The following is a 114,783-nucleotide window of genomic DNA, read 5'->3' on the forward strand; positions in this document are numbered from 1 at the left end:
TATGTCGCCGGAACCAAGTTCGAGGAAGAAATCAGCCTGCTGATGCAGGCCAATCTCGAGCAGATCGGCTTCGTCGTGACGCAGCAGGCCGATCCGTGGAATCGCATCACCGAGCTCGCGAGCAGGGTCGAGACGACCCCGGCGGTCAACCAGATCTTCTTCTCGCCGACCTACCCCTCGCCGGACTCCATGTTCTTCACGCAGTATCATTCCAAGGCCGCCGGCACCTGGGCGTCCATGGAATGGGTACAGGATCCGGAAGTGGACAAGCTGATCGACGACGCGCGCGCCACGACCGACAAGGCGGAGCAGTCAACGCTTTACAAGACGCTTCAGCACAAGCTCGTCGATCTGCAGGCCGACGTGTTCCTGCAGACCCAGACGGTGCAGCACGCCATGGACAAGTGCCTCGACGGGTTCAAGGCGGTGCCGATGCAGTCCTTCGACTACGACTTCACCAAGTATAGCTGGACCTGCCAGTAGGCGAGCCGGGCAACCGACGGGCGCTGACGCCCGCCTCGTGAGTTCGCGGAAGTGCCCCCTGCTTTCGCGGCGCTGGGCCGGTGCGAAGACCAAACATCGCGCCGGCCCCATTTCCCGATGCCCTGGAGACCGCTCCTTGGAATTCCTTCGTTTTCTCCTGCGACGCGTCCTGTGGTCGCTGCTGGTTCTGATCGGGCTGTCGATGGTGATCTTCATCATCGCCCGCGCCGTTCCGGGCGATCCGGCACGCATGGCGCTGGGGCCGACGGCGACGCAGGAGCAGGTCGCCGACCTTCAGAAGAAACTCGGTCTCGACCGACCGATCGTCGAACAGTATGGCCTGTTCGTCGTCGGCCTGGCTCATGGCGACCTCGGCCGCTCGCTGCTCACCGAGAGACCCGTCAACGACGACATTCGCGATACGTTCGCCGCGACGCTCGAACTGGTGCTGGCAACCGTCTTCATCGCCATGGTGCTCGGCGTGCCGCTTGGCGTCGTTGCCGCCTACTGGAAGGATCGCTGGCCCGACAATGTGGTCCGGATCGTCGCCATCTTCTCGGCGGTGACTCCGAGCTTCTTCCTGGCTCTCCTTCTGCAAATCCTTGCCGGCTACGTGCTGCACATCCTGCCGACGACCGGCCGGCTGCCGCCCAATTTCGACTTTGCGCCATCCCACACCGGCCTGGTGCTGATCGATGCGCTGATCGCCGGTCGCCCGGATGCCTTCCTGGAAGGGTTGCGCTACCTCTTGCTGCCGGCCGTGGCGCTGGCGGCCGCCACCATGGGCCAGATGGCGCGCATCACCCGTTCCTCGATGATTGACGTGTCGAGCCAGGACTACATCGAGGCGAGCCGCGCCTTCGGCGTACCCGAATGGATCCGCGTCTGCAAATACATGCTGCGTCCGAGCTTCGTGCCGCCGCTCACCATTCTCGGCCTCGAATTCGCGTCGCTGATCGGCAACGCCTTCGTGGTGGAGCTGGTGTTCGCATGGCCCGGCATGGCCGCCTATGGCATCCGTACCATTCTCCAGAAGGACCTCAACGCCGTTATGGGCGTGGTGATGGTGTCCGGCGTGTTCTTCGTTCTGGTCAACCTCGTCATCGACTTGCTGGTCGGCCTCGTCGATCCGCGCGTGCGCATTCGGGGGAGCCGGCAATGAGCGACGACATGGTCCTGCGCGAAGATGCGCCGCGCCTCTCCAGCGCCTATCAGAGCTGGTATCGGTTCTCGCGCAATCCCACCGCGATGATCGGCCTCGTCATCGTGACCGTCTGCGTCCTGGCCGCCCTTCTGGCACCCTGGATCACGCCCTACCCCGACCATATCGGCGCCGTGGTCAACTTCCGCGCCCGCCATCTGCCGCCGTCGACGGAGTACTGGTTCGGCACCGACAATGTCGGCCGCGACATCTTCACCCGCGTGATCTTCGGCTTCCGCGTGTCGCTGCTGCTGGCGGTCGTCGTGCTCGGCACGGCCATCCCCATCGGGACGATCCTCGGCCTCACCGCCGGCTACTTCGGCGGCTGGGTCGAGACCGTCATCATGCGGTTCACCGACATCGCCCTCGCCATCCCTCCTCTGGTCATGGCGCTGGCGGTGGCGGCCGTCCTGTCGCCCGACCTCGTCAACTCCATGCTGGCCATCGCCGCCCTGTGGTGGACCTGGCACACTCGCCTCATATACTCGATCACCCGCCAGCTCAGGGCGCGCGAATTCGTCGAGGCGGCGGAAACCCTCGGCGCCAGCAAGTTCCACATCCTCTTCCGCGAGATCCTGCCCAACTGCGTTTCCGCCATCGCGGTGAAGACCTCGCTCGACTGCGGCTTCGTCATTCTGGTCGGCGCGTCCCTGTCCTTCCTCGGCCTCGGCATCCAGCCGCCGACCCCGGACCTCGGAACCATGGTCGCCTCCGGTTCGGCCTTCCTGCCCGACTACTGGTGGGAATCGGTGCTGCCCGGCTGCGCCATCCTGTTCATCGCCCTCGGGTTCAACCTGCTCGGTGACGGCTTGCGCGACCTCTACGACGTGGAGAACGTACGATGAGCGAAGCCCTGCTCTCCGTCCGCGACCTGTCGGTCGAGTTCACGACATACGGCCGCACACAGCCGGTTCTGCGCGGGGTCAATCTCGACGTCCCCGCCAGAAGCCACGTGGCGCTGGTCGGCGAAAGCGGGTCCGGCAAGACGGTGACCATGAAGTCGATCATGGGCCTCCTGCACATGCCGCCGGCCAGCATCAGCTCCGGCGCCATTCTCTATGACGGCCGCGATCTCCTGACCATGTCACGACGCGAGCGCCTGAAGCTCACGAGCACCGACATGTCCATGGTGTTCCAGGACCCCATGAGCTCGCTCAATCCCGTCTTCACCATCGCCGACCAGATGTCGACGATCCTGAAATACGCCGACAGGCGGCTGGGCCGCTCGCGGTCGGGGCGCGAGCGCATGCAGCGCGTCCTGGAGGTGCTGGCCCAGGTGCGGATGCGGGAGCCGGAGCGCGTGGCTCGCTCCTACCCCATCATGCTGTCGGGCGGCATGCGGCAGCGCGTCCTGATCGCCATGGCGCTGCTGTCGGAGCCGCGCCTGCTGATCGCCGACGAGCCGGGCACGGCGCTCGACGTCACCACACAGGCGCAGATCTTGAAGCTGCTCAAGGATCTCGTCGAAGAACGGGGACTGGCGCTGTTGATGATCACCCACAATCTCGGAGTGGTGCGCGAGACCTCCGACTATGTCTACGTCATGCACAAGGGCGTGGTGGTCGAGGAGGCGCCGACCGCCGATCTGTTCGCCTCCCCGAAGGTCGACTACACGCGATCGCTGATCGACGCGGTGCCACGCCTCACCGGCGCCCGGCCGGCCATGCCGGTGGAGGCCGCGCCATGAACGCCAGGCAAAGCCCCCTTCTCGAGATCGTCGACCTCGCCAAGACCTTCCCCGTCTACAACGCCTTCGGCAGCCGGGTCGGAGAGGTGACCGCCGTCGACCACGTGTCGTTCTCCATCCGGCGCGGCGGGGTTTATGGCCTTGCCGGCGAGAGCGGATCGGGAAAGTCGACGATCGCCCGGCTGATCATGGGCCTTCTGACCCCGACCGGCGGCGACGTCCTGCTCGCGGGAAGCAACATTACCGGCACGCTCGGCACCCGCGCCCATTCGCGGCAGGTGCAGATGGTGTTCCAGAACCCTGGGTCGTCGCTCAACCCGCGCCGAACCATCGGCCAGTCCGTCGCCGTGCCGCTTGAAGCGCACGGCCATCCGAGAGCCGACAGGCGACGCCGCATCTCCGAACTTCTGGAGATGGTGCAACTGCCGGCCAGCTTTGCCGAGCGCTATCCGCACGAGCTGTCCGGCGGCCAGAAGCAGCGCGTCGCCATCGCGCGGGCGCTCGCCGTCGCACCGCAGCTGGTCGTCCTCGACGAGCCGACTTCGGCGCTCGACGTTTCGGTCCAGGCCAAGGTGATCGACCTGCTCACCAGCCTCGGTCGGCAGCTCGACCTCACCTATCTGTTCATCTCCCACGACCTCAGCCTGATGCGCAACTTTGCCGACGAGGTCGGCGTGCTCTATCGCGGCCGTATCGTCGAGAGCGGTCCGACGGCCAAGGTGTTCGAGCATCCGGAGCACGACTACACCCGCCTTCTCATTGCCTCCGTGCCCGTGATCTCGGCGGAGGAAGAAGCGCTGAGACCCAAAATCCCACTGATCGACGGAGAAATTCCGACGGCGGAAAAACTGCTCGCCCTCCGGGAGAGCCAACGAACAATCGAAGTTCCCAAGAGGACCTGACAGATGATCAGAATTGGCATCGACGTCGGCGGCACCAATACGGACGCCGTCGTGATGGATGGCGCGCGCGTTCTTGCCGGCGTCAAGTCGGCGACGACGTCGGACGTCATGTCCGGCGTGGTCAACGCACTGGCCGATGTGTTGAAGGCGTCCGGCAAGGCCGCCGCCGACATCGACGTGGTGATGATCGGCACCACCCATTTCACCAATGCCGTGGTGCAACGGCGCGACCTCGCCAAGACCGCCGCCGTCCGTCTCGGCCTGCCGGCGACGGCTTCGCTGCCGCCGATGGTCGATTGGCCCGAGGATCTCCGCGAGGCCATCGGCAACCTCAGCTATCTCGCCCATGGCGGCAACGAGTTCGACGGTCGCAAGATATCCCCCCTAGACGAGGCCGAATTGCTCGGCATCGCCGAGGACATCAAGGCCAAGGGCGTCAACACGATCGCCATCACCTCGGTGTTCTCGCCGGTCAGCGACGAGTGCGAGAAGCAGGCGGCGGCGGTCTTCGAGAAGGCGATTCCGGGCGCTCACATCACGCTTTCCTCGGAGATCGGCCGCATCGGTCTCCTCGAACGCGAGAACGCCGCGATCATGAATGCCTGCCTGCGAGACCTGTCGCGGGACGTCATTGAGGCCTTCCGCAACGCCATCGCCTCGGCCGGCATCAAGGGCAAGTTCTTCCTGACCCAGAACGACGGAACGCTGATGGAGGCCGCCTTCGCCGAGAAGTTCCCGGTGCTGACCTTCGCCTCCGGTCCGACCAATTCGATGCGAGGGGCGGCCTTCCTGTCGGGCGTCAAGGACGCCATCGTCGTCGACATCGGCGGCACCACTTCCGACGTCGGCTCGCTGCAGAAGGGCTTCCCCCGCCAGGCGACGGTGGCCGTCGAGGTGGGAGGCGTTCGCACCAACTTCCGCATGCCCGACGTTTTCTCGATCGGGCTCGGCGGCGGCTCGCACGTGGTCGAGACCGACAAGGGGGTCAAGGTCGGCCCGACTTCGGTCGGCTATCGCATCATCACCGAGGCCCTGATCTTCGGCGGCAAGACGCTCACCACCTCGGACGTGGTGGTTGCTGCCGGCAAATACGATCTCGGCGACCGCTCGAAGGTGACCCATCTCTCCCCAGCGCTGATCGCCGCCACCGAGGCGCGCATCGCTGACATGCTCGAAGACTGCGTCGAGCGCTCTCGCCTGTCGCCGGACCCGCTGCCGGTGATCGTCGTCGGCGGCGGCTCCATCCTCGTCGACAGGCCCATTGCCGGCCTCGAACTCATCAAGCCCGACCACTTCGCCGTGGCCAACGCCGTCGGCGCCGCCATCGCCCAGGTGTCGGGCGAGGTCGACCGCGTCTATGCGCTGGCCGAGATCGGCCGCGACGCCGCCCTTGCCGACGCCAAGGCGCAGGCGATCGAGGCTGCCGTCAGCGCCGGCGCATCCCGCGACAGCATCGAGATCGTCGACGTCGAGGACGTTCCGCTCGCCTACCTGCCCGGCAACGCGACGCGCGTTCGCGTCAAGGCCGTGGGAGAGCTTCATGTCGTCTAGTGGCTATCTCCTGAAGGAGAGCGACCTGCACCCGCTGTCGCTCGGCGCAGCGCTGCTCGGCACGGGCGGCGGCGGCAATCCCTACATCGGCATGCTGCGGGCACGGGAGCTCATCCGGTCCGGCCACGAGATCCGGGTCATCGATCTCGACACGCTGCCCGATGACGCCTTCGTCGGAGAGGTCGGCGGCATCGGCGCGCCCGTGGTCGGCATCGAGAAATTCGAGGAAGGACGCGAGTGCTACAACGCCATGCGGGCCGTCGAGGAGGCCACCGGGGTCAGGATGTCGGCCCTGATCTCGGCTGAGATCGGCGGCTCGAACAGCCTGGAGCCGATCATCGCCGCCGCCTATGCCGGCCTGCCGGTCATCGACGGCGACGGCATGGGGCGCGCCTTCCCGGAAGTGCAGATGACGACCTTCTTCATCTACGGGGCAGCGACGGCGCCGGGGGCCATTGCCGACGAGAAGGGCAATGTCATCGTCTTCCGCAAGGTGATCGACATGTTCTGGCTGGAGCGCTTCGCCCGCGATGCTGCCGTCGCCATGGGCGCCACCGCCGGGCTCGCCTCGGCGCCGATGACCATGGAGTTCGTCCGTCGCACGGCCGTTCCCGGTACCGTCAGCGAGGCGCTTCGGATCGGGCACACCGTGCTCGACGCCCGGAAGGATCGGCGCAACGTCATCGAAGCCGTGCTCAAGGTGACCGGCGGCGGCCTCTACTTCACCGGCAAGATCACCGACGTCAGGCGCGAGCTGACCGGCGGGTTCGCCCGAGGCCACGCCATTCTCACGGGAATCGACGACTTTGCCGGTTCGGAAGCCCGGATCGCCATCCAGAATGAGAATCTCGTTCTCTGGGTCGATGGCGAGCCGAAGGTGATGGTGCCCGACCTGATCGTCAATCTCGACCTCGACACCGGCGAGCCGATCACCACCGAGGTGCTGCGCTACGGTCAGCGCGTCGCCGTGCTCGGCCTGCCGGTCCATCCGCTCATGAAAACGGAAAAGGCGCTCGAGGTCGTGGGCCCGAAGGCTTTCGGCTATCCCGAGCTGACCTTCGTTCCCATCGTCGCCTCGCAAGCGTCCATCCAAGGATGAAGCCATGAAGATCAAGCGCATCGTTCACGTCGAGGACATGGAAGACATCGCCACCGGTGGCGCCATTCTCGGCACGGGAGGCGGCGGTGATCCCTACGTCGGCAAGCTGATGGCCCAGGAGGCGATCCGCCGGCACGCACCGGTCAAGATTATCGACGTCGACGAACTCGCCGACGACGCCCTGGTGGTGCCGGTGTGCATGATGGGCGCGCCGACGGTGATGACCGAGAAGATCCCGGCCGGCCGCGAGCTGATCATCGCCTTCCGCAAGCTCGAAGAACTGCTCGGTCGCAAGATCGACGCGGTGCTCTGCGGCGAGGCCGGCGGCGTCAACTCCACGACCCCCTTCGTTGTGGCGGCCGAAACCGGGTTGCCGCTGGTGGACGGCGACGGCATGGGGCGCGCCTTTCCGGAACTGCAGATGGAGACCTTCGGCATGTATGGCGTCAAGGCGACGCCGATGGTGCTCTGCGACGACAAGGGTAACTCGCTGGTGCTGGATACCGTCTCCAACGCATGGACCGAGCGCCTCGCCCGCGCTGCCACGGTGGAAATGGGCGGCTCGGCCCTGCTCGCCTTCTATTCCATGGACGGCGCCACCGCCAAGAAATGCGTGGTGCGCGGCACGCTCAGCCTGACCGCCAAGCTCGGCGAGACGCTGCGCGGCGCACGGGCCGGCCATCGCGATCCCGTTGCGGCGATTGTCGACGAGCTGGATGCCCAGGTCATCTTCCATGGTCGCATCAAGGATATCGAGCGGCGCACCGTTGGCGGCTTCGCCCGTGGCAAGGCCCGCTTCGAGGGCGTCGAGGAGTGGAAGGGACATGACTTCCGTCTCGACTTCCAGAACGAGTTCCTGGTGGCAGAGCGCGACGGCGAGATCATCGTCACGACACCCGACCTGATCACGGCTCTGGAAGCCGAGAGCGGCAACCCCGTCACCGCCGACGCGCTTCGCTACGGCCTGCGCCTCAAGGTCCTCGCCCTGCCCTGCAACCCGCTCTGGCGCACGCCGCAAGGCATCGACCTCGTCGGGCCGCGCTACTTCGGCTACGAGGTGGACTATCGGCCGCTGGCCTGAAGAGGCCTGCCGTATCTTGCCCTCAAACGCCGGGGGCCGTCGCAGTCTGCGACGGCCCCTGTCGATCCGATCGTTTCCGGGACGCCCCGGAAGTGATTTTCTTTTTGTATCAGGCCGTCTTGGGCTTCAGCAGGCGCAGAAGCAGGGCGGTGACGATGGTGCCGACGATCATCGCCACGACGTAGCCACCGAGATTGGTGACAGCGTTGGGGATCGGCAGCACAAAGATGCCGCCGTGGGGCACGCGAAGCTGCGAGCCGACCGCCATCGAGATCATTCCGGCCACGGCCGAGCCGGCCATCAGCGACGGAATGACGCGGAACGGGTCCTTGGCGGCGAAGGGGATGGCGCCTTCGGTGATGAAGGAGATGCCAAGCACCGCCGCAGCGTTGCCCGCCTCATGTTCGTCGGACGAGAAGCGGTCGCGGAACAGCTTGGTGGCGAGCGCCAGACCGAGCGGCGGCGTCATGCCGGCGACCATGGCGGCGGCCATCGGCTCGTAGAGCTGGCTGGCGATCAGGCCGGTGGCGAAGGTGTAGGCCGCCTTGTTCACCGGACCGCCCATGTCGAAGGCCATCATCATGCCGATGATCGCGCCGAGCACGATGGCGTTGGCGCCCTGCATGCCCTTCAGGAAGTCGGTCAGCCAGTTCAATGCGGCCGCGACCGGCTCGCCAAGAACATAAACCATCAACAGGCCGACGATGGTCGTACCAAGCAATGGCAGGATCAGCACCGGCTTCAGGCCATCGAGGTTGCGGCCAAGCTTGATGTAGCGGTTGAGGTAAAGCACCACGTAACCGGCCAGGAAACCGGCGACGATGCCGCCAAGGAAGCCGGCGCCGATGGTGCCGGCAATCATGCCACCGACGGCGCCTGGCGTGATGCCGGGTCGGTCGGCGATCGAATAGGCGATGAAGCCGGCAAGGATCGGAACCATCAAAGAGAAGGCCTGCTTGCCGATGTTGAACAGCGCCTGACCGAGCGTACCGGCGTGCGCGTCATCGTAAACGTAGATGCCACCGAGGGCGAAGGCGAGCGCAATCAGCAGGCCGCCGGCCACGACGAAGGGCAGCATGTAGGACACGCCGGTCATCAGGTGCTTGTAGGGGCCGGAGCGCTGGGCGGCGCGAGCAGCCTTTTCGGCAGCCACTTCGGCCGCGAGATCGCGCTTGCCGCCGGCGGCCGCGCCGCCCTGAACGGTCGCTTCGGCGAGCGCCTTCTCGACCAGCGCCTTGCCGTTGCTGATGGCGCCCTTGGTGCCGGTGGAGTAGACGCGCTTGCCGACGAACCGCGACAGGTCGACGTTGGTGTCGGCGGCGATGATCACCAGATCGGCGGCGGCGATCTCTTCAGCCGTCAGTGTGTTCTGGGCACCGACCGAGCCCTGAGTCTCGATCTTGGCGTCATAGCCGAGCGCCTTGGCACCCTGCTCGACGCCCTCGGCGGCCATGAAGGTATGGGCGATGCCGGTCGGGCAGGAGGTGATGCCGACGATCAGCTTCCTTGCCGACGGCGCGCTGGAAACGGCACCGGCCGGATCGGCCAGGGCGGCGTCGAGCGTCAGCTTGCGGACCGTCTTGCCGGCAAAGCGGGTTTCATCGGCAACGTCGCCCAGCAGAAGCACCGCGTCGGCGGCGGCGATCGTCGCCGCATCGACCGGTGAGGTCTGGGTCTCGACACTGAGGGACACGCCGGCTGCTTCCGCCGCCTTCTTCAGGGCTTCGGCGGCGATCAGGGGCTTGCTCCCCGTCTCCTTGACGCCGATCACGACTACCAACTTTGCCATTCTCATCCTCCGATGAAGTTCTTTCCCGCTGCCATCCCCCGGCGGGAATTCAGGGATAATCTTGAAATCCGAGTACTAGAGACGAGTGATCTCCGCCTGGTCGGCGAGCGCCTCGACGAGGGCAAGCTCGGGCAGGTGGGGACCGATGCGCCGGAGCTTGGCGGCGGCGAAGGCGACAGCCTGCCGGGCAATGATCTCCAGCGGCTTGGCCTCGGCCAGCGCTGTGGCAATGCCGGCCACCATGGCGTCACCGGCCCCGACGGTGCTGAGCGCTTCGACCCTCGGCAGACGGGCGGACAGCTTTTCGCCGGCGGTGACGAACAGCGCACCATCCTCGCCGCAGGAGACGACCACCAGACGCACGCCGCCCTGGACGATCTCCTCGGCGGCGGCGATCAGCGCTTTGAAGTCGGGGAGCGGACGACCGACCAGTTCTTCGAGTTCGTGCCGGTTTGGCTTCACCGCGTAGGGCAGCTCCTTGCCGGTGCCGGACAACAGCGCCTTGAGCGGGGCGCCGGACGTGTCGGCCACCACGTCGGCGCCGACGCCGTTGAGGGTTGCCACCAGCGGGCGCAAGGCGTCGGGTGCAACGCCGGCCGGCAGCGAGCCGCCGATCACCACCACGGCGCCGCCCTTCGCGGCTTCGCGGGCGGCAGCGGTGACACGAGCGAGGCAGTCGGCGTCGACCGTGAGACCCGGTGTGTTGAGATCGGTGGTCTCGCCGGCGGCAGTGTCGGCGATCTTGATGTTGGTGCGCGTATCGCCAGCGACGCGGATGAACTTGTCCGAGATGCCCTTCACCGCGAACAGCTCGACGAAGGCGCCGTCGTTACCGCGCCCCAGCACGCCAGTTACGGTTACCTGTCCGCGCCAGTCGGCGGCGCATCCGGCGACGTTGACGCCCTTGCCGCCGGCGTTGGTCTGCGATCGCTCGGCGCGGTTGACCCCGCCTTTCACGAGGCCGGCGACCTCAATGGTCAGGTCGACCGCAGGGTTGAGGGTGATGGTGACGATCGGCTTCATGCCGCATCTCCCTCGGCAGCGGCGGGCTCGAGCGCCCGAACTTCGCTGGCGGTCCGCGCGGCGATCGCCTTGTCGGCCAGCGCCTTCAGCTCGGCCATCGAAGTGGAGCGCAGGCGCACCTTGACGGCGGGGATATCGCGAACGGTCATCGACAGCTCGTTGACGCCGAGGCCGGCCAGGAGCGAGGCACCGAACGGATCGCCGGCGATGCCACCGCAGACGCCGACCCAGCGGCCGTGCTTGGCGGCGCCTTCCACGGTCTTCCTGATCAGGCGCAGCACGGCCGGATGCAGGCTGTCGGCCTCGGCGGCCAGTTCCGGGTGCTGCCGATCGATCGCCAGCGTGTACTGGGTTAGGTCGTTGGTGCCGATGGAGAAGAAGTCGACATATTCGGCATAAATGTCGGCCATCACCGCCGTCGACGGCACCTCGACCATGATGCCGAGCGGCACGGCCGGCGCGCCGACCTCGGCCCTCACCTCATCGGCAACCTTGCGCACAGCCATGATCTCGTCGAGCGAGGTGATCATCGGCAGCATGATCTTGAGATTGGCGCCGGTCTTGGCGACGCGGTAGAGGGCGCGGAGCTGCGGCCGCATCAGGTCGGGACGGCGCAGGGTGAGGCGGGTGCCGCGCACGCCGAGGAAGGGGTTTTCCTCGCGCGGTAGCTTCAGATGCGGGGCCTGCTTGTCGCCGCCGATGTCCAGCGTGCGGACGATCAGCGGCCGCCCGCCAAGGTTCTCGACCATGGCGCTGTAGGTGGCGAACTGCTCGTCCTCGCTCGGCGTGTGGCCGCCATCGAGGAACAGGAACTCGGTGCGCATCAACCCGACGCCCTCGGCGCCCTGATCGATGGCGCCGGCAACGTCGGCGGGCTTGTTGATGTTGGCCCCGATCTCGATCGTCACGCCGTCGGTGGTGGAGGCCGAGAGCGCGCGCCCCTCGGCCTCCGATGCAGCGCGCCTGGCATCGGCCTCGATGAAGGCGCGCGCGGACGTAAGGTCTGCTTCGGTGGGGTCGAGATAGAGCCGACCGGCAGCACCGTCGAGAATGGCCGTGGCGCCCGCCGGGGTGTCGAGAAGGCCGGCACCCAGCGCCACCACGGCCGGCAGGCCGAGCGTGCGGGCAAGAATGGCGGTGTGCGAGGTCGGGCCGCCCTGCGCGGTCGCAAGGCCGGCGATGCGCGCGGTGTCGAGACCGATGGTATCCGACGGGGTGAGATCGGTTGCGATCAGGATCGACGGGTCCGACGGAAGCACGATCGCCGAGCCGCCCGCCACCTCCGGCGCCAGCTTGGACAGAACACGGCGGCCCACGTCGCGCACGTCGGAGGCGCGGGCGGCAAGCAAGGCGTTGGCGTTGTTCTCGAGGGAAGCCGCCACCTCTTCGACGGCGGCGTGCCAGGACCAGGCAGGACCATGGCCGCCAACGACCAGCATGGAGGCTTTCGCGAGGATTTCCGGATCGCTCAGAAGCTCGGCATGGGCTTCGAAGATGGCGGCTTCCGCCTGCCCCACCTTGACGGCCGCTTCGGCAGCGACGGCCTTCAGCTCGTCGAGCGTCGCGGCGATGGCCCGATCGAGCATCGTCGACGCCTCAACGAGATTCATCGGCGTATCTGCCACCTCCACGGCAGCGCTCTTCAGCACGTGCACGGGGGCGACGACCACACCCGGCGCTGCGGCGACGCCAGAAAACGTTTTCAGATTGGTGACCGGCGTCCACCCTTTGCGGCCGACTGGAGCCGGCGCCTTGGCGGCGTCGGCCTTTTCCTCGGCCGACAGCCCCTCGATCACCCGCATGAAGGTGGAAAGGGCAACGGCGGCATCATCGCCTTCGGCGGAAACCGTGACGGTTTCACCGGCGCGAAGCCCCAGTTGCAGCAGCGAAACCAGCCGTGTTGGGTCGGCGGCGTCGGCACCGCGGCGAACCTGCAGGCGCGTTCCGGCTGCCTTGGCGGCGTCGACCCAGCGGCTGGCCGGGCGGGCATGCAGACCATTGGGATAGTCGACGATCCATTCCACCTTGAGGGGGAGATCCGCCGGCACTGCGGCATCCGCGGCGAACGTGGCGGCGGCCGCCTCATCCAGCGCGCCAATGATGGCGAGCGGATCCTCGGTATCGAAGAGCGCCTCCAGCGCCGCCTCGTCCTGGAAAAGACGCGTCAGCTGGCGCAGTACGGCAATATGGTCGTCCGACTGGGCGGCGATCGCCACCACGAGCTTGACGGTCTGACCTTCGTTCCAGGTGAGACCGCCGGGAATCTGCAGGATGGCAAGGCCATTGTGCTTGATCAGGCCGCGATCGGCATTCATCCCGTGAGGAATGGCGACGCCGTGTCCCAGATAGGTTTCCGCCACGGTCTCGCGACGCATCATGCTGTCGGCGTAGGCAGGATCGATATAGCCGCCGTCAGCCAAAAGGGCGCAGGCCTGACGAATGGCGGCTTCCTTGCTGACCGGCGCTGCGTTGATCCTGGTCAGCTGTGGCGCGAGAAGCGGCTTGGTGCTGATCGACATGAAACTTCCCTCTCCTCCGCGTCTCAGAAAACTGAAAACCTTTTCAGCTTGATTGACGCAGATAACATGAGCCAGCTTTCCTGGGAAACCTGGAAAAACCCGTATTGAAGGCTGTCTTTAGACGTGATTGTTTTCGCCGTAAACGGAGAACGATTTTAGAAATGAGCGTCGGCATCAAGGATGTTGCCATTGCGGCAGGCGTTTCGCCGGCAACGGTTTCGCGTGTTCTCGCCAACCATACCGTCAAGCCGGAGCTGCGCGAACGGGTGGAAACCGCCATTCGGCTGACCGGTTATCGGCCGAATCTGTCGGCGCGCCGGCTCCGCTCGCAGCATTCCAACACCATCGGCCTGATCGTTCCCGACATCCGGAACCCCTTTTTCACGACGCTGAGTCGCGCTGTCGAGGATGCCGCCTATCTCGCCAACATGCGGGTGGTGCTGTGCAACACCGACGAGAACCCGTCGCGCGAGACCATGTATCTGCGCCTGATGCAGGAGGAGCGGGTGACCGGCGTCATCTACGCACCGACGCGCGAAACGGCGGCACAGCTCGACCGGTTGAACTTCGATTTTCCGGTGGTGCTGGTCGACCGGCACGGCCCGCCGGGCCGGCACGATTCGGTGGTACTCGACAATCGTCAGGCGGCCGCCACGCTGGTTTCGCACCTCTACGCGCGGGGCTTCCGGGTCATCGAGGGTCTGTTCGGCAACACCTCGTCCACCGCGCGCGACCGCCTGAGCGGCTACACCGAAGCGATGAACGACTGTGGTCTGACGCCGCGCGCCAACTTCGTGGCCCCCAACCCCGAGGCGGCTGTAGTGGCTGCCCGCGAGATCCTGTCGCGCAAGGACAAGCCGGAAGCGCTGATCGCCTCCAACGGTCTGATCCTCCTGGGCATAGCCCAGGCGATGCAGGAGCTGGAACTGCGGGCGCCGCAAGACATCGCACTGGCCGGCTTCGACAACGAGATCTGGACCGGTCTCATCGGCTCCGGCATCACCGTTATCCAGCAGCCGGTGGCCGACATCGGCCATTCGGCCATGCGCCTTCTTTTCGAGCGCATCGAGACGCCGGAGATGGCGCCACGGGTGGTGATGCTCTCGGGCAAGCTCATCGAGCGCAACTCGACGAAGCGCTCCGCCTGACGGACGGGCCCGCGAGGAGAACTCCGGCGCCCGGGGACTTGTCAGCGGCATCGGAGCTGCGGTCTGCACCGACGGTCGACCCGGTCGCGAGAGTGCTGGCAGCGCCACGTTGGAGATCGGTGCAGACCGTGCCCGGGCGCACCGTCCCTTGACGCCGTAGGCCGAAGCAACCACTGGCTTCCTGGACCAGACGCTCACTTCGTCGGCCCGTAACGTCACTCGACGAGGGGCGATGAGGTTTGTTCGACGGCGTTTGCCCCCATCGGAAAGCGGACCTCTACCCTGAGGCCGGGGGCGTCCGCCCGATTGGAAAAGGCGAGCTGCGCACCAAGGCGGCGGGCGGCGAGTTCGGCGATGGTCAGGCCGAGACCGCTGCCGGCACCGCTCCTGAAACGTCCTCGAAAGAAGCGCCGCGTCACCTCGGCCAGTTCATCTTCCGGGATGCCGGGGCCATCATCCTCGACGACGATGCCCGCGCCATGTGGCAGCGCTGACCAGGCGATATTGCCTGGCGGGCTCATGTGTTCGACGGCGTTTTCATGCAGGTTGCGAATGACGAGGTAAAGGCTGTCCCGATCCATCCGGACGGCCAAACCATCAAGCGAACCGTCGACCTGAACCGCAATCTCCCGCCGAAGGGACAGACTGGCCGCGACTTCCCGGACCAACGAGCCCAGGTTCAGCTCGCTTCCGTCATGTTCGACCTCCGGCAGTGCCTCCAGTCGCGCCAGCGCCAGGAGCTGCCTGACGAGACGGCTGGCTCGGTCGACCGAGGCGATGATCTGCCGAAGCGCTCCATCGCGGACCTGCTCGTCTTTCGCTGCCAGGGCAACCTGGGCCTGCGTCTTCAGGCCGGCGAGCGGCGTCCTGAGCTCATGAGCGGCGAAGGCGGTCATCTCCTTTTCGTGGCGGCGCGCCGTCTCCACCTTGGCGAACAGGCCATTCAGCGCATCGACCAGCGGCCGCACCTCATCGGGAGCGTCCTTGCCGGCCACCGGACTGACGTCGTCGCCGTTACGGGCAGCGATCTCGCCGGCGATCCGGCGAAGCGGCGCCAGTCCCCGGCCAAGGCTCGCCCAGATCATCAGGCCCAGCAACGGCACCGCCAAGAGTGCCGGCCCGACGAGGCCCACGATCAGGTCGCGCGCCAACCGGGCCCGCAAACCAATGCGGTCGCCCACAGCGACCCGCACGCCGTGCACGGGATCCACGACAGTGTAGACGCGCCAGGCCTCACCGTTGATCAGACGATCGGAAAAGCCCTCCATCTCCTCGGCCAGACTGCCCTCGGGCGCGCCACCCGACCTAGCGAGCAGCCGGCCGCTCAACGACCAGACCTGGCAAGACAGCTGCCGGCTATAGGTGAAGTCTGCAGCCATGGCAGCAGCCGCGTGGCCGGTTTCCAGGTTGGAGCTTGCCACCATGGAATGAACCATGCGCGCCGCCTCCTGCAGGCGGGTATCCAGCACGTGTTCGAGTTCGGCCCGGTTGGCGAAATAGATCCATCCGACGGCGCATATCCAGATGGCGGCGGTGGCGGAAATCAACAGCAGGAACAGGCGACGGCGCAGCGAAGTCACGGTTCGGTCCTCAGCCTGTAGCCGAGGCCGCGAACGGTCTCGATCGCGGCGCGACCGACCTTGGCGCGCAGGTTGTGGATATGGACCTCGACGGCATTGCTCTCCACTTCCTCCTGCCAGCCGTAGAGCCGGTCTTCCAGCTCGGTGCGCGAGCGAATGGCGCCGGGCCACTCCATCAGCGCCGAGAGCACCGCGAACTCCCGCCGCGACAGCGACACGGCCTTGCCGCCCACCGTTACCATGGACGTGGCAGGGTCGAGCACGATACCGGCCACCGCGAGCACCGGACTTGCCCGCCCCTCGCGACGTCGGGCGATGGCGCGCAACCGGGCCGCCAGCTCTTCGAGGTCGAAGGGCTTGCCGAGATAGTCGTCGGCGCCGGCATCGAGACCGGCGATCCGATCGGGCGTCTCATCGAGGGCAGTGAGCAGCAGCACCGGCGTCGCGTCGCCCTGTCGCCGCAGACCGGAGAGGATATCGAGGCCGGAGCCATCGGGCAGCATGCGGTCAAGCACCACCGCGTCGAACCGCGTGGCCGACATCGCGGCGCGCGCATCGGCCGCCGTGAACACCACGTCGACCGTCGATCCCGTCAGTCCGAGCCCGACCTTCAGTCCGTCAGCCAGCACCGGATCGTCCTCGACAACCAAGATGCGCATCGCGCTTTCCCCAGACTCCAACACACGTTCGCTTGAAGGGCCTTGCCTGCCTTAAGGCTGGCTTAAGGTCGGGCGACACTATGCGCCTTGTCCAGCGGAATCAGCGAGGCGACCGGCGGCATGTTCTCTTCGATCAAGGCGAGATGGGCTCTCATCCTTCTGGCGCCCCTTCTCTTTTCGCCGTTGCCTGCCCAGGCCGAGATGCCGCCGCCGGCCGACAAGGTGTTCGTGCTCGACGCCAGCCGCGACGGCGGCGGCGCGTTGCGCCTTTCCTGGACGGTGGCGCCCGGTGCCTATCTCTACCGCGACAGCCTGAAGGCAACGCTCGCCGGCTCCGACCTTCCGCTGGCGCCGCCGCCGGGCGAAACCAAGGACGATCCCAACTTCGGCCCGGTCGAAGTCTACCATGACGCCGTTGCCCTGGCGGTTCCCGGCCTGCCGCAAAACGGCATCCTCGATGTCACCTATCAGGGCTGCGCCGAGTCCGGCATCTGCTACCCGCCGGTCCGGAGCATGGTCGATCTCGCTTCGCTCGCCATTACGCAGCGGCCGCGCGCCTCTCTGCTAACGGATGCTGCCGATCCGCCTGCCACCGGGCAAAGCGCGCCGCCAGTCTCGGCAGATCAAAGCGCCGACTCAGCACTTTCCGGCGGCCTTCTCACCATCGTTCCCGCCTTCATCGGGTTCGGCCTGCTACTCGCCTTCACCCCCTGCGTTCTCCCGATGATCCCCATCCTCTCGGGACTGCTGGTCGGTGCCGGGCGCTCCTCGGCTGCGCGCGGCTTCATGCTGTCGACAGCCTATGTGCTGGCTATGGCCTCGGCCTATGGCCTTGTCGGCCTCGCGGCGGGCTGGAGTGGCGCCAACCTTCAGGCCTTGTTGCAGACGCCGCCGGTGCTTGGTCTTTCTGCCGCTATCTTCGTCGCGTTGGCGCTCGCCATGTTCGGCTTGTTCGAGCTGGCGCTGCCGTCGTCCATTGTGACGCGGATTGCCAGCCGGCCGGTTCGCGGCGGTTCGCTTGGTGGAGCGGCGCTTCTCGGCTTCGGTTCGGCGCTGGTGATCGGCCCCTGCGTCACTCCACCACTCGCCGCTGCCATGCTCTACGCCATCGACACGGGAGATGCGGCGCGCGGTGGCGCAGCGTTGTTCGCCCTCGGGCTCGGCATGGGGCTGCCGCTGGTGCTGGCCGGTACCTTCGGCGCACGCTTTCTGCCCAAGTCCGGTCCCTGGCTCGATGGCTTTCGCCGTGTCTTCGGCCTCCTCTTTCTCGGTGTCGCCGTCATGCTGGCCGCTCGTCTTCTGTCGGACCCAGCCGGGTTGGCTCTGTGGGGCGTCTGGGCTCTCATCGTCGCCGCCTTCCTAGGCGCGTTCGATCGGATGGGACGAACGAGCCCTTGGAGCGTCCGACTTTCCAAGGCGCTGGGTCTCTCGACCGCTCTTTATGGCGCAGTCCTGATCGTCGGCGCAGCCGGTGGCAGCGGAGACCCTTACAGACCGCTCGCCTTCCTCTCCGGGCGCGAGGTCACAGAGGTGGCCACCCTGTCCCGAACATTGCCGGCCGACTTCGACCGCGTCTTCGCCGCCGAGGCATCCGCGGGCAAACCGGTGCTCGTGCTGTTCACGGCCGACTGGTGCACCGTCTGCAAGTCCAACGAGAAGATCCTCACCGAACCGGGCATTAGCGCTCGCCTCGCCCGCACGGCGCGGATCATCATCGACATCACCGCCCAGACCGCCGAGGCCGAGGAACTGATGGAGCGCTTCCGCGTAGTCGGACCACCAGCTTTGTTTCTGCTCGACACCAACGGGCGGGAAATCACCGGCTCACGCCTGATTGGCGCCTTCAGCGCAGCCGATCTGGCTGCCCGCCTCGGCGCCCTCGGCGCCTGACGCTTCCACGAAAGGATCTCCATGCAACGACGCACCTTCCTCGCCGGCGCGACCGCCACGCTGGCCCTCGGCCTTGGCTCGGCCCAGGCACTCGCGGCCGACGTGAGCCTTGACGACATCCTCCACGATCCCAATGCGCCGGAAGGCGGCAATCAGAAGGGTGACCTCACCATCGTTGCCTTCACCGACTACAACTGCCCATTCTGCAAGAAGGCTGCGCCGGACCTCGACCGAGCCGTTCGCGAGGATGGCCACATCCGCCTCGTCTACAAGGACTGGCCGATCCTGACGCAAGCCTCCGTCTATGGCGCCCGCATGGCGCTGGCCGCCCAATATCAAGGCGCCTACGAGCGGGCTCACCACGCACTGATGGCGATCAACGGCCGTGCCGTATCGCAGGAGGACATGGAACGGGCGATTGAGGCAGCCGACATAGACATGCCGCGCCTCAAGGCCGACCTCGAAGCCAGGAAGAAGGACATCACCGCACTGCTCGCCCGCAACATGGATCAGGCCGACGCGCTTGGTCTCCAGGGCACGCCGACCTACCTCATCGGGCCCCTTCTCGCCTCGACACTCGACTACGACGGTTTCCGCGAAGCCATAGCCCAGGCCCGAAGCCGCCAGACCGGAGACGCCCAATGAGACTTGCAGCGATTCTTGCCTTCGTGCCCCTGCTGCTCGCCGCCTGCGTCGGCTCTCCCTACGGACCGGCCATGCCGCCCCTGCCGGCGGTCACCGCCGCAAGCCCGGGTGCCGGGGTCACCGTTCCCCCGCCGCAATACCGTCGCCAACTGGTCGCCGATCCGACGGGCGCTGCCCCCGGCACCATCGTCGTCGATCCGGCCAGCCGTTACCTCTATCTGGTGCAAGAGGATGGCATGGCGCTTCGCTACGGCGTCGGTGTCGGCAAGGCCGGCATGGAATGGTCCGGCAGAGCCAAGGTCGCGTACAAGCGGGAATGGCCGCGCTGGACACCAACCCGCGACATGATCGCCCGCGATCCCCAACGCTACGCCCAATGGGCGGACGGCATGGAGGGCGGCGAAGGCAACCCGCTTGGCGCCCGCGCCCTCTACCTGTTCGAGGGGGGGAAGGACACTCTCTACCGCATCCACGGCACCAACGAACCGGCCTCGATCGGCAGGGCCATGTCGTCGGGCTGCATCCGAATGATGAACGACGACATCATCGATCTCTACAACCGGGTCCCCGCCGGCACGTCTGTCATCGTCCTGCCGGTCCCGCAGGCTGGGGTATAGGGCCGCCTTCTCACGACGCGAAGAGCGCCCCACCCGCTCGGTAGATAACGTAAGCGGCGACGACGAAGACGACGGCGGCGAAAACGCGGTTGAGGGCGTTCTTGTTGGTCGACAAGCGGCTCGCAAGGCTGAGGCCGACAAGGCCTCCCCCCAGACCTCCGGCCAGGAACTCGGCGGCGACGCCCCAGTCGATGAGACCGGAAACCGCGTAGTTGGCAGCCGTCGTCAATCCGAAGACGCCGACCGCCATCAGCGAGGTGCCGACGGCATTGATGGTGGCCATGCCGGTGGCCAGGATCAGGGCCGGCACGATGAGGAAGCCGCCGCCGATGCCGAAGAAACCGGAGGCGGCGCCCGTCAGCACGGCCATGGCGGCGGCTCGATAGCAGCTTCGGCGGGTGATCGCCGGTCTTTCGTCCGCCATGAGCTTGCGCGGTCGCAGCATGGAGGCGCCAACGGCGACCATGGCAAGGCCGAACAGGAACAGAAGCGCGTCGCCATCGATCAGCTTGCCGAGTGTCGACCCCAGGAAGGCGCCGACCATGCCGAAGATCGAGAAGACGATGGCGCAGCGCCAGAGTACGTGACCCTTTCGGGCGTGTCCGACGAGATTGGCGAAGGCGTTGAGCGAAACGGCCAACGCCCCGGTGCCGAGTGCGACATGTGGCGAGGCGACTCCGACGAAATAGAGCAACAGCGGCGTCGCCAACACCGAACCTCCGCCGCCGATCAGGCCAAGCACGAAACCGGACAGGGCGCCAGACAGCACGGCGGAAAAAGCTTCAAACAGCACGTCGGTCACTCCACGGTCGTTTCAACCAGCCCGCCCCGAAACACCTTTGCCGAGCCGGCGTTTCCGTCGGCTCGGCCATCGCTTCGGGAGCCCCGTCAGGCCAGCGTCTTCTTCGAGAAATACCAGTCGGTGGTTTCAAGGCCGGCGGCGAGGCGGGCCTTGACGTCATCGACGGTGACCGGCGCGCCGACCAGGACCTTGTCGCCCGGCTGCCAGCCCTCGGGGGTGGCGACGCCGTTCTTGAGGCTGGTCTGAAGCCCCTTGACGAGGCGCATGATCTCGGCAACCGATCGGCCGTTGGTCATGGGGTAATAGACCATGGCGCGAAGGATGCCTTCGGGATCGATGATGAAGGTGGCCCGCACGGCCGACGTGTCGCCTGCGCCCGGATGGATCATGCCGTAGGCCATGGCGACGTCCATCTTCAGGTCTTCGATGATCGGGAACGGAATGGCGACGCCGAACTTCTCCTCGATGTTCCTGACCCAAGCGATATGCGAGAAGATGCTGTCGATGGACAGGCCGAGCAGCTCGGTGTTGATCGACTTGAACTCGTCGGCCGCCTTGGCGAAGGCCATGAACTCGGTGGTGCAAACCGGCGTGAAGTCGGCCGGATGGGAGAACAGCACCAGCCACTTGCCCTTGTAGTCGGCGAGCGAGCGCGGGCCGAAGGTGGTCATGGCCGAGAAGGCGGGTGCCGGCTCGTTGATGCGCGGTAGACTGACGACGGGGGCGGCGGCCACCGGAGCGGCGGGAGCAGCCACGGGGGCGGCGGCGGCAACGGCCGGCGCGGCGACGGTCTTGGGGGCGGAATCGGTGCAGCTCATGATATTTCCTTTCAGTTTGGGTTGGTTGGTGGGCTTGGATTTCAAAGGCCGTCGAGCGGCACCTTGAGGAAGCGTTTGCCGGCGGAGTCCGGTTCGGGCAGACGGCCAGCCTTCATGTTGACCTGCAGCGAGGGCAGGATGAGGCGGGGCATTGAGAGCGTTGCGTCCCTGGCGGTGCGCCTATCGACGAACTCCTGCTCGCCGATGCCATCGCAGACGTGGATGTTGCGGGCGCGCTCTTCGGCCACCGTCGTTTCCCAGGCCATGCCGCGCGTCGCCGTGCCGTAGTCGTGGCACATGAAGAGGCGCGTCTCGGCCGGCAGTTCGAGGATGCGGCGGGCGGAGCGATAAAGGGCGTGGGCGTCGCCGCCGGGAAAGTCAGCCCGGGCGGTGCCGGCATCCGGCATGAACAGCGTGTCGCCAACGAAGGCGGCGTCGCCGATCACATGCGTCATGCAGGCCGGCGTATGACCGGGGGTCGACAAGGCGACAGCCTCGATGTTGCCGATCCGATAGCGGTCACCATCCTGGAACAGCCGGTCGAACTGACTGCCGTCGCGAGCAAACTCGGTGCCTTCGTTGAACACCTTGCCGAAGGTGTCCTGCACGACGATGATCCGGTCGCCTATGCCGATCTTGCCGCCGACGCGGGCCTGAATGTAGGGGGCAGCCGACAGATGGTCGGCGTGAACGTGCGTCTCGATCAACCACTCCACCGTGAGGCCGCGCTCCTCGACGAAGGCAATGACGGCATCGGCTGACCGATAGGACAGGCGGCCGGCGGCGTAGTCGATGTCGAGGACGCTGTCGACGATCGCCGCCGCGCCGGTTTCCGGATCGGCGACGACATAGCTGATGGTGTTGGTTTCGGAATCGGGAAAGGCCTTGACGTCCGGCTTTCCGACCAGCTCTCGGGTGTTGTCCATCGCTCTCGACCCCATATGTCGCGCGTTGTCTGTTGCTCATTACATAAGAAACTTCTAAAACACTTGGAAACGAATAATTCTTGTCACTATGATCGAGGATGGCGATTACATGCGAGCCTATCCCAACCTTCGGCATCTCGCCTATCTCGTCGCCCTGGCCGAACACCGTCACTTCGGCAAAGCGGCGGAAGCATCGTCGGTCACCCAATCGACGCTCAGCGCAGGCATCCGCGAACTCGAAACAGTTCTGGGCGTCCAGGTGGCCGAACGCACCAAACGTTCGGTCATCCTGACGCCGATCGGCCACGTCCTGGCGGATAAAGCTGCGGCTCTGCTGCGATCGGCCGACGACATGCTGGACATCGCCGCCGAGGCGACCGCCCCCTTCTCGGGCACCATTTCGCTCGGAACGATCCCGACGATAGGCCCCTACCTGTTGCCACGGATCATTCCCGCATTGCGCGAGCGCTTTCCCGAACTCCGGTTTGCGTTGCGGGAGGACAAGACCGGAGAGCTGCTCGACCGGCTTGCCCACGGTCGCCTGGACCTTGTGCTGATCGCCTTTCCCTATGAGACGGATGGGCTCGGTACCATGATGCTGTTCGAGGACGCCTACCGCTTCGCCTGTGCCGCGGACCACCCTTTCGCACATGTCGAAAGCATCGCGCTGGAGCGCCTCGGCGGCGAGCGGCTTATGCTGCTCGAGAAGGATCACTGCCTGCACAGTCACGCATTGCCGCTGTTGCAGGGTGCCCCCGATATCGCAGAAGCGACCTTTTCCGCCACCAGTCTGCCGACGCTGGTCGCCATGGTGGCGGAAGGCATGGGGGCCACGCTTTTGCCGGATCTGGCGATCAACGCCGGCATCGCCAGTGGAAGCGATATCGCTATCCGGCCGATGTCTGGCGAGGCCAACCTACGCAGCATAGGCCTTGCTTGGCGGCGACAATCGGGCCGGACGGAGACCTTCAGGGAAATCGGCGACTTCCTCAGGGGGTGGGCTCGGACGGAAATCCGACCATGGGTGGCCTGATCACCCGGCAGGTCGGCCGTCAGTGCTCGGCCACGCAGATCTCGCCGCGCACCATGGCCACGATGGTGCGGATGGCAAGGGCGGCGATCAGCAGGGCCAGCAAGCCGTAAAGGCCGAATCCGATCCAGCGATAGAAATCGACGCCGGCTTTTTCCGCCATGGCGAATTGCGCGATGGTGAGGGCGGCCAGCGGGAAGGAGTAGGCCCACCAGGATAGCGTGAAGGGCAGACGGGCGAACTTGCCGAGCTGCGGCACCATCATCAGAAAGAAGAAGATCGCCGAGAAGAACAGGATGCGCCCGAACGGATCGACGCCGCCGCTCAGCGTCGTCCAGGAGATGAACCCCACGGCCGGCGGTGCAATCAGGATGAACAGCGTCGGCATCAGCCGCGCCGGCAACGGGCTGTGGAAGATCAGGCGGTTGACGACCACGGTCAGCAGCACCAGCCAGAACAGCAGCCCAACCGAGAAGAACAGCCAGGAGACGTCGGCCGGCGCATGCCGGACGCCGGCGATCGGCACCAGGATGTTGCCGACGACCGGTATGAACCAAGCGGGATTGAGGTGAACCACCTCGTAGCGCGAGTGGTCGATCCAGGCCGTTATCACCATGATAGTAAAGGCAAAATGCAGAAGCGACCCGACAAGCCACAACCAGAAGGACAAGCCTGGAGCCACGCCGAGGGCGGCGATCGACAGAAGAATGAGCCCGATGGAACTCGCCGGGAAGAAAGCAATGCGGACGGGGTGCCTCCATTCGCCGGCCACGGCGGCAGGCTTCAGAACCATCTTGACGAGATAGACGCACATGATCGCCGCGTAGACCGAAACCGCCGTCCAGAACAGGATGGTTCCGGCGGTTCCGCCGAATCCGACGGCTCCTTCGAGCTTGTGCGTGGCGATGGCAAGGCCGGAGAGCCCCATGACGACGGAAAAGAAGGAAACGGGAAAGTGGGCAAGCCGGTCGGTCTGCTCGGTTTCAAGAGGAACTGCTGTCATCGCGCGTCACCCAATTTGATCATGCTTTTCCGAATAAGGCATTGTCCGTAGCCTGAGAAGCAAATTAAAGTGGCCATGGTAATCGGAATAATCGATCAAGCGCCATGCAGTCCTATCCCAACATCCGCCATCTCACCTTCCTGATCGCGCTTGCCGAACAGAGACATTTCCGAAAAGCCTCGGAAGCTTGCAACGCTTCGCAATCGACGCTCAGCGCCGGAATCGCCGAGCTGGAGTCACTTTTGGGAGTGCGGCTCGCGGAAAGGACCCGGCGATCTGTCATGTTAACGCCGGACGGACTGCGGATCGTCGAGCAGGCGCGCCGAATACTGAACGAAACCGAGCAGTTGCTGGGGCTTGGCAAGATGGCCAGCAACCCCTTGGCGGGCAGGATCGAATTGGGCTGCATTCCCTCGGTTGGTCCCTTTCTGCTGCCACGGTTCTTGCCGTTTGCCCGCCAACACCTGCCCGACCTGGTGTTCGGCCTCCGGGAGGACAAGACGCCGGCGCTGATCGAGCGCCTTGCCGATGGACGGCTCGACCTGGTTTTGATGGCCTTCCCCTATGACATCGGTCCGTTCGAGACCGAAATGCTGTTCGACGATCCGTTCCGCTTCGTTTGTCCGCTCGATCATCCGCTCGCGGCCCTCACCGAAGTCGAGGCCGCCCGGTTGCCAGTCGAAGAGATGATGTTCATGGAGCGGGAGAACTGCCTGCACCGTCACGCCCTGCCGGTGTTTGCGGCGTGGCCCAACATCTCCGACACGGCGTACTCGGCAACCAGCCTGCACATGCTGGCGGCCATGGTGGCCGAGGGGCTCGGCTCGACCTTGCTTCCCGAGCTTGCGGTATTCGGTGGTCTGCTCGCCGACCACCGGGTCGCGGCCATTCCGCTGGCGGATGGCGCCAACAGCCGAACCATTGGGCTCGTCTGGCGGCGGCAATCGCCTCGCGCGGCCGGATATCGGATGATCGCACAGTTGATCCGGCGCTGGATCGTCGATCGTCGGCAGCAAGATAGCCAGAGCCCGTTGCCATCGACGCCGGCTCGCACCGATGCTGCACATCCAATTGCCGGATAGGCGTCCTCGGGGCGAGAAGGTAGCGTACCCAAATGATGGAGGCTGGCGGCTCATCGTGGCAGGCAAGGCGCGACCGAGTCCCGATGCCGGAGTCCTGGCCACGACAACCAAGGGTCGATGATGCTGGAAATACCGAACAGACACGAAGCGACGCCAACGTTCGGCCATGGCAGTCGTTGCGAGGCTTGTCCGGTGCGCCAGCGCTCGCTGTTCGGCATCTTGCCAGCCGACCGTCTCGATGGGCTCCTTCGCCAGGTCGAAGAAGCCGAATACGCGGTCGGTGACGTCATCTATTCGACCGGCGAGCGGCGCTCGTCCGTCTTCACGCTGCGGTCCGGCTATATCAAGCTGTTGCGTTTCCTGCCCGATGGTCAGCAGCGGATCGTCCGCCTCCTGAAGCCGTCTTGCACCTTCGGCCTCGAAGCGCTGATGGGAGATTCCTACGGGCATAGCGCCGTCGTTCTGGAGCGGGCGGCGGTGTGCAGGATCTCGACGGCGGCCATCGACGGCCTGCGTCGAAACACCCCCGCCTTGCACGATCAACTCATGCGCCGCTGGCAGATAGCCCTCGAAGAGGCCGATGCGTGGCTGACCGAACTCTCCACCGGCAAGGCGCCGCAACGCTTCTCCCGTCTCCTATGCCGCATGGTCGACGCCAACGGCCTGGCCCCCCTGTTCTCGCGCGAAGATCTGGGCGCCATGCTCGCGGTAACGCCGGAGCACGCCAGCAGAATGGTGGTCGATTTCCGCCGGAATGGCGCGATCGTAGACGTATCGCCGGGGCGCTGCCGCTGCAACGTCACGATACTCGCCCGCCTGGCAGCCGGTGGCGAGTGATCGATCACCGCATCTCCGTCGATTTCGTCTCCTCGATGTAGGCTTCCTCGACCTCGGTCAACTCGATGCTGTCATAGCCGGTGACCATCGTCCTGACGTAATGGAGCGGCGTCTTGCCGGTTGTCGTCATGTAGACATGCACGACGACGAAGGCCCCCATGGCGAAGGCCGCGGCGGTATGCAGCAACGCAACGGCCCAGATCCCGGTCCCCGACCAAGCGTAATGGCTCCAGGAGTTGTAGAGAAGATAGGCGATACCGGTCGACCACAGGGCGGGGCCGATCAGGGTCATGAAGGTCATGTAGGCCAGCGACTGCAGGGCATTCTGCTTGCGTTGCAGGGATTTCTTGTAGGGGTGCGGCTCGCCGAAGAGAATGCCCCAGGCGTAGAAGCGGATGACCCTGAACACTCCCTTCTTGAAGAGATACTGGCGCCATTGTCCGGTGGTGAAGTTCCAGAAGGTCGTGAATACCCAGAGCGCAATCAGCAACAGGGCCGCGTTCGTGTGGATCTTGACCGCCAGACCGAACGGAACAAGGTCGTGAGTGCCATGAATGGCAAGACCGGTGAAGAACAGGGTGAAGACTAGGACTGCCTGCGACCAGTGCCAGAAGCGCTCGTAACGCGTGTAGATCATCACCTCGCGTTTGTGGCTCATGACCGGTGTCCTCTGCTGAGGATGATCCTCAGGGCGCCGTGGACGACCACGCCGAAGAGCGCGCCGAACAGGGCGAGATAGCCGACAATGTCGAGCAGTCGCGAGCCGTCGCGGCCGGGCATGTAGAAGCCACCGAGCCCGGCGAGACGCCCCTCGGGATCGCGGGTGTGGCAGTCCGAACAGGGGACGGCCTTTTCCTTGGGGGCGACCATGTGGGTGATCGGCCAGTACATGCGCGTCTCGATGAAGCCGATCTTGCCGCTCCATGGCAACCCAGCGTAGTTCATGCCGAAGGCGATCGCCTTGGGATAGTCGAAGTTGGTCCAGAAGGCGCTGTCGTCCTTGCCGAAGACATGATTGACGACCAGCGTGTTGAGTTCCGGATCGTAGGGCTGCTTGCCCTTCATCTCCTTGAACGGCCAGATGCGCGACTTGCCGTCCGTCGGACTGCCGCCGATGCGATTGAGCGTCAGGATGTCGTCCTTGATCTTGTCATCGAGCTTGTCGGTGACGGCCGTCTGCTCGATCTCGCCGTTGTACCAAAGATAGGTCGGCCGGACGTTCTCGCCATAGGCAAAGTCGCCCTTCTCGGCCGAGTAGACGAGGTGGCCATGCTCGTCCTTGATGTAGACGGGCTTGCCGTCGGCATCCTTGCGGCCAGCCGTCGACCAGTCCCACAACGTCTTGGTGGCGACGCCGCCGCGCGCGAATTCGGAAATATGGCAGCTCTGGCAAGCGACGCGGTCGGTATGGTCGTTGATCTTGGCCTCGGCGTGCGGAGCCGTGCCATGACAGGATTCGCAGGTCGCGCGATTGTGGTCGTCGTGCGGCAGGTCGAGACCATGGGGGTCGACCGCCGTGGTCATGTAGCGCGAGCCGGAGGGGATGTGGGCGTTGAAGGTGTGGCAGGTCGAACAGGCCATGTTGGCGCCATCGGCAGCCATGTGCACGTCGAGATCGCGCGGCGGGTCGGTCAGCGAACTGTCGAGGTCGCCATGCTTGACGCCATCGCCGCCGCCGCCATTGAAATGGCATGCGCCGCAATTCTCCCGCTGCGACGGGCCGACGCTCATGGCCGCCTTGGCGAGATCCGGCGGCTCGACCGTGACGCCGCCGATGACACGCGGCGAGTAAAGCGGATGGCCGGCATCCGTCGCGGTCTTTTTGTAGGTACCGGACCCGTCATGGCAGGCCAGACAATCGACCGTCGCGCCATTCTCTTCCGGGGTCTTGCGCAGGTCGGTCCAGCCGTAGCCGGCGTGACAGGAAGTGCAGCGCGGCTCGTTGGAGATCGGCGAGCCGCAGAAGCTGTTCATGATCCGGGGCTTGCCGAGTCGCTGGCCGGTAAACGAGTTCGTCCCGTCCCAGGTCCAGTGGATCGATTTCTTCACCTCGCCGGCCGCTTCGGTGTGGCAGGTCGAGCAAGCCTTGGTGACGTCCTCGGCCGTGGCGAACGGCCCCTTAAGGACGTCGAACCGCGAGTGATCGGCGGTGCCTGCCACGGCGGCGGCGATTGCCGAACTGGCAACGAGGAACGCGACAACCCGCAGAACCGTTCTTGGGGACATGACATTCCCGCCGCATCTCACCGCCGCAAACACGGCGACAACTCCATGCGCGACAGCATGGCGAGCCGCATCCGATCCGTCATTGACAATTGTTGTCCGGCGATCGGAATGAGCGGCGTCAGGCGGCCGCTACCTCGCTCAGGAACCGCTCGATTTCCTCCTTGAGGCTGGAGCTGCTGCGCAGCGCCTCGGTCGTGGCGGCCAGCACCGATGTTGCCGCGCCGTTGGTTGCGTTGACCGATTGTTCCAGGCGGCCGATGCTGTCGACCATGGAGTCGGTCTTGGTGGCGACCGTCTGGATGTTGGAGCTGATTTCCGCGGTGGCGGCGCTCTGCTCGGTCACCGCCGAGGCGATGGCCTCGGTATACTGGTTGGCCTCGCCCATGGTCGTTGCGATCGCCGAAATGGCGTCGACAGCCTCGCCGGTCGACATCTGGATCGCCTGAACGTGAGCCGCAATCTCCTCGGTGGCCTTGGAGGTCTGGTCGGCGAGCAGTTTCACTTCGGCCGCGACCACGGCGAAGCCCTTGCCGGCCTCACCGGCCCGAGCCGCCTCGATGGTGGCGTTGAGGGCGAGAAGGTTGGTCTGGGCGGCGATGGTCTGGATGAGGGTGATGACCTGGCCGATCTTGTTGGCCGCCTCGGCCAGCGAGGCGATCTGACTGTTGCTGCGCTCGGTATCATGCGTCGCCCGAGTGACGATCTCGGTGGCTCGCAGGGCCTGGGCACCGATCTCGTCGATGGAGGACGACAGTTCCTCCGAGCTACTGGCCACCGATGCGACGCCGCCGGAGGTCTGGCGCGAAGCTTCAATCGCCGATTCCGCCTGCTCCAGGCTGGCGCCTGCGATCTGTTCCATGGAGTGCGCGGCTTCGAGAAGAGTGGCGTGCTCACGGTCCATTCCCGCCAGAAGACTGCCGGCAATGCCGTGGAAGGCTCCTATCAGCTGGTCGACGCGCTGCTGGCGCAACAGCTTTTCCTCGCTCTCCGCCTGTTGCTGCGACTTCAGCTTCTCCTGTTCGATGCGGTTGTCCCGGAACACCACCAACGCCCGGAGAATGCCGCCGATTTCATCGGACCGATCGGCGTTGCGGACTTCGAAATCGGTCTCGCCGCCGGCAAGACGGGCGATGTGCTGGGTGGCACAGCGCAGGGGGCGCAGCAGGCCCTGATTGACGTAAACGAGGGCACCGCCGGCGATCGCCAACAGCAGCAGGCCGATTGCCAGGCCGACATTGCGCGCCTTGTCGGCGATTGCCTGATACATGCTGCGGTCGACGGCGATGATGGCCGTCGCGATAGGCTTGCCGGAATAGTCGGGCACCGTGGTCTGGGACAGGAAATAGCGACCATCCGTAGAGTCGATACCGCCCGACTTCGTCTCGGCCAGAACGGCTTCCGGATCCATTCCATCCGGAAGTTGGTTTCCGATCACACCTTTCTTGCCGTCCTTGCCCTCTTTCAGGAGAATGATGGCGAGGGGGTAGCCGGTCTTGCGCGAGAAGTCGCTGACGAACAGTTCTTCGAAGCCAAGGCCGAACTCCACCGATCCCACATGCTTGCCGTCACTGAACACCGGAACGACGCCACGAATGCCGATACCGCCGACACCGCCTTCCAGACCAACAGCCGGCTCGAGGGTGGTGTTCGTCTCGACGACCGTCTTGCGGAAGGAGGAGAGATCGTCATCGAACTTGGCAGGCTGATGGACGCGAAAGAAGGCGGTGGCCGGCGCCAGATGAAACTGGAACTGCTGGATGCCGTATTGCTTCTTGAGCTCGGCGAACTCCGGAACGAACTGAGCGGCCAGTCCATCGCGATTCCGGGTCGCCAACATGGCCTGAACGTTGGTTTGCCCGGCAACGACCTTGGCAAGAAGCAACGCCTGCCGGCTGTGAGCCTCGATCTCGGCCTGGAGCTGGAACTGTGCGTTCTTCACCTCACGGTCGAGCGCGACCGCTGTCAGATCCCCGGACATCCAGCGTGCACCAAGCACGATGGAAAGGGCGCCCAGAAGCGCCAAAGACAGGATTGTCGTCAGAAGGCGCGCGCGAATACTGGTCATGGTGGCCCCCATTTGTCGCCGGACGCTCTGTTCGCGCATAACGCGAAGAGTGAAAAATAACTTACAGGAAGTTTATTATATGCATTACGCAGTCATGATCCGCATCAAGCAGGCATCAGACCCGCATCAAGCAAGCACTGTTTTTCCGGAAACGAGCGATCCGCACGAGCCTTCGAACACTGACGAACTAATATGCTTTCGCTTGTTAAATTTCACTTAAGTCTATGTCCCGGTTTATTTGTTGTATTACCGGGTAATGTTATTTCACTGCTTCGCATACCATTTGACGGGCATTTCAGCTCAAAGTGCTTTGTGAGGGGCATAGCAACGAGTTGGCTGACGTTGCGAAAGTCCCTACTCGACGTCGCATTGTCAGGACAGGCGAGTGGCTGCCGTCTGGCCAGCATCAATGCGCAACGTTCAATACCCAGTCTCGGCCATCGCAATCTGCCCCGCCACTTGTCGCCAAACCGAGCGGATGTCTGCGGCCGATGCCGTGTCGTCCTCCACAGCTGTACGGGCGTGCATCTGAGCCTGCGTGACTCCCCGATCGTAGCGGACGCGACCGGCGAAATGCCCGCCCACGGTCCGGACGCGCCGTTCGACGGCGACGCTCTTTTCCGCATCTATGTCCCACTTGTTGACGCAGACCGAGGTCGGCACCTCGAAATGCTTGGTGAGCGCGAGGATGCGATCAAGGTCGTGCAAGCCGGACATCGTCGGCTCGATGACGATCAGGGCATGCGAACAACCGGTAAGCGCTGCCATGGTCGGACAGGCGAGCCCGGGGGGGCCGTCGATCAGCACAAGCTGGCAGTTCTCTTCTTCCGCCAGTCGACGCGCCTGCTGGCGAACCCAGGAGACGAGCTTGCCGGAATTGTCCGAGCCGGGGGTGAGACGGGCATGCGCCATGGCGCCACACCGTGTCCGCGAGACCATGACCGATCCGGCCACCCGGTCGTTGAAGCCGATCGCGCCGGTCGGGCATATGAAAGCGCAAACACCGCACCCCTCGCAGCCGAGCGGATCGACCGTGGCGGTGCCGTGGGGGCCACCCATGCTCATGGAGTCGAAACGGCAGGCGGCGGCACACCGTCCGCAGCCACAACAGGCTGTGGTCTCGACATGCGCCTCCCTGCCGGCCCGGAAGGTCTCGCGACGCTCGGCTTTGGGAGCGAGGACCAAGTGAAGATTGGCGGCGTCGACATCACAGTCCGCCAGCACGACGGGTTGCGCGAGAGAGGCAAAGCAGGCGGTCAGGCTGGTTTTGCCGGTCCCACCCTTGCCCGAAAGAACGACCAGCTCCTTCATGCCGTCACCCTCTCCAGGCAGGCTTCCAGGATCGAACGAAACAGCGGGCGGTAGCCCGGAAGAGCGTCGACGATCAGCCGACCGGCGGCATACGCCTCAGCTATTCTTCGGTCTTCGGGGATCTCGCCCAGAACCTCGATCGCTTCGTGGTGACAGTAGTCGTGGATCAGGCTCTCGGATCTCACGGCGCGATTGATGACGACACCGAACTCCACGTTCATCTGGCGAAGGACCTCCACTGTCAGGCGAAGGTCGGACAGGCCGAACGGTGTCGGCTCGGTGACCAGCAGCACATAGTCGGCGCCGCGAAGGGTGGCGACCAGTGGGCAGGAGGTTCCCGGCGGCGCATCGTAGATGACGAAGTCTCCTGTGGCAGCCGCTTTGGCTGCCTTGATCACCGGCACCGGCGACGACACGCCGATCTCCAGGCACCCCTCCACCAGGATGCAAAGGTCGGCGTCGATCCGCCTGACCTCGCCGAGGGGGCGGGTCACCTCGCTGATGGCGCGAGAACGGCACACGAGGCGACAGCCCCCGCAGCCATGGCAAAGATCGGGGAAAAACAACGGCGGCCCGCCGAAGGAAATCAGGGCGTTGAAGCTGCAGAACTCGACGCAGGCCCGACAACCGGAGCAGCGGTTCTCGTCGATGACGGGAACCCTTATTGAAACCGTCTCGGTGGCGGCGACATCGCCCTTCAGGAAGATGTGGGCGTTGGGCTCCTCCACGTCGCAGTCGACCAACGTGGCGGAACGGCCGGCGATGACCGCCAGATTGACCGCCAGCGTGGTCTTCCCGGTACCACCCTTGCCCGAAGCAATGGCGATCTTCATGCCGATGTCGCTTCGCGGAGGTTTCCCTGCCGCAGATCTTCGAGCGCATCGGCGAAGGTCGTGCTGTCGGTGGAATAGACCTTGACCCCTGCCCGATGAAGGGCGTGCAGGGCCTTGACGCCGCATTCTCCCGTCACCAGTGCAACGGCGCCGAGTGCGACGATGCTCTCCGCCGCCTTGAGGCCGGCGCCCATGGCGGCGTCGACGGCGGTGTTCGCAACAAGCTGCCTTTCGTCCGTCTCGCTGTTGTAGACCAGGAACGTCTCGGCGCGCCCGAACCGACGGTCCGTGAGACCGTCTCGGCCGTCGCCTTGCATGGTGAACACGATCTTCATGGTGACGCTCCCGCCTATGGCTTCCGTCCGAACAGCGCGCAAAAACTGTCGCCATTCGGATTAATTATGAGAATACACCCATAATAGGAGTTGACCTGCAGGCGCACAATCGGGTTATGCACATACATTCATAATAGAGGGCGTCGAAATGTTTGAAGTTACGAGCACCCCCTCGCCGGGCGAGGCACAACCGGACACCCCTCCCGTCGTCGAACCTTACGCAAGAACGAGACAAGCTCATGCCGCCTGCACGGTTTGCGGCATCGGCGGACCAGGCTCTCCCACTTTTGGGCTTCGCTTCACGCCCGACCAAGAGGGTGGCGTTCAGGCGACATTCAGGACTGCAGGCCGTTACCAAGGTTACGAGGGAATCTTGCACGGCGGCGTGATTTCAACGCTTCTCGATGCAGCGATGGTTCACTGCCTGTTCGCTCGGGGTGTGACGGCCGTGACCGCCGAGATGACGGTGCGCTTCCTGCGCGAGGTACCGGTGGATTGTGACGTGAGCGTCCGTGCGAAGCTTATCGATGAGCGCCATGGCATCTTCCAACTAGCCGCCAGTCTCTCACAGGCGGGAAAGCGGCTTGCGGTGGCAAAGGGCAAGTTTTGCCGCACCGCTCGGTAAGCTACCGGAGAACCGGCGCCGGCTGGATGGCGCCTCCCTGCCTCACTTGCCGAGAAGCCGATGGTCCGGCCAGGGTCGACCAAATGAGAACAGGGCTTTCCCGATCTTGTTCGCGACGTTTTGGGAGAATACCCATAACCAGAGGCGCCATGCTCAACATGGAAGCGTGGCGTCGTGCGTATCGCTGGACAGATCCGTCGAGTGCCACGAGACAGCTCCCGTAGAAGTGCGGATCGAGACGTTATCCGTATATAATGCTTATATAAGAACCTACGAATTTAAGAAGCAAGGAGTCGGGCATGAAGATCATCATCATCGGCGGCGTGGCTGGCGGCGCAACGGCGGCGGCTCGCCTTCGCCGCTGCGACGAGCAGGCCGAGATCATCCTCGTCGAGCGCGGGCCATACATCAGCTTTGCCAACTGCGGCCTCCCCTACCACATCTCCGGTGCGATCGCCGAACGCGGCAAGCTGTTGGTCACCACCGAGCAGATGTTCGAGGCGCGCTACAACGTCGACGTTCGCTCTCGTACCGAGGCGTTGTCGATCGACCGCACCAACAAGACCGTGACGCTGCGCAACCTCGACAGCGGGGAAGACACGATCGAAAGCTACGACCGGCTACTGCTGTCGCCGGGCGCCGAAGTGCTGAAGCCACCGATCCCCGGCATCGGCTCTCCGCGCATCTTCACGCTGCGCAACGTACCCGACCTCGACCGCATCATGACGGCGATGGCAGACAGCAAGCCACGCCGAGCCGTTGTGATCGGCGGCGGCTTCATCGGCCTTGAAGTGGCCGAAAACTTTCATGATAGAGGGCTCTTCACAACGGTGGTCGAGGGGGCTTCACACATCTTGCCGCCGTTCGACGACGAGATGGCGGCCATCGCTCACGCGCACATGCGCGAGAAGTCGGTCGAACTCTATCTTGGCGACAAGGTGTCGCACTTCGAGGATCGAGCCGACCACACCATCGTCTTCCTCGCCTCCGGCAAACGCATCCAGGCCGACATCATCATCCTGTCCATCGGCGTTCGGCCGGAAGTGAAGCTCGCCCGCGACGCTGGCCTCGCGCTCGGCAACATTGGCGGCATCAAGGTGGATGAGCACTTGCAGACCTCCGACCCGTCGATCTTCGCCGTCGGTGACGCCGTCGAAGTCGTCAACAGGGTTTCCGGCAAACTGGCACTCGTGCCGCTCGCCGGTCCGGCCAACCGGCAGGCCCGTATCGTGGCCGACAACATGCTGGCAACCGACCCCGCCGCCTACAAAACCTATCGCGGCGCCATGGGGACAGCCATTCTCAAGGTGTTCGACCTGGCCGCCGCCTGCACGGGCCTCAACGAAGCCACTGCCAAGGCGCTGGGCATTCCTCATCGCGCCAGCATCACCCATTCCGGTTCGCATGCCTCCTACTACCCTGGCAGCCAGCAAATCAGCCTGAAGCTGATCTATGGACTGGACGGGCGCGTTCTCGGGGCGCAGGCCATCGGCATCGATGGAGCGGACAAGCGGATCGACGTGATCGCCACGGCCATCAAGGCCGGCATGACCGTCGAGGATCTTGCCGACCTCGAACTTGCCTACGCCCCGCCCTTCGGCTCCGCGAAGGATCCGGTGAACGTGGCCGGTTATGTGGCCAGCAACGTCCTCGACGGCAGCCATGACATCATCAGCTGGACCGAACTGAGGGATATCCTTCACGATGCGCCCGACACGATCGATCTGATCGATGTCCGGACGCCGGAGGAATACGCGATCGCCAGCCTGCCCGGCGCTCGCAACATCGAACTCAACCGGCTTAGGCAGCGGCTCGATGAGATAGACCGCAACAAGCCTCTGGTCATTTTCTGCCAGGTCGGCCTTCGCGGCTACGTCGCCTACAGGATCCTGAAGCAGTCCGGGTTCAAGGACGTGCGCAATCTGACCGGCGGCTTCAAGACCTACGCCTGGGCGACGGAGAAGCAGGCCAACCCCGACCTCTTCGACTACGAGAACATCCGGCTGCTCGATGCCAGCGAGATCGAGAGCCGGCGCAACGGTTGAGATGTGACCGATACCCAGAACAGTTTGGCGGCGGCCCACGCCGACGCCAAACGCCCAAAAACACCGTTACGTCAGCGCCAGGGGGTGGAACTAGACCTTGACGCCGAGGAAGCGGACGATGGCGCCCATGCCGACATGGCCACGCCCCTCGTCGAGTTCGACCTCACCTTCAAACGCATGGACGGCACGGATGTCCGGCCCGAAGTCCTCGGTGAGAAGCGCGAGGTCGAACAGCATGTTCGGGTCCTTCGGTCCGCCGCTCGACCGGCCGAGCTGATCGCGGTGGAAGGCCTCGAGAATGACCAGACCGCCGGGCTTGAGGGCACTTGCCAGATTGCGGTGGGCGGCGCGGCGAACGGCGGGCGGCATGTGGACGTAGATCAACACCACCGCGTCGGCAATTGCCCGCTCGGGCGCATATGTCGAGAGATCGACGACGGCCGTTTCGATGGGAACGCCGCGTTCTTCGGCCAGCGCCCTCGCCTTGGCAAGGCCGACCGAAGAGGCGTCCAGCGCCAGGACGCGATGTCCCTGGCCAGCCAGCCACACACCATTTCGCCCCTCGCCATCACCGGCGGCGATGACACGCGAAGCTTTCGGAAGGCGCCCCGCCATCTCGACGAGAAAACTATTGGGCTCCGTGCCATAACGGTAGCCCGGCTTTGAGAATTCATCGTCCCATGATGGCATTCAGGCTGTCCTTGCGTATCGTCGACAATCAACCTCGGCATGCCGTCCTCCACGACGGCTGTCCGTCTTCAGACCAAGGGCATGCTCGATCACGGGATACTCCGATACGGCAAGAAAGGCCACGTCTCCACCTCGCCCTCCGGGACCGAATCCAAGCCTGACACGTCGCGACAAGCGAAGCATCATCCCTGGGACGCCCATGGGACGCACAGTCCTTGAGGAAAAGGAAGGATCCGTGGCCGATCGTCATCTCCGCAAGTGATAACCGCTCAGTCCCACTCACGTTCAGTAGAGTACTTTACCGACCTTGGTCATGTTGAAGCGGTGCGTAATGACTCCTCCCGCGACAAGGTCGAGATCCTTCTCGGACAACTCTTCTCTATTTGAAAGCTTTGCCAACCCAGCCGCGAGTTCTTCCTCGGAGAAATTGAACCCCTCACGAGCGCCCAGGGCAACGACCGCGGCCGGTCCCTCCTGCATCGCCGCCGTGGCCTCTGCCTCCAGCGCTTCGCTCGCCCGAACCTTGTCGTAAAACTGCTCCAACGCTTCAATGCTCATGATGTATCGCTCCGTTTGAAAACTCTCCCCCTCCTCATCCACGGAGGGGGCCAACTTGAGCCCGGACTTCACGGCGAGCGCAGGCTCACCGAAAACGCCCTCTCAGTGGCAGGACGCAACTCCGCAGGCAGAGCCGTTTCGCTTCTGCTGGAGTGGCTCTGGCGTACGAGGCGAAGGTCGTGACAGACGCGTCGGCTCCCCGCTGCCAGAAAACATGTCTCAGAACCGCCGCTTCCCGGTGGATCAACCGGAAGACGCCGGTCTTGTCTTGATGTGATTTTTCTCGGCAGAATGCTCGGAGCTGGTGCGCCCGCCACCGGCGACGAGATCGAGATCCGCGTCCGAAAGCTCGCCGTCCGTCAGGCTCGATCGATGAGACAAGGCGGCCGACAGCTCTTCTTCAGTGAACTCAAACCCCCTCAACATCCCCAAGACGACGAGAGCCTCCGGCCCATCTTCAAGGGCGTTTGCCGCAAGTTCCTCAAGTTCCGCGTCAGCGCGAACTCTTTCGTAGAACCTCATAAGAGAATCTATACTCATGTAATTCTCCGCCCTCTTGTTTAGATTTGAATGTGCCGCCGACATGGACAACAATGTTTGAGTTGAAGAGACTGTCAGTTCGCAATTAATCAACCTGCAGGTTCCGAGACGTCTTTCGCGCGCAAGCCGACCTCAGAACGACGGCAAACAACGGCTTGCACCGAAGATCGTTTCGACACGTTCGGCGATCGGTGCAAAGCGGCGCAGAGTCAGGGCCACCATGCGCGGGCGACTGTCGTAGCTGGTGTAGTAGACCGCGACGGAGTCCCGACCAAGCAGCGCCATCTGCTTCGAGTAGCAATGGTAGTAGGCCGCGACCATGACCCCTCCCTCTCGATAGGCGGGATCGAGATAGGCTTCCAGATAGCGGACCGTCGGCACGTCGGCGTCCCCTTCGACAAGGGGACGGTGGGATTCAGTTGCGAGCAACCAACCGACGAGCTGGCCATCGCGGCGAACAGCGATGCTGTAGTCGAACGCCAGTTTCTCTGGCTGGCGGATCGGCCCCAACATGTCCGCGGCTTCCGGATCCGAGAGATATCGCTCGACTGCCTCGATGTCGGCGGCACTCAGCTCCAGAGGAGCGAAAGCGTACGACCGAGGCAGGGCGAGGCGGCCGGCTATGCTAGGCCAGGTACCAACCTCGTCGACCATCTTTCCAACGCGGCCAACCACGACAACGCCACTGGCGCGAGGACTTGTCCATCCGCCACTTGCCAACAAGCCTTCCAAAGCCATCCGACCCGACATGGATGCGTTGTAGCTCGCCCGGCATTCGGCAGCCCCGCGCTCGTGTGCTTCCGTCTGCCAGGCCTCAAGGAGACGTCTTCCAAGCCTCCGCCTGCGTAACGCCGGGGCAACGGCGATCGAGAGCAGCTCGGCCTGTGTGCTTCCAGACGGAAGCGTGCCGACTGCAAGCCCGACCGGACGCGCACCGACAATGACACCAACCGCGATGACATCGTCCCGTAGCGGCGCAAGCAAGCGGCCGATCTGTCCGAAAGTAAACGAGGAGAAAAGCCCCGCATGGCCCCTGAGCACCGGGAAAGAAGCTCTCGGTTGCATCGCCGCATGGTCGGTTGGCGCCTGTGGCCCGGCGCGCAATCGTGTCTGTGTCTCCGCGAGCATGCCGTAGCTTCTCCGTCCTGTCTCGCAGGCTATGTGGCTTTACTCAGTCAGGAAATAAAGCGGGGCACGTGCTCTTGGGACAATATCGGCGGAGTTTGGGATAGGATGCCGGCAGAGGAGCAGAAACTCGCCGCTCAGGCTTTGGCGTGCAGTTTGTCGAGCCAGGCCTGCATCCAGTTGCTCTCATGAGAACCGATATCGGTCTTCAGACGAATGCCGTCCCGGGCGTTCCGGATCGCTTCGCTCGGGCGAAGGCCATAGTATTGCTGGAACGCGCGGGAGAACGCGTTTTCGCTGGCAAATCCGGTCGCATAGGCGAGTTTTGCGACCGACCCTCGCGACGTCCCGATCGAAGCGAGCTTCAGCATGGCGAGTTTCAAACGCCTCTCGCGGATGTAGTCGGCGATGCCGCCAAGCGGTTCGAACAGGCGGTAGAGAGCCGAGCGCGACAAGGCGAACTGCCGCATGATCATTTCCGTCGAAAGAGACGGGTTGGTCAGATTGCGCTCGATAAAGACCTGGATCGTTTGAAGGCTAGCATCCATGAGCGTACCGCGTTCGGCGGCCACCGCGGCCGAGAGACCGCTCGACACGAGCACGGACGCGACATCGGCCGCCAGCTTTCCATCCGGGCCGGCAAGCTGCGGCGCAAGCTTGGCCATCGTCATCATATGTTCGCCCAATAGGGTGCCAAGCGTGGAGGAGCCATCCAACCGCGCGCCGTGAAGCTCGTCTATGACCCGCGGCATCAGCCGGATCATCGCGCGCGGCAGGATCAGGCTGATGATATCCATGTCCGTGGTCTGGCTGCGCATCGGCCGGCTCAGATCGAAACAGACGATGTCCCCAGCAACGCCCCTCGCGAGCCCTCCATCGGCGTTATAGGCGCACTGACCGTTGACATAGTACTGTATCAGCAGGTGATCGACGCCGGTCGCCGCCACCAGTTCGCTCGAACGATGAAAGCGCTGGGCGACCGCCGACGACTTGCCGATCAGGAAATGTCCGAGATTGTAACTTGCAAGGTCGGCCCTGAAGCCGTCGAGCCCGTCCGTTGCCGGTACCGCGTCGAACAGGCTGGATACGCCAATCCGCCACCGCTCGTAGTTTTCTTCAGGACTCAAGTCCGACGAACGGATCAGCTGGTATTCAATCTGGCTATCGGTCACCTGGATCGCTCTCTACAGGTATTCGTTTTCTTCACGCGGCCAATCGGAACTGAGCCAAAGCGTCAAGGAATGCGAGTAACGGGCGGTTCAAGATAAAATACGTTTTCAGATCAAGCCGCCGACCATCATTGCCACCCAAACGACCTTGCATGCGATGTGCAGCGCCTGATCTGCATGAATGGAAATAATCCCGCTGTTCTTGAGCGAGTCAATCAAAAAATGAGCCGCAGTCTCCAGAATTCCGACAAGGAGCGAGCCTGTCGCAAGCCCCGCCAGCCCACCGTGCACGATCGAATGCGCGCCAAGCAGATAGTACCAGGGCACGCCCGGTACCGGCGTCTTCCAGTTCTTGCCGCGCGCCATGAAATCGGTCTGCAGCGGATAATCTCCGAGCGCATGTCCGAAGATCAGGAGCGCCAGGGAAACGAGAAAGCCATCCGTCATCATGTCGGGTGCTCCTCGTTGCGAGAAAGGCGGGTCAACATGTGTTCGAAACGGGCGCCCGCCAGCGATATCGTGTCGAGAATGCCATCATCCAGCTCGTCTTCCATCACCGCTCCGGCCTTGAGCCCACTGCGAGAGTTCATGCGCTGGGTGGTGTTGCGCAAGCGGTCGGCGAGGAAGATTGCCAATGCCTTGTAGAAACGTCCGCAGAAGGCCGGGTTTTCATTGAGCCGGGCCTGCAGGTCCGATTTGTCCACCGCCAGGATAAAGGCTCCGTCGGCAGCCTGGACCGTGGCGGACGGAGGCGCCGAGTCGACCAGGGACATTTCTCCCACGACTTCGCCGCGACCGAGGCGGGCGACCTCTCCGATACCGGAAACGGTCACAGCCACCTCGCCCGACAGGACGAAGAAGAGATCGCTGACCAGCTCACCCTCGCGAATGAGGACCTGCCCCGGCGCCGCCGCGAACCGCCGCCCCGTGCGGGCCATCCACTCGATATCCTCGTCGTCGAGCTGCCCAAGGATGTAAAGCACTTTGCGCATCAGGCCTCGTTCTCCAGGAGTTGGCGACGGGCGAGCGCGTGGAAAAGCCCCCCTGCCTCGATCAGTTGGTCGTAGGTGCCGCTTTCGACGAGGCGGCCTTTGTCCATGACGAATATCCGGTCGACCTCGCGGATGGTGGAAAGCCGATGAGCGATGACGATCCGGGTCACCTGCAGACGGGCCAGCGTATCCGTCACAACCTGCTGGGTTCGGTTGTCGAGGGCGCTGGTCGCCTCGTCGAGAAGCAGGATCTTGGGTTCGTTCACCAGTGAGCGGGCGAGCAGTATTCGTTGCCGCTGGCCGCCTGAAAGCGCTCCTCCGCCGTCGCTCAGAATCGTGTGCATGCCCATGGGCATGGCTTCGACATCCGGCGCGAGAGCGACCAGCCTGGCCGCTGCCCATGCCGCCTCCAGACCGAGCCCGGAGGCTCCCGCGATGTTCTCGTAGATCGAGCCCGGCGTGATGCGTCCGTTCTGCAGGACAACGCCGATTTCCTTGCGAAGCAGCGTTGGATCGAGCCGGTCTGACGGCTTGCCGTCAAACAGCAGCCCGCCCTCTTCAGGCGTTTCGAAGCCGAGAAGGAGACGCATGATCGTCGACTTGCCGCTCCCGGACTCGCCGACGATGCCAATGTATTCCCCCGGCCTTATATGAAAGCTGACGTCCCGCAGGATCAACGGGCCGTCGGGCGAGTAGCGAAAGTGCACCCTGTTGAAGGCGATCTCGCCGGAAAGCCTGCCCGGAGCCTCCCGCTCCCGTGAGATCTCCGGCTCCGCCTCGACGATCGGCATCGTCCGGGCGATCAGCGGGTTGATGGTGAGCAGCTCGGACACCGCATTGATCGTCCCCGTCAGCGCGGCGGATACCTGCCCGAACGCCGTGATGAAAGCCACGAACATGCCGGTGGACAGGCTCGCAACGTCAACGGCCGCATCGCTGCCCAGCACCATTGCCTCAAGGGCCGCACTCGCCGTCTCCGACTTCATGACGAGAAGAACGCAGCCGAAGAGGAACAGCAGCGACAGGGGACCGAGAACGGCAATGCCAACCATCTGCCAACCTTGCCAGCGCCGCGACTCCTCCAGTTCGCGGCGCTCGTTCACGGTGCGCCACGTCCACTCCGCGAACGCCCGCATTTCGGCCGCTGCCGCCCGGAGCTTGGGCAAGCCAACCAGGATCTGAAGCAGGAAGCTTCCGCCCCGGCGCTCGAACCGAGCCCGCTCGTGCTTCAGCTGCCTGCGCGCGATCCACCCTGAAACGGCCACCGTAAGCAGGATGGGGACGAGCGAGAAAAGGGTCAGCCGCCAGTTGATGAAGGCCATGGTGACGAGCCCCGACACCGTGCCGATCAGCCCGAAAACGCCGGCGAGCGTCGACCCGGTCAGAAGCTGGCGCACCTCCTGCAGGCCCAGGGTACGCTGCCCGAGCTCGCCGACCGCGTATCGCTGAAAGAAGCTTGCGGGAAGGCGGAAGAGACGCAAGACGATCGCCGCCTGCATCCTGGCGTCCAGCGTGGCTTCAATCCGTTCGACGGCCATTGCGCGCGTCAGCTCGAAGATCGACTGCCCGAGCGCTGCGGCGACGAGCAGCAGCGCAACCTGCCAAAGACCCGAGCGATCGTTGAGCGGCACGACCGTGTCGAACAGGATACCCGTCGCGACCGGCAGCAAGGCCATGGTGGACGCGGCCAGGATCGAGGTGACGACGACCAGTCGTGCTTCCGCACCCATCCCGCGCGTTGCAAAGCGGGCGAGATCGCCGAAGCCGAGTTGCCTGTCCTCAAGCAGCGGATAGAGCTGGAGGGCCTTCTGCCGTAGCGTCGCGGCGACAGCCGGGCCCACCTTGCGAGGTCCATCCAGACCGATTGTCAGATATCCGCCCCGCCGTGCCGGCACCAGCGCCAGGGGGGCGCCCTCGACGGTCTCCCCGAGCATGGGCAGGCCGTCCCGCTTCCACCAGTCGTCCTTCAGGACGACCTCACGGTAATCGAGCAACAGATCGCGCAGGATCGGCTCGAATGACCTTGCGTCCGCCAGTTTTCGGCGCGTCTCGTCGGAAGGAGTCCCAAGCGGCCGCCCGAGGGACTTCATCGCCGCCTCGATCGCTGCATGCCAGGGATTGCGGATCGGCACCTGGCTGCCGCCGACCTTGGCAAGGGTACCGAGCGCCTCCGAAAAGCGGTTGGCGGATGAGATCGCCTGGATGTCCTGCCGCCTGCCCGCTTCCGCTCGTTCCGACTCGAACCTGGCGAAAACGGTCTCCACCGTCATGCGGGACAGATTGGCGAGGCCTTCGGCCACCTCGTGCGCGGTCGGCTCGACGATCGGACGCAAGCGCCCGCCATTCCGTGCCGCCAGTTGGCCGGGCGCGGCGAGCGGAAAGGGCAAAGCAGGTTCCAGGATACGACCGTTCCAGCTGAAGGCCGGTTCGTCGGCGACGACCAGGGCGAACTCGCCGGCCGCCGCTGAACAGGTTTCTCCCGGCTGAAGGTCGAGAGCCTCCCTGTCCACCAGGTGGCTCGGCCAATCGGGCGAGCGGCCGAGGGCGCCATTCATGCAGCGCACCCACTCGCCGACCGCGGAAGCCTTCGCCACTGCTTCCTCCATGGCGATCCGCTCGAAGCAGGAGCCAAGGCCGCCGATGGCGACCAGACATCCTTCCGAGGCGGACGCCGTCGAGAAAAGCAGGCCGCCCTTCTCCAGCCGGAAGAGGTGACGGCGCCCATCTCCGATGCGATCGAGCACGAACACGTCCGCGTAGCCGCGGAGCAACCTGAAGGCGGCAAAGCCTTCTTCCAGTGCCAGCGGCTTGTTTCCACCGCCTTCGATGACTTGCGCCAAGGGCCGGCTGCCTTTCATCGGATCCGCGTTCTGATACATCAGGCGCCCCCTCGCACCAGCCGGGCATACTCTCCGTCGAGCCGCATCAGCGTGTCATGATCGCCCCGCTCGACGATGCGCCCCCGGCTCATGACGACGATCTCGTCGCAGTCGCGCACGGTGCTGAGCCGGTGAGCGATGATGAGGCAGCCACAGCCGCGCCGGCGCAGGTTGTCGTCGATCTGCTTTTCCGTAACCGGGTCGAGCGCGGCCGTCGCCTCATCAAGTACGATGAGGGAGGGGTTGACACTGAGGACGCGCGCCAGTTCCAATCTTTGGCGCTGGCCACCTGAAAAGTTCAGGCCGCCTTCGGCAACCCGCGCGTCGAGCTGCCCGGGCCTCATCAGCACGTCATCGAGGATCGCCGCATCAGAGAGCGCGGAGATCAGCGCATCCTGCGGGATGGTGCTATCCCAGAGCGTAAGGTTGTCTCGGACCGTCCCCTCGAACAGGAATATCTCCTGATCGACGTAGCCGATTACCTGGGATCTTCGCGACTGCGCGAGCGTCTCTGCGTCGATGCCCCCGATGCGAATCTCGCCGCTCCATGGCTTCTGAAGGCCCGCGATCATCCGGCCAATGGTCGTCTTGCCGCTCCCCGATCCGCCAACGAGGGCGACGCGGGCGCCGGGCTTCAAGTTCAGGGAGAAGTCCTGGATGAGAGGCGGATCGAGAGGAGAGTAGCCGAAACTGACGCAATCGAGCTCGACCCGGCTCGAGGCCGGCACGAGGGACACGTCGCCTTCGACGATCCTCTTGGCCCGGTTCACGTCGGCGATCTTCACCAGATCGGCGCGGATGGTCTGGATCTGACCGGCGAGACCGATGAGCTCAAGCATCGGCGCGTTGAAGTTTCTGGCAAGCCCCTGGAAGGCGACGAGGGCGCCGAGCGACATGTGGCCCTTCATGACGCCGATGGCTCCGACCACGAGAACGAGAACATTGGCGAGCGCCTGGATCAGGGCGGGAATGGCGTTGATCAGGGTCTGCGCCTGGGCCAGGCGCGCCCTGGTGCCAAGCACCTTGCTGTGCAGCCCGGTCCACCGACGATAGGCCTGGGCCTCCATGTTGGACGCCTTCAGGGTCTCGATCGCCCGGATGGGTCCGAGCGTGGCGGCGAGCAGCGATCCCATTTCCACGCCGAGCTTGGTGCTCTGGGTGCGCTGGACTTTGCCTCCCTGGTGGATGACGATGCCATAGAGCAGCTGAATGGCGAACATCCAGCCGGCAAGAACCGGGTTCATCATCCACATGATGGCTGCGTAGGCGAGAAGGCTGGTCAGATTGAAGACCGCAGACGACAACCGCCCCGACAGGAGATCGGCAACCCTTTCGTTGGCGCTGAGCCGACCGGAGAGTTCGCCGGGGTGACGCTGCGCGTAAAACTCGGCAGGCAGCAGAAGCATGTGCCAGAGAAGCTTGCTCGACGGCACGACCACCTGCTTCATCTCCAGCCGTCTGAGGCCGGCTTGCTGCAACGCGGTGGCAAGCCCGCGCAACAGCACGACGAAGAGCAAGGCGACGGCAAATGGCAGAAACCAGTCCTCCTGCTGCGCGACGAGGATCGTATCGATGAATGCGCGCGTGAAGACCGGAACCGCGACGCCCGGAACCACCAGGGCGAGTGAGGCAAGGAGAACGAAGAGGAGGCCCTTTTTCGAGCCCTTGAGGCGATCGAGCATGAGTGGCAAGGCCAACGGCTGCTCCCCGGCGGGGCGGAAGTCCTCCGAGGGCTCGAAGGCGAGCACCACGCCCGTGAAGGCCTGCGCAAGCTCGGCGATCGAGACCGTTCGGCGACCCGATGCGGGATCGTTGATGAAGGCCGTTTTCCCTCGAATACCCTCGAGAACGACGAAATGGTTGAAGTTCCAGTGCAATATGGCCGGCCAGGGAACATCGGCCAGATTGTCGACCTCCTTTCGGAAGCCCTTCGCGTTCATGCCATAGCTGCGGGCAGCCTTCAGGAGGTTGCTCGCCTTGGTACCGTCTCGCGAGACTCCCGCGGCAATGCGCATCTCCTCAAGCGTCACCCATCGGCCATGATGGGCCAGGATGATCGAAAGGCACGTCGCCCCGCATTCGACGGCCTCGATCTGCAGGATCTGCGGGGTTGCCCGTGTCCTCTTGCGGCCGGAAACGCCACCGAACAGGTTGAGAGCCTGTGCCCCGATCATAGGCCGGTAGCCTTCTTCAGGAAGGGGAGCAGGAAAGAGGCTGGCTTGCGGCTGTCGACGGTAACCTTGGCGGTTCCGGTGGTCCCCGGGCTCAGGCTGGCCAGCGCTCCCGTGCCTCCGGACCAACGGTAGCCGCTGGCGGTCGCCGCATCCCGCTCGAGTTCGACATGGACGGCGAAGGGCGCTCCCTCCTTCGAGAACCGGGCGACGAGAGCGTCGTTTTGTAGGATTGCCCGCATGCCCTCGTGGGTGACCGGAAAGTCCGACACCGACGTCACGCGTCCAACAAGTGTGCCCCACTCTTCCTTCTGCATGCCGCCAAGCTCGATGTGAACAGGCATGCCGACCTTGACCCGCTTGCCCTGCGCGGGAGGCACGTAGAGCATGAACTGCAGCGAACCGTCACCGCTCGCCACCGAGGCGATCCGCGTTCCGGCCGGCGTGTAGGCGCCGAAAGGGGCCTTCCATTCGACCAGAACTCCGTCCGTGGGGCTTGTGACCTTGCCGAAGGTGGAAAGCTGAAGATCAAGTTGGCGAACCTCGGCTTCCGCTGCCAGAACCTTCTGCTCCTGTTCGAACAGCCGGCGCTCATCCTCCGATCGACCTGCCAGTTGCTCCGCCGCAAGGGTCAGCAAGCCGGTGCGCGCCGTGGCGATGTCGAGGCTGGCGTTCGACAACTGCTCCCGGGCCTGCTGAACGGCGCTCGCGGTGGTGACGCCCCCTGCGGCGAGCTTCTCCTGGTTTTCGACAAACCCGCGATAGGCGTCCCGGCGCTGCTCCGCCGCCTTGATCTGAGCCTCCAGGGCCGCCTTTCTGGCTGCGGCATTGTCGCCGCGTGCCGCGCCGAGAACCTTTTGCTCACGCCGCAAGGCGTCCATGGCCGCGCGCGCCGCGCTCGCCTGCGCCTCGGCCATCTCCAGACGGGTCGATATGTCAGGCTGGCTGATCTCGGCAAGTATATCGCCTTGCCGAACCCGGTCGCCGAGTTCGGCATGCCGGTGCGTCAGCGAGCCTGAGGCGGCCGCGATCGCATCGACGATCTGGCCTCCACCGTAAAACAGAATGCCCTGGCCGGAGATGCGGGTAGGAATACTCGCCGTGAAGCCCCACACGACGAAGGTCGCAAGCAGCACCACGACCCCGGCGAGCGCCACCCAGCCACCGGGGCTGGTGATGACGATGGCCTCGTCCAGCTGTTCAGGAGACGACAGCCGGTCCAGTGCTTCCTGTCGGTAGAGGTTCTTGTTCTGAGCAGACATGATCCAGCGTTTCCGGACTACTTGGAGCGTGCGACGTAGACGCCGTCCCACGCGCCGGGCGGGTCGGCGAGGAGGGTGGAAAGGCGTTCGGCGTAGATCTCGTAGAGGGTGTCCATCCTCGGAGGGGCTACGCCGCGCAGGGCGGCGAGCTTCTCTCGCGCGGCGGCGAAGCTTCCCTCACGGTAGAGGGAAAGGAACTCGTCGTGCTGCTGATGGAGCGAGGTAAACTCTGGCCGGACCGCCATGGTCTCGTCGCCCAGGAGTGCGTGGAGGCGGACCGGCGCCGACCTGCCCTTGACACGGACGAGATCCAGTTCGAGGAAGGCGAAGTCCGGAACCGCCTGACGCGTGAACTCGCTGACGGCGATGTCCACGCCGTAGAACTTCGTCAGACTCTCGATACGCGAGGCCAGATTGACGCTGTCACCCAGCGCCGAATAGCTGAAGCGCTGGGCCGAGCCAAGATTGCCGACACAGGCCTCTCCGGTGTTGAGACCGATACCGATGCGGATCGGATCGGGCCGCGTGCGATTGAGGGCTTCGACGACGTCGAGCATGGCGAGCGCAGCACGGCAGGCCTTCTCCTCGTGAGCGTCGATGTCGAGCGGTGCGTTCCAGAACGCCATGATCGCATCGCCGATGTACTTGTCGATCGTCGCCTCGCCTTTCAGCAACACGTCGGTCAGAGGCGTCAGGATGTTGTTGATCAGCCCCGTCAGCGCCTGCGGGTCCATGCCCTCCGACAATGTCGTAAAGCCCCGGATATCGGAGAAGAGCACCGTCACGCGGCGAGTCTCGCCGCCGAGCCGCAAGGCGCGCGGTTCATTGGCCAGGCGTTCCACGAGGGCCGGGGCGAGATAGCGTCCGAAGGCGTTCTTGACGAACCGCTTCTCGCGGTTCTCCAGCGCCAGACGCAAAGGGGTGAGGACGAGAAAGACGACCAGCAGCGTCAATGTCGGTCCCACGGGATCCAGCAGGTACTGCCCCCGGGCGAAGGCGAGCCAGGATACGACCACGAACGCGGCCGACAGGACCAGAAAGGCGGCGGTGCTGAGCAAGGCGCCGCTTCGACTTGCAACTCCGATCAGGATCAGTCCGGACAGGAAGGTGGCAAGCAAGGTCCCGCCGTCTGCCCAGTCCGGCTCCATCAGGAAAGACCCGGCGACGATCTGATCGATGATTTCAGCGTGAACGTTCACGCCCGGCATGGCCGAGGCGATGGGTGTGGCGACGATGTCGCGCAGCCCCACCGCGCTGGTGCCGATCAGGGCGATCCGCCCCTCGATCGCCGCCGCCGCTTCGGCGCTTGTCCGGCCCGCGACGAGGTCCGCCGCTCGGATTACCGGCATGTTCGGCATGCCGGAATAGTAAATGCGCATGCGTCCGTCGGCATCGGTTGGAACGGTCAACTCCCCCACGCGCAAATCCACCATGGCCGGAATGCCGCCACCGCCCTGACCGCTCGCATCGCTGGTGCGGATCACGAAGCCCGAGGCCCCTTGTGCGATCCTCAGCGTCTCCACGCTGAGGGCGGGAAAAATCTCGTCGCCCGCCACCGCCGCCATCGGCATGCTGCGGATCACGTTGTCTCGGCTGGTCGCGAACGAGAAAAAACCCACGCCGGCGGCGGATGCCTGCAAGAGGTCGATGTTGCGCACGGCGCCGTTGAAACGCGTCAAATAACGACGCGGATCGGTCCCTCCGTAGGCAAAGCCGGCCTTTGGCTTCGGTGGCGACTCTCGCCCCTCGTCGGTCAGCGCGAGTCCGACCGCCGCGTTGGCACCTGCAAGAGCCCTTGCAAGAGAGGCGTCACTGTCGAGTTCCTCCGTGCCGGACGGAAGACTGACGGTCGCACCGCGCTCGCGCAGAGCGTCGACTGCCCTGCTGAGAGACAGGCGATCGGGTTCCGAGAACACGATGTCGAAGCCGATGGAAGCCGCGCCGAGCGCATGCAGCCGATCGACGATCGTCGCGATGACCCGTCGCGACCACGGCCATTGGCCGAGTTCGGCGATGGAGGCTTCGTCAATGTCGATGATGACAACCGGTGGCTCCGTCGCCTGCCTCGGCAGAAGTCGCTGGTAGCCATCGAACAGTTGATTGGTCAGAACCTGCGTGGCGGCCGGCCACGTGCGCATGGCGACGAGGCAGATCGCAAGCGCCAGCAAGCCTGCCATGAGGGGCAGCCAGTTCAACGACAGTCGCGCCGCCCTTTGCCCGCTGACCTGTCTCATTCGACTGCGCCGGCTACATGAAACATCAGTTTCTGTCTCCAGCGAAGATGCCGGATGCCGACCACCCACCGTTCGAAGTCGTGAAGGCCCCCATCAGTCCTTCGGCGGCCAATCCGTTGCCGTTCACGAACGAACCGGTTACCGAGGTTGTGCCGTCCGTCCCCGTAAAGGTGGAGGAACCGGCAAAGGAAACGGCACTGCCGAAGCTGCGCCCGTCGAAATCGCTGATCGACACGTTGCCGGTACGCGATCCGAAGTCCACGGACGCCGCCATGTCACCAGTCGCGATATACTGGCTGCCGCCATTGAGGACAGTTCCAACGGCGTGCCCCGCATAGGTGGCCGTGCCCGACGCGGGCATGTCGATATTGGCCGTGACATCGCCGATCACCCAGTTGCCCATGTGCGACGAGGTAATCGAGCTGTCCGCGCTCTCGGCTTCTCCCCACCACCCCCAGCTCAGATAGGAGCAGGAGCAAAGCTCGGAGGATGCGCCGCCGTCGAAGATCTTGGCCGGTACGAGCTTCGAGTTGACGACGTAGGAGCGATAGCTGGAACCCGAGGACGCAAAGGCTTCGTCATCGAGGTAGACGGCGCCACCGTAGCTGTCGGTAAAGCCGATTTCGTCGTTGTAGGCATTTCCATCGTCGTCGAACTGCTTGAACGTCGCGCCGAAGGTGCCGTTGGCTCCATTGAAGGTCATGCTGGCGGTGCCCGCTTTCAGCACGGTCGACAAGTTCACCGACATGGCGACGGAACTGTATCCGGTCAGCGTCTTGCCATCGTAGTTCCGGGTCGCGGTCTGGTCGGTCGAGACGAGATTGGCCACATGCGCCGTCGAGAAGTTCGTATCGCCGCCGGGCAAAGACGTCCCGTAGTTTGGGGTGTCGGTGAACGTTGCGTTGGCATCGCTGAGATCGTTGGTCAGAACGAGATTCTGTCCATTCGATCCGAAGATCGACGTTCCGCCTCCGGACCCGGCGGCGCTCGCCACGGTGCCATAGTAGGAAGTGCTCCCATCGGAGGAATCGAGCCGCTGACTGCCGCCTCGCTTGCCGACGAACCCGTAGGAAACGCCGTCGCTGAGGCGCTCGATGTTGCCCGTCGTCACGCCGATCGCGCTTTTTTGTCCCGACCCAATCCCGTCGATCACGAGCCAGGCCTGAAGCCCCTTGGCCACAATGTCCGTGTTGCTGTTGGCTGGAGTTCCCGCAATCAGCAAATCGCTAGAACTGGCACCACTCATGTCGACGCCCGACAAACCGGGCCCGTAGGCGAAGGGGATCGCCGCTCCCGCCCCCGTCGACACCGCGTTCAGGGCATCGGCGGTCAGGGAATAATGGCGTGTGCCCGAGGCGGAAAAGACGCCAGGAACGCTCGCAGTGGAGGTTCCAGCGATCACGTAGAGCGGATTGGCGCCACTTGTGAGCATGTAGGCCCTGAAGCCCTCCAGCCCGACATAACCGAGGCCCGAATAGGTCGAGCCGCCATAGGCGATGCCGCTCAGGGCATGGCTGGTGAACGCGCTGTCGGCATAGACCGGCAATGTCAGCGTGGAACTGTCGTTCAGTGTCGCGGTACCGTCCGAGCCTTCCGTTCCTGTCAGGGAGCCTTGACGATCGGTCGCAGCCGAACCACCGAGAATGCCATTGCCGCCACCGTCGGCGGGGTCGCGGGACGTCAGCACGCGGATGGCAGCGGTGCGCGTCCCACCCGACGTTTCCGAAGCCTTTTCGGCGGCGCGCTCGACGGAATCCGTCTGCGCGGGTTCTGCGACCTTTTCGGGTGTCCTCTCCGGGCGGGGGAGCGGCACGGGGATGTTCGAGACGAGCGGACTGCCCGAGTTGTGCCGATCGACGCCGCTGTTGCGAACGATCTGATCGCTCGGTGGGGTAGCGGCACCGCCGGTGGCGCCGGGACGCCCGGCGAGCTGGTCCTGCATGGACCGCAGGAAGGACGGTGGCGTGCGGATGACCTCGGCCTTTCCGCCCTCGACGGTGATCGAGTAGCCCGGCTTGAACAGCCGGTTGCTGACGCCGTTCGCCGACAGCGTCACCTCATGGCCGAAAATCAGCGAAACATGAGGAGGCGCCGATGCCTCGCCATCGTTCTCGCCGTTTCGGACCTTTCCACTCCCTTTGCCCCGTTCCCCGGACTGCTGGCCCATCTTGCCGAGGTCGATATCGACGACGGCGCCGCGAATGCCGGCCGTGCCGATCGGAGTGTTGATGGTCGCACCGCCGGGTGTCTTGGAGGTCCGCCCGCCGATGAAGCGCATGAAGCCCTTGGAAAGGCTCGCCGAAACCTTGGCCGTCCCGGCCTCCGGATCGTAAACGAAACTGTCGATGGTCAGACGGGAGTTCGGCCCCACGGTAAACGTGGTTCCGTCGGCGAGGAGAATCTGCACCAGCCCTTTGCCGCTGGTGTTGATCACCTGATTGTGGATCACCTCGTCGCCAAGCGTGATGGTTTTCGCCATGCCGCCCGGACGCAGCGCCTGGGCATCCGGATTGACGGCTGAGGTGACGCCGACGCGCGTCGCGGCGTGCACGTTCTCCACTGGCAGGACAGTGCAGAGCGCAATCCCGGCGGCAAGGAGGCACTTCTTTGACGGCAACATGTCAAAAAACCTTTTTCAAACCAATGCTTAGGAACAAGTTGTCAGACTTGGAGGTATCGTAGTTGGACCAGGCGTGCTGGTAGCCCGCCTGCACCTGAGCCGCGAGATCCGTCTCGATCGGAATGGTCTGGGTGAGGTTGATGGCCCACTTCGTCGTGTCCTGGCTTTTGGTGCTGATCATGGGATCGGCTTCGTCATAAAAGCGACGGGACAGCTGACTGGATAAGGCAAGATTCCACGCGCCCGGCAGGGCATCGATCGGTGAGGCGTAATCCACCGAGTAACCGACGACACCACCAACCTGCCAATAGGTGTTGTATGCCGTATCGGCGTGGAAACGATCGGCTATGCCGGCGATCCCGACGCTGACCGAGGGAGCGAGGCGATAGGTCGCAGCCATCTGAAGCTGGAGACGATCGCCGCTTTTCTCGGCCATGGTCGGGTGGTCGGCGGAATTGAAGAACGTCTCATGGCGATACTCCCCCCGCAGGCCGTAATAGAGGTCGGTGGTCGGCCTGGCGCCAAGCAAGGCGCCGGCGCCAAAGGAGGAAAGAAAGGGCTCGCCGGACAGCACGGCACCGCCCCCTATGCCGTAGAGGTCCAAAGAGTACCCCTCGAGCCCGAACCGGTTGAGATCGAAGGAAGGCCCGGCGGTGATTTCGAGAAGGCCGAGATTGAGGTCAGATCTGTCCCTGTAGAACTCGGTGTGAGCCTGGCCGTTGAGCTTGAACTCCACGCCCTGGGGCGGCAGATCGAACGTCGAGCGGACTTCTCCGCTGGCGAAGACATTCGCGTCCGGCGACCGCCTCGCATCATCGGAAAGCTCGTAGCTGAGCCCCCTCAGGGTCACCAGCGATGACGTCGGGCCACCGTTCGCATTGGTCTGATACCGCGCACCAACGGTGTATGACCCAGTGACACCGACCCCATCGCTCTTCTGGTCGATGGCTGCCAGATAGGTGTCCACCTTCCGGCGCACTTCTTCCGGAATATCGGGCACGGCCACGGCGGCATCGAAGTAGCCGCGGGCGGTCTCATAGGCGCCCAACCGGAAATAAAGAACGCCGAGCTCCAACTGCAGGCGCGGCAGACCCGGAGCGAAAATCAGCATGCGCTCGAGCGTTGCGATCGCCCCTTCGAGATCCCCGACCTGCGAGGAGAGAGCGGCGTATTCAAACGCCGCATCCAGATTGCCCGGATTGTCGAGCATCACCTGGAACAGCGCCGTGCGCCGCTCTTCGATCCGGACAACCTCCTCCGCGGAAGCGCGCGGAGGACGGTTGCGATCAGTGGGCGCGGCACTTGCGGCATGAGCCACCGGTGTCGCCACAAAGATCGCGAGAAAGGCAAAAAGCGGGAGGCGCCGGTCTCGAAAAGTCATAGTAGGGAACATGGGATCACTGAAACTACCTATATCGTCCCCGTCCCTCTAGCATGAAGCTTGGCGACCTCACGCTAAATCAACGACTTACGAGATGCCCTTCCGTCCCAGAATTATTGCATTTCGTCCCACGCCACGCTTTGGGCTGCCATTGGGAACCTCGCTCGGCTAATTGCGGCGGTGCCAACAGGGGCATCGCATGGTCGCCCAATGGGATTCTCAGTCCGCTCATCACCGCGCCGAAGAGCAGAAACGCCGGACATTCGTCAGGGCGAACACGCCGAATGCGGCCTCGCCGCACTGGGAATTCTTCTCGGCTACCACGGGGTTCACACATCCCTTGCGGAACTGCGCCGACGCGCCGGCTCGACGCTTCTGGGATCGACCTTGCGGCAGCTTTGCCAGATTGCGGAAAGCGAGGGATTTGCTGCCAGCGCACGCCGGACCGAGCCTTCCGACCTTGAGAAACTGGGCCTCCCGCTGATCGCCCACATGCGTTTCATCCACTTCGCCGTCGTCGAGAAAATCTCGGAGGACGCGGTTCACCTGAACGATCCATCCTCCGGTCCGATAGTTCTCACCCGAGAAGAGTTCTCACGCGATTTCACGGGTATCGTTCTCCGGTTGATACCCCGCAACACAAGGCCGCGCGGACGCCCCTTTTCGCTCCTCCAGGCCCTCATTGCCGCATTCAGGCCGCAGATTCCCCTGTTCCTGTCGGCCTGCATCCTCGCGGTCATCAGCGGCATCCTCGCTTCATTCAGCCTTTGGGCACTCTCGGGAAAGGGCGAAGCCCCGGCTTCCGTCGGCCTGCTGCTCCTGGCGGTCGTCGTCCAGGGAGGCGCCCTTCTTCTTGCCGCCCTTCTGGCCCACGACGCGGCAAACGCTGCGCGGCGGAGGATCATGGCCGGCCTTGCCGGAGCACCCGACCGCTACTATCTCGAAGCGCGGCCGGACAGGACACTTGGTTTCCTCACCGCCCTCAGAGGGTTGCAACAAAACAGCGCCCCGTTCTCCACAGTCGCTTTTTTTTGGACGGCATCAACCCTCGGGCTCGCCGCAGTGGTGGCCCCCATCCTGGTCCTCCCCGTGGCGACGCTGTCTCTCATTCAAGGGGGCATTGTTCTTCGCTCGGCGGGCCATCGCAGCAGCCACGCCGCCCGCTTCGGCAGAGACGCCATGCCGGTTCGCGCCATGGATGAGAGCTATCTGGCGGAGTCGGCGCGGTACAGGATCGGAAGAGGTGCCGAGTCTCATTTTTCATGGCTCGCCGGAATCCACGCGACGGATGCGTCATACGCGCTGAAAGCAGCCGAACAGCACGATGCCGCCGATACGTGGGTCGCGATGCTCGATCTCTGCAAGATCGTCTTGCCGATAAGCCTCTCGGCTCGTGGTTTTGGCGACAGCGGAGCTCTGCCGTTTGCCCTGCTTGTCGCCGCCGCGAGCAGCATGATGCTCCATTTCATCGCCAGGAATCTGAGCATCCGCCCCGTCAAGGACGCCTTGCTGCGTCTGTCCGATCCTCCGCCCGAGCCACCAAAGAGAAAGGCTGCGCCGCCGAGTGCGCCGTCGGACGCACGGCTTATCATGGAAAGCGTCGAGTGGGCGCCCACCGGAATGACCCGCCCCGTGATCTCGGGACTATCGCTTCGTCTCCGCGCGGGCGAGACGACCGTTGCGCATGGGGCGCCGGGTTCGGGAGCGACGAGTTTCGCCCGGTTGGCGGCGGGCATGATCGAGCCGACCTCCGGACGTGTTCGCCTTCGGGGCTCGGCGGTGCTCATCGATCATCAGCGGTTCCTGGTGCCGGGAGCGCTGCGACACAACCTGTCGCTGGGAGACCCGGACATTGATGAGCAAACCATGAGATCGGCGCTCGAAACAGTTAGATTGAACGCCGTGTTCGGGCATCGAGGCGGGCTCGATTTCATTCTCAAGGGCGACAGCCCACGGATCAGCGGCGGGCAGATTCGGCGTCTCATGATCGCCCGAGCGCTTTGCCGCACTCCCGACGTCCTGATCCTGGACGGCGCGCTGGACAATGTTGAAACGGAACTTGCCGGTTCCATCCTCGCCGATCTCGGCAAACAGGGCCTGGCGGTCGTGGTCACCACCAAGAATCTCGATCTTCTTCGCTTTGCCGACCAATCCATTGAGCTGGGGGCCGGGGGTGAGTGACGGGGCTGTTCCGAACGAGCGGGTGCGCCGCCGCAGGGTGCGTTTCACTGCATCGTCCAGGCGGAGCCAGGATGCAGGTCCGCTGCTGATCCGCACGGTGGATGGAGCAAGGCTGTTCCATCGCGGCGGATTGGGAAAAGCCTTGCTGGATCGTGCCGACCGGATCGATATGGTCTACCCCACGGCGGCCGGTGGGCCGCTTTTGCTTCGTCCATGGATAGCCCGATGGCGACCCGCCGCCCTGCACATGGCCTATCTGGCAGACGTTGTGCTCTGCGGGGTTCCCGCCTGCCTCGCGCTCCTTCCTTTCCTGCTGCTTCAGGCGCCGAGTGACACCATCCGGATCGGCTTGGTCGTCGGGACGACTATGCTTTTCTTGGCCTCCCGACGAAGCGAGAACCGTCTGAAGCGCGACGAGAGCCTGCGCGTTCATGCCCGGTTCTGGGACCATCTGCTGCGATCGCCTCCTCCACCGGCGGATCCTGACGATCTTTCAAGCGATGCCCGAAGCCAGGCCTTCCAGTTGAAACAAGCACTTGAGGGCGCACTCACCGCTGCTGGCGCGGTCCGGCGGATGGTTGTCCGCGCTGCCTCGCTGGCACTGGCGCTGCTCGGGTTGATCTTCGTTGAGCACTCGTTTCCTGCCCTCGCGTTGTCGGCTCTCCCGGCCGGCGGGCTCGCGCTGGGCATGTTGGTTGCACAGGGAAGCGACCGGCTTCGCGCTCGGCTTGATCTGGAAACCAACGCGCTCGCGCGCATCGAAAACAGGTATGCGTCACGCATGCCTCTTCTGAGACAGCTCGGCCTCGGAGACAGCGCTCTTCTCGACCTGGAAAGGTCGGGACGGCGACAGGCGCGCTTGGCATTTCGGGCCGGGTTCGTCCGGACCATCGACAAGCTTCTACCCGGCATCGTGGCGGCCATCGCCCTGGCCATCACCATTCAAGATCGAGGGCCGCGGGACGCCAACCTTCCCGCCCTCCTTCTTTTCATTCCCGTCGTTCACGGCGCGGCCCGGCTCGGCCAGCAGGTCGTACGCTTCCGGTCTGCCCGCCGTCGAGTCGCCGAAGCGGAAGCCGTCCTCGCCTCTTCAACAGACGACAGCGACGCCGAGCCCGCCGCGGTGGAGGAAGTTGCGCTTGCCGACATTCGCTTTCGCTACGACGCCGCTCGCCCGCTGATCGACAACGTCTCCCTTGTCCTGCAACGGGGGGACGTCGTTGCATTGACGGGACCTTCCGGCTGCGGAAAGTCGACCCTGCTCGACATCCTCACCGGCCTCTGCCAACCGGAGTCCGGCCGCCTGACGGTCAACGGCCGCGAGCGTCGGTGGGACTCCCTGTCCGGCTATCGGACGCGCATCGCCCGCGTCTTTCAGGACAGTCTGGCCGCTTCGTCGACAATTCGTACCGCGATCAGTTCCGACGCTCCTGATGCGAGTGATGAGGATATTCGCCGGGCGACCAACGACGCCGGCCTCTCACCGCTGATCGCCTCGCTTCCCATGGGGTTCGAGACATTGTTGGTCGAAGGCGCCCTTCCCGTCAGCCTGCTTCAGCAGGTGCTTGTCGCTCAGGCACTGGCGCAGGAGCCGGACTTGCTTGTCCTCGACGAGACGCTGTCCAGCGTCGACATCGAAGTGGCCAAGGGGATCGTCGCCGCCGCGCGGCGCAGAAACATCATTCTGCTCTATGCCACCCATCGCGAGGATCTCGCCGCGCTCGCCGACCGAAGGATCGACCTTCCAGCGTCGCTGGAACGAAATGCCGGTATTGCGGGATGAAATGACGGCTTGGCCGTTTTGCTCATGCGACCGACCCGCTTATAGGATCGCCACTGCCGTTCAGCCCTTCGTCCCGCCGGGCTCCTTGTGAGCCGGCCATCAGGCCCCACCCAGCATGGCGATCCGCAAATACCTGCACTCCATCATGTTCGGGCTGATCGCCGGCATAGACAGCCTTGGCACGAGCGTCGCCTTCGCGGCGCTTATCTTTTCCGGCACGCTCGTCATCGGTTTCGGAAAAGGCGTCAGCGTCATCCTCCTGAGCTGCGTTCTCCTTGCCGTATATGTTGCCTGGCGCAGCGGCTACCGCTCCAGCCTGGCTCAGGTGCAGGAGACGAACATCGGCATTCTCGCCGCCGCGGTCTCTGCCGCCACCGCATCCATGGGCGGAGCGACGGACGCTGAAAAGGTATCGACCGTCTTCGCCATTCTGGCCGTCAGCACCATCGGAACCGGGGCGCTTTGCTATCTCTCGGGGCGCTTCCGTTTCGGCGTTCTGATCCGCTTCCTTCCTCATTCGGTCATCGCGGGCTTTCTGGCGGGCTCCGGCTGGCTGCTGATCGACGGGGCGTTGATGATGATCAGCAACGAAGCGAGCGTGGCGGGCATCGCCCGTTCGGCGCTCGAACCAGCGGTCCTCGCCGTTCTCATTCCGGCCATCGTCTTCGCGACGATCATGAGCGTTGGCTTGCGGCTAACCGTGAGCCCGGCCGTCGCCCCCGCGATCACTCTCCTGGCGATTGGATTGTTCTACGGGCTCCTGCTCTCGGGGGGGCTGTCTGCCGAGAGTGCCCGCCATCTGCACTGGTTGCCCGACGTCCCTCCCGACCAGGCCGGACTGACCCTGCCCTCCCCGCTCTCCATCGCCCTGCAGGCCGACTGGCAGGCCGTTGTCGGCATCCTGCCGATCATTGCCGCCATACCGCTGATCACGATTGCCGGCCTGTTGCTGAACACCAGCGGGCTGGAAGCCGCCAGCGGACGGGACATCAACGCCAACGCGGAGCTGAAGGTCGCCGGGCAAGCCAACCTCGCGGTGGGCATTCTTGGTGGAGCCCCGGGCTTCACGGGGCTCGGAATGACGCTTCTCGCAGGCCGGCTCGGCGTCAAGGACAGATCGGCGGGACTGGCGACGGCTCTTGCTCTTGCTCTCGCCCTGCCGTTCGCCACCGAACTCGCATCGGCGATTCCCCTGTTCGTTGCCGCCGGGCTGATGCTCATGCTTGGGGGAGAGCTGTTCTACGACTGGGCCATTGCCTCACGCCGGACCCTGCCCGCCCTGGAATGGGCTGTGGCACTGGCGATCGTCGTCTCCATGATGATCTTCGGGTTCGTCACCGGCATCGCGCTCGGGCTGATCTTCGCGGTCGTCACGTTCGTCTACAACTATGCTCGTTTGCCTGTGGTGCGCCTGGAAGCGAGCAGTCGCGAGCGGCGCAGCCGAACGGACCGCTCGTCCACCGCCAACCATATCCTCGATGAGAACGGTCACCTCATCCAGATCATCGAGCTGCAGGGCTATCTGTTCTTCGGCACCGTCGAGCAGATCGTCAGGGCCGTTCGGCGACGGATCGGAAAAGATGCTCCTCCGCGCTGCCTGATCCTGGACTTTCGAGGCGTCAGCGGCATGGACTCCGCGGCCATGGCCGGGTTCTCCAAGATCTTCAACATGCTGGCGTCGGAGCGAGTGAGCGTGGTCCTGTCGCCCGCGACCCACGACGTCCGACAGATTGCCGAGCGCGCCGAGGGAGCCCGAGGCAGGCCCTTGCCGGTGAGTGTGGAAATGGATCTCGACCATGCGCTGGAAGCGGCCGAGAACGAACTGCTGGCCGCCCACGGCGACACGGGGCAAAGCCGCAGCATAGCCGCGCATCTGGTGCGTGAACTCGGCCCGCATCCGCGCCTTCCCGCACTGATCTCCGCCATGCGGCGCATCGAGATGAAGGCCGATGAGACCTTGATCTCGGCTGGGGACGAAGCGAGCGATGTGTTCGTGCTGGCATCAGGGCGAGTGAAAGTGCAGGTCACGCTCGAAAGCGGCCGCAAGCTTCGCCTTCGCAGCATGACTGCCGGCGCGGTGCTCGGCGAGGTGGCTTTCTATCTCGGTGGCAAGCGGACCGCCGATGTCATCGTGGAAGAGGATGCCGTTCTTTTCTGCCTGACCGGAGAGATGCTGAGACGGCTCGAGGCGGACGACGCGGAGCTGGCGGTGCTTGCCCATCGCCTGTTTGCGGCCACCCTTGCCGAACGTCTGGCACTCGCCAATCGCTTGGTGCAGCTCGCCTATGCATGATCACGGCGTAACGAGTGCCCCGACACGTTCGGAAGCAGACATCGAAATCCGACTTGTCGACAGTCACGAGATGGCACAGTTCGGACATCTGACGTTTCCTGCCTTTGCACGCGCATTCTCGGAAGCGATGCCCAACGGGGCGCGCCTGCAGCCTTATCGATTGGCGGCCGTCAAGCATGACATTCCGGTCGGATTGGCGCTCGCGACGATGGATGCGAAATCCGGGCAGGCAGAGCTCAGGTCGTTAATGGTCGCCAAGAGCCACCGGCGTGAAGGGATGGGCCGTGCGCTGCTTCATGAGATCGAGACACGGCTGAAAGATGCCGGCGCCAGAGCCGTCTCCGTGCAGTTTTCCGACCGACTTCCTGGCGGAAGCGCCTTCGCCGCTTTGCTCGTCAGTGCCGGGTGGACCGCTCCCGAGCCTGAACGAATTCGGATTCTCGGCCGCGTGGGCAGGACGGGCGACGTGTTTCGCGATCGTGAGGGCCTCGTGCAGCGGGCGCTCCGAGACGGCCTTTCGATCACGTCATGGCGCGACCATGGCGGCGACCCCAGATCTCTGATCTTGCGGGAAATTGAAGCCAGGAAAGCCCCCGACTGGACGCAAATCGGCCTTCTTGACGACACCGTCGATCCAGACTTCTCGATGGTTCTGACCGACAGGGCCGGCAAGGTGGTGGGATGGGTCATCTGCCAATTCCACGCGGGTGTCCGTCGCTGGGGCTTTCCGGTGGGCTGGATCCACGAAGAGCATCAAAAGCGCGGCTGGTTGCTCGTCGCCTATGCTCTGGGCGCACATCGCATCGAGCAGTTCCAGGGACCCGACGCGATCGCCGTATTTGAGAGCTCCTCCGGTCTTCCCATGATGTGGCGTGTTTTGGAGCATAGATTTGCGCCTTATGCGGATCATGTCGACCGCCTGCTCGCTTCCGAAAAGCATCTTTGAAGTTGCCGGACACCATTACTTTGCCAATCGGGACGAAAGTCCACCAATAAGAGACGATTTGCCTCGTCACCAAGCTGGCATCTGCCCCCTGGAAATCATAGGAATTCCGGGACTTCGGTGGCGTGATGCGTCGCACAACCAGCTTTCGGGACGCGTTTCTACTTTCGCGAGCCCACCAAGTCAGCGAACCTTCTTTCAAGCAAATGAACATTGAGGAAAACATGTCCGATACGATGACAGCCGTACGAAACCAGGTTTCCGAAAAGCTGATTGAGCGCGCCCATACGGACGGCGAGTTTCGCGCCCTTCTGAAGTCCGAGCCGCACAAGGCCCTGCAACAGTTGCTCGGCGTCGACCCTGTTCCCGGCTTCAAGATCAACGTGATCGATGAAAAGCCCGGTGAGATCAACATCGTTTTGCCGGCTGAAATCGCTCAGGACGAACTCCCCGACGAGTTGCTCGAACTTGCTTCCGGCGGCGTAAGCTTCTCCTCGTTCGTCATGTTCGGCCCCCAGCCTACCAGGAAGAAGCCGGCCAAGTAAGAGCGGCAGGGTTCGCCCCAAGCCGAGGCGCGCCGCTTCCACTTCAAGCGGCACGCTTCATCCTCCAAAAACTCGAACCAAGCATATGAGCTCCGCCGGCCTGAAAGGCCTATCCGAGACGAGGCGAAGCCTCGGCAGGTTGTCGAACACTATGCGTACCGATCAAGGTACAGCGACCGGCACACCGCTCAGACAAGGCACGCCATGTGCTCGAAGTCGCCGAACGCAACGCGGCTCTCGCTCACTTCTTCCTTATCGGCTGCAGACGCGTTTCTTCACAACCCGATTGACGCCCAGGCTCATAGCGCCTTACACTTTCGCATGCCGAATACACTCGATTGAACACTTCAGGAATCCAGAAGTGAATCCAGCCTTTGATATCGACGCTCTGCGCGCTGTGGTGGTCGGCATCGATCTGCGCAGCTTCGCGCGGGCAGCAGTGGAGCTCGGACGGTCTCAGTCGGCCATCAGCATGCAGCTCAAGAAGCTCGAACAGCAGGCCGGCACCCAACTTTTTGTCCGCAAGGGGAGAGGTTTGGTTGCGACGGAAGCCGGCGAGGCCCTGGCCGCCTATGCCCGCCAGATCATCGCACTCAATGACGAAGCGGCGCGCGTATTGGGAGCCGCGGTGACGTCGGAGACCGTACGCCTTGGTCTGCCGCAGGACTTCTTCGACGACGTGATGCCGGCGACGCTTTCATCGTTCGCGGCCGATCATCCCGGGGTCCACGTGGAAGTCCGCGCCGGACCGAACCACACACTGGGAGAGGAAGTTCAGGCCGGACGCCTTGATGGCGCGATTGTCTTCTTCCCCGAAGGCGCTGGCGGAGAAGGGGAGCATCTCTGCAGACTACCGATGCGATGGCTCATGCACAAAACCCTTGCCGACCAGACAGTGCATGACAGGGTTCCGCTGGTGATGTTCGACCATCCCTGTCTGTTTCGGCAGGCGACGCTTGCAGCGCTCGATCAGGCGGACAAACGCTGGCGCGTGTCGGTGACGACACCAAGCCTGCCCGGTATTTGGGGGGCGTTGCGGTCGAAGCTCGGGATCGCGGTGCGAACCGGGCATGGCGTGCCCGAAGACATCGCTTGCGTCGACGGTGGCCTGGGGCTGCCGAGCCTTCCGGCAATCGAACTGAGACTGCTCAGATCGCAAAATGCGACGCCTGCCGCCCGTGATCTGTGCGAGGCGCTCCGCCGCGAAACGATCGATCGAGTAGCTCCACACTGAAACTCACGACTCCATGACGCTTGGTGCTGCATCATGGGATCGTATTTGCTACGGTTCGCACCACCGAGGGGTGCCCCGCCAAGGGGCTGAGATACTGTTGGCCGAACGGCAGCACAGTGACCCTTTGAACCTGATCCGGATCATGCCGGCGAAGGGACAGGTCTAGCCGCCTACCGCCTTTGCCGGCCTCGCCAAAGAGGCCAACATGCCTGCAACAAGTTCCATAGCCCCTCCAATTGCCGCCACGATCGCCGCTGTCTTCCATGAAGGCAGGATTCTTCTGGTACGTCGGGCCAATCCGCCGGATGCCGGCCGTTGGGGCTTTCCCGGCGGCAAGATCGAGGCGGGCGAGCCGATAGAAGCGGCCGCCGTAAGGGAACTCCTCGAGGAGACCGGGGTCCGTGGACAGGCGCGCCGGGTCTTTACGGCGGTGGATGCCCTCGATTTCGACGAAAGCGGCGAGCTTCGCCGACATTTCGTGCTGATTGCCGTTCTCTGCGACTGGATTGCCGGAGAGCCTGTTGCCGGTGATGACGCCCTTGAAGCGCGATGGTTTCGTCTTGATGAGCTGGAGTATGCCGGACTCGCCCTCAGTCTCGACGTCGCCAAGGTTGCCCATCTGGCGGCCGACATCGCCATGAAGGAGGACGACCGGTCATGATCGCCAACATTCTGACGATTGCCGGCACCGACCCATCCGGCGGGGCCGGCGTACAGGCCGACATCAAGACGTTCTCGGCGCTTGGGGCCTATGCGACATCCGCGATCACCGCCGTGGTTGCGCAGAACACCCAGGGTGTTCGCGACTATGTCGCGCTGGAACCGGCTTTCGTGGCCGAACAGATCGATGCCGTCCTTGATGACGTGCGGATAGACGCGGTCAAGATCGGCATGATAGCCAACGCCCGGATTGTCGAAGCGATCGCGGAGCGCTTGCGCCACCATGCGGCGCGCAACATCGTGCTCGACCCGGTCATGGTCGCCAAGAGCGGGCATGGGCTGCTCGATGCGGACGCGGTTGTCGCGGTGCGCGACCTTCTTGTCCCGCTTGCGACGGTGATTACCCCGAACCTGCCGGAAGCTGCCGTTCTGCTGGACAGGAAGATTGACTGGACCTCAGCCGAAATGCACTCGGTCCTACCTGATCTCTACGCACTGGGGGCCGATTGGGTCCTTCTGAAAGGCGGACATTTGAAGGACAGCGCGGAGAGCACCGATCTGCTGTTCGGACCGAGCGGAATGACGGCCTTTCCGGCCCCGCGCATCGCAACCCGCAACGATCACGGAACGGGATGCACACTGTCAGCCGCTATCGCCGCACTTCTGCCGTCCCATGGCGTGGTGGAGAGTGTACGGCAAGCCAAGGCGTACCTGCATGGCGCGTTGGCGGCAAGCGACGCGCTCGATGTAGGGCACGGTCACGGTCCGCTTCACCATTTCCATCGCCTGTGGCCCGCATCTGAACCGAGTTGATGAGAGGGGGATCATGCGCGCCCCCGCTCCATCAATCGCCAACCAATCGGAAGATGACACATCCGCTTTCTTGAACTCACGATCCATATACATTCGTTATTCAGAACGACCGGCGGCGTGTAGACTTGACCGAGACGCAATCGGGAGCGTGGACATGCCGCCGGATTCCTCAATCGGCTTCATCGGCCTGGGTACCATGGGCACGCCCATGGCCCTGAACCTCGTACGAGCCGGAACGCCGCTCGTCGTCTGGAACCGTACGCAAAGCCGATGCGGACCGCTGGAGCAGGCAGGCGCGACGGTTGCCTCTGACGCGGCTGCGCTGTTCGCGAGATGCGGAACGGTCATTCTCATGCTTGAGAATGACGCGGCAACCGATGCGGTTCTCTGCCGCCATCATCCCGAGTTCGCAAAGCGCGTTGCTGGTCGAACCATCGTCTCCATGGGGACCGTGTCGGCGGACTATTCCAAACACCTCCTCGATGACATCCGCACCGCCGGAGGCCGTTATGTCGAGGCGCCGGTTTCGGGCTCGCGCAAGCCGGCGGAAGCGGGAGAACTGGTCGGCATGCTCGCCGGCGACCCCGAAGACCTCAAGCGTCTGCGGCCACTCCTTGCAGCAGTTTGCAAGGAGACTTTCGACTGCGGCGCGGTGCCTGCGGCCCTGCGCATGAAGCTCGCGATCAACACCTTCCTGATCACGATGGTCACCGGCTTGGCCGAGGCGGCCCATTTCGCCATGCGGCACGGGCTCGACATGGACCGTTTCGCGGACATTCTGAACGCGGGACCAATGGCGAGCGACGTCTCCCGGGTCAAGATTGGAAAGCTCGCGCATCACGATTTCTCTCGTCAGGCGGGGATCTCGGACGTCTTGAAGAACAACCGCCTCGTGGTCGAAGCCGCCCGCAATGCCGGAATCGCCTCCCCTTTGATGGATACCTGCTTGTCTCTTTACAGTGAGACCGAAGGCCTCGGGCTCGCCGAAGACGACATGATATCGGTCATCCATGCCATCGAGGCGCGAACCGAACACACCTCGGTCAGAAGAGGAGTTCCGCCACATGACGGCTGATACGCTTTGGCAGTACCTTCCGAACCTGCTCGTCATTCTCTCGATTTTCACGGTGGGTGTTGCCAGCCCCGGTCCCGCAACGCTGATGATCATGGGAAGCGCCATGGCGAAAGGCCGCGCGCCGGCCGTCGCATTATCTTGCGGCGTGGTCCTCGGCTCGATGGTCTGGGCTTCTATCGCTGCATTGGGATTTGTCGCAGCGCTCAGGACATCCGCGACGCTCTTCGTGGCGCTCAAACTGGCCGGAGGCTTCTATCTTCTCTTCCTCGCCGCCAAGTCGTGGCGCTCGGCCTTCACAGCGAGCACGATCACCGCGCCAAGATCAGCCGGAACAGGCAGCCTGAGGCGTTCCTTCGCCCAAGGGCTTTTGCTGCACCTCACAAACCCAAAGGCGCCGTTGGTCTGGCTGGCGACCTTGTCAGTCGGCGTCGGCGAGACGGCCCCCGCCATGTTCCTCATGACTGCCATCCTGCTTTGTGCCCTCGTCGCGATGACCGTTTTCGTCGGCTACGCCTTCCTGTTCTCGACGCAAACCGCCGCGCGGTTCTATCTCTCGGCCCGACGCCCCATCGACGCCCTGCTCGGCCTCCTCTTCGGTGCCGCCGCGCTCAAGATCCTGACCTACCGGCTGAGCTGACAGTCGCCAGCATGGTGGCGCGCCTTCATTTCTTCAGGCGGCAACATGCCATCATGCCCGACCGAACATCGCAACGCATCTCAAGGCGTGATGACTGGGCCAACGATCGCCTGATCGGCGGCCGCTCTAGAAAGTCGTCATGTAAAGTTCGAGCTTCCTATCGCTTGCCAAGTCGTTTGGCGTAGTGATGAAATCCTTCTTGATGCGATCCCAGCATGTCGCCTGAGACAATCGCTCCGATTGACAGTCGCGTCGCTCGCGCCAGTTGTTGAGGAGAAATTTTCGACCCGCTTCCGTGTCGAAGTTCAAATCTCCGATCCTGCGCAGCCTTCCGATCGGATGGCCGATATCCTTGAAAATCTTGAAATAAGTTCCGCGCTGTAGATGGCACGTGAATCCTGCTTATAGAAAAAATCATAAGGCAGATGATAGTAGTCATATGCCGCCAATGAAGCTGGACTATTCAGTTGCCCTGCGGGGCGGTAGTCTTTCTTAGTCACGTATATCGCGAACTTCTGATTGACGCCGATGTTTATGAATTCATCCAGAGACACTTCCTCGACGCCACCTGTCTCCGCCGAAGATTGCATGACATATGGACCGCCGCCCGTAATCCTGATGATCCCGACATGTGTATAGGTGCTGCCCGTGGCAAGGCCGAGCGCCCTTCCTTCAAGACTGTCTCGCTGCTGGAAAATCAACGATCCGCTCGGCGGATCCTTTGCAGAAAAATACTATTCCACAACACTTCTGCCGGTTTGCGCGAGTGAACTTGAAGAAAAGCTCAGCGCGGCAACCGTCATGGCAATGGAAAGCCGTCTATAATTGCACATTGTCATCAACTGCTATCCTGAGCTTCTAGGGCTAAACCAGATCCAGCGTCGTTCGCAGCTCACGCGATCAGGGGCAGTCCGGAGGCGGCCATTCGTTGCGCTCCGTATTCGGATACGACAAATCTGGCATCAGCCGAGAGAAGAGCGATGCGGAAGCTTTTGACAGATCCCACCGAGGTCCGGTCAGAGATGCACAGCAAGCGTCAAGGGCGCAAGCACGCAGGTCGTCGCTATGGAAGACTGCCATAACTTCAAAGATCCAAAACTCACAATTCAGCAATATTCGCTTCTTGAAAGTTTAGGGCACTGCTAATCTCGACGTCAATCCCGATGTGTGGATCAACTTGCAAACGCTCGGCTCGATGATGAGAGAAGGCAGACACGAGATGACCGCGAGCATACCGACGATCGGCCACGACAATCGCGCGGCCTTGACAATCGTGCTTGCTGGCAGCGTCGTGCTCGCGCTGGCTTTCGGGGTCCGTTCGGTTTTCGGCGGCGTTATCCAGCCCCTGTCAAACGAACTGTTCGGCGGCAGTATCGAGGTCTTTTCGCTTTCGATCGCAATTCAGAACCTGGTCTGGGGTCTCGCCCAACCCGGCTTCGGACTCATCGCCGACAAGTTCGGCGATCGGCGCGCCCTATGGCTTGGATTCGTCTGCTATGTCGTCGGTATGCTGATCTGCATCCTGGGAGTCACGCCGCTGGCCCAGCACGTAGGCGCGGGCGTATTTGTCGGCATGGGAATTTCAGGTACGGCGTTCGGCGTCGTCCTGGCTGCAGTCGGGCGGGCGGCACCGGAAGAGAAACGCGCTCGCTATCTTGGCATCACTTCAGCCATGGGCTCAACCGGACAAGTGATCCTGCCGCTTCTGGCGTCCTGGCTGGTCGAATGGCTCGACTGGCGCATGACGCTGGTTGTCGTCACCTTCGCGCTCGCCCCCATGGCACTTTGCATTCCATTTCTTCGCTCGAATGCGAGCCAGGCAATAGCAGGTGCGGACAGCGCTCCGATCGCCCGGACGGTCAGAAATGCTTTCGGGCACTCAAGCTATGCGCTGCTCAGTGCCGGGTTCTTCGTCTGCGGCTTTCATCTCGCGTTCATTACCGCCCACCTACCGAACTATGTGCAGCACTTCTGTGTCTCGACGGCATCCGCAGCGGAACTGCGGGCACTCGGCCTTCAGGCGCTTGCTCTCGCCGGTCTCGCCAACATCTTCGGTACTCTCTTCGCGTCGCATCTGGGAACGCGATTTCCGAGACCCTACGTTCTTGCCGCGATCTACGCGCTACGAGCGCTGGCCATCCTGATCTTCATCTCGCTGCCGGTGACGCCTACTTCGGTCATGATCTTCGCGCTGGTCATGGGCGGGCTCTGGCTGTCGACCGTTCCGTTGACGAGCGCGCTGGTTTTGGCGATGTTCGGTTCGCGCGCAATGGGAACCCTGTTCGGCTTCGTCTTCCTGAGCCATCAGCTCGGTGGATTTGCCGGGGTGTGGCTCGGTGGCGTCTTCTTCGACCGATACGCCAGTTACGACCAGATCTGGTATCTCGCAATCGCCTTGGGTGCGCTTTCCGCCGTCGCGCATCTTCTCGTTCAGGAGCGTGCGGCTCCCCGCACTGGCTTGGCCTATGGCGAATGAACTTTTCCTGCTCTGGCTCGCAGCGTTTCCGCTCATGGGGAGTCCCGGGCCGGCAACAATGAGCCTTGCCGGCCTCGGCACCGCTTTCGGCTTTCGCCCGAGCCTCGGCTACCTTCTGGGCATCATCGCGGGAACGACAGCGGTTCTGCTCATGATCGCGACAGGCGTTACCGCCCTTATCCTCGCTCAGCCGCTCCTTCTCACCGCCCTGACGATCCTCGCCGGGATCTACATCCTCTATCTCGCCTGGAAAATCGCGACAGCACCTGTCGGCCCACTTGCCTTGCGCTCGGACCATCCGCCGGCATTCGTTCCCGGCTTCAGCCTGGCCATCGCCAATCCGAAGGCATTCGCTGCGATCGGAGCCGTCTACGCGGGCCACACCCTCGTCGTCGATAACCTCACCGTCGATGCAGTCTACAAACTAGGTGCGCTCACCCTTGTCATCGTGATCGTCAACACAGCATGGCTTGCCTTTGGCGCCGCCTTTTCAAGGGTTCTGACGAGCCCCGTTACCGGACGGGCCGCAAACGTCCTCTTCGCTACTCTGTTGGTGGTTTCAGTGGTTTGGGCGCTTGCGCCGGCTTAGCGCCGAAGTGGAACTTGTTCTGCCCATATCGGTGATCACACCTTTGCGCCGTCGATGAGCACGGAGCAAACTCCAGCTTTCGGTACCAAGCAACAAGAAGCCCGCCAATTCGTTGATCCAGTGGGTTATTTTTATGCTGGGACACACAACCCAAGAGACCGGTGCTCGCTGTGCGTATCCATCTAGCTGAATATTCCTGGCGGGTTCTCCATTCCGCTTCCTTGGCCAAGCCGACATCGACAAAGTCAATCACCGCAAGATTGCGGCGCAAAAGGCGACCTATCTCCGCACACTTATTGCAGGCGCCATGAAGTGGGCATCTCAGGCCGCTTCCCAGACCTTGTTCAGAATGCGCGCGGCGATCTCGGCCTTGTCCTGCGGCAGGAAGCGACCGTAGTGCTGGGCAACCATCTCTGGCGTATCCTGGATCGCGTAGCTCGCCTGCTCGTGCGATCCGGTCTGCTTCAAGATATGACGAAGAAGGTTCCCGGATCGGCAGCAAGGCCGATCAGGCGCGAGCGGTGCCGGTCGACGTAGGCCTCGATTTTCTCGTAAAGTCCTCCGAGGTCGGGAAGGATCAAACGGAATGGCTTGGAGCCGAAAAAGGATGAGTTGGAATTCCTGAAGGCAACCGACGGTATCAGGATTTCCCAGCCGTGATCTCGCGAACTCCAACGCAACTCGCCACGTTTCATGTCCTCAGGGCGGCGTCCCGACTCCTCATCCTCCAGCCCACCATAGCCAGACGAAAGCCACCGACAGCACCGCCTCGCCCACGACCGAGCGAAAGATGCCCACGCCGGCCCGTCGCGCCAGGTACTCGAATAGCCCCAGAGCTGCGAGAACCGCGACCGCGCCGGCCATGACCAGGCATACGGCCGAGCGGAAGTCCGAGGGAGACGCATTGCGTCCCAGGAAGAACATCAGGGCGAGGCCGAGATAGATCACGCCAAGCCGGCGAAACAGCATCAGCCCGCCGGCGGTCACGTCGACGCCCCACTCCTTGAGTACGCCCCCACCGGCGAAGATGAAGCGGAGCCCCAGAAGGCAGGCAGCCACCGTGGTGACGTAGGCCATGATTTGAAAGGTCATTGTCGGGTGCCCGCGCTGATCCAAATTGGCCGGAAGATCGTGGACGATTGCTTTCGGACGATCCATGCGCGAACATCCAATTCTCATTGGAGATCGTCCAGGCATGGATCCACTATCCGATGTCCTCGCGCTGCTGGAGCCGAGAAGCTACCGCGTCGGCGGCTTCGAGGCGGGCGGCGATTGGTCGATCCGTTTCGGGGCCTATGACGAGGCGATCAAGTGCTACGCCCTGACCGCTGGCAACTGCTGGATCACGGTCGAAGGCGCAGGCCCGCCTGTGCCTCTTGAGGAGGGCGACTGCTTCCTGCTGCCGCGCGGCAGGCCGTTCCAGGTTGCCAGCGATCCGAGCCTGCCGGCCGAGGATTACCGGCCTTATTTCACCGGCTCGCCCGAAGGCACGGTCGTCAAGTTGAACGGTGGCGGCGGGGTGACGGTGCTCGGCAGCCATTTCCGGTTCGCCGGGCCGCACGCGGAGATGTTGCTCGGGCTGCTGCCGCCGCTCGTCCATCTGAAAAGCGAGGCCGATCGGGCAACGCTGCGCTGGGCCTTTGATCGGATGCGGCAGGAACTCGATGTCGCCCAACCGGGAAGCGTCCTGATCGCACAGCACCTGGCCCACATGATCCTTGTCCAGGCGTTGCGCCTTCACCTCGGCGACGGCAAGGATGTCGGCTGGTTGTCCGCGCTCTCCGACAGGCGGGTCGGGGCGGCGATTGCCGCGATCCATCGGGAACCGGCACGGCGCTGGACGGTGGAGCGACTTGCCGCCGACGTCAGCATGTCGCGATCCAGTTTCGCGGCGCGGTTCAAGCAATTGGTCGGCGAAGGCCCCATCGAATATCTCACCCGCTGGCGCATGCTGCTCGCCGGACGAAGCCTGTCGCGCGGCGACCCCATCGGAGCCGTCGCCCACTCGCTCGGCTATGAATCGGAAAGCGCCTTCAGCACCGCCTACAAGCGCGTCACCGGCCACACGCCCCGCCGGCGCGCGCGCTCGTCCGCGCCGTTCGGGCGATCAGTCTCAGTACGAAGGCCGAGGAAGGATGCCTGTTCTATGGCATCGCCCTGGACGACAGGCCAACGGGACGCTTCCTGGTGGCCGAGCGTTGGCGGGATCAGGAAGCGCTAACCGCCCATCTTGCGAGGGCGGAGACACTGGCGTTCCTGACAGATTGGAGTGCGCGGATGAAAGGCGACCTTCAAACCTACGAGGTGCCGGAGGAAAGGCACGATCTCAATTGAACCGATGGGACCGAACCAAGGTCCGCACACCTATCGGGCGCGTGTCGACCCACGCGGACCGCGCTGGAGTTTGCGTTGGCTGGAGACCAGCGACACGGAAACCTCCCCGTTTTCGGCTACGGAAACATCAGCCAGCCGGAAAGCTGCCGGCCTTTGCGGCGATGGGCGGCATCCGCAGCGGAAGGTGGCCGGCCGGCACGCTCATAGCCGTTGCCTTGTAATGCATGGCCTCAAGCGCCGGGCGTACGGTGGCGGCGCCGGCGCTCATGGTCGGACAGCAGTCGCGCCGGAAGCGTTCGGCCGCCTCGGAGATTTCCTCGCGGATCGCCGTCTCGTCGACGCGGGTCAACCGGCGATCGGCCATCACGACGCGACCGTCGGTGATCACCGTCTTCACCGCCTCCGAGTTGACCGAGAAGGCGATCTGGTTGCGGAAATCGTGCAGCGGCAGGAAGCCCCAGTCATAGCGATCGAGCAAAATGATGTCGGCCTTCTTGCCGACTTCGAGCGATCCCACCTCGTGCTCCATCAGGCTCGAGCGGGCGGCGGCACGGGTCGCCATCTCGTAGACTTCGTGCGCCGATACCCAGCTCAGGAAGTCGTGGCTGCCGATCTTGTGCAGTCCGGCCGCGACCTTGATGGCCTGGAAAATGTCGGCACTGTCGGCCGAGGCGACGCCGTCACATCCGAGGGCGACGTTGACGCCCGCCTGTTTCAGCTTGCGGATCGGCGACACGCCGGAGCCGAGCTTCAGATTGGCGAGCGGGTTATGGGTGGTCGATGCACCGGCCGATCCCATCATGTCAATGTCGGCATCGGTCAGCCAGATGGCATGGTTCATCGTCAGGCGATGGGTCATACAGCCGACCTTGTCGAGGAAAGCCGGCAGTGTCATGCCGTACTTGGTTTCGCCGGTCACAGCCTGCGTCTTGGTTTCGAGCACGTGGCAGTGGATGGGCAGATCGAGCGTGCGTGACAGCTCGCCAACCTCTTCGAGCAGGTCCGGCGAGCAGCGTTGCGGCCCGCAAGGTCCAAGGATGATGCGCATGCCATCCTTGTCGTGCCAGCGTCGGCTGAGGTCGTGAAAGAGAGCGATCTGCTCGGCCCGGCCGGGCGTCGTCAGCTTGCTAAGGCGATCGCGCAAGTCGGCGTTCATCAGGCCGGCGGTGAATGGCGGCAGGCTCTCCAGGAAGCCCTCATCCCACATCGAAGCGGTGATCCAGCCCTTGAGGCCGAGATCGCGATAGGCGGTCGCCGTCGCATCGACCGCATCGGGCGTGAAAGCCATGTTGATCACGTCGTCCTGCAGCGCCGTCACGCCGGACCGGATCGACACGATTCCGACCAGCATGGCGCGCAGGTAGTGATCGCGCCAAGTGAGCGTCGGCGCTCCGAACGGCGGGTAGACCTCCGACAGCCAAATCTCCAGCGGCAGGTTGTCGTAGCGCCCCATCTCGAAGCCTTCGTTCGAGTGCATGTGCGCGTCGATGAAACCCGGCAGGACCAATGAACGCCCGGCATCGATGATCTCGATGTCGGCATGCGCGGCGGCCTCGGCCGACAGGTCGGCGCCGATGGCGGCGATACGGTCGCCGATCACCAAGATGTCGCCGCGGTCGAACTCGGTTCCGGCGCTATCGTTGGAAAAAATGCGTCCGTTTCGGATCAGAAGGGCCATGTCTGTTTCCTCGTCGAGGCAAGAGAGCGCCGGACTTCGGCACGAAATCTGCTTTGGTTGCTTCACCGCGCCATGCGGTGGTTACATTGCAAATCTAGGATGTGGGGAGACGATGCTTCGCCCGATCGAACACGGACTTGATGTGCGCCTGATGCGCATCTTCCTGATTCTGATCGAGGAATGCTCCGTTTCGCGAACGGCGGTGCGGCTTGGTCAAAGCCAGCCAGCGATCAGCCTGGCACTCAAGCGTCTGCGGGAAATCCTGGGCGATCCGCTTCTGGTCCGGTCCGGCGCCCATCTGGTGCCAACCGAACGCGGGGCGGAGATCGGCCGCCGCATCGCCGACGTCATTGCCGAAATCGACGGCATGGTGCTCAATGCCGAGACATTCGATCCGGCCACCGATCTGCGCAGCCTGCGCATCCAGGCGGCCAACTGCCTCGGCACCTTCTTCCTGCCGCGCATCGCCGGTGCCTTGCGCCGCGAAGCCCCGGCCATGCAGGTGGACTTCAGCGCCGTTTCCGACGAACGCGACATTTTCGAGGAAATGGAGGCGGGCACCATCGATCTCACCATCGGCAACTGGCCGGCGCCGCGCGACAATCTGAGGATTGCGCCGCTGCTCGATGCCGACATGGTGCTGGTGATGCGTCGCGACCATCCGCTGGCGGGGCGCGACAGCCTCAGCCTCGACGAGTATCTGTCGCTGGAGCACCTGTCGCCGACACCGACCGCGTCGGCCGCCATCAGCCCGGTCGACGGGCGTCTCGCCCAGCTCGACCGCAAGCGCCACATCTCGATGACCGTGCCCGAGTTCACGCTGGTGCCCTGGGTGCTGGCGGCATCCAGCGGGCTGGTGTTCACCTCCAGCCGCCCGTTCGCCACCGAGATGGCCGCCAACATGCCTTTCGCGCTGGTGGGAGCGCCCCCGGAACTCGGCCTGATGAAATTCTACCTGCTCTGGCATGAGCGCGCCCATCATTCGCCCTTCAACCGCTGGCTCAGATCGCTGGTCCGGCGCGTCTCGCAGGACCTCGCCGAACACCAAGCCATACAGTCGCCGAAAAAAGAGGCGCTCTCCATATTGCTCACCTGATAATCATTATTAGCTGCGCAGGCCTTTCTCCAGCCGGGAAATCCGCTTCAATCGGTCCCCGTCCAAGCCAAACATCGGGGAACAACCAACATGTCGGACAACAGACTTTCGAGGGCCGCCGCAGCCTGTCTCGCGGCCACCATGCTCGTGACGGCGGGCCTCCCCGCCCTCGCTCAGGATTTCAAGGGCAAGACCCTGGTGGTCGGCACCTGGGGCGGCGACATCGAGCGCCTGTTGCGCCAGAACGCCGCCGAACCGCTGGAAAACGAGACCGGCGCCAAGGTCGAGTTCGTGCTCGGCGGCTCCGGCGACCGCATGGCCCGCATCTACGCCGAGAAGGCCAATCCGACCATGGATATCGCCTTCGTCAACATTTACGAGGCGCCGCAAGCGCTGAAGGACGGCATGGTCGAGGCCCCGGACCCGAACGCGCCCTACTTCAAGGACGTCTGGGACGGAATGAACAACGGCTGCTATGCCATGTCGCTGGTCGGCCTCGGCATCGCCTACAACAAGAAGCTGGTGTCGACGCCGCCGGAATGGGCCGACATGTGGAAGCCGGAGTTCAAGGGCAAGATCGCCCTGTCGAGCTATCCGGGCTCGGAAGGGGACGGTGTTCTCGGCGTGGCCGCCCGCCTGGCCGGCAAGGACGAGCACGATCCCGATGCCGCCTTCGGCAAGCTCAAGGAGCTGACGCCGATCGCAATGACCTACACCAGCCTCGACGAGATCTTCGCCATGATGGATGCCGGCGAGGTTGCCATGGCGCCGATGATCTCCGGCTACGTTCTCTCGGCCCTCAAGACGCATCCCGACATCGGCTTCTCCTTCCCGAAGGAACCCGGCCCGGTGCTGGTGCGCGACATGCTCTGCCTCGTCAAGAACTCGCCCGAGCCGGAGCTGGCCAAGAAGTTCGCGGCGCTGGCCCTCGGCGTGAAAAACCAGACGGACTATGCCGAACAGCTCTACTTCGGCCCGACCAACAAGAACGTCACCCTGCCGCCGGAGGTTTCGGCTGACGTGATCGACACGCCCGACGAGGTGAAGGCCCTGCTCCAGCTCGACTGGCCCTACGTCATCTCCCAGCGGGCCGACTGGACCCAACGCTGGAACAAGGAAATCCTCGGCCAGTAAGCGCTTTTTCGGCGACACCACGACCCCATCGCGCGTCTCCCCTGCTCGCGCCGTCGTCGAAAGTTGCCCGGCCGAGACACTTCCGGCGCGCGACAACTCCCCTTCGCGCGCCGGCCTTTCCCGCCCCCAAAGGCCCGCACCGCCGATGCCGCTTCCGTTTCTCCTCCCGGCTTTCACCCTTTCGGCCCTGGTGTTCCTGGCGCCCTTCGTCTGGCTGGCCGGTACGTCCCTTCGCGTGCAGGCGGAGGGATCGTTGCTGCTGTCCGACGGCGTCTCGCTCTCCAACTACCGACGGCTGTTTGCCGATCCCTTCTTTCTCGAGGTGCTTCTGCGCACGCTGCTCTATAGCGTCGGCACCACGTTGATCTCACTGCTGATCGCGCTGCCGGTGGCCCGGTTCCTGGTGACGCGAGCCGGCCGCATGAAGGGTATCCTGCTGGCGCTGATGCTGGTGCCCCTGGTCTCGGGCGCGCTGCTGCCGTCGCTCGGCATGCTGCACCTGATGGGGCCGCTCGGCGTCGTCAACGGTGCCGCCCGCCTTCTCGGCCTGCCCACCGTCAAGCTTCTCGGCACGCCCACCGGCATCCTGATCGGTCTCGTCCAGTCCTTCCTGCCGCTGATGGTACTGCCGCTGGTCAACACCTTCGCCCGCCTCCCGCTCGACCTCGAACAGGCGGCCGCTTCCCTCGGCGCCCCGGCGCTCGCCGTCTGGCGACGGGTGATCCTGCCGCTTGCCATGCCCGGGATCGTCGCCGGCGCGGTGCTGGTGTTCTGCGCCGCCTTCACCTCCTTCGTCACGCCGCAGATTCTCGGACAAGGCCATATCGCCACTTTCGGCACTGTCGCCTACCAGCAGGCCGGACAGGTGCTCGACTGGCCCTTCGCTTCGGCGCTCGCCGTGCTGGCGCTCGTCATGATAGGCCTGCTGCAGGCCGCCGTCAGCATCGGCAGCCGCCTGGCTCGCCGCCGGGAGGTCCGCCCATGACCGCCAGATCTCCCCACACCGGCGCCGCCCTGGTCCGCGCCGGCCATCTCGTCTGGGTGACGCTCGCCTACATCCTGCTGCTGGCACCGATCGCCGTTCTGATCCTGGCCTCTTTCGACAACGGCAACTTCTTCCGCTTCCCGCCGCAACAGCTGTCCTTTAGGTGGTACGAGGCGGCAGCCACGAGCCGGGAGTATCGGAGTGCGCTCAGCATCTCCGCGCTGGTCGCCGTTCTCTCCGCCTGCATGGCCGTGGTTGCCGGCTCGCTCGCCGCCTACGGGCTGGTGCGCTACCGGCCGCGCGGCGTCCGGATCATCGAGGCCGTGCTGCTGGCGCCCTTGGTGCTGCCACTGATCGTCTGGGCCGTGGCTCTGATGCAGATATACGCCGCGCTCGGCCTCACCGGCACGCTGACCGGCCTCGTGCTGGCCCACACGGTGATCACGCTGCCCTACGTCGTCCGCATCATGCACGCCACCTTCGACCGCATCGATCCGGCGCTGGAGGCGGCCGCCATCAGCCTCGGCGCCCGGCCGTTCGACGTGGCGCGACGGGTGATCGTGCCGCTCGCCTTGCCCGGGCTCCTGACCTCGGCGGCGTTCTCGCTCCTGGTTTCCTTCAACGACGTGATCGTCTCGGCGCTGATCGCCGGCGGTCGCTGGATGACCTTCCCGGTCCGCCTCTATTCGCAGCTGCGGGGCCAGGGCGTCGATCCCACCACCCTCGCCATCGGTGCCGGCATCATCGCCATCATCCTGTTCGCCGCCGTGGTGGGCGAACTGACCATGAAATGGTCGCGACAAGTGTGAGTGCAGCATGACCGACTATCCCTATCTCGACCGCATGCCCAAGTTCGAACGCGACGGCATTCCCTCGCTGACCGGCTTCCGCCGCGACACCGTGGCCCGCAAGGTCGTGCTCGCCGTACGCGATCCGCTGGTGGTGGGCGAAGGCGCCGGCGAGGACCAGATCGTCGCCGAACTCGACGACGCGAGGGAGGTGGCGCGCACCGGCCTCTTCACCACCTTCACCGGCCGCTTTCGGGGCGTGCCGATCTCGGTGGTTCTCGGCGGCTCCGGATCGCCGGAGGCCGAGCTCGCGCTGATGGATCTCTTCAACTACACCGACTGCGACACGGTGATCCGCATCGGCGGCTGTGGCGCCTGGGGCGAGAAGGTTCGTGTCGGCGACATCGTCGTCTCCTCGGGCGCCGTGCGCGACGAGGGCATGACCAAGGCGCACGTCCGCGCCGAATATCCGGCGGTCGCCGACTGGCGCGTGGTCGCCGCCATGGCGAGCGAGGCCGAGGCGATCGGCCACCCCTTCCACGTCGGCATCACCCGCTCCGGCGACAGCGAGTATTGCGGCTGGGGCAAGCCCGGCCCCGGCGGCTACCTCCAGGACGAGCACAAGCAGATCATCGATTACTGGCGCCGAGCCGGCATCCTCAACACCGATCGCGAGGCGGCGGCCATCCTGACGCTGTCGAGTCTCTATGGCCGGCGCGGCGGCGCCGTCTCCTCGGTCGGCGACAACGTGGTGACCGGCGAGCCGCATCGCTCCGGCTCCGGCCAGCGCAATGCCATCCTGGTCGGACTCGGGGCGCTTGCCCGTCTCGCCGAGGAGGGATGATGAAGGACTATCTCCACATCGACGAGGTCGCCAAGCGTTTCGGCGACACCGAGGTACTGAAGGGCATTTCGCTCACCATAGGCAAGGGCGACTTCGTGGCACTGCTCGGCCCGTCCGGCTGCGGCAAGTCGACCCTTCTCAAGATCATCTCCGGCCTGGAAACCGAAACGGCCGGCCGCATCCGTCTCGCCGGCGAGTGGCTGGCCGGCGTACCCGCCTTCCGGCGCGACATCGGCGTCGTCTTTCAAAGCTACGCCCTGTTTCCCCATCTTTCGGTGGCCGAGAACGTCCGCTTCGGCCTCGACATGAGGCACATGGGCCGGGCCGAAGCGGAGGCGCGGGTACAAGAGGCCCTCGACCTCGTCAAGCTCGACAATCTCGGTGATCGCATGCCGCACCAGCTCTCCGGCGGCCAGCAGCAGCGCGTCGCCATCGCTCGCGCCCTGGCCATCCGGCCCCGCCTGCTGCTGCTCGACGAGCCGCTCAGCAACCTCGACGCCATCCTGCGCAAAAGCGTGCGAGTCGACCTGCGAGAGTTACACGACCGCGCCGGCACCACCACCGTCATGGTCACCCACGATCAGGAAGAGGCGATGAGCATGGCCGACCGGGTGGCGGTGATGCATGACGGCGCCATCGAGCAATGGGGTAGCCCAGAAGACATCTACGAGCGGCCGGCCAATGCTTTCATCGGGACCTTCGTCGGCAGTCCGCCCGCCAGCCTGATCACGGCACGACGCCACCTCAGCGGCGGCTGGCGCATCGGCGACACCGCCTGGACGCCGGAGACGACGCTGGCCGACCGCCTTGACGGCATTCGCAACCTCGAGGTGACGCTGGGAGTCCGAGCCGAGCGCATCGACCTCGTCGCCCCCGATGCGCCGGGCGCCTTCGTGGCCGAGCTCACCTCGTCGGAGTATCTCGGCGGTGGCCGGCTTCTGCATTTCGCCATTCACGGCCAACGCATCGCCGTCGCCCACGCCGGCTCTGTGCCGAACCCGGGCGAAGTGGTCGGCCTCCGTCCGCGCTCCGACGACGTGATGCTGTTCGACGTCAACACCGGCCTGAGGATAGACGACCGATGAGACGCCCCGAGTTCCATTGCATCGGTCCGGTGGTCCTCGACCGGGTGATCCAGGTCGACCGACTTCCCGGTCCGGACGACAAGGCCTTCGTGAAGGCCCGGCATGACGCGGCCGGCGGCCCGGCGCGCAATGTCGCCCACGCGCTGGCCGGCTGGTCCGAGCGGGTGACCGTGGCCTCGGTGATCGGCGACGACGCCGTTGGCCAGCGCCTGCTCGACCGCCTCAGCGAGGCCGGCGTCGGCACCGATTCCGTCGAACGGCTGCCGGATCTCGAGACCTCGTCCTGTACCATCGTCGTCGATGACAGTGGAGAACGGGCGATCCTGATCGATCCGGTCGACGAGGCGGTCCTCGCCCGCATCGGCGTCGGTTTGCGGCCGGTCGCCGGCGACGCCGTACTTGCCAACCTCTACCATGATCATGCCGCCGTCGACGCTTTGAGCTGTGCCCGCGCGGCGGGAGCGCTGGCCTTCGTCGACCTCGAATGGCCGGAAATCGGCCGCTGGGGGTGGGCCGCGGCACGGCGCGCAGCAGCCGCCGCCGACGTCGCCGTCACCAATGCCCAGGTGTTGAAGGCCTTCGCCGACGAACGTGGCCTTCAGCCCGACGACGGGGCGGCGGCAATGCTCGCCCGAGCTCTTAAGCCGGCCGGTGGCCGCGTTTGCGTGACGCTCGGAGCCGCCGGTCTCTTGGCCCGCGACGGCGATGATCTCTTCCGGATCGCCGCCCTGCCGGTGACACCCAGGAACACCACCGGCGCCGGCGATCGCTTCATGGCCGGTCTTGCCAATGCACTCTCCCACGGCGCCTCGTTCCAGCGGGCGCTGGCGACCGGCGTCGCCGCCGCCGGCCTCTATCTTGCCGGCAACGGCGACCGTTGGACCGAGGTCGAGGCCGCAGCAAGTACCATCGACATTCACGATCTCAGCGCAGGAATTCTACCGTGACCCCACTTCCCGAGGCCATCCGCCGCGTCTTTGCCGCCGCCTGCATCGGCGACGCCCTGGGCGCCGCCACGGAGGCAATGCATCCCGCCGACATCGTCGCCGTGTTCGGCGGGCGCGTCGACCGCCTGCTGCCCTCACCGCCCAAGGCACCCTTTGCCGCCGGTCTGACGCCGGGACGGCTGACCGACGACGCCACGCAGATGCTGGCCATGGCCAGGCGGATCGTCCGTGCCGGCGGCCGCCCGTCGCTGGACGATGCCGTCGGCGGCATGTTGGACTGGGCCGAGGACGCCGATGTGTTCGCCCGCTTCGCCGGACCAACCACCCGCATTGCCGTCGAACAACTGAAGGCCGGCGTCGATCCGGCCGCCGTCGCCAGTCCGGCCCTCTATTCCTGCATGTTCGGCACGTCGAATGGCGGAGCGATGCGCGCGCCGGCCGCCGGCTGTGCCCGACCCGGCCATCCGGCGGAAGCGGCACGGCTCGCCGCTCTCCTGTCGGCCCCGACGCACAACACTCAGATCGCCTGCGGCGGGGCCGGCGCCGTTGCCGCAGCCATTGCCACCGGGCTGGGCGGCGCTTCCCTGGCTGAGCTCGAAGCGGCTGCCATCACCGGAGCCAGGGTCGGCGAAGCGGAAGCCACCACCTGGGGACGGGTCGTCGGCGGCGCAGGCGTGATCCGTCGCATCGGCATGGCGGCGGAGATCGGTCGAGATCATCGCGGCGACGTGCATACCACGGCGGCCGAGCTGACCGAGGTGGTCGGCAACGGCGTCGCCATGGCCGAGGCGGTACCACACGCCATCGGGCTCGTCATCGCAGCGGAGGGCAACGCCTGGCAGGCGATCCTTGGCGCTGTCAACGGCGGCAACGACAGCGATACCATCGCCATGATCGCCGGCGCCATCGCCGCCGCCTACGAACCGAGCGATAGCTGGCCGGCCGACATACTCGTCGAGATCGAACGCCAGAACGGTCTCGATCTCGCAGCCTTTGCAGCAGAGTTCGCCACCGCCATTGGGGAGACCGCCTGACCATGCGCCGTCACTGGATCGACCTCACCACCCGCGACGCCGCCACGCTTCAGGAGGGCACCGTCGCGGTCCTGCCGGTCGCCGCCGTCGAGCAGCACGGGCCGCACCTGCCGCTCGGCACCGACGCCTTCATCAATCGCGGCATGATCGCCCGCTTTCTCGAACTGCTGCCCGATGACGTGCCGGCGGTGATCCTGCCCGAACAGACGGTCGGTGCTTCGGCCGAGCATCTGGACTTCGCGGGCAGCTTGGCGCTGTCGCCCGGCCGGCTGATCGAGACCTGGACCGATATCATCGCCTGCGCCGCGCGCGCCGGCGTGAAACGCTTCCTGATCTTCAACAGCCATGGCGGCCAGAGCGGCTTCCTCGCCCACGTGGCGCTCGACCTGCGCGTCCGCCTCGGCCTGTTCGTCGCCTATGCCGCGTGGTTCGACGCCGGCTATCCCGTCGGCATGTTCAGCGACGAGGAGATCGCCTATGGAATGCACGGCGGCGCGATCGAGACCAGCCTGATGCTGCACCTTCATCCGGGACTGGTCCGCCTCGACGAGATTGCCGACTTCCGGCCATCGACCCACGACATCGAGGCGGTGGCGCGGCAGTTCTCGGCCAATCCCGGCAATGGACGCCTCGGCGGCTTCGGCTGGAAGGCGCAGGATCTGCAGCGCTCCGGCGTGACCGGCAACGCCGCCGCCGCGACGGCCGAGAACGGCCGCCTCCTGCTCGACCACGTGGCATCACGGCTCGTCGAACTGGTCAGCGACCTCGGCAAGGCCGACGATTTCGTGACCCGATATGCCAGCGCGTGACGCGACAAGGCGACAGAACAGCCCCGCGTTCTCGTGCCGCCATTGGCGGAGACGCCGACTACGGCCGCCGCCACTTGACGACGGCGTCGAGCGTCTGGTCGACCAGCGCATCGAACGATATCTTGGCCGGCCGCCGCATGTAGGTGACGATATCGTCGGCCAGGAGTGGGGCCGACCAACGATCCGCGATCACCGCCCTCCCCTTGGCGATGGCCAACACGCCGAGGATCTGCGCCGCATTGCAGTCGACGTCGTGACCGATGCCGCAGACGATCTCCAGGGTGAGGTCGAAGTTCCCTTCCCCGAAATAAAGGGCGATCACCTCGGCGGCGGCGTTCGGGTAGGCGTGAATCCAGTTGTACTCGACATAGCGGGCATCGCAGACGGCCCAGGCATCGCGCCAGTCGGACGCTGCCTCGCAAGCCTTCAAAGCAAAGTCGAGCACGGCGCCATACTCGGTGTCGGTGCTGAACAGAGCGATGGTCGATGTCAGCACCGAGCGGACGTCCGGCTCGACAAAGGCACGCGCGGCGAGCACGGCGTTGAACACCTCGCCGAGGATGCCGTTGCCGACATGCGAGACTTCCGCGTCCGTCCAGGCAAGGCGCGCGGCCTCGCGCGCCCGGCCGGGCACGACCATGCCGCAAATGATGCCGCGCATCTGGGCGCCGATCCACTCGTCAAACGGGTTGTCGGTCGTCGCCGTCTCCGGCGGCAAAAGCCCCCGGCGCATGCTGGCCAACGCGATCGCCTCAGCCGACCAAGCCGTCGGAATCAGGCTGGTCCAGCGCTCGCAAATGTCGGCGCCGGTGACGGCAGGCCCTTCGGCGCCATAGGCTTCGAGGAATGCGATCTCGAAGGTGATGTCGTCGTTGTAGGTATTGGGCTCGCGGACATAGGAGCGGATCGGCCCGAACACCTTCAGCAGGTTCTCGGCCGAATAGCCTTCGAGAGCCGTACCGGCAGCAGCCCCGACCAGTTGGCCGAGCCAGCCGGCGGCCAAGCGGTCACGAAGCTCGGCGTCGTCGTAGGCCGGTTCGATATCGGCCGGCCAAGCGACGGTGCGTTCGAACTCGGACCATGAGGCGTGCCGGACCGTTTTCTGCGACGGATGGTCGGGATCCGGCCGTGCCGCCCGCATCAGCACGCGCAGGCGCATGTCGATGGTGTAGAGGCGTTCGAAGTCGCTGGCGGCGAGCGCCGCAAGCCCTTCGCTGAGAAGCTCAGAATAGGGAGCCAGAACGTAGCCCTTGTTCTCCAGCGACTGCAGCGCCGCCGCCATCAGGTTCTCTGGCGCGGCCGAACCCGGTACGTTGCTCTTCCAGAACAGGGAAAGCAGGAAGTCCTGTCCGGCCATGGCAGCGCTGGCATCCCAGGTCTGTTCCTCCTTGCTGCGGACGACCGGCATCGTCTGTCGCAGGAGATCGCGCGTCACTTCCCAGGCTTTCATGGCATTTCCCATTGGTTCTTGGTGGATTACTTGAGGGCGGCCCGCTTGGCGCGGCCGCGGGCGGTCCAGATGGTCAGAATGACGATCGGAACCACATAGGGGATCATCTGCATCAGTTCGTTCGGCAGCCCGAGCGTCTGCATGGTGATGGCCAGCGTCTCGGCGATGGCGATGACGACGGTGGCGGCGAGCGTGCCCCAGGCCGTGCCCATGCCCATAACCTCAATGGCGATGGCGATGAAGCCGCGTCCGGCCGTCATGTCCTGGGCGAACCAGGAGACGTAGCCCATGGAGAGATAGGCGCCGGCCATGCCGCCGAGCACGCCCGACAGGATGAGAGCCTTGAGCTGAATGAGCTTCACGGAAATGCCGACGGTGGCCGCCGCCTTCGGATCGACGCCGACGGCTCGAATACGCAGGCCGAACGCCGTTCTCGCCATCATCAGGCTGACCAGCGGCACGGCCAGCAGGGCGCCGTAGGTGAGCACATTGTGCCCCGACACAAATGGCCCGATGACCGGGATGCTCCCAAGGACAGCCAGGTCGATGGAGGGCATGACGCCGCTCTTGAGGGCGCCGGACATGCCCTTGTCGCCGGTGGCGAAGAACAGGCCGAGCGTCGTCCCCGAGGAGGCCGCGAGGTTCAACGCGATGCCGGTGATGATCAGATTGGCGCCAAGGGTATTCACGGCGAATGCCATCAGCGCGCCCATCAGTCCCCCGGCGACGACCGCGGCCAGCAGGCCGAGCCATGCGCTGCCGGTCCAGGCACTGACCAGAACGCCGACAAGCGCGCCGGTCAGCATCATGCCCTCCATGCCGAGGTTGAACACCCCGGCGCGATCGGAGATCAGGATGCCGAGCGCCGCGATCAGCAGCGGCGTCATGACGCGCAGCACCGTTGCGAAGGTCGCGGGATCGGCGACGATGTTGAGAAGACCGGTCATCGCGCGGCCTCCACCTGCCGTATCCGACGGATCAGCCGCAGCACGGCGGGATGCTGGAAAATGGCGGTCGCCGTGACGGCGAGCATGATGGCGGCCGTGATCAGGCCGACCACTTCGCTCGGGATGCCGATATCGCGGGCCAGAAAGTCGCCGCCGACCTGCAGATAGCCGAGGAACAGGGCGGCAGGTACAACATAGAAGGGATTTTCCCGAGCCAGGATGGCGATGATGATGCCCGTCCAGCCGAGACCGGGCAACTGGGTCCACGAAAAGCGCGGATAGAGCCCCAGAACCTGGATGGCACCGGCCATGCCGGCAATCATGCCTCCGACGATCTGCGCCTGCATGATGATCCGCCGGGACGGCAGGCCGAGATGAGAGGCGAAGACCGGCCCTTGCCCGACGATCCGCAGGTTGAGACCGGAGCGCGTGAAATAGAGCCAGACGCCACCCGCGAGGCAGGCGACCAACGCCACGATGGCACCCGAGTTGAGGCGCGTTCCAGCCAGGAGGCGGTCAAGCTTGGCGTCGGCCGGGATGCGATAGGACATCAGCGAGCCGGCGGCCGGATCGCGCAGGTAGTAGTTGAGGAAGAACACGCCAGCGTAAAGGATGGCGAAGTTGAGCACCAGCGAAGTCACCATTTCCGGCGCTTCCCAGCGGAGTCGAAGTTCGCCGGGCACGATGCAGGATATGCTGCCGACGACGGCGCCGACGACGATGGCAACAAACGGCGTGAACGGTCCGAAGGACAGCAGCAACAGCGCCGCCGTGGTGGCGGCGAGGCCGCCCAGAAAGACGCCGCTCTCGATGCCGAGATTGAACAGACCGGAGCGGAACACCACCGTGGCGGCAAGGCCGGTGAACGCAATGGGCGTCGCATACTCGGCGACGTTGCCAAGATGCCGGAGACTCGACAGCGGCCCGAGCAGGAAGGCTGCGATCACCGTGCCGGGATGTTCGTGCGGCAAGGCGAAAGGAATCAGGACCGCCAGGAGCACCGCGCCAATGACCGCCAGCGTTATCGCCAGTCGGACGAGGCCGGCCAGGAAGGCTCGGTTCATGGCATATCCTCCAGGCCGAGCATAAAGGGACCGAGCCGTTCCGGCGTCAGGTGCGCTTCGTTAGCGAGCACGGCGGTGATCTGGCCGCCGAACATCACCACGACCCGATCGGACAACCGCAGGAGTTCGTCGAGATCGGCCGTGACGAGCAGCACCGCGGCGCCGCGTTCGGCAGCGTCGACGATGCGTTTGTGGATGAAGGCGGCGGCGGCGACATCGATACCGCGCGTCGGCTGGTCGGCGATCAGGAAACGCGGCTCGGTCGCCAGCTCGCGCGCGGCGATCAGCTTCTGCACGTTGCCGCCCGACAGCGAGTCGAGCCTTTCTCCGATCGACAGGGCCCGAACCGAGTAGTCTTCGACCATGCCCGCGACGGCCTCGGAGATGGCCCCGCCGCGAAGAAAGGGACCGCGCTGGAAGCGCCGGTCGCCGTCGGTGCCGGCGATGGCGTTCTCGATCAGCGTCAAGGCCGGCACGCCGCCTTGGGTAAAGCGGTCGGAGGGGAGATGCGCCATGCCGCGAGCCCGCCAGCGTTCGGTCGACGCGGCGGCCATGTCCTCGCCGTCGAAGCTTATCGAGCCCGCCCCCGGTCGAGCGGCCCCGGTGACCAGCGACACCAGCCCGCGCTGGCCGCTGCCGTCGACACCGGCGACGCCGACAATCTCGCCGGGATGAATGACGAGGTCGATGTCTCGCAAACGGTCGGCCGGGTCGCGCGAGGCGAGGCTCACGCCGGACATGACGAGCAACGGCTCGCCGGTTACCTGGCGCGGCTCTCGACGGGTGATCTCCACCGGGCGCCCCATCACCATCTGCATGATCATGTTGTCGGGCACGTCGGCGAGGCGGGCGGCGCCGGCCACCTGGCCGGCCCGCAGGACCGTCACCGACTCGGCAAGGCTGCGCACCTCGTTGAGCTTGTGCGAAATGAACAGGATGGTGATGCCGTGGTCCCTGAGGTCCCGCAGCCTGCTGAACAGCTCGTTGATCTCGGGAGGAGACAGAACGGCCGTCGGCTCATCGAGGATGAGAACCCGGGTGTCGCGCGACAGCGCCTTCAGAATCTCCACCTTCTGCTGGGCGGCAACCGGCAGCCGCCCGGTGATGGCGTCGGGGTCGACGGCGAGGCCATATCTTTGCGACAGTGCCTCGACTTTGGCGCGCGCGGCGGCGCGATCGATCAGGACGCCCTTCTTGGGCTCGTGACCGAGGATGATGTTCTCGGTCACCGACAAGGTCGGGATGAGCGAGAAGTGCTGATGCACCATGCCGATGCCGTGGCGCCCGGCAAAATCGCGCGTTGCGGTCGATACCGGCTGGCCATCGAGCAAGACCTGCCCGGCCGTCGGCCCTTCGAGGCCGAACAGGATCTTCATCAGCGTCGACTTGCCGGCGCCGTTCTCGCCGCAGATGGCATGAATGGTCCGCGCGGGAATCGAGAACGACACGTCGCGGAGCGCCACGGTGCCGTTGGCGTAGGTCTTTGAGATATGGTCGAACGCGACGACGGGCGCAGGCCCGGCGGCTCGCTCCCCATCGTCGCGTCGATCCGTCATGGCTTCACGGAGTTGCGCAGGGCGTTGAGATCGTCGCTGGACATGCCGAAGGCGCTTGGCACTTCAATCTCGCCACTGGCGATCTTTTCCTTTGCCGTCTTGATGGCCGCAAGAAGCTCCGGCGTGGCAAGCTTCTCGTAGTTGCCGCTTTCCACCAGACCGACGGCGCCTTCCGCCAGACCGAGGTTTTCGACGGACCCGAACTTCAGTTCGCCCGCAACATACTTGTCGTAGGCCTGCAACAGGCTGACATCGACGTTCTTCAACACCGAGCTGACCACCTGAGAGGCGATGGCCGGATCACTGGCGGCAAAGATAGCTTCCTGGTCGGAATCGACGCCGAGCACATACCTGCCGGTTTCCTTGGCGGCCGACAGCTGCCCCAGACCGGCCTGGGAGGCGGCGGTGAAGCCGATGCCGACGCCGGCGCGATATTGAGCCAGACCGAGTTCCTTGCCCTTGGCGGCGTCAGTGAACGAGCCGACGTAGGAGACGGCCACCTTGATGTCCGGCGTCACCGACTTGGCGCCGGCGATGTAGCCAACCAGGAAATCGTTGATGACCGGGATGTCCATGCCACCAAGGAAGCCCAGCGAAGAACCGATGTCGCCCTTGAGTTTCCCGGACTTCAACAGCTCGGCATTGTAAACACCGCCGAGATACGAACCCTCGTTCTGCTTGTAGGAGATCGAATAGACGTTGTCGTAGCCGCCATCCTCATAGGGAACCGAGGCATCGAACAGGATGTACTTCTTGTCCGGATACTGCTTGGCAACCTCGGCCAGCGTTTCCGAGATCGAATAGGTTCCGAGGATGATCAGGTTCCAGTCCTGCTCGGAGGCGTCGAGCAGCGCCGGCTCCCACTTGGTCGCGTCGTCGCCGATTTCGAGAACCCGGGTTTCGACCTTGTCGGCATACTTGGCCTTGATCAGCTCGATGCCATGGTTGGCGGAATCAAAGAACGACTTGTCGCCGAGCGCCCCGTTGATGATGAGCAGAATCTTGTCGGCAGCCGAGGCCTCGGCGACGGTGACGACGCTCAGAAAGCCGGCTGCGGCGAGCGCCAGACCGGCGCGCAAGGCGGATCGCCTCGTCTCGAAACGGATCATGATTTCCCCTTCTTGTTGACGACACGCGTATCCCCTCACGCTGACGAACCGTCGTGCCGTTGCCGGGCCGCCAGTGAAGCGCCTCATTTAAACGTGTAAATGAAGAGTTCTTAATCTCGACGATCTTGTCAAGGCTGGATTTACACGATTAAACCAAATTGGGTAGCTTCTGAGTGGCGCAATGGCGGCGGAAAAGTCCGGCGAGAGAACTCCAACGATCAAGGACGTGGCGAAGGCGGCAGGCGTGTCGCAAGCGACGGTTTCCTATGTTCTCAACAACCTCAACAAGGTGACGCCGGAGGTCGATGCGCATGTGCGCCGGGTGGCGCGCGAGCTCGGCTACAGCCGCAATCGAGCGGCGCGCGCGCTCAAGACCGGACGCAACAACGTCATCGGTTGCATCATGCCCTCGCTGCTCAGCCCGGTGTTCCCGGAAATCGCCCAGGCGGTGCAGCAGCGCGCCGAGGAGCATGGCTTTGCCACCTTCGTTATCGATTCCGGGCTGCAGACCGCCACCCGGGAAGCCGAGGCGATCCGCATGCTGGCCGACCACGGCGTCGATGGCGCCATTGCCGTTCTTGCTTCGCCACGAGCCGCATCGGACCGCCGGGCCTTGCCCCTGGTCGTCATCGACCAGCCGATGGACGGGATGGATTCCGTCTATGCCGACCATCGCGGTGGCGGGCGCTTGCTGGCCGACTATGCCATAGGCCTCGGCCACCGCCGCATCGGACTGCTCTCCGGTCTGCAAAGCCTCTACAGCAGCCGCGAGCGGCACGAGGGATTCATCGAGGCGGCACAGGGCCGCCTCGACATCGTTTGGGATATCGAGGTTCCCCTGGTTCCGAGCCTTCCATCGGACGCCTTCGACGCCCTGGGCAGGCGCGACGTGTCGCTGGTCGTCTGCGTCAACGACCTGATCGCCATGACCGCGCTCAGCGCCCTGCGACAAATGCGCATTCGAGTGCCGGAAGACATGTCGGTCATGGGCTTCGACGATATGCAATGGTCGGGTTGGCCGCTTCTCAACCTGACGACCGTACGGCAGCCGCTCGGCCAGTTGGGCCGCGACGCCGTCGACCTTCTGGTCCGCCGTCTTGACGCGCCGGATGCCGAGATCTCCAACATCACCCTGCCGGTCTCCCTCGTCGAGCGCGGTTCGACCCAAACGCAGGCGAAAGGCGAGGAATCTCGTTCCGCCTGAGATCGAGGGTTGCGCCTGCCGGAATTGCCGGACGGCAACATTGCGATGATCCAGCTCTCTGATGCGCCTCGAGCGATGGGATGGGCCAGAACGAACTTCAAACCGGACTAGCCACAAGAGACAACGTCAATCGCTGTCGCAAGATCGGGAAGCGCTTCACCACCTCGGCGATCGACATACGTCAACTCTCTCGCTCCCCGGCCGCGATGTGAATAGGGGCGATCAGCCCAGTGAACCGATGGCATCCTTGTAGACACGGACGATGCCGGCATGGTCGGCATCGGCGGCCACCAGCTTGGAGGGATGACCTTCCCAGGCGTTGGGTCCGAAGACGTGGCCGTCGAGCTTCTGGATCGACTGGCCGACGGCGATGCCTTCGGTCACCACGCGCACCGCGCCGGAGCGCATGGTGAAGAGGTGTGGAGCGACCAGATAGGCCGCCGCCGCGACGTCGTGCAGACAGCAGCCGTTCACCTGCTGCGAGCGCAGGTAGAGCGCTTCGTAGCCGCGCGAAATATCCCAAAGAAACCGGCCGGCCGAACCGCTCTCGGCAAGCTCGGCGGCGTCCGCCGTGGAAGCGACGCAATGGCTCGTGACGTCGAGGCCGATGGCCGCGATCGGCCATTCGGCGGTGAAGACGATGTCGGCGGCGTGCGGGTCGTTGTGGATGTTGGCCTCGGCGACGGGCGTGACGTTGCCGCGCTTGCCGCCCCAGGCGAAGGCGCCGCCCATGATCACCACGTCCTTGACCAGCCCGGCGATGCCGGGATCGCGCTGCAGCGCCAGCGCCAGATTGGTCAGCGGAGCGACCGCGAGAATTGTCACCTTGCCCGGATTGGCGCGAACGATCTCTATGATCCGATCGGCCGCTTCACCTTCGGCCGGCCGGGCGGCGAAGCCATCGATCACGCCGGCGTCGCCGAGACCATCGTGACCGTGGACGAATGTCGGCGCCGGATGGCGCTTGATGGCGAGTGGTTTTGTCGCCCCCGCGTAAACCGGCACGTCGATGCCGAAGCGTTGCGTCAGGTAGAGGGCGTTGCGGGTGGTTACATCCGTTTCGGCGTTGCCGAACACGGTGGTGACGGCCACGAGGTCCAGGCTTGGCTGCGCCTTAAGGAACAATAGCGCCATCGCGTCGTCAATCCCCGGATCGGTATCGAAGATGACGAGCGACTTTTCCGTGGCGTTCATGTCCATTTCCTTCCGACCCTTCCCGTCAGCCAAACACGGCCTTGCAGACGGCCTCGCATTTGTTGAGGTCGAACCAGCCGTCGGTCCGAACCCCCGATTCCATGTCGATCCAGTAGAGGGCGCCCTCGTCGGCATCAATGGCATTCAGGACGTCTTCGACGTTGCCGGGATTGATGCCGCCGGAAAAGCCGCAGAACGGACCGCTGTCGGGCAGCTTTGGCCACCGGCCGGGCGCGGCGCCACGGCCGAAAGACGTGTCGAACAGCCAGTCGAGGCGGGCGTCCGCCGGAAACGCCCCCTTGCACTGGAGCATGGCCCGAAGCCCGCGTCCCCGGCCGAAGCGGACGGTGTTCTCAACCTGCGCCGGGTTGCTGCCTTCGAACGAATGGTTGACCTGAAGGCGGGAAAAGCCGCTGAGGTCAAGCGAGGCCGTCTCCGGTGCGTTGGCTATGCGCCGGGCCTCGTCGCCGCAGACATGCGCCGCAAAGCGCAGCCCTCCGGCCGTCAGCAGGGCGTGACGGGTCGCCGCGTCGGGGAACAGCGGCAAGATCTCCTGCGCGGCATCGACAAGGATGCCCCACTCGATCGGGTAGCGGGCCGACAGGGCTTTCAGGTCATCGATGACGGTTCCGAGGTCGACCCCGGTGAAGGCAATGAAGGAGGGCAGCTGGGGCACGGTGTGGTCCTCGCGTTGTCGCCAGAGAAAACCAGGCGGTACGTACCAGTCAACCGCATTTCGATTGCAGGATGTCATTTCCTTGTGCATTCTCTTGGAAAGGACCGTACCAGCAGGCACGACAGTCGATGGATGGGGGCGGCGCATGTCCGGGGGCGAGGTGCAGGAGCAAAAGGGTGGCGAGACGCTCTACGGGCGCCTGGCGGAACGGCTGCGCCGCGACATCGACAACGGCGTTTTCGAAGCCAACAGCATGCTCGCCTCGGAACGAGAGCTCGCCATCAGCCTGGGAATGAGCCGCGAGACCGTGCGCAAAGCGCTGCGGCTGCTGGAAAGGGAAGGCGTCGTCTACAGCGAGCAAGGGCGCGGCACGTTCGTCGCCCCTCCCGCCGTTCGCGAGATGGCGCGCGTACTCGACGGTTTTACCAGCGATGCGAGGCGGCGTGGCGACGAGCCCGGCCAGATCATTCTTGCGGTCGACGAGATGCCGGCCAGCGTCGCCATAGCCGGGGTATTGAAGATCGAACCGCGCCGCCCGATAACTCGGGTCAAACGCATTCGCACGCTGAACGGCCGACGCATCGGCACGCAGGAGAGTTTTCTGGCCCTGCCGGGCTCGTTCCCGGCCGACGACCTGCGGGTCGCCGGTTCGCTCTATGCGTTGATCGGCGAGCGCTTCTCCATCCATGCCACCGAGGGGCTCGAAAGCGTCGGCTCGATCGCCGCCAATGCCGACGATGCTGCGCTGCTCGACATTGCGGTCGGTGCGCCGCTTCTCCTTTGCGAGCGCATCACCCTGTCGGAGCGCCGCCAGCCGTTCGAGTATTGCGAGATGCGTTACGTCTCGTCCTATCGCTATACGGCCCGCATCAACCGTTCGGGACCGACGAGACCATGACCATACTCTCCGGAAGCGACAACAGACCGTTCGATCTGCTTGCCTATGGTGATCCCAACGTCGACCATGTATTCGAAACGGCGGCCATTCCCGGCCCCGACCAGAAGGTGCTCGGCCGCGATCTCGGCATCTTCCCCGGCGGTACCGTTGCCAACGTCGCCTGCGCGGCCAGCCGTCTCGGTGCTCGCGTCGCCAGCTACGGGCGTGTCGGGTTCGATCCGGCCGGCGCAATGCTTCTGCGAGACAACGACCTTTTCGGCGTCTCGAACCGCTACGTGGCGGCGGTCGACCATCCCTCGGCCGCTGCGATGATCATGGTCGACGCCTCCGGCGAAAAGGCGCTGATCTACGCGCCGATGCCGGCCGACCCGCTCGACGAGTCGAGGTTTGCCGAGGCGGCACGCCTGAGCCGCGTCGTCTACGCCATGCCCTACGACCTCGAGGAGTTTCGTCGCCTCGCGGCCATCGCTCACGAGAGCGGCGCCGAAGTCGCCATCGACATCGAAGCGGCGGTCGCCCCCGATATCGGGCGGCTGGAGGCGCTGCTTTCGTTGAGCGACATCGTGTTCATGAACGAGGGCGGGTTCCGGGCGACGCAGGCAGGCGACATCGACGAGGACGGCGTTCGGTCGCTGGTGGAACGCGGCCCGCGCGTCGCAGTCGTCACGTTGGCGGAGAAAGGCGCGTTGGCCGTTGCGCGTAACGGAGCCTGGCGGCAGCCCGCCTTTCCGGCAAGGCTCGTCGACGCCACCGGCGCGGGAGACTGCTTCAACGGCGCCTTTCTGGCGGCCACGCTGGCCGGGCAGTCCACCGCCACCGCCCTGAGGTTCGGCTGCGCGGCGGCAAGCCTCGCCGTATTGGCCGTCGGCGCACGCAGTGGCTTTCCGGATCGCCCGGCCGTCGAGGCCACGCTCGGCTGAGCCTCACCACACCAGCCTGTGCGTCTCGCCGGTGGACACGTTGACGAAGCCGTCCGGCGCCAACGGAGAGGGTGCGACCAACACCCAGCGCCAGGGGGCGCAGGTCAGCGTTGCAAAGGCCAGTCGTTCGGGAAAACCGGCCCACCAGCGCGGCGAATAGGTGGGCTCATACATCCAGTCGATCCTCGCGCCCTCGGCATAGAGCGCCTGCATCTCGGCGTCGAGCTCTTCCGCGGGACGGCAGGTCATCAGGCCGCCGATCTCGTAGCGCACGGTGGCAGCCACCCTGCCCTCGCGAACCAGCGCCCAGCCGCCCTGATTGGCCCGGATGGCGTTGACGGCCAAGGCCATTGCCGCGTCGGACGAACCGACCACCCAGATGTTGTGCTTGTCGTGGCCCATAGAGCAGGCGAGCGCCGTGTCCGGGGTGCGCGGGCCGGTGCCGAGCCAGAACATTTTCGACGTCCGTCCCTCGCCGGAGAAGCGGTCGACGATGGCGAACTTGGTGACGTTGCGGCTTTCGTCACGCTGTACCTCGCCGTCTTTTACCGGCAGCTCCATGGTTATGAAGTCATCGGCCCAGTGGAAGGGGCGGAGGATGGCGGCGTTCATGGTCGTCCGGCCTGCCTCGGCGGGAATCGCGAAGTCGGCGACGGTCATCTCGCGCCCGATATTGACGGTCCGTTGCGCCCACTCCGGCCAGTCGATCCGCGGCAGCGGCCCGGTGTAGCGCCTCCCCTCGGAAACCTGCCCGCCATCGGCCCAGACCTCGGCGATCGACAGCCGGGCGACGTCGTCGAGAAGCACAAGGTCGGCATAGCGCCCTGGGGCGACCGACCCGACCCAGGATGTCAGACGCATGTGCCGCGCCGGATTGATCGTCACCATCTGCAGGGCGATCTCCGGCGGCAGGCCGGCCTCAATGGCCAGCCGAACGTTGTGGTCGGTGCCGCCGAGCCGCAACGTGTCGGAACAGGAACGGTCGTCGGTGCAAAGGGCGAACTGCGACCAGTCCTGCAAGCCGCCCTCGATCAACCCCTTCAGGATTTCCGGCAGGGAATGCGGGCGCAGCTCGACGAAGAGACCACGCCGAAGCCGCTCTCGGACCTCGGCGGTCGTCCAGGCCTCGTGATCGGAGGCCATTCCGGCAGCGGCGAACGCATTGAGATCGTCGATCGCCTTCATGCCGGCGGCGTGTCCCTCGACGACGCCACGCTGCTCGAAGGTCGCGCGGATCATCCCCCAGAGACGGTCGTGCGACGGATTGTCGGGATTCCAGACGGCGGGCCAGTCCATGACCTCGTCGAGACCGACGGCGTTGAGGTGTTCCTTCAGAAAGCCGCGTTGCTCGTCATAGCCATAGTGACCGCCGCCCCATTCATAGGCGGTCGGGGGAACGGCCGAACCGGGCAAGGGAAAGATCTTGGCCGGGATGCCGGCCCGGCGTGCCGCCAGCCAGAATTCGATGTTATTGGCGCCGTCGACGTTGGAGAACTCGTGGCTGGCCTCGCAGGTCCAGGTGCAGCCGCGCGACAACACCAGCGCCGCCTCCCACTCCGGCGTCAGGTGGCTCGATTCGATATGCTTGTGCACTTCGCCGAAGCCGGGCACGGCGGACAGATGCGATCGATCGACGCGCTCGGCCACCTCGCCGGGATAGGCACCCGCCGGCCCCACCCAGGCGATCCGCCGGCCCGAGACGACAATCTCCTGGTCGTCGAGCCACTCCCGGCCACAGACGTCGAGCAGCCGGCCGACACGGATGGCGCGGTCGGCCGGGCGCTTGCCGAGGGCGACCAGCGTCAGGCGCTGGCGGATTGCCACCTCGTCGGCGGCGTCGATGATGAGATCGGCGGGCATGGCATCGGTCACGTCAGCTTGTTCCTTTCGGGTTCTCGGTCAGGGTCACCGCCTCGCGTTCCCTCTGATGTCGGCCACCGATTTCCGGACGATCAACTCCACAGGCAGGCGGGTCATGGCGGGTACCTCGACGCCATCGAGGGAGGCCAGAAGCCGTTCCAGCGCGATGCGGCCCATCTCGGCGATGGGCTGCCTTATGGTGGTGAGAGGCGGATCGAACAGCTCGGCCAGCGGCATGTCGTCGAAGCCGACCAGCGAAATGTCGTCGGGGACACTCAGGCCCAGGTCATGGAGCGCTCCCAGCACGCCGACCGAAAGATAGTCGCTGCAGGCAAGGATCGCCGTCGGTCGCGGCGACATTCGCGCAATGGCGAGCGCCGCCTCATGGCCGAACTCGCGCGTGAACTCCCCGTGCAGCATGCGCGCCTCGTCGACGCGGAGACCATGGGCGGCCATGGTCGCCTTGAAACCTTCCACACGTTCGTTGGCGCTAAGCAGCCCCATCGGACCGGCAATCAGCGCAATGTCGGTGTGACCCATGGCAATCAGATGCTCGGTTGCCAGGCGGGCGCCGATGGCATTTTCCACGAAGATGCGCGGCACTCTGGCGGCCGGAACATCCTCGTCGAGCAGGACGATCCCTTGCCGTCGACCGATCAGGTCTCCCAGGGTGCCGTCGTCGGGCCGGGCCGCGATCATGATGAGACCATCGAAATAGCGGTCGGCGAGTTGGTTGACGGCTTCGATCTCCCTTGCCGGACGGCCACGGGTCGACAGCAGGGTGACGCCATAACCACGCTCTGCGGCCGCCGACTCGATGGCCGAGGCGAGCTCTGCGAAGAACGGGTTGGATATTTCGGGCGTGGCGAGGCAGATCGCCTCGGCCTTACCCTTGGAGAGTCGCTTCGCCAGCGCGTTGGGCCGGTAGCCGAGGCGCCCGACGGCCTCGTCGATGCGATCGGCCGTCGCCTTGGGCAGCACGATCGACCGGTTGAGATGGCGGGAAACGGCGGTCGGAGATACCCCCGCCTCCCGCGCGACTTCGCTCAACGTGACCATGCCACCTCCTCGTGCAAGATCGGCCTAGAGCCGATGCTGGCTCCTGTAGGATTCGATCTGAGCAAGACAGGCCGCCACGATGCCACCGATCAGCCGCCGCCCCTTGTCTGCCGTCGACGGGCAAGGATCGCCGAAGACGCCGCTCTGGTTGAACGCGCTGAGCTGCATCGGCTCGATGCCGAAGGTCGCCGGGAACACCGGATACTCGGCAACGGCTTTCTCCATGCGGACGCTGTCGGGCCGGAGCGCCAGCATCATCGACGTCTCCACCTCGTCGGCATGGAAGAAGCCCGGTCCGGCCGGTGGGCTGTCGCAGATTTCGGCGGCCAGCGCCTCAAGACCCGGATAGTCGAGATGGACGACCTTCAGCCCTTCGCCTTGAAGGATGCGGGCCGCGAGGGCGATCGGCTCCCTGTTTCCGAAATGACCGTTCAAGGTCACCATGACGGGCACGCCCATGCGCCTCAACTCGCGACCAATGTCCAGCACGATGGCTTTCAGCGTTTCCGGCTTCAGCGAGATCGTGCCAAGGAAGCCCGAGTTGTTCCAGGCGTCGCCATAGGCGATGGCCGGCAGAAGCAGGGCACCGAGCGCGTCGGCGATACCGCGCGCCACTCCGCTCGCGAGATCGGTGTCGACCGTGAGCGGCAGGTGATAGCCATGCTGCTCCAGCGCCCCGACCGGCAGAACCGCCCAGGCGCCGCAGGTGATCGCTTCTCCGGCGTCGCGCCAACTTGCGGTGGCAAGATCAATCGCGCCCATCACGGCCTCCAGTCGATGATATCGAGAACGGCGCCCGGAGCGACCGCGCCCAGCAACTCCCTTGTGCTGGCCGCGTAGTCGACGGCGCCTCCGGCTACGGTTCCCAAAGTTGCCCCGATAATCTCGCCGAAGCCGTAGCCGTGGGCGATCAGGTCGACCAGCGCGGCCTGCAACGGCCCCATGGTCGGGTTGAAGGCGACATTCTCGATCGACGCCCCAGCGATCAGGCCGCCATCGGCCATCTGGAGGACCACGGCGCCGGGGCAGCTGCTGTAGGGGGCATGGGCGCGGCGGCCGGCCGCCAGCAGTGCCTCCATGACCGGGCTTGCTGTGGCCTCCGCCGCCGGAGTGAGGCGAGGAAAATTGCAGGCGCCGGGCGAAATGCCGGAATGTCCGAGATAGCGGCTGTCGAACGGCCAGGGATAGAGCTGCTCCAGTGTCAACCGGTGACCGAGCGGATCGATCAGCTCAAGCTGGGGGCCACGCGCAAACTCCGACAGATATTGCCGGCAATGGGCGCAAGGATGGGCCTCGCCGAGCGCGATGCGGCCGATCGTCGTGCCGCGGCTGAAAGCGCGCGTGAGGACGAAGGTTTCGCCATGCAGCGTATAACTGAGGTGGGTTCCGGGAAACTCGACGTTTCCGCCGAGCAGCAGATGGCCGGTTTCGGTCTCGAGGCCGATGGCACCGACCCGAAAGCCGGAGATAGGCGGCCGAGCGATGGTCTGCGCGACGCCGAGGCCGAGCAGCATGACGTCATCGACCCGCGCGAGGCCGAAGCGGTCCATGATTCCGGCGACGTCATCGGCGAACAGGACGCCACCGGCATTGGCAGCGAGCCGGCCGTTCGACGACGAAGCGGCAGTCGCGACGGCTGCGCGCACCGCGGCGCCGACCGAAGCTTCAAGCGCCTCATGCCTTTGTTTGGACGACAGATCCGCCTCGAACGGATTCTTGCTCATTGATCCATCCTCAGTGGAAGCCCTGGGAACGACCGCTCATGGCTTATGCAAATTCCGTGTCGCACATTGATTGTGCACTGGCCTTGTGTTTGCATTTGACAGGCGGCCGGAAATGTCGATAGCTCCGGCAATAAACCGCTTTACCGAAGGCTGGTCAAATGGCTTCTTCGCTCCTTGCCAACGCCACCGTCCTGAGTGTGGACGATCGCAACAGAGTGTTCGCGCCCGGTTGGGTTGCCTTCGACGAAGGCATGATCACCGGCGTTGGCGCGATGCGGGATGTGCCGCCATCGGCGGGTTTCGGCGAGGTGATCGACCTGACGGGGCATCTGGTCATGCCGGGCCTCGTCAACGCCCACACCCACGCGCCGATGGTGCTGTTTCGCGGCTGTTCCGAAGGGCACAGCCTGCTCACCATGGACGGTTGGTACAACTCGATCCGCGAACCTGAACTATCTCTGATTGCGTCCGACATCGGGCCGGCGGTGGCGCTGTCTTGCGCCGAGATGCTGTTGTCGGGAACGACTACCTACTGCGACCAGTATTTCTTCGCCGATGAGGTGGCAGTGGCGGCCGGGCGCTCGGGCATCCGCGCGGTGATCGCCTACGGCATCGTCCAGTTGGGCGACGCCGAGCGCGGTGCCAGCGAACTGCGCAATGCCGCCCGCTTCATCGAACGGCAACGCTCGGCCGATGGACGCATCATTCCCTGGTTCGGGCCCCACGCACCCTATGTCGACAACACCGAGGAACTGATCCGCGCCGAGGTGGAACTGGCCGTCAAGCACGGCTGCGGCCTGCACCTGCACATGGCCTGCGGCCCCGAGGACAACGAGGAAACCTTGCGCCGCTACGGCCTCACCGCCGCCGTGGCGCTCGATCGCGATGGTTTCTTCGCCGGGCGAGTCCACGCCGCCCACTGTCTCGACTTGTCTCCGGAAGACATCGCCGTCTTCGCCAGGGCGCCGGCGGCCTCGGTGGCCCACTGCGCCACGGCCGGCCTCAGGTCGGGTCGCGAAGGCATCTGCCCGGTCGTCGACCTCAAGGCGGCCGGCGTCACGGTGGCGCTCGGCACCGACAATGTCGCGGCCAACAACTCCTACGACATGATCGCCGAGATGCGCGTCGCCGGCCTCGTCGCCTCGCACCGCCAGGGCGTCGCCCAGCCGATCCCGGCCCGCGAGCTGCTGCGCATGGCGACGATCGATGGCGCCAGGGCGCTCGGCCTCGACAATCGCACGGGCTCGCTGGAACCGGGCAAGGCCGCCGACATCGTGGTCGTCGATCTCAACGGTCCCGGATACTCGAAGTCGCCGGATCTCGAGGCCTTGCTGATCTACTCCGGTAGCGGCCGCGATGTGCGGCACGTCTGGGTAGACGGCGAACCACTGGTCCGAGATCGGCAGTTGATTCGACAGGATTTTCGCGAAATCCGCTCGACCTACGATCGAACCTATGATGACTTCTGGGCGCGGGTCCGCGCGGCACGCGAGGTGGCATGAGCGCATGAACAGGCTCATTCTGGATACCGACGGCGGAATTGACGACGCGCAGGCGCTGCTGCTGCTGATCGCCGCGGGGCGCACGCCCTACGCCGTCACCACCGTTTTCGGCAACGTCGGGCTCGATGCGGCGACGGCCAACATCCTGGCGACGCTGGCCGTCGCCGGCATCGAGGTCCCCGTCCACATGGGAGCGCGGAAAGCGATCGCCCAACCGTTGATCGACGCCAAGCACGTCCACGGCGAGGATGGGCTCGGCGGCGCGCCCCGCCCTGCCCGCACGGCCGAACCGGCCGGCGACGACGCGGTGGGTTTTCTCGTCCGCACCTTGCGCGAGGCCGGCTCGGAAGGCCGGAAGGTCGATCTCCTGATGATCGGTCCCCTGACCAACCTGGCGCTGGCGCTCGACGTCGATGCCGCGATCGCCGAGGGCATCGGCCGGCTCACCATCATGGGCGGGACGATCCACGGACGCGGCAACGTGACGCCGGCTGCCGAGTTCAACATCTACGCCGATCCCGAGGCAGCAAAGATCGTCTTCTCCGCCGGCCTCGACACGGTGGTGGTGCCCTGGGAGCCATGCGTCGAGCATCACCTGCCCGGCGCGGAGGTGGACGCGCTGTTCGCCGGCCTTCCGGAGTCGCCGGTCAAGCGGTTCTCCCTGGCGCTGGCCAACCATGCCCGCCAGCGGGTGGCCGGCTTCGGCGGCGGCGATGCCTTCCGTTTCGTCGATCCCTTTGCGGCGGCCGTCGCGGTCGAGCCGGAGATCGTCACCCGATCCATCCGCGCCTCCGTCGACGTGGCGCTGGCGCCCGACATCACCCGCGGCATGACCGTGGTCGACCCCAGCCATCGACTGGGCACGCCGGCCATCACGCTGGTCGAGCGGGCCGACATCCGGCGGCTGACCGAGCTCTATGCCGCCTCGATGACCTTTGAAGCCCAACAATAATAAAAGACCGTCCAGACAGGAGAACAGTGATGACGACCAACATGCTCAGCCGGCGGACGTTCGCCGGCCTCACCCTCGCCGCCGGGCTTGCGCTGCCGTTTGCCGGTTCCCCGGCCCTCGCCGCCGACTACAGCAAGGACAATCCGCTCAAGGTGGCGCTGGTGGTGCACGGAAACCTCGGCGACAAGAGCTTCTTCGACAGCGCCGCCGCCGGCCTCAGGAAGGCGGATGCCGAATTGCCGGTGAAGACCACCGTCATCGAGGCCGGTCTCGATCGCGGCCGCTGGCAGCCCGCGCTCGCCGACGCCGCAGACGGCGACTATGACGTCATCATCGGCGGCACCTGGGAGATGAACGCCTTCATGGCCGAGCTTGCGCCCGAGTATCCGGACAAGAAGTTCATCCTGTTCGATGATGCCCCGGACTTCGCCGCAGCCGATCTCAAGAACATGATGGCCATCCAGTATCGCACGTCGACGGCCGCATACCTCGCCGGCTACGCGGCGGCCAAGGTCTCCAAGACCGGCAAGCTCGGTGAGATCCTCGGCGTCGAGGGCGCGACGGTGGTCGAGTTCGCCGTCGGCTTCGAGCAGGGGGCCAAGGCGGCCAACCCCGATGTCGAGGTGACGCGCGCCGTCGCCGGCTCGTTCACCGACCCGGCCAAGGGCAAGGAGCTGGCGCTCGCCCAGTTCTCGCAAGGCGTCGATGTGGTGTTCCCCATCGCCGGCGGCACCGGCATCGGCGCGTTGCAGGCCGCCCGCGACGGCGGCAAGCTGGCCGTCGGCGTCGACAGCGACCAGGCCGTCATCTTCGAGGCGTCGGACCCGGCCCAGGCCGAGGTCATCTTCACCTCGGTTGAAAAGAGGGTTGGCCAGTCGCTCTACGACACGCTGAAGAAGACGATCGACGGAACCGCTACCTACGGCCAGGTCGTGCTGCTCGGCCTGCAGGACGGCGCCGTCTCGATTTCCAAGAACAAATACTACGAAAAGGTGGTCCCCGCCGATGTGCGCGCCGCGGTCGACGAGCAGGAGAAGAAGATCGTCGCCGGCGAGATCAAGGTCGACACGGTGATGAAGTAAGGCTCGGCGGCCCTGCCTTTCCACGGAGGCGGGGCCGTTTCCATTCGGGGACGGACGACATGGTGCCTCTCATCCAGGCGAAATCGATTTCCAAGACCTATCCGGGCGGCACCCTGGCCAACGACCGCGTCGATCTCACGGTGATGCCCGGTGAGGTGCACGCGGTGATCGGCGAAAACGGTGCCGGCAAGTCGACGCTGATGAAGATCCTGTTCGGCGTCGAGCAGCCGGATTCGGGCGAGCTGATCTACGACGGGAAGCCGGTCGGCTTCGCCAAGCCGCGCGAGGCCATCGACGCCGGCATCGGCATGGTGTTCCAGCACTTCTCGCTGGTGCCATCCTTCTCCGTCTATGAGAACGTCGTACTCGGAGCGGAGCCTCGTACCGGCATACGCTTCGACCGCGAAAAGGCGATCGCCGAGGTGGAGGCGCTGTCCGAAAAGTATCGCCTGAAGGTCGATCCGCTGCCACCGGTCGGGCGCATTCCCGTGGGACAGCAACAGCGCGTCGAGATCCTGAAGGCGCTCTATCGCAATGCCCGGGTGCTGATCCTCGACGAACCGACGGCCGTCCTGGCGCCGCAGGAGGTGGAAGAGCTGTTCGTTGCCGTCCGTTCGCTGGTGGCGCAGGGCAAGACGGTGATTTTCATCGCCCACAAGTTGCCGGAAGTGCTGGAGATTTCCGACCGCATCACCGTGATGCGCGGCGGCCGCACCGTGGGCGAGGTGTTGTCCAGGGACGTTGACGAGCATGGTCTCGCGACCATGATGGTCGGCCGGGAAGTGACGCTGCGCGTGGACCGCGCCAAGGACGAGGGCCCCGTCAGCCTCGAGGTGAAGGGCCTGCACATCCATGGTGAGAGTGGCGCGCCCATCTGCCAGGATCTCAATCTCAGGGTTCGCAAGGGTGAGATCCTCGGTCTGGTCGGCGTCGAAGGAAACGGCCAGTCCGAGCTGATCGAGGCCGTGGCCGGTCTTCGTTCGGTTGCCGATGGCGCCATCTACGTCGATGGCAAGGATCTCCTGCCGCTGGACGTCAAGGCACGCCGCAACATCGGCCTGGCAAGCATTCCCGAGGACCGCATCGCCCGTGGTCTCGCCGTCGGAGCGAGCGTCGCCGAGAACATGGTGGCGACGCGCCTCGATGACGAGCGCTTCGTGCGGCGCGGCCTGCTCGACCTCAAGGCCATCCGCGCCCAGGCCGAACAGCTGATCGGTCGTTTTTCGGTCAAGGTGGGCAGCCCGGCCTCGGCGATCGGAACGCTGTCCGGCGGCAACATGCAGAAGGTCGTGGTGGCGCGCGAACTGGCCGAGCAGCCGAAACTGCTGCTGGTCAACCAGCCGACGCGCGGCGTCGATCTCGGCGCCACCGAGTTCATCTGGAAGTCGATCACCGGCGCCCGCGACGGTGGCGCGGCCGTGCTCCTGTGTTCGGCCGACCTCGGCGAACTGCTGGCGCTGTCGGACCGCCTCGTCGTCTTCTATCGCGGCCGCATCGTCGCCGCTTTCGTCAACTCGGACGAGCTCACGCCAGAGACTCTTGGCCGCTACATGCTCGGCATCGAGACGCAGTCGCCCGAAACCGTGAGAGCTGCCCTCAAATGAGTCTTCGAACCGACCCTCGCTTCAAGGCGGCCGGCAAGGAAATCGGCCGCGCCGTTGCGGCCTTGGCCGTCGCTCTTCTGGTGACCTTTGTCGTGGTGCTGCTCACTTCGCAGGACCCGATCAAGGCCTTCGGGACCTTGCTCACAGCTCCCTTCTCGTCGATGCGGACGACCGGTTTGTGGATCGACGAGGTGGCCAAGCTGACGTTGACCGGCCTTGCCTTCGCGCTGGTTTTCCAGGCACGGCAGTTCTCGATGGGCGTGCAGGGGCAAGTTTACGTCGGTGCGCTGTTTGCGACCTTCATCGCCCTGTCGCCCCTCGGGGCGACCCTCCTCGCCCTGCCCCTCGGGATCCTGGTCGCCATGCTGGCGGGCGCCGCCTACGGCTTCATTCCCGGCTATGCCAAGGCCCGCTTCGGCGCCAACGAGATCGTCTCCTCGCTGATGCTGAACTATCTCGCCATCAAGGTGGTCAACTATCTGATACGAGCCCATCTCGCGCCGACCGGGACCGGCCAGCTGATGACCGAGAAGTTTCCTGCCCAATCCATCTTTCCGGCTCTTCTGCCGAACACACGTTTCGACCTCGGCATCGTCATCGCCGTCCTGTCGGTGGCGGCGGTGTGGTTCCTCCTTTACCGCACGCGCTGGGGCCTGAAGCTGCGGCTCGTCGGCCATAACGCCCGTTTCGCGGAATATGCGGGCATCCCCTCGTCGCTGACCATGATTTCGGCGATGACGGCGGCCGGCGCGATCGGCGGCCTGCTCGGCGCCGTCTACGTGCACGGCCGCGCCTTCGGCCGCCTGGCCATCGACTTCGACGGCAACCTCGCCTTCGAAGGCATCCTGGTGGCGATCGTCGCCCGCGACCGGCCGCTGGTGGTGCCGATCGTCGCGCTGTTCTACGGCTACCTTCGCCAGGGAGCACAGTTGATGGCCATCCGATCCGACGTTCCGTCGGAGGTGATCTCCATCGTGCAGGCCATCATCATCCTGTTGGTCGCCTCTTCCTTCACGATCCCCGGCAAGGCGTTCTGGGTGCGACTGTTCCGCTTCGGCCCCGCTCGTACCGTGGAGGCTGCCGGCAAATGACCGAACTCCTGATCACCGTTTTCTCGGCCACCTTCTTCGTCACGGTCATCCGTACCTCGACGCCGCTGCTGTTTGCCACGCTCGGCGGCCTGATCTCCGATCTCTCCGGCGCGCTCAACGTGGCGCTCGAAGGCATGATGCTGATCTCGGCGCTCACCGCCGTCATCGTCTCGGTTCATGCGCCCTGGTACGTGGCGGTGCTGGCAGGCTTCGCCGCCGGCGGCGTGCTTGGGGCCCTGATGGGCTTCTTCCACCTGCGCCTGAAGGCCGACATCATCCTCGTCGGCTTCGCGGTCAACATCCTGGCGGCCGGCGGCACGGTGTTCGCGCTGTCGCTGGCGACCGGCGGAGACAAGGGCACCTCGATCAATCTGGTCTCCAAGGCCATCCCGACGATCGACCTGCCGTTTCTCGCGGCGATCCCCGGCATCGGCCCGTTGCTGCACAGCCTGCTGTCGGGCCATTCGGCGCTGAGCTGGCTGGCCATCCTCAGCGTGTTCGGCATCTGGTACTTCCTCTACCGCACACCGCCCGGCCTCTGGCTGCGCGGTGTCGGCGAGTACCCGGCGGCGCCGGAGGCGGCCGGCATCCCCGTCGCCAAGGTGCGCTTCTGGAGTCTCGTCGCCTCGGGCCTGCTGGCCGGTCTCGGCGGTGTCCAGCTCGCGATGTTCAACTACGTCGGCTTCACCCGCGACATGACCGCCGGACGCGGCTTCATCGCCCTCGGCGCCGTGCTGCTCGGGGCCCGCCATCCGATCGGTGCCATGTGGGCGGCCCTGCTGTTCGGCGTCTTTGATGCGCTGTCGATCGTCATGCCCAACCTGTTCAGCTGGATCCCGGCCGAACTCATCCAGAGCATCCCGTTCCTGGTGACGATCATCGCCCTGATCCTGTTCTCGCTGCGTGCCCAACGGGCGCGGCGCGTGGCGGCGCCGCTGCGCTCGGCCGACACTTGACGAGGGAGACCGATGAAAGACCTTGCCGGGAAAACGGGCACCCGCGGTATTACAGGGAATAAAGCCCAAGAGGACAGCTCACAACTTGCGGCGCACCGATCTGTTGCATGCCGCGAAGGATCTACCAGGCGTGGAGGGCGTGTCGGGCTTTTTTGCAGTACCGCGTAGGTGGCTGTGATCGCCTTTGAACTGGAAATCAGGAGTCGAGATCCATCGGCTTCAGCGAATAGCTTATGCCCCGCCCTTCATCCGCCAAGCGCCGACATGTGCCGACGGAGCGCCGGCCGTTGGTCCGGGCCGATCGCGAAGTCGTGCCCCTTGGGCTTGAGCTCTATGGCGCGGGCAATCGCGGTGTTCAAGAGGTCGTCGCCCTCCGAGCCGCGCAGGGCCGATCGAAGGTCGGTGCGCTCTTCCTGGCCGAGGCAAGTGTAGAGAACGCCGGTGGCGCTCACCCGAACGCGGTTGCAGGTGTCGCAGAAATTGTGGGTCATCGGCGTGATGAAGCCGAGCCGACCGCCGGTCTCCTCAACGCGGGCATAGCGGGCGGGCCCACCGGAGCGCTCGGCGGTGTCGACCAGGGTGAGGCGGCGCTCGATGAGACGGCGCAACTCGTCGAGCGGCAGATACTGATCCGTCCGGTCGATGCCCACGTCGCCGAGCGGCATGGTCTCGATCAGCGTCAGATCCATTCCGTGCCCGTGGGCGAAGTCGATCAGGTCGAAGATTTCGGTCTCGGTGATGCCCTTGAGCGCCACGGTGTTGAGCTTGATCTTGAGGCCGGCCTCCCTCGCCGCGCGCAGGCCGTCCATCACCGCACCAAGCTGGCCGCGACGGGTGAGGAGCCGAAACCGGTCGGCATCGAGCGTGTCGAGCGACACGTTGACACGCTTGACGCCGGCGGCGGCCAGCGCCTCTGCATGATTGGCGAGCTGCGTGCCATTCGTGGTCAGCGTAAGCTCTTTGAGCGCCCCACCCTGCAAGTGCCGGGACAGCGACCGGAACAGCGCCAAGATGTCCTTGCGCACCAGCGGTTCGCCGCCGGTTATCCTGATCTTGTTGATGCCCCTGGCAACGAAGGCCGACGCCAGCCGGTCGAGTTCCTCGAGCGTCAGGAGGTCCCGCTTGGGCACGAACTGCATGTCCTCGGCCATGCAGTAGACACAGCGCAGATCGCAGCGATCGGTCACGGACAGGCGAAGATAACGGATGGTGCGGCCAAAGCGATCGGTCAGCGCACAAGTCACGACGGCACTCCCTGAAATTCCGGGGGGTGGAAAGGCAGCACTTCAAGCCGGTCGCCGGCCCTGAGCGGGGCGTTGGCGGCGACAACGATCGCCAGGGCATCGGCGGCAAGGAGCGGCATCAGGCGATGCGATCCCGGCTGTCCGACGCGGCGGGCAGTGAGCTGGCCGGAAACCGTTTCGAGCGCGACCGGAACGAGCTCGGTCTTCTCCGGCGGACGCCCGGTGGCGAAGGCGGACAGGGCCATGATGGGCGCGCGCCGGCGGCGCCCCGAAAGGGCCGCGATCATCGGCCGCGCGAAGACCAGCGCGCAGAAGGCCGCCGCCTGCGGGTTGCCCGGCAATCCGACGAAGGCGGCGCCGCCGACCCTGCCGAGGGCGAGCGGCTTTCCCGGCTTGATGGCGACCGAGGATACGGCGATCGTTCCTCCGACCGCCGCCAGGGCGGCGCGCACGAGATCGCGATCGCCGGAGGACATGCCGGCCGAGGTCACGATGAGATCGGCTTGGCGGCTGGCATCGGCGAGCCGCTCGGTGAGGGTGTCGTAGCTGTCGCCCACCGTCGTCCTGGTCACGTCGACGCCGCTGTCGGCCAGCAAGGCCATCAACATGGGGCCGTTGGAATCGTAGATGCCCGCCGCCGACAGCGTCTCACCGGCGCTGCGCAGCTCCGCACCGGTGGTCAATATGGACACCCGGATGGGCGAGGTTACCCGCACAGATCCGATGCCGAGCGCCGCCAGGGCGGCAATCTCGGGCCAGGCAAGCCGCCTGCCCTTTGTCAGAACCGTCTGGCCGCGCGCGATGTCTTCGCCAGCCTTGCGGATGTGTCCCTCGGGCTTGGCGGAACCAAGCATCGCCACCCCCTCACCGGCGATGATGGTCTCCTCGTAAGGAACGACCGTGTCCGCTCCCGCTGGCAGGCTGGCCCCGGTCATGATGCGATGGGCGCAGTTGGGCGTCAGTCGGGCCTGCGCGTCGCCGGCATGGGTCACTCCATCGATGCGCAGCGGACCGGCCGCGACATCGGCGAAGCGGACCGCATAGCCATCCATGGCCGCCTGATCGAAGGCGGGCAGATCGCGCGGTGCGACGATCGTTTCGGCGAGAACGCGCCCGAGCGCCGCGCCGAGCGGCACCGTCTCGCTTCGCTCAACCGGAGCCGCGAGACGCAGGGCCTCACGACGGGCGTCCTCGAAAGACCGCATGCCCTGGGTGACGGGGCGGAATGGGAAGGCTTCGGGCGCGTGAAAGGTCATGTCGCCACTCCCCTGTTGGCCGGCAAAATGGCTTCCAGGATGGCGCGCATGGCTGCGAGGCTCGGATCTTCCGACCGGTTCATGATGCCGACGAGCTGAAGCCAGGTATCGTCCGAAGCTTCGTCGACGAAGGTGCGGACCGATGCCGCGAGGTAGGCCTGGGGCGTCAGTCCCTCCGCTTCAGCGGATCGGCCGATACGGGCGAGCAGGTCCGGGGCGTCGAGAGCGGCGACGAGGCCGAGGACGACGTTCGGATCGTCGAGATCGTCAATGATCTTGCCTAGCATGTCGTTCTCACTGGACGAGTGGCTGGGTGGAACCGGTCAGATCGAAGCCGTCGATGTGCGCCCGGCCGATCAGTTGGGAGATGTATTGGGCGCTGGCCCGCCGCTCGACCCGCTCGGCGAGGTAATCGGCGATGCGCTCTTTCACCGCCTCGAAGGGCAGCTGTTCCCCGTCGATCTTGCGATCGAGGCGGATCAGGTGCACCCCATAGCGGGTCTCGACCGGAGCCGAGAGCTCTTCCGGCGACAGCGTATCCAGCGCGGTCTCGAACTCCGGCGTGGTTTCGCCGGGGGCGATCTGACCGAGCGCGCCGCCCACCTTGGCCGACGGGCAGTCGGAGAGGGATTGGGCGAACTCGGCAAAGCGCTGCGGCTGCAGGACGAGCTGTTCGCGCAAGGCGGCGGCCTTGTCGCGCGCCGCGGCGAAGGCGTCGCCCTCGTCCCGTCGGGCGGCGAACAGGATGTGGCTGGCGGCATAGAGCGGCGGCGTCACGAAGCGCCGGTGGTTGTTGTCGTAATAGCGGCGCAGCGTTTCTTCGTCGGCGGTAGGAACGGGCGCCTCACTGGCCATCAGCTCTCTGATGAGGGCGTCCTCTTCGGTCTCGCGGCGGCCCTCGGCGTCGGTTTCCAGCGCGGCGACGATGCCGAGGCGGCGCGCCTCGGCCAGCAGTACCTCGCGCACGATCAGCGCAGTCGCCGCCTCGCGAAGCGCCCTCTCGGCATCGTCTCCGGGGTGGTTCTGCATCTCCGCCGCGATGGCCTTGCGGTCGATCACCACCCCGTTGACGGTGATGCGCGGAAAGGACGGACGCTGGCCGGGGCGGTCCTTACGGTCGGCCGTGTCGGCGGTCGCGGACCGGGGTGGATGCTTGCGATGATCGATGTCGATGGCGGCCATGTCCGTCACTCCCCTGCCGAGCGTGGGACGGAGCTTTTCGCCACGCCGACCCTGAGGTTGCGGCGCGTGCGCACCACCTGATAGCCGGTTCTGCCGAGGTACCAGATGGGCGCGCTCCAGACGTGCACCAGACGGGTGAACGGGAACACCAGGAAGATCGTCAGGCCGAGCAGGATGTGGGTCTTGAAGATCCAGTGGACGTCGGCGAGATAGGCCGCCGCCGAGGGCTGGGCGGTGACGATGCCCTGGGCCCAGGCCATCAGCTTCACCATCTCGTGGCCGTCGAGATTGTGCGCCGACACGAAGATCGACGACAGGCCGAGCGTCAACTGCGCCCAGAGCAGCAGCAGGATGGCGATGTCGGAAAAGCTGGAGGTCTTACGGATGCGCGGGTCGAACAGCCGGCGGTGCGCAAGCAGCGCGATGCCGACAAAGCAGGCGACCCCGGCGATGCCGCCGACCGTCATGGCCAGGAGCTGTTTAAATGTGTGGCTGATGCCGAGCGCGTCGAACACCCCCACCGGCGTCAGAAGCCCGACGAAATGGCCGCCGAAGATGATCAGGATGCCGACATGGAACAGGTTGGAGCCCCAGAACAGCTGGCGCCGGCGCAGAAGCTGCGACGAGCCGGTCTTCCAGGTGTACTGCTCGCGATCGAAGCGGATCAGGCTGCCGAGCGCGAACACGGTGAGGCAGACATAGGGGTACCAGCCGAAGAGGGCGCTGTTGATGTAGTCAGACATGGTTGGTCTCCTCGGTGCGAGGATCGCGGCGGGCGGCGCGGATGCGGCTCATGGTGCGGTCGGACGAGCAGCCGGGCGCGGCGTCCGGCCCGAAGACCACCGGGTCCTCGGCCCAGTCGGCGTCGATATCCATGGGGGCGGCAAGTTCCACCGGTTCGGCGTTGGCGCTGCCCGACAGTGCGAGCAAGGCGCCGAACACGCCGGCATAGGTCGAGCCGCGGGCGACAAGACGCTCGCGCAGGGCGGCGACGATCGGCGCGATGTCGGTCAGCAGCTGGCGTGCTTCGGCGAAGGGCCGCGTCGAGGCGTATTCGAGAAGGAGCGGCAGGTAGTCCGGCAGTTCGTTCGCCGTCATGGTCAGCCCGCCCCGCTCGTAGAGCGCGGCGAGATCCACCATGGCCTGACCACGGTCGCGGCTTTCGCCGTGCACGTGCTCGAACAGGTTGAGCGTCAGGGAGCGGGAGCGGTCGAACAGCTCGACGTAGCGTTCCTGCAGGCCATAGAGGTCGCCGTTGCGTAGTTCGTCGAGCAGCGGCCAAAGATCGGCACGCTCGCGCGCCGACACCTGCCCCTCGTCGACTAGCACGGTGCCGATGTCGGCAATAGCCGCGCGCAGGTCTTCCGTCGGATAGGCGAGAAGCGCCGAAAGTGCCCTCAGCGTGTTGGACATCACAGCACCTCCATCGGGTTCTTGGCCTTCTTCAACTTGGCGGTGGAGAACAGGTTGGTGTCGCTGTCGCCACCCGAGCAGCCGTTGCCGAAGGAGAAGCCACAGGAGCCGCGCAGGCTGAGCGCGTCGTCGTTGGTTTCGCGATGGTTGGTCGGGATGACGAAGCGATCCTCGTAGTTGGCGATTGCCATCACCTGGTACATGTCCTCGATGGTCGCGCCGGACAGGCCGACGCTGGCGGCGAGCGTTTCGTCAATGACACCGTCGACCGTCTTGCCGCGCATGTAGGCCCGCATGGCCAGCATGCGCTCGAGGGCAAGCGTCACCGGCTCTTCCTTGCCGGCGGTCAGGAGGTTGGCGAGGTAGCGGACGGGAATGCGCAGGCTGCGGACGTCCGGCATGCCGTTGGTCTCGCCGATGCGGCCGGCGGCGGCGGCCGACTGGATGGGCGACAGCGGCGGCACGTACCAGACCATCGGCAGCGTGCGGTATTCGGGATGCAGCGGGAAGGCGACCCTCCACTCCATCGCCATCTTCCAGATCGGCGACTTGCGGGCCGCCTCGATCCACGCTTCCGGCACGCCGTCGGCGCGGGCCTGGGCGATCACCGAGGGATCCTTGGGGTCGAGGAACAGCTTCAGTTGCTCCTCGTAGAGGTCCTGCTCGTTCTCGGTCGAAGCAGCGGCCTCGATGCGATCGGCGTCGTAAAGCAGCACGCCGAGATAGCGGATGCGGCCGACGCAGGTTTCCGAGCAGACGGTCGGCTGGCCGGACTCGATGCGCGGATAGCAGAAGATGCATTTCTCGGATTTGCCCGAGGACCAGTTGTAGTAGATCTTCTTGTAGGGGCAGCCGGAGACGCACATGCGCCAGCCACGGCACTTGTCCTGATCGATCAGGACGATGCCGTCTTCCTCGCGCTTGTAGATGGCGCCCGAGGGACAGGAGGCGGCGCAGGTCGGGTTGAGGCAGTGCTCGCACAGGCGCGGCAGATACATCATGAAGGTGTTTTCGAATTCACCGTAGATGTCCTTCTGGACGCCCTCGAAGTTGATGTCCTTGGACCGCCGGGCGAACTCGCCGCCAAGGATTTCCTCCCAGTTGGGGCCCCACTCGATCTTCTCCATCCGCTCGCCGGTGATGGCCGAGCGCGGACGGGCGGTCGGGAAGGCCTTGGATTCCCTGGCGTTGTGAAGATGCTCGTAGTCGAAGGTGAACGGCTCGTAGTAGTCGTCGATCTCCGGCAGGTCGGGATTGGCGAAGATGTTGGCCAGAACCCGCCACTTGGCGCCGATCCTCGGCTCGATCTTGCCGTTCTTCTTGCGGCGCCAGCCGCCGTTCCAGCGTTTCTGGTTCTCCCACTCGCGCGGGTAGCCGATGCCAGGCTTGGTCTCGACGTTGTTGAACCAGGCGTATTCGACGCCTTCGCGGCTGGTCCAGACGTTCTTGCAAGTGACCGAACAGGTGTGACAGCCGATGCACTTGTCGAGGTTCAGCACCATGGCGATCTGGGCGCGGATCTTCATGTCTCAAACCTCCTGAGGGGCCGGAGCGTCCGAAGCGGCGAGCGGCTCTTCCAGCCAGTCGACCTTGGACATCTTGCGGATGATGACGAACTCGTCGCGGTTGGAACCGACGGTGCCGTAGTAGTTGAAGCCGTAGGACTGCTGGGCGTAGCCGCCGATCATGTGCGTCGGCTTCAGCACGGCGCGGGTCACCGAGTTATGGATGCCGCCCCGGTTGCCGGTGAGCTCCGAACCCGGTGTGTTGATGATCTTTTCCTGGGCGTGATACATCATCATCATGCCCGGATTGACGCGCTGGGAGACGACGGCGCGGGCCGTCAGCGCGCCGTTGGCGTTGAACACTTCCACCCAGTCGTTGTCGACGATGCCGGCCGAGCGGGCGTCGGTTTCCGATATCCAGACCACCGGGCCGCCGCGATTGAGCGTCAGCATCAGGAGGTTGTCGGTGTAGGTGGAGTGGATGCCCCACTTTTGGTGCGGCGTGATGAAATTGAGGGCGATCTCCTTCTCGCCGTTGCCCTTGTGGGCACCGAGGCGGGCGATGGCCTTGAGGTCGACCGGCGGCTTCCAGGTGACGAAGGCCTCGCCGAAGGCCCGCATCCACTTGTGATCCTGATAGAGCTGCTGCCGGCCGGTCAGCGTCCGCCAGGGGATCAACTCGTGGACGTTGGTGTAGCCGGCGTTGTAGCAGACCTTCTCGCTCTCGATGCCCGACCAGGTGGGCGAGGAGATGATCTTGCGCGGCTGCGCCTGGATGTCGCGGAAGCGGATCTTTTCGTCTTCCTTGGGCAGGGCGAGATGGGCGTGTTCGCGGCCGGTGGCCTTGCCGAGCGCTTCCCAGGCCTTGACCGCCACCTCGCCGTTGGTCTCGGGGGCGAGCATCAGCACCACCTCGGTGGCATCGATGTCGGTGTCGATCTTCGGGAGCCCCTTGGCGACGCCGTCACGATGCACGCCGTTGAGCGCGCCGAGCGCCTCGACCTCGTGCTGGGTCTTCCAGGCGATGCCCTTGCCGCCGTTGCCGACGTCGGTCATCAGCGGGCCGAGGGCGGTGAAGCGCTCGAAGATGTGCGGATAGTCGCGCTTGACGACGCTGACCGAGGGCATGGTCCGTCCGGGGATCGGTTCGATCTCGCCGCGCTTCCAGTCGGCAACGTCGAAGGCCTGAGCGATCTCGCCGGGACTGTCGTGCTGGATGGGCGTTAGGACCACGTCCTCCTCGACGCCCAGCACCTCGGGCGCAACGGTGGAGAAGGCCTTGGCGAGCCCCTTGTAGATCTCCCAGTCCGAGCGCGATTCCCAGGCGGGATCCACGGCGGCGGACAGCGGATGGATGAAGGGATGCATGTCGGAGGTGTTGAGGTCGTTCTTCTCGTACCAGGTGGCCGTCGGCAGCACGATGTCCGAGTAGACGCAGGTGGTCGACATGCGGAAATCGAGCGTCACCAGGAGATCGAGTTTTCCCTCCGGCGCCTCGTCATGCCAGGCGACCTCCTTGTTGAGCACCGCGCCTTCGGTGCCGAGGTCCTTGCCCATCACGCCATGCTTGGTGCCGAGCAGATGCTTCAGGAAATACTCGTGCCCCTTGCCGGACGAACCCAGCAGGTTCGACCGCCAGACGAACATGTTGCGCGGCCAGTTGGCCGGGTCGTCGGGGTCCTCGCAGGACAGATTGAGCTCGCCCGATTTCACGGCCTTGGCGACGTAGTCCTTCACCTCCAGGCCGGAAGTTCTCGCGGCGGCGGCTATGCCGAGCGGGTTCTGCTTGAGCTGCGGCGCCGACGGCAGCCAGCCCATGCGCTCGGCCCGGACGTTGTAGTCGATGAAGCTGTTCTCCCACTCACCCTTGGGCGCCGTCGGCGACAGGATCTCGGCCGCCGTCAGGCTCTCGTAGCGCCACTGATCGGTGTGGGCATAGAAGAAGGACGTGGAGTTCTGCTGGCGCGGCGGCCGCGCCCAGTCGAGGCCGAAGGCGAGCGGCGCCCAGCCGGTCTGCGGCCGCAGCTTTTCCTGGCCGACGTAATGCGACCAGCCGCCGCCCGACTGACCGATGGCGCCGCAGAACACCAGAAGGTTGATCACCCCCCGGTAGTTCATGTCCATGTGATACCAGTGGTTCATGCCCGCCCCGATGATGATCATCGAGCGGCCGTTGGTCTTCTCGGCGTTCTCGGCGAATTCGCGGGCGACGGTGACGATGGCGTCGCGCTTGACGCCGGTGATCTTCTCGGCCCAGGCCGGGGTGAACGGCACGTCCCGATCATAGGTATGGGCGACGAAATCGCCGCCGAAGCCGCGATCGAGGCCGTAGTTGGCCATCATCAGGTCGTAGACGGTGGCGACCTTCACCTTCGATCCGTCGGCGGTGGCGATCTCGCGCACCGGAACGTTCCGCGTCAGGATGTCGCCGTGGGCGGTGGAGACGAAGTGCTCGCTGGCCCGGCCGCCGAAATAGGGGAAGTCGACGGCGGCGATCTCATGATCGGTATCGGCCAGCGTCAGCCTCAGCCGCACGTTCCGGCCGTCGCCGTCCTTGTCCTCGAGGTTCCAACGGCCGCTCTCGCCCCAGCGGTAGCCGATCGAACCGAGCGGCGCCACCAGATCGCCGGAGGTCTCGTCGATCGCCACCGTCTTCCAGTCGGGATTGTTGGCCTCGCCAAGACCGCCCGGCAGCTCGGAGGCGCGTAGCAGGCGCTCGGGGATCAGGCGTCCATCCTTTTCCTCCATCCGGACGAGAAAGGGCATGTCGGTGTAGCGGCGCGCATAGTCGTCGAAATAGGCGACGCGGCGGTCGAGATGGAACTCTCGGAGGATGACGTGCCCCATGGCCAGCGCCAGCGCGGCGTCGGTGCCCTGCTTGGGGGCGAGCCAGATGTCGGCGAACTTGGTCGCCTCGGCATAGTCGGGGCTGACGACGGCGCTCTTGGTGCCCTTGTAGCGGACCTCGGTGTAGAAATGGGCGTCGGGCGTGCGCGTCTGCGGCACGTTGGACCCCCACAGGATCAGGAAGCCGGCGTTGTACCAGTCTGCGCTTTCCGGCACGTCGGTCTGCTCGCCCCAGGTCTGGGGTGAGGCGGGCGGCAGGTCGCAGTACCAGTCGTAGAACGACAGGCAGACGCCGCCGATGAGCGACAGATAGCGGGCGCCGGCCGCGTAGGAGATCATCGACATGGCCGGAATGGGCGAGAAGCCGACGACGCGGTCGGGACCATACGCCTTGATGGTGTGGGCGTTGGCGGCGGCGATGATCTCGTTGACCTCGTCCCACGTCGCCCGCACCAGTCCGCCGTGGCCGCGGATCGAGGTGTAGGAGCGGCGCTTTTCGGCATCGCCGACGATCGATGCCCAGGCGGCAACGGGCGGCATGATCTTGCGCGCCTCGCGCCACAGCCTCAACAGACGGCCGCGCACCATGGGGTGCTTCACCCGGGCGCCGGAATAGAGATACCAACTGTAGGACGCGCCACGGGCGCAGCCGCGCGGCTCATGGTTCGGCAGATCGGCCCGGGTGCGCGGATAGTCGGTCTGCTGGGTTTCCCAGGTGACGATGCCGCCCTTGACGTAGATCTTCCAGGAGCACGAGCCGGTGCAGTTCACGCCATGCGTCGAGCGGACGATCTTGTCGTGCTGCCAGCGCTTGCGATAGCCGTCCTCCCAGGACCGATCCTCGTCGGTGACGATGCCGTGGCTCTCCGAGAAAGGTTCGACGGTCTTGCGGAAAAAGGTCAGGCGATCGAGAAAATGCGACATTGTTCTCGCCTTTCTTGGATTTAGCGGGTGGCAGAGGCGAACGTGGACCGCCGCTGTTGCTCGACATCGTAGAGAAGACCGCCCCGGCGCGCGTAGACGGCCCAGGTGATCACGAGGCAGGTGACGTAGAAGGCCATGAACGACCACAAGGCAGCCTCGGCGCCGCCG

General features: G+C 64.8%; 99 protein-coding genes, 2 pseudogenes and 1 riboswitch (2 of these 102 running past the window's edge). Of the genes and pseudogenes, 49 read left to right on the top strand and 52 right to left on the bottom strand.

Annotation, left to right across the window (positions count from 1 at the left end; all coding sequences use genetic code 11):
• From M4J39_RS06705 to M4J39_RS06740, 8 genes are all read left to right on the top strand, one after another.
• Positions 1-483, top strand: the 3' end of a protein-coding gene (locus M4J39_RS06705; RefSeq protein ID WP_251727051.1) for an ABC transporter substrate-binding protein. 1,083 nt of this gene lie to the left of the window's left edge; 483 of the gene's 1,566 nt are visible here — the last part of the coding sequence; the start codon falls outside the window, past its left edge; it ends in the stop codon at positions 481-483.
• Between the two features lie 136 nt (positions 484-619).
• On the top strand, positions 620-1,645 hold the full coding sequence (locus tag M4J39_RS06710; RefSeq protein WP_251727052.1) for an ABC transporter permease: 1,026 nt from the start codon (positions 620-622) through the stop codon (positions 1,643-1,645).
• Entirely contained in the window at positions 1,642-2,529 is an 888-nt protein-coding gene (locus M4J39_RS06715) for an ABC transporter permease (protein ID WP_251727053.1), read from the top strand. The genes M4J39_RS06710 and M4J39_RS06715 overlap by 4 nt, the downstream gene beginning before the upstream one ends.
• Positions 2,526-3,371: an ABC transporter ATP-binding protein gene (locus M4J39_RS06720; protein WP_251727054.1), complete on the top strand. Its 846-nt coding sequence runs from the start codon at positions 2,526-2,528 to the stop codon at positions 3,369-3,371. Before M4J39_RS06715 ends, M4J39_RS06720 begins: the two co-directional genes overlap by 4 nt.
• Positions 3,368-4,273, top strand: a complete 906-nt coding sequence (locus M4J39_RS06725) for an ATP-binding cassette domain-containing protein (RefSeq protein ID WP_251727055.1) — start codon at positions 3,368-3,370, stop codon at positions 4,271-4,273. Before M4J39_RS06720 ends, M4J39_RS06725 begins: the two co-directional genes overlap by 4 nt.
• A gap of 3 nt (positions 4,274-4,276) precedes the next feature.
• Positions 4,277-5,824: a hydantoinase/oxoprolinase family protein gene (locus M4J39_RS06730; RefSeq protein ID WP_251727056.1), complete on the top strand. Its 1,548-nt coding sequence runs from the start codon at positions 4,277-4,279 to the stop codon at positions 5,822-5,824.
• Positions 5,814-6,923, top strand: a complete 1,110-nt coding sequence (locus M4J39_RS06735) for a DUF917 domain-containing protein (RefSeq protein ID WP_251727057.1) — start codon at positions 5,814-5,816, stop codon at positions 6,921-6,923. The genes M4J39_RS06730 and M4J39_RS06735 overlap by 11 nt, the downstream gene beginning before the upstream one ends.
• 4 nt (positions 6,924-6,927) lie before the next feature.
• Complete coding sequence (locus M4J39_RS06740) at positions 6,928-8,004, top strand: DUF917 domain-containing protein (protein ID WP_251727058.1); 1,077 nt, start codon at positions 6,928-6,930, stop codon at positions 8,002-8,004.
• A 109-nt stretch (positions 8,005-8,113) separates the two neighbouring features.
• Here the strand turns inward: M4J39_RS06740 and M4J39_RS06745 are convergent, their stop codons facing one another.
• The 3 genes from M4J39_RS06745 to ptsP all read right to left on the bottom strand — a co-directional run bounded on the left by M4J39_RS06745 (position 8,114) and on the right by ptsP (position 13,335).
• Entirely contained in the window at positions 8,114-9,793 is a 1,680-nt protein-coding gene (locus M4J39_RS06745) for a PTS fructose transporter subunit IIC (RefSeq protein WP_251727059.1), read from the bottom strand.
• Positions 9,794-9,868: 75 nt separating this feature from the next.
• Positions 9,869-10,816 (bottom strand): 1-phosphofructokinase, encoded by a 948-nt coding sequence (gene pfkB, locus M4J39_RS06750; protein WP_251727060.1) that lies wholly within the window; start codon positions 10,814-10,816, stop codon positions 9,869-9,871.
• Positions 10,813-13,335 carry a phosphoenolpyruvate--protein phosphotransferase gene (ptsP, locus tag M4J39_RS06755; RefSeq protein WP_251727061.1) on the bottom strand — a complete coding sequence of 841 codons (2,523 nt, stop codon included), beginning with the start codon at positions 13,333-13,335 and terminating at the stop codon, positions 10,813-10,815. The genes pfkB and ptsP overlap by 4 nt, the downstream gene beginning before the upstream one ends.
• A gap of 161 nt (positions 13,336-13,496) precedes the next feature.
• Here ptsP and M4J39_RS06760 point away from each other — a divergent pair, with 161 nt between their 5' ends.
• Positions 13,497-14,483, top strand: a complete 987-nt coding sequence (locus M4J39_RS06760; protein ID WP_251727062.1) for a LacI family DNA-binding transcriptional regulator — start codon at positions 13,497-13,499, stop codon at positions 14,481-14,483.
• 215 nt (positions 14,484-14,698) lie between these two features.
• Here M4J39_RS06760 and M4J39_RS06765 read toward each other — a convergent pair whose 3' ends face one another.
• Entirely contained in the window at positions 14,699-16,063 is a 1,365-nt protein-coding gene (locus M4J39_RS06765) for an ATP-binding protein (RefSeq protein WP_251727063.1), read from the bottom strand.
• The gene (locus tag M4J39_RS06770; RefSeq protein WP_251727064.1) at positions 16,060-16,722 is read right to left on the bottom strand and encodes a response regulator transcription factor; all 663 of its coding nucleotides are present in this window, start codon (positions 16,720-16,722) and stop codon (positions 16,060-16,062) included. The genes M4J39_RS06765 and M4J39_RS06770 overlap by 4 nt, the downstream gene beginning before the upstream one ends.
• Before the next feature lie 120 nt (positions 16,723-16,842).
• Between M4J39_RS06770 and dsbD the strand changes: the two genes are divergently transcribed.
• From dsbD to M4J39_RS06785, 3 genes are read left to right on the top strand one after another with little or no spacing between them, the layout of a single operon-like run.
• Positions 16,843-18,612 carry a protein-disulfide reductase DsbD gene (dsbD, locus tag M4J39_RS06775; RefSeq protein WP_251727065.1) on the top strand — a complete coding sequence of 590 codons (1,770 nt, stop codon included), beginning with the start codon at positions 16,843-16,845 and terminating at the stop codon, positions 18,610-18,612.
• Between the two features lie 21 nt (positions 18,613-18,633).
• Positions 18,634-19,257 carry a DsbA family protein gene (locus tag M4J39_RS06780; protein ID WP_251727066.1) on the top strand — a complete coding sequence of 208 codons (624 nt, stop codon included), beginning with the start codon at positions 18,634-18,636 and terminating at the stop codon, positions 19,255-19,257.
• Complete coding sequence (locus M4J39_RS06785; protein ID WP_251727067.1) at positions 19,254-19,874, top strand: L,D-transpeptidase; 621 nt, start codon at positions 19,254-19,256, stop codon at positions 19,872-19,874. Before M4J39_RS06780 ends, M4J39_RS06785 begins: the two co-directional genes overlap by 4 nt.
• A 10-nt stretch (positions 19,875-19,884) precedes the next feature.
• Here M4J39_RS06785 and M4J39_RS06790 read toward each other — a convergent pair whose 3' ends face one another.
• The 3 genes from M4J39_RS06790 to M4J39_RS06800 form a co-directional block, all read right to left on the bottom strand.
• A complete protein-coding gene (locus M4J39_RS06790) occupies positions 19,885-20,667 on the bottom strand; it encodes a TSUP family transporter (RefSeq protein WP_251727068.1) in 783 nt (260 codons plus the stop codon).
• Positions 20,668-20,762: 95 nt separating this feature from the next.
• Positions 20,763-21,494 carry a peroxiredoxin gene (locus M4J39_RS06795; protein WP_256469701.1) on the bottom strand — a complete coding sequence of 244 codons (732 nt, stop codon included), beginning with the start codon at positions 21,492-21,494 and terminating at the stop codon, positions 20,763-20,765.
• Between the two features lie 41 nt (positions 21,495-21,535).
• Positions 21,536-22,420, bottom strand: a complete 885-nt coding sequence (locus tag M4J39_RS06800) for an MBL fold metallo-hydrolase (protein WP_251727069.1) — start codon at positions 22,418-22,420, stop codon at positions 21,536-21,538.
• Positions 22,421-22,529: 109 nt separating this feature from the next.
• Between M4J39_RS06800 and M4J39_RS06805 the strand changes: the two genes are divergently transcribed.
• Complete coding sequence (locus M4J39_RS06805) at positions 22,530-23,453, top strand: hydrogen peroxide-inducible genes activator (protein WP_251727070.1); 924 nt, start codon at positions 22,530-22,532, stop codon at positions 23,451-23,453.
• A 19-nt stretch (positions 23,454-23,472) separates the two neighbouring features.
• On the opposite strand, the gene M4J39_RS06810 is transcribed toward M4J39_RS06805, so the two are convergent.
• Positions 23,473-24,453 carry an SLAC1 anion channel family protein gene (locus M4J39_RS06810; protein WP_251727071.1) on the bottom strand — a complete coding sequence of 327 codons (981 nt, stop codon included), beginning with the start codon at positions 24,451-24,453 and terminating at the stop codon, positions 23,473-23,475.
• Between the two features lie 104 nt (positions 24,454-24,557).
• Between M4J39_RS06810 and M4J39_RS06815 the strand changes: the two genes are divergently transcribed.
• Positions 24,558-25,535 carry a LysR substrate-binding domain-containing protein gene (locus tag M4J39_RS06815; RefSeq protein WP_251727072.1) on the top strand — a complete coding sequence of 326 codons (978 nt, stop codon included), beginning with the start codon at positions 24,558-24,560 and terminating at the stop codon, positions 25,533-25,535.
• A gap of 192 nt (positions 25,536-25,727) precedes the next feature.
• The gene (locus M4J39_RS06820) at positions 25,728-26,372 is read left to right on the top strand and encodes a cyclic nucleotide-binding domain-containing protein (RefSeq protein WP_251727073.1); all 645 of its coding nucleotides are present in this window, start codon (positions 25,728-25,730) and stop codon (positions 26,370-26,372) included.
• Between the two features lie 4 nt (positions 26,373-26,376).
• Here the strand turns inward: M4J39_RS06820 and M4J39_RS06825 are convergent, their stop codons facing one another.
• The 6 genes from M4J39_RS06825 to M4J39_RS06850 form a co-directional block, all read right to left on the bottom strand.
• A complete protein-coding gene (locus M4J39_RS06825; protein ID WP_251727074.1) occupies positions 26,377-27,030 on the bottom strand; it encodes a cytochrome b/b6 domain-containing protein in 654 nt (217 codons plus the stop codon).
• Entirely contained in the window at positions 27,027-28,598 is a 1,572-nt protein-coding gene (locus M4J39_RS06830; protein ID WP_251727075.1) for a tetrathionate reductase family octaheme c-type cytochrome, read from the bottom strand. Before M4J39_RS06830 ends, M4J39_RS06825 begins: the two co-directional genes overlap by 4 nt.
• Before the next feature lie 118 nt (positions 28,599-28,716).
• Positions 28,717-30,663, bottom strand: coding sequence for a methyl-accepting chemotaxis protein (locus M4J39_RS06835; RefSeq protein ID WP_251727076.1), 1,947 nt, complete (start codon positions 30,661-30,663; stop codon positions 28,717-28,719).
• A 420-nt stretch (positions 30,664-31,083) separates the two neighbouring features.
• On the bottom strand, positions 31,084-31,974 hold the full coding sequence (locus M4J39_RS06840; RefSeq protein ID WP_251727077.1) for an ATP-binding protein: 891 nt from the start codon (positions 31,972-31,974) through the stop codon (positions 31,084-31,086).
• Positions 31,971-32,807 carry a P-loop NTPase gene (locus M4J39_RS06845; protein WP_251727078.1) on the bottom strand — a complete coding sequence of 279 codons (837 nt, stop codon included), beginning with the start codon at positions 32,805-32,807 and terminating at the stop codon, positions 31,971-31,973. The genes M4J39_RS06840 and M4J39_RS06845 overlap by 4 nt, the downstream gene beginning before the upstream one ends.
• Entirely contained in the window at positions 32,804-33,142 is a 339-nt protein-coding gene (locus M4J39_RS06850; protein ID WP_251727079.1) for a NifB/NifX family molybdenum-iron cluster-binding protein, read from the bottom strand. The genes M4J39_RS06845 and M4J39_RS06850 overlap by 4 nt, the downstream gene beginning before the upstream one ends.
• A 373-nt stretch (positions 33,143-33,515) precedes the next feature.
• Between M4J39_RS06850 and M4J39_RS06855 the strand changes: the two genes are divergently transcribed.
• A complete protein-coding gene (locus tag M4J39_RS06855; protein ID WP_251727080.1) occupies positions 33,516-33,767 on the top strand; it encodes a PaaI family thioesterase in 252 nt (83 codons plus the stop codon).
• Positions 33,768-34,066: 299 nt separating this feature from the next.
• On the top strand, positions 34,067-35,812 hold the full coding sequence (locus M4J39_RS06860; RefSeq protein WP_251727081.1) for an FAD-dependent oxidoreductase: 1,746 nt from the start codon (positions 34,067-34,069) through the stop codon (positions 35,810-35,812).
• Between the two features lie 90 nt (positions 35,813-35,902).
• Here the strand turns inward: M4J39_RS06860 and M4J39_RS06865 are convergent, their stop codons facing one another.
• The 13 genes from M4J39_RS06865 to M4J39_RS06925 form a co-directional block, all read right to left on the bottom strand.
• Complete coding sequence (locus tag M4J39_RS06865) at positions 35,903-36,502, bottom strand: class I SAM-dependent methyltransferase (protein WP_251727082.1); 600 nt, start codon at positions 36,500-36,502, stop codon at positions 35,903-35,905.
• Between the two features lie 285 nt (positions 36,503-36,787).
• Entirely contained in the window at positions 36,788-37,060 is a 273-nt protein-coding gene (locus M4J39_RS06870; protein ID WP_251727083.1) for a Nif11-like leader peptide family RiPP precursor, read from the bottom strand.
• Between the two features lie 243 nt (positions 37,061-37,303).
• The gene (locus M4J39_RS06875) at positions 37,304-37,600 is read right to left on the bottom strand and encodes a Nif11-like leader peptide family RiPP precursor (protein WP_251727084.1); all 297 of its coding nucleotides are present in this window, start codon (positions 37,598-37,600) and stop codon (positions 37,304-37,306) included.
• Positions 37,601-37,732: 132 nt separating this feature from the next.
• The gene (locus tag M4J39_RS06880; RefSeq protein ID WP_251727085.1) at positions 37,733-38,728 is read right to left on the bottom strand and encodes a GNAT family N-acetyltransferase; all 996 of its coding nucleotides are present in this window, start codon (positions 38,726-38,728) and stop codon (positions 37,733-37,735) included.
• 134 nt (positions 38,729-38,862) lie between these two features.
• Positions 38,863-39,897 carry a helix-turn-helix domain-containing protein gene (locus tag M4J39_RS06885; protein WP_251727086.1) on the bottom strand — a complete coding sequence of 345 codons (1,035 nt, stop codon included), beginning with the start codon at positions 39,895-39,897 and terminating at the stop codon, positions 38,863-38,865.
• A 105-nt stretch (positions 39,898-40,002) separates the two neighbouring features.
• Entirely contained in the window at positions 40,003-40,344 is a 342-nt protein-coding gene (locus tag M4J39_RS06890; protein WP_251727087.1) for a DUF3307 domain-containing protein, read from the bottom strand.
• The gene (locus M4J39_RS06895) at positions 40,341-40,886 is read right to left on the bottom strand and encodes a cyclic nucleotide-binding domain-containing protein (protein ID WP_251727088.1); all 546 of its coding nucleotides are present in this window, start codon (positions 40,884-40,886) and stop codon (positions 40,341-40,343) included. The genes M4J39_RS06890 and M4J39_RS06895 overlap by 4 nt, the downstream gene beginning before the upstream one ends.
• Positions 40,886-43,765: an NHLP bacteriocin export ABC transporter permease/ATPase subunit gene (locus M4J39_RS06900; protein ID WP_251727089.1), complete on the bottom strand. Its 2,880-nt coding sequence runs from the start codon at positions 43,763-43,765 to the stop codon at positions 40,886-40,888. The genes M4J39_RS06895 and M4J39_RS06900 overlap by 1 nt, the downstream gene beginning before the upstream one ends.
• Positions 43,765-45,939, bottom strand: coding sequence for an NHLP family bacteriocin export ABC transporter peptidase/permease/ATPase subunit (locus M4J39_RS06905; protein WP_251727090.1), 2,175 nt, complete (start codon positions 45,937-45,939; stop codon positions 43,765-43,767). The genes M4J39_RS06900 and M4J39_RS06905 overlap by 1 nt, the downstream gene beginning before the upstream one ends.
• A complete protein-coding gene (locus M4J39_RS06910; RefSeq protein WP_251727091.1) occupies positions 45,936-47,198 on the bottom strand; it encodes an NHLP bacteriocin system secretion protein in 1,263 nt (420 codons plus the stop codon). The genes M4J39_RS06905 and M4J39_RS06910 overlap by 4 nt, the downstream gene beginning before the upstream one ends.
• 17 nt (positions 47,199-47,215) lie before the next feature.
• Positions 47,216-49,432, bottom strand: a complete 2,217-nt coding sequence (locus M4J39_RS06915) for a CHASE2 domain-containing protein (RefSeq protein ID WP_251727092.1) — start codon at positions 49,430-49,432, stop codon at positions 47,216-47,218.
• Between the two features lie 25 nt (positions 49,433-49,457).
• Complete coding sequence (locus M4J39_RS06920; protein ID WP_251727093.1) at positions 49,458-52,052, bottom strand: FecR domain-containing protein; 2,595 nt, start codon at positions 52,050-52,052, stop codon at positions 49,458-49,460.
• 1 nt (position 52,053) lies between these two features.
• Complete coding sequence (locus tag M4J39_RS06925) at positions 52,054-53,370, bottom strand: tetratricopeptide repeat protein (RefSeq protein ID WP_251727094.1); 1,317 nt, start codon at positions 53,368-53,370, stop codon at positions 52,054-52,056.
• A gap of 273 nt (positions 53,371-53,643) precedes the next feature.
• Here M4J39_RS06925 and M4J39_RS06930 point away from each other — a divergent pair, with 273 nt between their 5' ends.
• From M4J39_RS06930 to M4J39_RS06975, 10 genes are all read left to right on the top strand, one after another.
• Positions 53,644-55,614: a cysteine peptidase family C39 domain-containing protein gene (locus M4J39_RS06930; RefSeq protein WP_251727095.1), complete on the top strand. Its 1,971-nt coding sequence runs from the start codon at positions 53,644-53,646 to the stop codon at positions 55,612-55,614.
• Between the two features lie 367 nt (positions 55,615-55,981).
• Positions 55,982-57,397 (top strand): ATP-binding cassette domain-containing protein, encoded by a 1,416-nt coding sequence (locus tag M4J39_RS06935; RefSeq protein WP_251727096.1) that lies wholly within the window; start codon positions 55,982-55,984, stop codon positions 57,395-57,397.
• 115 nt (positions 57,398-57,512) lie between these two features.
• On the top strand, positions 57,513-59,690 hold the full coding sequence (locus M4J39_RS06940) for a SulP family inorganic anion transporter (protein WP_251727097.1): 2,178 nt from the start codon (positions 57,513-57,515) through the stop codon (positions 59,688-59,690).
• A 70-nt stretch (positions 59,691-59,760) separates the two neighbouring features.
• Complete coding sequence (locus M4J39_RS06945) at positions 59,761-60,636, top strand: GNAT family N-acetyltransferase (protein ID WP_251727098.1); 876 nt, start codon at positions 59,761-59,763, stop codon at positions 60,634-60,636.
• A 125-nt stretch (positions 60,637-60,761) separates the two neighbouring features.
• Positions 60,762-61,178: an NHLP leader peptide family natural product precursor gene (locus tag M4J39_RS06950; RefSeq protein WP_251727099.1), complete on the top strand. Its 417-nt coding sequence runs from the start codon at positions 60,762-60,764 to the stop codon at positions 61,176-61,178.
• A 361-nt stretch (positions 61,179-61,539) separates the two neighbouring features.
• Positions 61,540-62,412: a LysR substrate-binding domain-containing protein gene (locus M4J39_RS06955; RefSeq protein WP_251727100.1), complete on the top strand. Its 873-nt coding sequence runs from the start codon at positions 61,540-61,542 to the stop codon at positions 62,410-62,412.
• A gap of 56 nt (positions 62,413-62,468) precedes the next feature.
• Positions 62,469-62,587, top strand: a riboswitch (TPP riboswitch).
• A gap of 30 nt (positions 62,588-62,617) precedes the next feature.
• A complete protein-coding gene (locus tag M4J39_RS06960) occupies positions 62,618-63,073 on the top strand; it encodes an NUDIX hydrolase (protein WP_251727101.1) in 456 nt (151 codons plus the stop codon).
• The gene (gene thiD, locus M4J39_RS06965; protein WP_251727102.1) at positions 63,070-63,885 is read left to right on the top strand and encodes a bifunctional hydroxymethylpyrimidine kinase/phosphomethylpyrimidine kinase; all 816 of its coding nucleotides are present in this window, start codon (positions 63,070-63,072) and stop codon (positions 63,883-63,885) included. Before M4J39_RS06960 ends, thiD begins: the two co-directional genes overlap by 4 nt.
• 13 nt (positions 63,886-63,898) lie before the next feature.
• The gene (locus tag M4J39_RS06970) at positions 63,899-64,960 is read left to right on the top strand and encodes an NAD(P)-dependent oxidoreductase (RefSeq protein ID WP_251727103.1); all 1,062 of its coding nucleotides are present in this window, start codon (positions 63,899-63,901) and stop codon (positions 64,958-64,960) included.
• Positions 64,950-65,597, top strand: coding sequence for a LysE family translocator (locus M4J39_RS06975; protein WP_251727104.1), 648 nt, complete (start codon positions 64,950-64,952; stop codon positions 65,595-65,597). Before M4J39_RS06970 ends, M4J39_RS06975 begins: the two co-directional genes overlap by 11 nt.
• A gap of 305 nt (positions 65,598-65,902) precedes the next feature.
• Here M4J39_RS06975 and M4J39_RS06980 read toward each other — a convergent pair whose 3' ends face one another.
• A complete protein-coding gene (locus tag M4J39_RS06980; protein ID WP_251727105.1) occupies positions 65,903-66,298 on the bottom strand; it encodes a YiiX/YebB-like N1pC/P60 family cysteine hydrolase in 396 nt (131 codons plus the stop codon).
• Between the two features lie 518 nt (positions 66,299-66,816).
• On the opposite strand from M4J39_RS06980, the gene M4J39_RS06985 reads away from it, so the two are divergent.
• Positions 66,817-68,073, top strand: a complete 1,257-nt coding sequence (locus M4J39_RS06985) for an MFS transporter (protein WP_251727106.1) — start codon at positions 66,817-66,819, stop codon at positions 68,071-68,073.
• A 34-nt stretch (positions 68,074-68,107) separates the two neighbouring features.
• Positions 68,108-68,662, top strand: coding sequence for a LysE family translocator (locus M4J39_RS06990; RefSeq protein ID WP_371875433.1), 555 nt, complete (start codon positions 68,108-68,110; stop codon positions 68,660-68,662).
• 321 nt (positions 68,663-68,983) lie between these two features.
• On the opposite strand, the pseudogene M4J39_RS06995 reads toward M4J39_RS06990, so the two are convergent.
• Together M4J39_RS06995 and M4J39_RS07000 are read right to left on the bottom strand one after the other, a co-directional pair.
• A pseudogene (locus M4J39_RS06995) lies at positions 68,984-69,378 on the bottom strand (hypothetical protein); the annotation flags it as partial.
• A gap of 4 nt (positions 69,379-69,382) precedes the next feature.
• Entirely contained in the window at positions 69,383-69,754 is a 372-nt protein-coding gene (locus tag M4J39_RS07000) for a hypothetical protein (RefSeq protein ID WP_251727108.1), read from the bottom strand.
• Between the two features lie 103 nt (positions 69,755-69,857).
• On the opposite strand from M4J39_RS07000, the pseudogene M4J39_RS07005 reads away from it, so the two are divergent.
• A pseudogene (locus M4J39_RS07005) lies at positions 69,858-70,679 on the top strand (AraC family transcriptional regulator); the annotation flags it as partial.
• An 89-nt stretch (positions 70,680-70,768) separates the two neighbouring features.
• Positions 70,769-70,996: an antibiotic biosynthesis monooxygenase gene (locus M4J39_RS07010; protein WP_251727573.1), complete on the top strand. Its 228-nt coding sequence runs from the start codon at positions 70,769-70,771 to the stop codon at positions 70,994-70,996.
• 127 nt (positions 70,997-71,123) lie between these two features.
• Here the strand turns inward: M4J39_RS07010 and M4J39_RS07015 are convergent, their stop codons facing one another.
• Complete coding sequence (locus M4J39_RS07015) at positions 71,124-72,674, bottom strand: amidohydrolase family protein (RefSeq protein WP_251727109.1); 1,551 nt, start codon at positions 72,672-72,674, stop codon at positions 71,124-71,126.
• 112 nt (positions 72,675-72,786) lie between these two features.
• Between M4J39_RS07015 and M4J39_RS07020 the strand changes: the two genes are divergently transcribed.
• The 9 genes from M4J39_RS07020 (at position 72,787) to M4J39_RS07060 (ending at position 81,396) form a co-directional block, all read left to right on the top strand.
• Positions 72,787-73,770, top strand: coding sequence for a LysR family transcriptional regulator (locus tag M4J39_RS07020; RefSeq protein WP_251727110.1), 984 nt, complete (start codon positions 72,787-72,789; stop codon positions 73,768-73,770).
• A gap of 90 nt (positions 73,771-73,860) precedes the next feature.
• Positions 73,861-74,904: an extracellular solute-binding protein gene (locus M4J39_RS07025; protein WP_251727111.1), complete on the top strand. Its 1,044-nt coding sequence runs from the start codon at positions 73,861-73,863 to the stop codon at positions 74,902-74,904.
• Positions 74,905-75,049: 145 nt separating this feature from the next.
• Positions 75,050-75,889: an ABC transporter permease gene (locus M4J39_RS07030; protein ID WP_251727112.1), complete on the top strand. Its 840-nt coding sequence runs from the start codon at positions 75,050-75,052 to the stop codon at positions 75,887-75,889.
• Positions 75,886-76,698: an ABC transporter permease gene (locus M4J39_RS07035; RefSeq protein WP_251727113.1), complete on the top strand. Its 813-nt coding sequence runs from the start codon at positions 75,886-75,888 to the stop codon at positions 76,696-76,698. Before M4J39_RS07030 ends, M4J39_RS07035 begins: the two co-directional genes overlap by 4 nt.
• A 7-nt stretch (positions 76,699-76,705) precedes the next feature.
• Positions 76,706-77,521 carry a nucleoside phosphorylase gene (locus tag M4J39_RS07040; protein WP_251727114.1) on the top strand — a complete coding sequence of 272 codons (816 nt, stop codon included), beginning with the start codon at positions 76,706-76,708 and terminating at the stop codon, positions 77,519-77,521.
• On the top strand, positions 77,521-78,606 hold the full coding sequence (locus M4J39_RS07045) for an ABC transporter ATP-binding protein (RefSeq protein WP_251727115.1): 1,086 nt from the start codon (positions 77,521-77,523) through the stop codon (positions 78,604-78,606). Before M4J39_RS07040 ends, M4J39_RS07045 begins: the two co-directional genes overlap by 1 nt.
• Positions 78,603-79,553, top strand: coding sequence for a carbohydrate kinase family protein (locus M4J39_RS07050; protein ID WP_251727116.1), 951 nt, complete (start codon positions 78,603-78,605; stop codon positions 79,551-79,553). Before M4J39_RS07045 ends, M4J39_RS07050 begins: the two co-directional genes overlap by 4 nt.
• Positions 79,550-80,587: an ADP-ribosylglycohydrolase family protein gene (locus tag M4J39_RS07055; RefSeq protein ID WP_251727117.1), complete on the top strand. Its 1,038-nt coding sequence runs from the start codon at positions 79,550-79,552 to the stop codon at positions 80,585-80,587. The genes M4J39_RS07050 and M4J39_RS07055 overlap by 4 nt, the downstream gene beginning before the upstream one ends.
• A gap of 2 nt (positions 80,588-80,589) precedes the next feature.
• Positions 80,590-81,396 (top strand): creatininase family protein, encoded by an 807-nt coding sequence (locus M4J39_RS07060; protein ID WP_251727118.1) that lies wholly within the window; start codon positions 80,590-80,592, stop codon positions 81,394-81,396.
• Positions 81,397-81,454: 58 nt separating this feature from the next.
• Here M4J39_RS07060 and M4J39_RS07065 read toward each other — a convergent pair whose 3' ends face one another.
• The 5 genes from M4J39_RS07065 to M4J39_RS07085 are packed head-to-tail and all read right to left on the bottom strand — an operon-like array spanning position 81,455 to position 87,522.
• Entirely contained in the window at positions 81,455-82,846 is a 1,392-nt protein-coding gene (locus M4J39_RS07065; RefSeq protein ID WP_251727119.1) for an ADP-ribosylglycohydrolase family protein, read from the bottom strand.
• Between the two features lie 26 nt (positions 82,847-82,872).
• A complete protein-coding gene (locus M4J39_RS07070; protein WP_251727120.1) occupies positions 82,873-83,793 on the bottom strand; it encodes an ABC transporter permease in 921 nt (306 codons plus the stop codon).
• Positions 83,790-84,857 (bottom strand): ABC transporter permease, encoded by a 1,068-nt coding sequence (locus M4J39_RS07075; RefSeq protein ID WP_251727121.1) that lies wholly within the window; start codon positions 84,855-84,857, stop codon positions 83,790-83,792. The genes M4J39_RS07070 and M4J39_RS07075 overlap by 4 nt, the downstream gene beginning before the upstream one ends.
• The gene (locus M4J39_RS07080; RefSeq protein WP_251727122.1) at positions 84,854-86,413 is read right to left on the bottom strand and encodes an ABC transporter ATP-binding protein; all 1,560 of its coding nucleotides are present in this window, start codon (positions 86,411-86,413) and stop codon (positions 84,854-84,856) included. Before M4J39_RS07080 ends, M4J39_RS07075 begins: the two co-directional genes overlap by 4 nt.
• Positions 86,410-87,522 carry a BMP family ABC transporter substrate-binding protein gene (locus M4J39_RS07085; RefSeq protein ID WP_251727123.1) on the bottom strand — a complete coding sequence of 371 codons (1,113 nt, stop codon included), beginning with the start codon at positions 87,520-87,522 and terminating at the stop codon, positions 86,410-86,412. The genes M4J39_RS07080 and M4J39_RS07085 overlap by 4 nt, the downstream gene beginning before the upstream one ends.
• A gap of 181 nt (positions 87,523-87,703) precedes the next feature.
• On the opposite strand from M4J39_RS07085, the gene M4J39_RS07090 reads away from it, so the two are divergent.
• On the top strand, positions 87,704-88,726 hold the full coding sequence (locus M4J39_RS07090) for a LacI family DNA-binding transcriptional regulator (RefSeq protein ID WP_251727124.1): 1,023 nt from the start codon (positions 87,704-87,706) through the stop codon (positions 88,724-88,726).
• Positions 88,727-88,948: 222 nt separating this feature from the next.
• Here the strand turns inward: M4J39_RS07090 and M4J39_RS07095 are convergent, their stop codons facing one another.
• The gene (locus M4J39_RS07095; protein WP_251727125.1) at positions 88,949-89,920 is read right to left on the bottom strand and encodes a nucleoside hydrolase; all 972 of its coding nucleotides are present in this window, start codon (positions 89,918-89,920) and stop codon (positions 88,949-88,951) included.
• A gap of 25 nt (positions 89,921-89,945) precedes the next feature.
• The gene (locus M4J39_RS07100) at positions 89,946-90,596 is read right to left on the bottom strand and encodes a phosphoribosylanthranilate isomerase (protein WP_251727126.1); all 651 of its coding nucleotides are present in this window, start codon (positions 90,594-90,596) and stop codon (positions 89,946-89,948) included.
• 145 nt (positions 90,597-90,741) lie between these two features.
• Here M4J39_RS07100 and M4J39_RS07105 point away from each other — a divergent pair, with 145 nt between their 5' ends.
• Positions 90,742-91,494 (top strand): GntR family transcriptional regulator, encoded by a 753-nt coding sequence (locus M4J39_RS07105; protein ID WP_251727127.1) that lies wholly within the window; start codon positions 90,742-90,744, stop codon positions 91,492-91,494.
• Entirely contained in the window at positions 91,491-92,414 is a 924-nt protein-coding gene (locus M4J39_RS07110; RefSeq protein ID WP_251727128.1) for a carbohydrate kinase family protein, read from the top strand. The genes M4J39_RS07105 and M4J39_RS07110 overlap by 4 nt, the downstream gene beginning before the upstream one ends.
• A gap of 3 nt (positions 92,415-92,417) precedes the next feature.
• Here the strand turns inward: M4J39_RS07110 and M4J39_RS07115 are convergent, their stop codons facing one another.
• Genes M4J39_RS07115 through M4J39_RS07130 form a run of 4 tightly spaced genes read right to left on the bottom strand, consistent with a single transcriptional unit; the run spans position 92,418 to position 97,057 of the window.
• Positions 92,418-94,274 (bottom strand): adenine deaminase, encoded by a 1,857-nt coding sequence (locus tag M4J39_RS07115; RefSeq protein WP_251727574.1) that lies wholly within the window; start codon positions 94,272-94,274, stop codon positions 92,418-92,420.
• A gap of 45 nt (positions 94,275-94,319) precedes the next feature.
• A complete protein-coding gene (locus M4J39_RS07120) occupies positions 94,320-95,333 on the bottom strand; it encodes a LacI family DNA-binding transcriptional regulator (RefSeq protein ID WP_251727129.1) in 1,014 nt (337 codons plus the stop codon).
• 24 nt (positions 95,334-95,357) lie between these two features.
• Positions 95,358-96,095, bottom strand: coding sequence for a creatininase family protein (locus M4J39_RS07125; protein ID WP_251727130.1), 738 nt, complete (start codon positions 96,093-96,095; stop codon positions 95,358-95,360).
• Entirely contained in the window at positions 96,095-97,057 is a 963-nt protein-coding gene (locus M4J39_RS07130; RefSeq protein ID WP_251727131.1) for a hypothetical protein, read from the bottom strand. Before M4J39_RS07130 ends, M4J39_RS07125 begins: the two co-directional genes overlap by 1 nt.
• A gap of 158 nt (positions 97,058-97,215) precedes the next feature.
• Between M4J39_RS07130 and M4J39_RS07135 the strand changes: the two genes are divergently transcribed.
• Genes M4J39_RS07135 through M4J39_RS07160 form a run of 6 tightly spaced genes read left to right on the top strand, consistent with a single transcriptional unit; the run spans position 97,216 to position 104,244 of the window.
• Positions 97,216-98,559: an amidohydrolase family protein gene (locus tag M4J39_RS07135; protein WP_251727132.1), complete on the top strand. Its 1,344-nt coding sequence runs from the start codon at positions 97,216-97,218 to the stop codon at positions 98,557-98,559.
• A 4-nt stretch (positions 98,560-98,563) separates the two neighbouring features.
• The gene (locus M4J39_RS07140) at positions 98,564-99,511 is read left to right on the top strand and encodes a nucleoside hydrolase (RefSeq protein WP_251727133.1); all 948 of its coding nucleotides are present in this window, start codon (positions 98,564-98,566) and stop codon (positions 99,509-99,511) included.
• A 29-nt stretch (positions 99,512-99,540) separates the two neighbouring features.
• A complete protein-coding gene (locus M4J39_RS07145; RefSeq protein ID WP_251727134.1) occupies positions 99,541-100,593 on the top strand; it encodes a BMP family protein in 1,053 nt (350 codons plus the stop codon).
• A gap of 59 nt (positions 100,594-100,652) precedes the next feature.
• Positions 100,653-102,197 (top strand): ABC transporter ATP-binding protein, encoded by a 1,545-nt coding sequence (locus M4J39_RS07150; RefSeq protein ID WP_251727135.1) that lies wholly within the window; start codon positions 100,653-100,655, stop codon positions 102,195-102,197.
• Positions 102,194-103,288 (top strand): ABC transporter permease, encoded by a 1,095-nt coding sequence (locus M4J39_RS07155; protein WP_251727136.1) that lies wholly within the window; start codon positions 102,194-102,196, stop codon positions 103,286-103,288. Before M4J39_RS07150 ends, M4J39_RS07155 begins: the two co-directional genes overlap by 4 nt.
• Positions 103,285-104,244, top strand: a complete 960-nt coding sequence (locus tag M4J39_RS07160) for an ABC transporter permease (RefSeq protein WP_251727137.1) — start codon at positions 103,285-103,287, stop codon at positions 104,242-104,244. The genes M4J39_RS07155 and M4J39_RS07160 overlap by 4 nt, the downstream gene beginning before the upstream one ends.
• A gap of 245 nt (positions 104,245-104,489) precedes the next feature.
• On the opposite strand, the gene moaA is transcribed toward M4J39_RS07160, so the two are convergent.
• The 9 genes in view from moaA to M4J39_RS07205 are tightly spaced (at most 20 nt apart) and all read right to left on the bottom strand, a layout consistent with a single transcriptional unit that may run on beyond the window.
• Positions 104,490-105,488 carry a GTP 3',8-cyclase MoaA gene (moaA, locus tag M4J39_RS07165; RefSeq protein ID WP_251727138.1) on the bottom strand — a complete coding sequence of 333 codons (999 nt, stop codon included), beginning with the start codon at positions 105,486-105,488 and terminating at the stop codon, positions 104,490-104,492.
• Complete coding sequence (gene glp / locus M4J39_RS07170; protein WP_251727139.1) at positions 105,485-106,744, bottom strand: gephyrin-like molybdotransferase Glp; 1,260 nt, start codon at positions 106,742-106,744, stop codon at positions 105,485-105,487. Before glp ends, moaA begins: the two co-directional genes overlap by 4 nt.
• Positions 106,741-107,031 carry a hypothetical protein gene (locus M4J39_RS07175; RefSeq protein WP_100083628.1) on the bottom strand — a complete coding sequence of 97 codons (291 nt, stop codon included), beginning with the start codon at positions 107,029-107,031 and terminating at the stop codon, positions 106,741-106,743. The genes glp and M4J39_RS07175 overlap by 4 nt, the downstream gene beginning before the upstream one ends.
• Before the next feature lie 7 nt (positions 107,032-107,038).
• Positions 107,039-107,926 (bottom strand): peptidylprolyl isomerase, encoded by an 888-nt coding sequence (locus M4J39_RS07180; RefSeq protein WP_251727140.1) that lies wholly within the window; start codon positions 107,924-107,926, stop codon positions 107,039-107,041.
• Positions 107,927-107,931: 5 nt separating this feature from the next.
• The gene (gene narI / locus M4J39_RS07185) at positions 107,932-108,669 is read right to left on the bottom strand and encodes a respiratory nitrate reductase subunit gamma (protein ID WP_251727141.1); all 738 of its coding nucleotides are present in this window, start codon (positions 108,667-108,669) and stop codon (positions 107,932-107,934) included.
• Entirely contained in the window at positions 108,662-109,339 is a 678-nt protein-coding gene (narJ, locus tag M4J39_RS07190) for a nitrate reductase molybdenum cofactor assembly chaperone (protein ID WP_251727142.1), read from the bottom strand. The genes narI and narJ overlap by 8 nt, the downstream gene beginning before the upstream one ends.
• Complete coding sequence (narH, locus tag M4J39_RS07195) at positions 109,339-110,865, bottom strand: nitrate reductase subunit beta (RefSeq protein ID WP_251727143.1); 1,527 nt, start codon at positions 110,863-110,865, stop codon at positions 109,339-109,341. The genes narJ and narH overlap by 1 nt, the downstream gene beginning before the upstream one ends.
• Positions 110,866-110,868: 3 nt before the next feature.
• Positions 110,869-114,615, bottom strand: coding sequence for a nitrate reductase subunit alpha (locus M4J39_RS07200; protein WP_251727144.1), 3,747 nt, complete (start codon positions 114,613-114,615; stop codon positions 110,869-110,871).
• Between the two features lie 20 nt (positions 114,616-114,635).
• Positions 114,636-114,783, bottom strand: partial view of an MFS transporter gene (locus tag M4J39_RS07205; protein WP_305884121.1) — the 3' portion only. 2,591 nt of this gene lie beyond the right edge of the window; only the last 148 of its 2,739 coding nucleotides appear in the window; its start codon lies beyond the right edge, outside the window; the stop codon is at positions 114,636-114,638.

The organism is Pleomorphomonas sp. NRK KF1, from assembly GCF_023721755.1.
Lineage (GTDB): Bacteria > Pseudomonadota > Alphaproteobacteria > Rhizobiales > Pleomorphomonadaceae > Pleomorphomonas.

What these genes read in the sequence shown, in the direction of transcription:
- M4J39_RS06715 (WP_251727053.1), top strand. Translation starts at nt 1,642, where the DNA reads ATGAGCGACGACATGGTCCTGCGCGAAGATGCGCCGCGCCTCTCCAGC.
- M4J39_RS06720 (WP_251727054.1), top strand. Translation starts at nt 2,526, where the DNA reads ATGAGCGAAGCCCTGCTCTCCGTCCGCGACCTGTCGGTCGAGTTCACG.
- M4J39_RS06725 (WP_251727055.1), top strand. Translation starts at nt 3,368, where the DNA reads ATGAACGCCAGGCAAAGCCCCCTTCTCGAGATCGTCGACCTCGCCAAG.
- M4J39_RS06730 (WP_251727056.1), top strand. Translation starts at nt 4,277, where the DNA reads ATGATCAGAATTGGCATCGACGTCGGCGGCACCAATACGGACGCCGTC.
- M4J39_RS06735 (WP_251727057.1), top strand. Translation starts at nt 5,814, where the DNA reads ATGTCGTCTAGTGGCTATCTCCTGAAGGAGAGCGACCTGCACCCGCTG.
- M4J39_RS06740 (WP_251727058.1), top strand. Translation starts at nt 6,928, where the DNA reads ATGAAGATCAAGCGCATCGTTCACGTCGAGGACATGGAAGACATCGCC.
- M4J39_RS06745 (WP_251727059.1), bottom strand. Translation starts at nt 9,793, where the DNA reads ATGGCAAAGTTGGTAGTCGTGATCGGCGTCAAGGAGACGGGGAGCAAG.
- pfkB (WP_251727060.1), bottom strand. Translation starts at nt 10,816, where the DNA reads ATGAAGCCGATCGTCACCATCACCCTCAACCCTGCGGTCGACCTGACC.
- ptsP (WP_251727061.1), bottom strand. Translation starts at nt 13,335, where the DNA reads ATGTCGATCAGCACCAAGCCGCTTCTCGCGCCACAGCTGACCAGGATC.
- M4J39_RS06760 (WP_251727062.1), top strand. Translation starts at nt 13,497, where the DNA reads ATGAGCGTCGGCATCAAGGATGTTGCCATTGCGGCAGGCGTTTCGCCG.
- M4J39_RS06770 (WP_251727064.1), bottom strand. Translation starts at nt 16,722, where the DNA reads ATGCGCATCTTGGTTGTCGAGGACGATCCGGTGCTGGCTGACGGACTG.
- dsbD (WP_251727065.1), top strand. Translation starts at nt 16,843, where the DNA reads ATGTTCTCTTCGATCAAGGCGAGATGGGCTCTCATCCTTCTGGCGCCC.
- M4J39_RS06780 (WP_251727066.1), top strand. Translation starts at nt 18,634, where the DNA reads ATGCAACGACGCACCTTCCTCGCCGGCGCGACCGCCACGCTGGCCCTC.
- M4J39_RS06785 (WP_251727067.1), top strand. Translation starts at nt 19,254, where the DNA reads ATGAGACTTGCAGCGATTCTTGCCTTCGTGCCCCTGCTGCTCGCCGCC.
- M4J39_RS06795 (WP_256469701.1), bottom strand. Translation starts at nt 21,494, where the DNA reads ATGAGCTGCACCGATTCCGCCCCCAAGACCGTCGCCGCGCCGGCCGTT.
- M4J39_RS06800 (WP_251727069.1), bottom strand. Translation starts at nt 22,420, where the DNA reads ATGGACAACACCCGAGAGCTGGTCGGAAAGCCGGACGTCAAGGCCTTT.
- M4J39_RS06805 (WP_251727070.1), top strand. Translation starts at nt 22,530, where the DNA reads ATGCGAGCCTATCCCAACCTTCGGCATCTCGCCTATCTCGTCGCCCTG.
- M4J39_RS06810 (WP_251727071.1), bottom strand. Translation starts at nt 24,453, where the DNA reads ATGACAGCAGTTCCTCTTGAAACCGAGCAGACCGACCGGCTTGCCCAC.
- M4J39_RS06815 (WP_251727072.1), top strand. Translation starts at nt 24,558, where the DNA reads ATGCAGTCCTATCCCAACATCCGCCATCTCACCTTCCTGATCGCGCTT.
- M4J39_RS06825 (WP_251727074.1), bottom strand. Translation starts at nt 27,030, where the DNA reads ATGAGCCACAAACGCGAGGTGATGATCTACACGCGTTACGAGCGCTTC.
- M4J39_RS06830 (WP_251727075.1), bottom strand. Translation starts at nt 28,598, where the DNA reads ATGTCCCCAAGAACGGTTCTGCGGGTTGTCGCGTTCCTCGTTGCCAGT.
- M4J39_RS06835 (WP_251727076.1), bottom strand. Translation starts at nt 30,663, where the DNA reads ATGACCAGTATTCGCGCGCGCCTTCTGACGACAATCCTGTCTTTGGCG.
- M4J39_RS06840 (WP_251727077.1), bottom strand. Translation starts at nt 31,974, where the DNA reads ATGAAGGAGCTGGTCGTTCTTTCGGGCAAGGGTGGGACCGGCAAAACC.
- M4J39_RS06845 (WP_251727078.1), bottom strand. Translation starts at nt 32,807, where the DNA reads ATGAAGATCGCCATTGCTTCGGGCAAGGGTGGTACCGGGAAGACCACG.
- M4J39_RS06850 (WP_251727079.1), bottom strand. Translation starts at nt 33,142, where the DNA reads ATGAAGATCGTGTTCACCATGCAAGGCGACGGCCGAGACGGTCTCACG.
- M4J39_RS06860 (WP_251727081.1), top strand. Translation starts at nt 34,067, where the DNA reads ATGAAGATCATCATCATCGGCGGCGTGGCTGGCGGCGCAACGGCGGCG.
- M4J39_RS06865 (WP_251727082.1), bottom strand. Translation starts at nt 36,502, where the DNA reads ATGCCATCATGGGACGATGAATTCTCAAAGCCGGGCTACCGTTATGGC.
- M4J39_RS06870 (WP_251727083.1), bottom strand. Translation starts at nt 37,060, where the DNA reads ATGAGCATTGAAGCGTTGGAGCAGTTTTACGACAAGGTTCGGGCGAGC.
- M4J39_RS06875 (WP_251727084.1), bottom strand. Translation starts at nt 37,600, where the DNA reads ATGAGTATAGATTCTCTTATGAGGTTCTACGAAAGAGTTCGCGCTGAC.
- M4J39_RS06880 (WP_251727085.1), bottom strand. Translation starts at nt 38,728, where the DNA reads ATGCTCGCGGAGACACAGACACGATTGCGCGCCGGGCCACAGGCGCCA.
- M4J39_RS06890 (WP_251727087.1), bottom strand. Translation starts at nt 40,344, where the DNA reads ATGATGACGGATGGCTTTCTCGTTTCCCTGGCGCTCCTGATCTTCGGA.
- M4J39_RS06895 (WP_251727088.1), bottom strand. Translation starts at nt 40,886, where the DNA reads ATGCGCAAAGTGCTTTACATCCTTGGGCAGCTCGACGACGAGGATATC.
- M4J39_RS06900 (WP_251727089.1), bottom strand. Translation starts at nt 43,765, where the DNA reads ATGTATCAGAACGCGGATCCGATGAAAGGCAGCCGGCCCTTGGCGCAA.
- M4J39_RS06905 (WP_251727090.1), bottom strand. Translation starts at nt 45,939, where the DNA reads ATGATCGGGGCACAGGCTCTCAACCTGTTCGGTGGCGTTTCCGGCCGC.
- M4J39_RS06910 (WP_251727091.1), bottom strand. Translation starts at nt 47,198, where the DNA reads ATGTCTGCTCAGAACAAGAACCTCTACCGACAGGAAGCACTGGACCGG.
- M4J39_RS06915 (WP_251727092.1), bottom strand. Translation starts at nt 49,432, where the DNA reads ATGAGACAGGTCAGCGGGCAAAGGGCGGCGCGACTGTCGTTGAACTGG.
- M4J39_RS06920 (WP_251727093.1), bottom strand. Translation starts at nt 52,052, where the DNA reads ATGTTGCCGTCAAAGAAGTGCCTCCTTGCCGCCGGGATTGCGCTCTGC.
- M4J39_RS06930 (WP_251727095.1), top strand. Translation starts at nt 53,644, where the DNA reads ATGGGATTCTCAGTCCGCTCATCACCGCGCCGAAGAGCAGAAACGCCG.
- M4J39_RS06935 (WP_251727096.1), top strand. Translation starts at nt 55,982, where the DNA reads ATGCTTTTCTTGGCCTCCCGACGAAGCGAGAACCGTCTGAAGCGCGAC.
- M4J39_RS06940 (WP_251727097.1), top strand. Translation starts at nt 57,513, where the DNA reads ATGGCGATCCGCAAATACCTGCACTCCATCATGTTCGGGCTGATCGCC.
- M4J39_RS06945 (WP_251727098.1), top strand. Translation starts at nt 59,761, where the DNA reads ATGGCACAGTTCGGACATCTGACGTTTCCTGCCTTTGCACGCGCATTC.
- M4J39_RS06950 (WP_251727099.1), top strand. Translation starts at nt 60,762, where the DNA reads ATGCGTCGCACAACCAGCTTTCGGGACGCGTTTCTACTTTCGCGAGCC.
- M4J39_RS06960 (WP_251727101.1), top strand. Translation starts at nt 62,618, where the DNA reads ATGCCTGCAACAAGTTCCATAGCCCCTCCAATTGCCGCCACGATCGCC.
- thiD (WP_251727102.1), top strand. Translation starts at nt 63,070, where the DNA reads ATGATCGCCAACATTCTGACGATTGCCGGCACCGACCCATCCGGCGGG.
- M4J39_RS06970 (WP_251727103.1), top strand. Translation starts at nt 63,899, where the DNA reads ATGCGCGCCCCCGCTCCATCAATCGCCAACCAATCGGAAGATGACACA.
- M4J39_RS06975 (WP_251727104.1), top strand. Translation starts at nt 64,950, where the DNA reads ATGACGGCTGATACGCTTTGGCAGTACCTTCCGAACCTGCTCGTCATT.
- M4J39_RS06985 (WP_251727106.1), top strand. Translation starts at nt 66,817, where the DNA reads ATGACCGCGAGCATACCGACGATCGGCCACGACAATCGCGCGGCCTTG.
- M4J39_RS06990 (WP_371875433.1), top strand. Translation starts at nt 68,108, where the DNA reads ATGGGGAGTCCCGGGCCGGCAACAATGAGCCTTGCCGGCCTCGGCACC.
- M4J39_RS07000 (WP_251727108.1), bottom strand. Translation starts at nt 69,754, where the DNA reads ATGACCTTTCAAATCATGGCCTACGTCACCACGGTGGCTGCCTGCCTT.
- M4J39_RS07015 (WP_251727109.1), bottom strand. Translation starts at nt 72,674, where the DNA reads ATGGCCCTTCTGATCCGAAACGGACGCATTTTTTCCAACGATAGCGCC.
- M4J39_RS07020 (WP_251727110.1), top strand. Translation starts at nt 72,787, where the DNA reads ATGCTTCGCCCGATCGAACACGGACTTGATGTGCGCCTGATGCGCATC.
- M4J39_RS07025 (WP_251727111.1), top strand. Translation starts at nt 73,861, where the DNA reads ATGTCGGACAACAGACTTTCGAGGGCCGCCGCAGCCTGTCTCGCGGCC.
- M4J39_RS07030 (WP_251727112.1), top strand. Translation starts at nt 75,050, where the DNA reads ATGCCGCTTCCGTTTCTCCTCCCGGCTTTCACCCTTTCGGCCCTGGTG.
- M4J39_RS07035 (WP_251727113.1), top strand. Translation starts at nt 75,886, where the DNA reads ATGACCGCCAGATCTCCCCACACCGGCGCCGCCCTGGTCCGCGCCGGC.
- M4J39_RS07040 (WP_251727114.1), top strand. Translation starts at nt 76,706, where the DNA reads ATGACCGACTATCCCTATCTCGACCGCATGCCCAAGTTCGAACGCGAC.
- M4J39_RS07045 (WP_251727115.1), top strand. Translation starts at nt 77,521, where the DNA reads ATGAAGGACTATCTCCACATCGACGAGGTCGCCAAGCGTTTCGGCGAC.
- M4J39_RS07050 (WP_251727116.1), top strand. Translation starts at nt 78,603, where the DNA reads ATGAGACGCCCCGAGTTCCATTGCATCGGTCCGGTGGTCCTCGACCGG.
- M4J39_RS07060 (WP_251727118.1), top strand. Translation starts at nt 80,590, where the DNA reads ATGCGCCGTCACTGGATCGACCTCACCACCCGCGACGCCGCCACGCTT.
- M4J39_RS07065 (WP_251727119.1), bottom strand. Translation starts at nt 82,846, where the DNA reads ATGAAAGCCTGGGAAGTGACGCGCGATCTCCTGCGACAGACGATGCCG.
- M4J39_RS07070 (WP_251727120.1), bottom strand. Translation starts at nt 83,793, where the DNA reads ATGACCGGTCTTCTCAACATCGTCGCCGATCCCGCGACCTTCGCAACG.
- M4J39_RS07075 (WP_251727121.1), bottom strand. Translation starts at nt 84,857, where the DNA reads ATGAACCGAGCCTTCCTGGCCGGCCTCGTCCGACTGGCGATAACGCTG.
- M4J39_RS07080 (WP_251727122.1), bottom strand. Translation starts at nt 86,413, where the DNA reads ATGACGGATCGACGCGACGATGGGGAGCGAGCCGCCGGGCCTGCGCCC.
- M4J39_RS07085 (WP_251727123.1), bottom strand. Translation starts at nt 87,522, where the DNA reads ATGATCCGTTTCGAGACGAGGCGATCCGCCTTGCGCGCCGGTCTGGCG.
- M4J39_RS07090 (WP_251727124.1), top strand. Translation starts at nt 87,704, where the DNA reads ATGGCGGCGGAAAAGTCCGGCGAGAGAACTCCAACGATCAAGGACGTG.
- M4J39_RS07095 (WP_251727125.1), bottom strand. Translation starts at nt 89,920, where the DNA reads ATGAACGCCACGGAAAAGTCGCTCGTCATCTTCGATACCGATCCGGGG.
- M4J39_RS07105 (WP_251727127.1), top strand. Translation starts at nt 90,742, where the DNA reads ATGTCCGGGGGCGAGGTGCAGGAGCAAAAGGGTGGCGAGACGCTCTAC.
- M4J39_RS07110 (WP_251727128.1), top strand. Translation starts at nt 91,491, where the DNA reads ATGACCATACTCTCCGGAAGCGACAACAGACCGTTCGATCTGCTTGCC.
- M4J39_RS07115 (WP_251727574.1), bottom strand. Translation starts at nt 94,274, where the DNA reads ATGCCCGCCGATCTCATCATCGACGCCGCCGACGAGGTGGCAATCCGC.
- M4J39_RS07120 (WP_251727129.1), bottom strand. Translation starts at nt 95,333, where the DNA reads ATGGTCACGTTGAGCGAAGTCGCGCGGGAGGCGGGGGTATCTCCGACC.
- M4J39_RS07125 (WP_251727130.1), bottom strand. Translation starts at nt 96,095, where the DNA reads ATGGGCGCGATTGATCTTGCCACCGCAAGTTGGCGCGACGCCGGAGAA.
- M4J39_RS07130 (WP_251727131.1), bottom strand. Translation starts at nt 97,057, where the DNA reads ATGAGCAAGAATCCGTTCGAGGCGGATCTGTCGTCCAAACAAAGGCAT.
- M4J39_RS07135 (WP_251727132.1), top strand. Translation starts at nt 97,216, where the DNA reads ATGGCTTCTTCGCTCCTTGCCAACGCCACCGTCCTGAGTGTGGACGAT.
- M4J39_RS07140 (WP_251727133.1), top strand. Translation starts at nt 98,564, where the DNA reads ATGAACAGGCTCATTCTGGATACCGACGGCGGAATTGACGACGCGCAG.
- M4J39_RS07145 (WP_251727134.1), top strand. Translation starts at nt 99,541, where the DNA reads ATGACGACCAACATGCTCAGCCGGCGGACGTTCGCCGGCCTCACCCTC.
- M4J39_RS07150 (WP_251727135.1), top strand. Translation starts at nt 100,653, where the DNA reads ATGGTGCCTCTCATCCAGGCGAAATCGATTTCCAAGACCTATCCGGGC.
- M4J39_RS07155 (WP_251727136.1), top strand. Translation starts at nt 102,194, where the DNA reads ATGAGTCTTCGAACCGACCCTCGCTTCAAGGCGGCCGGCAAGGAAATC.
- M4J39_RS07160 (WP_251727137.1), top strand. Translation starts at nt 103,285, where the DNA reads ATGACCGAACTCCTGATCACCGTTTTCTCGGCCACCTTCTTCGTCACG.
- glp (WP_251727139.1), bottom strand. Translation starts at nt 106,744, where the DNA reads ATGACCTTTCACGCGCCCGAAGCCTTCCCATTCCGCCCCGTCACCCAG.
- M4J39_RS07175 (WP_100083628.1), bottom strand. Translation starts at nt 107,031, where the DNA reads ATGCTAGGCAAGATCATTGACGATCTCGACGATCCGAACGTCGTCCTC.
- M4J39_RS07180 (WP_251727140.1), bottom strand. Translation starts at nt 107,926, where the DNA reads ATGGCCGCCATCGACATCGATCATCGCAAGCATCCACCCCGGTCCGCG.
- narI (WP_251727141.1), bottom strand. Translation starts at nt 108,669, where the DNA reads ATGTCTGACTACATCAACAGCGCCCTCTTCGGCTGGTACCCCTATGTC.
- narJ (WP_251727142.1), bottom strand. Translation starts at nt 109,339, where the DNA reads ATGTCCAACACGCTGAGGGCACTTTCGGCGCTTCTCGCCTATCCGACG.
- narH (WP_251727143.1), bottom strand. Translation starts at nt 110,865, where the DNA reads ATGAAGATCCGCGCCCAGATCGCCATGGTGCTGAACCTCGACAAGTGC.
- M4J39_RS07200 (WP_251727144.1), bottom strand. Translation starts at nt 114,615, where the DNA reads ATGTCGCATTTTCTCGATCGCCTGACCTTTTTCCGCAAGACCGTCGAA.